This is a genomic window from Synechococcus sp. A10-1-5-9 (assembly GCF_047716785.1).
GTDB lineage: Bacteria > Cyanobacteriota > Cyanobacteriia > PCC-6307 > Cyanobiaceae > Synechococcus_C.
On sequence record NZ_CP180406.1, the window covers coordinates 1095713 to 1207248 of the forward strand.

General features: G+C 57.4%; 120 protein-coding genes, 9 tRNA genes and 3 rRNA genes (2 of these 132 running past the window's edge). 83 read left to right on the plus strand and 49 right to left on the minus strand.

The genetic code is table 11. From position 1 onward, the window contains the following. Positions 1-991, plus strand: the final stretch of a protein-coding gene (locus ACLM45_RS06230) for a glycosyltransferase (RefSeq protein ID WP_415411155.1). The gene continues 1025 nt to the left of window position 1, outside the view; 991 of the gene's 2016 nt are visible here — the last part of the coding sequence; its start codon lies off the left edge, out of view; its stop codon occupies positions 989-991. An 8-nt stretch (positions 992-999) separates the two neighbouring features. Here ACLM45_RS06230 and ACLM45_RS06235 read toward each other — a convergent pair whose 3' ends face one another. Continuing rightward, positions 1000-1608: a DUF4079 family protein gene (locus tag ACLM45_RS06235; RefSeq protein WP_415411156.1), complete on the minus strand. Its 609-nt coding sequence runs from the start codon at positions 1606-1608 to the stop codon at positions 1000-1002. A 14-nt stretch (positions 1609-1622) separates the two neighbouring features. Continuing rightward, the gene (gene cobI / locus ACLM45_RS06240) at positions 1623-2435 is read right to left on the minus strand and encodes a precorrin-2 C(20)-methyltransferase (RefSeq protein WP_415411157.1); all 813 of its coding nucleotides are present in this window, start codon (positions 2433-2435) and stop codon (positions 1623-1625) included. A gap of 31 nt (positions 2436-2466) precedes the next feature. On the opposite strand from cobI, the gene ACLM45_RS06245 reads away from it, so the two are divergent. Further along, a complete protein-coding gene (locus tag ACLM45_RS06245) occupies positions 2467-3003 on the plus strand; it encodes a 1,2-dihydroxy-3-keto-5-methylthiopentene dioxygenase (protein ID WP_415411158.1) in 537 nt (178 codons plus the stop codon). A gap of 94 nt (positions 3004-3097) precedes the next feature. On the opposite strand, the gene ACLM45_RS06250 is transcribed toward ACLM45_RS06245, so the two are convergent. Then, a complete protein-coding gene (locus ACLM45_RS06250) occupies positions 3098-3334 on the minus strand; it encodes a hypothetical protein (protein WP_415411159.1) in 237 nt (78 codons plus the stop codon). A 342-nt stretch (positions 3335-3676) separates the two neighbouring features. Here ACLM45_RS06250 and ACLM45_RS06255 point away from each other — a divergent pair, with 342 nt between their 5' ends. Continuing rightward, positions 3677-3859, plus strand: coding sequence for a hypothetical protein (locus ACLM45_RS06255; protein ID WP_415411160.1), 183 nt, complete (start codon positions 3677-3679; stop codon positions 3857-3859). Positions 3860-3955: 96 nt separating this feature from the next. Here the strand turns inward: ACLM45_RS06255 and ACLM45_RS06260 are convergent, their stop codons facing one another. Next, complete coding sequence (locus ACLM45_RS06260) at positions 3956-4606, minus strand: tRNA-(ms[2]io[6]A)-hydroxylase (RefSeq protein WP_415411161.1); 651 nt, start codon at positions 4604-4606, stop codon at positions 3956-3958. Next, complete coding sequence (aroQ, locus tag ACLM45_RS06265; protein ID WP_415411162.1) at positions 4603-5046, minus strand: type II 3-dehydroquinate dehydratase; 444 nt, start codon at positions 5044-5046, stop codon at positions 4603-4605. Before aroQ ends, ACLM45_RS06260 begins: the two co-directional genes overlap by 4 nt. Before the next feature lie 77 nt (positions 5047-5123). Here aroQ and ACLM45_RS06270 point away from each other — a divergent pair. Together ACLM45_RS06270 and ACLM45_RS06275 are read left to right on the plus strand one after the other, a co-directional pair. Then, positions 5124-5205 (plus strand) — tRNA-Tyr (locus tag ACLM45_RS06270). A gap of 10 nt (positions 5206-5215) precedes the next feature. Then, positions 5216-5287, plus strand: a tRNA-Thr gene (locus tag ACLM45_RS06275). Here ACLM45_RS06275 and ACLM45_RS06280 read toward each other — a convergent pair. Next, positions 5269-6723: a glycoside hydrolase family 13 protein gene (locus tag ACLM45_RS06280; protein ID WP_415411163.1), complete on the minus strand. Its 1455-nt coding sequence runs from the start codon at positions 6721-6723 to the stop codon at positions 5269-5271. The genes ACLM45_RS06275 and ACLM45_RS06280 overlap by 19 nt on opposite strands. Before the next feature lie 52 nt (positions 6724-6775). Between ACLM45_RS06280 and ACLM45_RS06285 the strand changes: the two genes are divergently transcribed. Together ACLM45_RS06285 and ACLM45_RS06290 are read left to right on the plus strand one after the other, a co-directional pair. After that, the gene (locus ACLM45_RS06285; protein WP_415411164.1) at positions 6776-8281 is read left to right on the plus strand and encodes an FGGY family carbohydrate kinase; all 1506 of its coding nucleotides are present in this window, start codon (positions 6776-6778) and stop codon (positions 8279-8281) included. Beyond that, positions 8274-9848, plus strand: a complete 1575-nt coding sequence (locus ACLM45_RS06290; protein ID WP_415411368.1) for an FAD-dependent oxidoreductase — start codon at positions 8274-8276, stop codon at positions 9846-9848. Before ACLM45_RS06285 ends, ACLM45_RS06290 begins: the two co-directional genes overlap by 8 nt. Positions 9849-9868: 20 nt before the next feature. Here ACLM45_RS06290 and ACLM45_RS06295 read toward each other — a convergent pair whose 3' ends face one another. Next, positions 9869-11539 carry an alpha-amylase family protein gene (locus ACLM45_RS06295; RefSeq protein WP_415411165.1) on the minus strand — a complete coding sequence of 557 codons (1671 nt, stop codon included), beginning with the start codon at positions 11537-11539 and terminating at the stop codon, positions 9869-9871. 87 nt (positions 11540-11626) lie between these two features. Here ACLM45_RS06295 and ACLM45_RS06300 point away from each other — a divergent pair, with 87 nt between their 5' ends. Further along, positions 11627-13051, plus strand: coding sequence for an aldehyde dehydrogenase family protein (locus ACLM45_RS06300; protein WP_415411166.1), 1425 nt, complete (start codon positions 11627-11629; stop codon positions 13049-13051). Positions 13052-13129: 78 nt separating this feature from the next. After that, the gene (locus tag ACLM45_RS06305; protein ID WP_415411167.1) at positions 13130-14206 is read left to right on the plus strand and encodes a LysM peptidoglycan-binding domain-containing protein; all 1077 of its coding nucleotides are present in this window, start codon (positions 13130-13132) and stop codon (positions 14204-14206) included. An 8-nt stretch (positions 14207-14214) separates the two neighbouring features. On the opposite strand, the gene ACLM45_RS06310 is transcribed toward ACLM45_RS06305, so the two are convergent. Together ACLM45_RS06310 and ACLM45_RS06315 are read right to left on the minus strand one after the other, a co-directional pair. Beyond that, complete coding sequence (locus ACLM45_RS06310) at positions 14215-15702, minus strand: RecQ family ATP-dependent DNA helicase (RefSeq protein ID WP_006042094.1); 1488 nt, start codon at positions 15700-15702, stop codon at positions 14215-14217. 42 nt (positions 15703-15744) lie between these two features. Next, entirely contained in the window at positions 15745-16776 is a 1032-nt protein-coding gene (locus ACLM45_RS06315) for a hypothetical protein (protein WP_415411168.1), read from the minus strand. Positions 16777-16921: 145 nt separating this feature from the next. On the opposite strand from ACLM45_RS06315, the gene ACLM45_RS06320 reads away from it, so the two are divergent. The 6 genes from ACLM45_RS06320 (at position 16922) to ACLM45_RS06345 (ending at position 22390) form a co-directional block, all read left to right on the plus strand. Continuing rightward, positions 16922-17131: a photosystem I reaction center subunit IV gene (locus ACLM45_RS06320; protein WP_006042096.1), complete on the plus strand. Its 210-nt coding sequence runs from the start codon at positions 16922-16924 to the stop codon at positions 17129-17131. Between the two features lie 5 nt (positions 17132-17136). After that, positions 17137-17988 carry a DNA-formamidopyrimidine glycosylase gene (locus ACLM45_RS06325; RefSeq protein WP_415411169.1) on the plus strand — a complete coding sequence of 284 codons (852 nt, stop codon included), beginning with the start codon at positions 17137-17139 and terminating at the stop codon, positions 17986-17988. Positions 17989-17991: 3 nt separating this feature from the next. Then, positions 17992-18609: a methylthioribulose 1-phosphate dehydratase gene (gene mtnB, locus ACLM45_RS06330; protein WP_415411170.1), complete on the plus strand. Its 618-nt coding sequence runs from the start codon at positions 17992-17994 to the stop codon at positions 18607-18609. After that, positions 18576-19328 (plus strand): acireductone synthase, encoded by a 753-nt coding sequence (gene mtnC / locus ACLM45_RS06335; RefSeq protein WP_415411171.1) that lies wholly within the window; start codon positions 18576-18578, stop codon positions 19326-19328. The genes mtnB and mtnC overlap by 34 nt, the downstream gene beginning before the upstream one ends. Before the next feature lie 372 nt (positions 19329-19700). Then, positions 19701-20933 (plus strand): SulP family inorganic anion transporter, encoded by a 1233-nt coding sequence (locus tag ACLM45_RS06340; RefSeq protein ID WP_415411172.1) that lies wholly within the window; start codon positions 19701-19703, stop codon positions 20931-20933. Between the two features lie 128 nt (positions 20934-21061). After that, complete coding sequence (locus ACLM45_RS06345) at positions 21062-22390, plus strand: hypothetical protein (RefSeq protein WP_415411173.1); 1329 nt, start codon at positions 21062-21064, stop codon at positions 22388-22390. Between the two features lie 54 nt (positions 22391-22444). Here ACLM45_RS06345 and rrf read toward each other — a convergent pair. The 5 genes from rrf to ACLM45_RS06370 all read right to left on the minus strand — a co-directional run bounded on the left by rrf (position 22445) and on the right by ACLM45_RS06370 (position 27788). Then, a 5S ribosomal RNA gene (rrf, locus tag ACLM45_RS06350) occupies positions 22445-22561 on the minus strand. Between the two features lie 116 nt (positions 22562-22677). Next, positions 22678-25543: ribosomal RNA gene (locus ACLM45_RS06355) — 23S ribosomal RNA — on the minus strand. Positions 25544-25963: 420 nt separating this feature from the next. Next, positions 25964-26036 (minus strand) — tRNA-Ala (locus tag ACLM45_RS06360). 9 nt (positions 26037-26045) lie between these two features. Then, a tRNA-Ile gene (locus ACLM45_RS06365) sits at positions 26046-26119 on the minus strand. A 184-nt stretch (positions 26120-26303) separates the two neighbouring features. Next, positions 26304-27788: ribosomal RNA gene (locus ACLM45_RS06370) — 16S ribosomal RNA — on the minus strand. Together the 16S, 23S and 5S rRNA genes with 2 tRNA genes alongside form the textbook arrangement of a ribosomal RNA operon. A gap of 678 nt (positions 27789-28466) precedes the next feature. On the opposite strand from ACLM45_RS06370, the gene ACLM45_RS06375 reads away from it, so the two are divergent. Then, positions 28467-29963 (plus strand): glycoside hydrolase 100 family protein, encoded by a 1497-nt coding sequence (locus ACLM45_RS06375; RefSeq protein WP_415411174.1) that lies wholly within the window; start codon positions 28467-28469, stop codon positions 29961-29963. 83 nt (positions 29964-30046) lie between these two features. Here ACLM45_RS06375 and petD read toward each other — a convergent pair whose 3' ends face one another. Next, positions 30047-30529, minus strand: coding sequence for a cytochrome b6-f complex subunit IV (petD, locus tag ACLM45_RS06380; protein ID WP_006042105.1), 483 nt, complete (start codon positions 30527-30529; stop codon positions 30047-30049). Positions 30530-30603: 74 nt separating this feature from the next. Then, positions 30604-31260 (minus strand): cytochrome b6, encoded by a 657-nt coding sequence (gene petB / locus ACLM45_RS06385; RefSeq protein WP_006042106.1) that lies wholly within the window; start codon positions 31258-31260, stop codon positions 30604-30606. Positions 31261-31327: 67 nt separating this feature from the next. Between petB and ctpZ the strand changes: the two genes are divergently transcribed. From ctpZ to ACLM45_RS06420, 7 genes are all read left to right on the plus strand, one after another. Beyond that, on the plus strand, positions 31328-32623 hold the full coding sequence (gene ctpZ, locus ACLM45_RS06390; protein WP_415411175.1) for a carboxyl-terminal processing protease CtpZ: 1296 nt from the start codon (positions 31328-31330) through the stop codon (positions 32621-32623). Beyond that, complete coding sequence (locus ACLM45_RS06395) at positions 32624-33901, plus strand: HD domain-containing protein (protein ID WP_415411176.1); 1278 nt, start codon at positions 32624-32626, stop codon at positions 33899-33901. After that, complete coding sequence (minC, locus tag ACLM45_RS06400) at positions 33898-34563, plus strand: septum site-determining protein MinC (protein WP_415411177.1); 666 nt, start codon at positions 33898-33900, stop codon at positions 34561-34563. Before ACLM45_RS06395 ends, minC begins: the two co-directional genes overlap by 4 nt. Before the next feature lie 70 nt (positions 34564-34633). Then, on the plus strand, positions 34634-35449 hold the full coding sequence (gene minD / locus ACLM45_RS06405; RefSeq protein ID WP_415411178.1) for a septum site-determining protein MinD: 816 nt from the start codon (positions 34634-34636) through the stop codon (positions 35447-35449). A gap of 5 nt (positions 35450-35454) precedes the next feature. Continuing rightward, the gene (minE, locus tag ACLM45_RS06410; protein ID WP_006042111.1) at positions 35455-35736 is read left to right on the plus strand and encodes a cell division topological specificity factor MinE; all 282 of its coding nucleotides are present in this window, start codon (positions 35455-35457) and stop codon (positions 35734-35736) included. Positions 35737-35771: 35 nt separating this feature from the next. After that, on the plus strand, positions 35772-36017 hold the full coding sequence (locus ACLM45_RS06415; protein WP_006042112.1) for a response regulator transcription factor: 246 nt from the start codon (positions 35772-35774) through the stop codon (positions 36015-36017). Then, positions 36008-36079: transfer RNA gene (locus ACLM45_RS06420), tRNA-Thr, on the plus strand. The genes ACLM45_RS06415 and ACLM45_RS06420 overlap by 10 nt, the downstream gene beginning before the upstream one ends. Before the next feature lie 20 nt (positions 36080-36099). On the opposite strand, the gene ACLM45_RS06425 is transcribed toward ACLM45_RS06420, so the two are convergent. From ACLM45_RS06425 to ACLM45_RS06445, 5 genes are all read right to left on the minus strand, one after another. Beyond that, complete coding sequence (locus ACLM45_RS06425; RefSeq protein WP_006042113.1) at positions 36100-36270, minus strand: hypothetical protein; 171 nt, start codon at positions 36268-36270, stop codon at positions 36100-36102. A gap of 4 nt (positions 36271-36274) precedes the next feature. Continuing rightward, positions 36275-36874 carry an L-threonylcarbamoyladenylate synthase gene (locus ACLM45_RS06430; RefSeq protein ID WP_415411179.1) on the minus strand — a complete coding sequence of 200 codons (600 nt, stop codon included), beginning with the start codon at positions 36872-36874 and terminating at the stop codon, positions 36275-36277. Between the two features lie 20 nt (positions 36875-36894). Then, the gene (gene prmC / locus ACLM45_RS06435; protein ID WP_415411180.1) at positions 36895-37794 is read right to left on the minus strand and encodes a peptide chain release factor N(5)-glutamine methyltransferase; all 900 of its coding nucleotides are present in this window, start codon (positions 37792-37794) and stop codon (positions 36895-36897) included. A gap of 9 nt (positions 37795-37803) precedes the next feature. Further along, entirely contained in the window at positions 37804-38835 is a 1032-nt protein-coding gene (locus ACLM45_RS06440) for a DNA-processing protein DprA (protein WP_415411181.1), read from the minus strand. An 81-nt stretch (positions 38836-38916) separates the two neighbouring features. Then, positions 38917-39369: an acyl-CoA thioesterase gene (locus ACLM45_RS06445; RefSeq protein WP_415411182.1), complete on the minus strand. Its 453-nt coding sequence runs from the start codon at positions 39367-39369 to the stop codon at positions 38917-38919. Between the two features lie 52 nt (positions 39370-39421). On the opposite strand from ACLM45_RS06445, the gene ACLM45_RS06450 reads away from it, so the two are divergent. Further along, positions 39422-40270: a universal stress protein gene (locus ACLM45_RS06450; protein ID WP_415411183.1), complete on the plus strand. Its 849-nt coding sequence runs from the start codon at positions 39422-39424 to the stop codon at positions 40268-40270. Between the two features lie 24 nt (positions 40271-40294). Here ACLM45_RS06450 and psbM read toward each other — a convergent pair whose 3' ends face one another. Together psbM and ACLM45_RS06460 are read right to left on the minus strand one after the other, a co-directional pair. Beyond that, on the minus strand, positions 40295-40399 hold the full coding sequence (gene psbM / locus ACLM45_RS06455) for a photosystem II reaction center protein PsbM (protein ID WP_006042119.1): 105 nt from the start codon (positions 40397-40399) through the stop codon (positions 40295-40297). A 58-nt stretch (positions 40400-40457) separates the two neighbouring features. After that, positions 40458-40946: a 2Fe-2S iron-sulfur cluster-binding protein gene (locus tag ACLM45_RS06460; protein WP_006042120.1), complete on the minus strand. Its 489-nt coding sequence runs from the start codon at positions 40944-40946 to the stop codon at positions 40458-40460. Between the two features lie 261 nt (positions 40947-41207). On the opposite strand from ACLM45_RS06460, the gene psbB reads away from it, so the two are divergent. The 10 genes from psbB to ACLM45_RS06510 all read left to right on the plus strand — a co-directional run bounded on the left by psbB (position 41208) and on the right by ACLM45_RS06510 (position 49328). Further along, positions 41208-42767 (plus strand): photosystem II chlorophyll-binding protein CP47, encoded by a 1560-nt coding sequence (psbB, locus tag ACLM45_RS06465; RefSeq protein ID WP_415411184.1) that lies wholly within the window; start codon positions 41208-41210, stop codon positions 42765-42767. A 21-nt stretch (positions 42768-42788) separates the two neighbouring features. Beyond that, positions 42789-42884, plus strand: coding sequence for a photosystem II reaction center protein T (locus ACLM45_RS06470; protein ID WP_006042122.1), 96 nt, complete (start codon positions 42789-42791; stop codon positions 42882-42884). Between the two features lie 116 nt (positions 42885-43000). After that, positions 43001-43477 (plus strand): transcriptional regulator NrdR, encoded by a 477-nt coding sequence (gene nrdR / locus ACLM45_RS06475; RefSeq protein ID WP_006042123.1) that lies wholly within the window; start codon positions 43001-43003, stop codon positions 43475-43477. A gap of 104 nt (positions 43478-43581) precedes the next feature. Beyond that, on the plus strand, positions 43582-44688 hold the full coding sequence (locus tag ACLM45_RS06480) for a 30S ribosomal protein S1 (RefSeq protein ID WP_415411185.1): 1107 nt from the start codon (positions 43582-43584) through the stop codon (positions 44686-44688). A 14-nt stretch (positions 44689-44702) separates the two neighbouring features. Continuing rightward, complete coding sequence (locus ACLM45_RS06485) at positions 44703-45497, plus strand: HAD family hydrolase (RefSeq protein ID WP_415411186.1); 795 nt, start codon at positions 44703-44705, stop codon at positions 45495-45497. Between the two features lie 46 nt (positions 45498-45543). Continuing rightward, a complete protein-coding gene (gene metK, locus ACLM45_RS06490) occupies positions 45544-46803 on the plus strand; it encodes a methionine adenosyltransferase (protein WP_415411187.1) in 1260 nt (419 codons plus the stop codon). A gap of 17 nt (positions 46804-46820) precedes the next feature. Beyond that, positions 46821-48089, plus strand: a complete 1269-nt coding sequence (locus tag ACLM45_RS06495) for an FGGY-family carbohydrate kinase (RefSeq protein ID WP_415411188.1) — start codon at positions 46821-46823, stop codon at positions 48087-48089. Between the two features lie 164 nt (positions 48090-48253). Continuing rightward, a complete protein-coding gene (locus tag ACLM45_RS06500; RefSeq protein ID WP_006042129.1) occupies positions 48254-48541 on the plus strand; it encodes a DUF2470 domain-containing protein in 288 nt (95 codons plus the stop codon). Positions 48542-48562: 21 nt separating this feature from the next. Then, positions 48563-49225, plus strand: coding sequence for a ComF family protein (locus ACLM45_RS06505; RefSeq protein ID WP_415411189.1), 663 nt, complete (start codon positions 48563-48565; stop codon positions 49223-49225). 30 nt (positions 49226-49255) lie between these two features. Continuing rightward, positions 49256-49328 (plus strand) — tRNA-Phe (locus tag ACLM45_RS06510). A gap of 274 nt (positions 49329-49602) precedes the next feature. On the opposite strand, the gene ACLM45_RS06515 is transcribed toward ACLM45_RS06510, so the two are convergent. Next, positions 49603-50001, minus strand: coding sequence for a hypothetical protein (locus ACLM45_RS06515; RefSeq protein ID WP_415411190.1), 399 nt, complete (start codon positions 49999-50001; stop codon positions 49603-49605). A 95-nt stretch (positions 50002-50096) separates the two neighbouring features. On the opposite strand from ACLM45_RS06515, the gene ACLM45_RS06520 reads away from it, so the two are divergent. From ACLM45_RS06520 to ACLM45_RS06570, 11 genes are all read left to right on the plus strand, one after another. Further along, the gene (locus tag ACLM45_RS06520) at positions 50097-50234 is read left to right on the plus strand and encodes a hypothetical protein (protein ID WP_415411191.1); all 138 of its coding nucleotides are present in this window, start codon (positions 50097-50099) and stop codon (positions 50232-50234) included. A 395-nt stretch (positions 50235-50629) separates the two neighbouring features. After that, on the plus strand, positions 50630-51073 hold the full coding sequence (locus tag ACLM45_RS06525) for a hypothetical protein (RefSeq protein WP_415411192.1): 444 nt from the start codon (positions 50630-50632) through the stop codon (positions 51071-51073). Then, positions 51070-51672, plus strand: a complete 603-nt coding sequence (locus tag ACLM45_RS06530; protein ID WP_415411193.1) for a phycobilisome polypeptide — start codon at positions 51070-51072, stop codon at positions 51670-51672. The genes ACLM45_RS06525 and ACLM45_RS06530 overlap by 4 nt, the downstream gene beginning before the upstream one ends. A 51-nt stretch (positions 51673-51723) precedes the next feature. Continuing rightward, positions 51724-52446, plus strand: coding sequence for a phycobilisome rod-core linker polypeptide (locus tag ACLM45_RS06535; protein ID WP_415411194.1), 723 nt, complete (start codon positions 51724-51726; stop codon positions 52444-52446). Beyond that, complete coding sequence (locus tag ACLM45_RS06540) at positions 52443-53138, plus strand: pentapeptide repeat-containing protein (protein WP_415411195.1); 696 nt, start codon at positions 52443-52445, stop codon at positions 53136-53138. Before ACLM45_RS06535 ends, ACLM45_RS06540 begins: the two co-directional genes overlap by 4 nt. A gap of 147 nt (positions 53139-53285) precedes the next feature. Continuing rightward, positions 53286-54170, plus strand: coding sequence for a phycobilisome rod-core linker polypeptide (locus ACLM45_RS06545; protein WP_415411196.1), 885 nt, complete (start codon positions 53286-53288; stop codon positions 54168-54170). A 113-nt stretch (positions 54171-54283) separates the two neighbouring features. After that, entirely contained in the window at positions 54284-55930 is a 1647-nt protein-coding gene (locus ACLM45_RS06550; RefSeq protein WP_415411197.1) for a phycobilisome rod-core linker polypeptide, read from the plus strand. A gap of 98 nt (positions 55931-56028) precedes the next feature. Continuing rightward, complete coding sequence (locus ACLM45_RS06555) at positions 56029-56760, plus strand: phycobilisome rod-core linker polypeptide (RefSeq protein WP_415411198.1); 732 nt, start codon at positions 56029-56031, stop codon at positions 56758-56760. A 284-nt stretch (positions 56761-57044) separates the two neighbouring features. Continuing rightward, positions 57045-57581 carry a phycobiliprotein lyase gene (locus tag ACLM45_RS06560; RefSeq protein ID WP_415411199.1) on the plus strand — a complete coding sequence of 179 codons (537 nt, stop codon included), beginning with the start codon at positions 57045-57047 and terminating at the stop codon, positions 57579-57581. 15 nt (positions 57582-57596) lie between these two features. Continuing rightward, positions 57597-58211: a chromophore lyase CpcT/CpeT gene (locus ACLM45_RS06565; protein WP_415411200.1), complete on the plus strand. Its 615-nt coding sequence runs from the start codon at positions 57597-57599 to the stop codon at positions 58209-58211. 26 nt (positions 58212-58237) lie between these two features. Continuing rightward, positions 58238-58546 (plus strand): CpeR family transcriptional regulator, encoded by a 309-nt coding sequence (locus ACLM45_RS06570; RefSeq protein WP_415411201.1) that lies wholly within the window; start codon positions 58238-58240, stop codon positions 58544-58546. A gap of 6 nt (positions 58547-58552) precedes the next feature. Here the strand turns inward: ACLM45_RS06570 and ACLM45_RS06575 are convergent, their stop codons facing one another. Together ACLM45_RS06575 and ACLM45_RS06580 are read right to left on the minus strand one after the other, a co-directional pair. Further along, entirely contained in the window at positions 58553-59152 is a 600-nt protein-coding gene (locus ACLM45_RS06575; RefSeq protein WP_415411202.1) for a Nif11-like leader peptide family natural product precursor, read from the minus strand. Further along, positions 59146-59451, minus strand: a complete 306-nt coding sequence (locus tag ACLM45_RS06580; protein WP_415411203.1) for a hypothetical protein — start codon at positions 59449-59451, stop codon at positions 59146-59148. The genes ACLM45_RS06575 and ACLM45_RS06580 overlap by 7 nt, the downstream gene beginning before the upstream one ends. 126 nt (positions 59452-59577) lie before the next feature. On the opposite strand from ACLM45_RS06580, the gene ACLM45_RS06585 reads away from it, so the two are divergent. The 3 genes from ACLM45_RS06585 (at position 59578) to mpeA (ending at position 61956) form a co-directional block, all read left to right on the plus strand. Continuing rightward, complete coding sequence (locus ACLM45_RS06585; protein ID WP_415411204.1) at positions 59578-60720, plus strand: HEAT repeat domain-containing protein; 1143 nt, start codon at positions 59578-59580, stop codon at positions 60718-60720. 152 nt (positions 60721-60872) lie between these two features. Next, positions 60873-61418, plus strand: a complete 546-nt coding sequence (locus tag ACLM45_RS06590) for a bleomycin hydrolase (RefSeq protein WP_415411205.1) — start codon at positions 60873-60875, stop codon at positions 61416-61418. 40 nt (positions 61419-61458) lie between these two features. After that, complete coding sequence (gene mpeA, locus ACLM45_RS06595; protein ID WP_415411206.1) at positions 61459-61956, plus strand: class 2 C-phycoerythrin subunit alpha; 498 nt, start codon at positions 61459-61461, stop codon at positions 61954-61956. Between the two features lie 106 nt (positions 61957-62062). On the opposite strand, the gene ACLM45_RS06600 is transcribed toward mpeA, so the two are convergent. Both ACLM45_RS06600 and ACLM45_RS06605 read right to left on the minus strand, forming a co-directional pair. After that, the gene (locus ACLM45_RS06600) at positions 62063-63355 is read right to left on the minus strand and encodes a HEAT repeat domain-containing protein (RefSeq protein ID WP_415411207.1); all 1293 of its coding nucleotides are present in this window, start codon (positions 63353-63355) and stop codon (positions 62063-62065) included. A 432-nt stretch (positions 63356-63787) separates the two neighbouring features. Continuing rightward, positions 63788-64222, minus strand: coding sequence for a DUF2656 family protein (locus ACLM45_RS06605; protein WP_415411208.1), 435 nt, complete (start codon positions 64220-64222; stop codon positions 63788-63790). A gap of 71 nt (positions 64223-64293) precedes the next feature. On the opposite strand from ACLM45_RS06605, the gene ACLM45_RS06610 reads away from it, so the two are divergent. Next, positions 64294-65190 (plus strand): HEAT repeat domain-containing protein, encoded by an 897-nt coding sequence (locus ACLM45_RS06610; protein WP_415411209.1) that lies wholly within the window; start codon positions 64294-64296, stop codon positions 65188-65190. Positions 65191-65297: 107 nt separating this feature from the next. Here the strand turns inward: ACLM45_RS06610 and ACLM45_RS06615 are convergent, their stop codons facing one another. The 4 genes from ACLM45_RS06615 to cpeB all read right to left on the minus strand — a co-directional run bounded on the left by ACLM45_RS06615 (position 65298) and on the right by cpeB (position 68384). Continuing rightward, positions 65298-65915, minus strand: coding sequence for a HEAT repeat domain-containing protein (locus ACLM45_RS06615; protein ID WP_415411210.1), 618 nt, complete (start codon positions 65913-65915; stop codon positions 65298-65300). Between the two features lie 232 nt (positions 65916-66147). Then, entirely contained in the window at positions 66148-67008 is an 861-nt protein-coding gene (locus ACLM45_RS06620) for a phycobilisome rod-core linker polypeptide (RefSeq protein ID WP_415411211.1), read from the minus strand. A gap of 271 nt (positions 67009-67279) precedes the next feature. Then, entirely contained in the window at positions 67280-67774 is a 495-nt protein-coding gene (gene cpeA, locus ACLM45_RS06625) for a class 1 C-phycoerythrin subunit alpha (protein WP_011932400.1), read from the minus strand. 55 nt (positions 67775-67829) lie between these two features. After that, positions 67830-68384 carry a class 1 C-phycoerythrin subunit beta gene (gene cpeB / locus ACLM45_RS06630; RefSeq protein ID WP_415411212.1) on the minus strand — a complete coding sequence of 185 codons (555 nt, stop codon included), beginning with the start codon at positions 68382-68384 and terminating at the stop codon, positions 67830-67832. 370 nt (positions 68385-68754) lie between these two features. Here cpeB and ACLM45_RS06635 point away from each other — a divergent pair, with 370 nt between their 5' ends. The 10 genes from ACLM45_RS06635 to ACLM45_RS06680 all read left to right on the plus strand — a co-directional run bounded on the left by ACLM45_RS06635 (position 68755) and on the right by ACLM45_RS06680 (position 74838). Next, positions 68755-68970, plus strand: coding sequence for a hypothetical protein (locus tag ACLM45_RS06635; protein WP_415411213.1), 216 nt, complete (start codon positions 68755-68757; stop codon positions 68968-68970). A 3-nt stretch (positions 68971-68973) separates the two neighbouring features. Next, complete coding sequence (locus ACLM45_RS06640) at positions 68974-69585, plus strand: phycobiliprotein lyase (protein WP_415411214.1); 612 nt, start codon at positions 68974-68976, stop codon at positions 69583-69585. Continuing rightward, positions 69585-70289: a 15,16-dihydrobiliverdin:ferredoxin oxidoreductase gene (locus tag ACLM45_RS06645; RefSeq protein ID WP_415411215.1), complete on the plus strand. Its 705-nt coding sequence runs from the start codon at positions 69585-69587 to the stop codon at positions 70287-70289. Before ACLM45_RS06640 ends, ACLM45_RS06645 begins: the two co-directional genes overlap by 1 nt. Then, complete coding sequence (locus ACLM45_RS06650; RefSeq protein WP_415411216.1) at positions 70286-71101, plus strand: phycoerythrobilin:ferredoxin oxidoreductase; 816 nt, start codon at positions 70286-70288, stop codon at positions 71099-71101. The genes ACLM45_RS06645 and ACLM45_RS06650 overlap by 4 nt, the downstream gene beginning before the upstream one ends. A gap of 137 nt (positions 71102-71238) precedes the next feature. Then, positions 71239-71757 carry a phycocyanin subunit beta gene (locus ACLM45_RS06655; RefSeq protein ID WP_415411217.1) on the plus strand — a complete coding sequence of 173 codons (519 nt, stop codon included), beginning with the start codon at positions 71239-71241 and terminating at the stop codon, positions 71755-71757. Between the two features lie 44 nt (positions 71758-71801). Continuing rightward, on the plus strand, positions 71802-72290 hold the full coding sequence (cpcA, locus tag ACLM45_RS06660) for a phycocyanin subunit alpha (protein ID WP_415411218.1): 489 nt from the start codon (positions 71802-71804) through the stop codon (positions 72288-72290). A gap of 76 nt (positions 72291-72366) precedes the next feature. Beyond that, positions 72367-72960 (plus strand): chromophore lyase CpcT/CpeT, encoded by a 594-nt coding sequence (locus ACLM45_RS06665; protein WP_415411219.1) that lies wholly within the window; start codon positions 72367-72369, stop codon positions 72958-72960. Then, positions 72960-73730 (plus strand): HEAT repeat domain-containing protein, encoded by a 771-nt coding sequence (locus tag ACLM45_RS06670; protein ID WP_415411220.1) that lies wholly within the window; start codon positions 72960-72962, stop codon positions 73728-73730. The genes ACLM45_RS06665 and ACLM45_RS06670 overlap by 1 nt, the downstream gene beginning before the upstream one ends. Further along, positions 73730-74362, plus strand: coding sequence for a HEAT repeat domain-containing protein (locus ACLM45_RS06675; RefSeq protein WP_415411221.1), 633 nt, complete (start codon positions 73730-73732; stop codon positions 74360-74362). The genes ACLM45_RS06670 and ACLM45_RS06675 overlap by 1 nt, the downstream gene beginning before the upstream one ends. Next, positions 74359-74838, plus strand: coding sequence for a low molecular weight protein-tyrosine-phosphatase (locus ACLM45_RS06680; protein ID WP_415411222.1), 480 nt, complete (start codon positions 74359-74361; stop codon positions 74836-74838). The genes ACLM45_RS06675 and ACLM45_RS06680 overlap by 4 nt, the downstream gene beginning before the upstream one ends. Here the strand turns inward: ACLM45_RS06680 and ACLM45_RS06685 are convergent. Then, a complete protein-coding gene (locus tag ACLM45_RS06685; RefSeq protein ID WP_415411369.1) occupies positions 74822-76312 on the minus strand; it encodes a bifunctional pantoate--beta-alanine ligase/(d)CMP kinase in 1491 nt (496 codons plus the stop codon). The genes ACLM45_RS06680 and ACLM45_RS06685 overlap by 17 nt on opposite strands. 62 nt (positions 76313-76374) lie before the next feature. Beyond that, positions 76375-76923, minus strand: a complete 549-nt coding sequence (locus tag ACLM45_RS06690) for a septal ring lytic transglycosylase RlpA family protein (protein ID WP_415411370.1) — start codon at positions 76921-76923, stop codon at positions 76375-76377. 345 nt (positions 76924-77268) lie between these two features. Between ACLM45_RS06690 and purM the strand changes: the two genes are divergently transcribed. Together purM and ACLM45_RS06700 are read left to right on the plus strand one after the other, a co-directional pair. Then, positions 77269-78306, plus strand: a complete 1038-nt coding sequence (gene purM, locus ACLM45_RS06695; RefSeq protein ID WP_415411223.1) for a phosphoribosylformylglycinamidine cyclo-ligase — start codon at positions 77269-77271, stop codon at positions 78304-78306. 129 nt (positions 78307-78435) lie between these two features. Further along, on the plus strand, positions 78436-79053 hold the full coding sequence (locus ACLM45_RS06700; protein ID WP_038004491.1) for a hypothetical protein: 618 nt from the start codon (positions 78436-78438) through the stop codon (positions 79051-79053). Here the strand turns inward: ACLM45_RS06700 and ACLM45_RS06705 are convergent. Beyond that, complete coding sequence (locus ACLM45_RS06705; RefSeq protein WP_006042167.1) at positions 79041-80000, minus strand: aldo/keto reductase; 960 nt, start codon at positions 79998-80000, stop codon at positions 79041-79043. The two genes, ACLM45_RS06700 and ACLM45_RS06705, sit on opposite strands and share 13 nt — an antisense overlap. Before the next feature lie 86 nt (positions 80001-80086). On the opposite strand from ACLM45_RS06705, the gene ACLM45_RS06710 reads away from it, so the two are divergent. Beyond that, the gene (locus ACLM45_RS06710; protein WP_415411456.1) at positions 80087-80224 is read left to right on the plus strand and encodes a hypothetical protein; all 138 of its coding nucleotides are present in this window, start codon (positions 80087-80089) and stop codon (positions 80222-80224) included. 20 nt (positions 80225-80244) lie between these two features. Beyond that, positions 80245-80751: a hypothetical protein gene (locus ACLM45_RS06715; RefSeq protein WP_415411224.1), complete on the plus strand. Its 507-nt coding sequence runs from the start codon at positions 80245-80247 to the stop codon at positions 80749-80751. Between the two features lie 26 nt (positions 80752-80777). On the opposite strand, the gene ACLM45_RS06720 is transcribed toward ACLM45_RS06715, so the two are convergent. Next, positions 80778-80848, minus strand: a tRNA-Cys gene (locus ACLM45_RS06720). 54 nt (positions 80849-80902) lie between these two features. On the opposite strand from ACLM45_RS06720, the gene ACLM45_RS06725 reads away from it, so the two are divergent. Both ACLM45_RS06725 and ACLM45_RS06730 read left to right on the plus strand, forming a co-directional pair. Then, positions 80903-82126: a lipid-A-disaccharide synthase-related protein gene (locus ACLM45_RS06725; protein WP_038005144.1), complete on the plus strand. Its 1224-nt coding sequence runs from the start codon at positions 80903-80905 to the stop codon at positions 82124-82126. Positions 82127-82170: 44 nt separating this feature from the next. Then, the gene (locus tag ACLM45_RS06730; RefSeq protein WP_006042171.1) at positions 82171-82425 is read left to right on the plus strand and encodes a hypothetical protein; all 255 of its coding nucleotides are present in this window, start codon (positions 82171-82173) and stop codon (positions 82423-82425) included. 14 nt (positions 82426-82439) lie between these two features. On the opposite strand, the gene ACLM45_RS06735 is transcribed toward ACLM45_RS06730, so the two are convergent. After that, complete coding sequence (locus ACLM45_RS06735) at positions 82440-83084, minus strand: ribonuclease D (RefSeq protein WP_415411225.1); 645 nt, start codon at positions 83082-83084, stop codon at positions 82440-82442. 121 nt (positions 83085-83205) lie between these two features. Here ACLM45_RS06735 and ACLM45_RS06740 point away from each other — a divergent pair, with 121 nt between their 5' ends. The 3 genes from ACLM45_RS06740 to ACLM45_RS06750 are packed head-to-tail and all read left to right on the plus strand — an operon-like array spanning position 83206 to position 85013. Next, positions 83206-83589: a PadR family transcriptional regulator gene (locus tag ACLM45_RS06740; protein WP_415411226.1), complete on the plus strand. Its 384-nt coding sequence runs from the start codon at positions 83206-83208 to the stop codon at positions 83587-83589. Positions 83590-83619: 30 nt separating this feature from the next. Next, on the plus strand, positions 83620-84174 hold the full coding sequence (locus tag ACLM45_RS06745; RefSeq protein WP_006042174.1) for a cofactor assembly of complex C subunit B: 555 nt from the start codon (positions 83620-83622) through the stop codon (positions 84172-84174). A 2-nt stretch (positions 84175-84176) separates the two neighbouring features. Beyond that, entirely contained in the window at positions 84177-85013 is an 837-nt protein-coding gene (locus ACLM45_RS06750; protein ID WP_415411227.1) for an N-acetylmuramoyl-L-alanine amidase, read from the plus strand. Here the strand turns inward: ACLM45_RS06750 and hemF are convergent. Continuing rightward, a complete protein-coding gene (hemF, locus tag ACLM45_RS06755) occupies positions 84940-86043 on the minus strand; it encodes an oxygen-dependent coproporphyrinogen oxidase (protein WP_415411228.1) in 1104 nt (367 codons plus the stop codon). The two genes, ACLM45_RS06750 and hemF, sit on opposite strands and share 74 nt — an antisense overlap. Positions 86044-86158: 115 nt before the next feature. On the opposite strand from hemF, the gene ACLM45_RS06760 reads away from it, so the two are divergent. The 7 genes from ACLM45_RS06760 to ppc all read left to right on the plus strand — a co-directional run bounded on the left by ACLM45_RS06760 (position 86159) and on the right by ppc (position 96195). Beyond that, positions 86159-87235 (plus strand): P-loop NTPase, encoded by a 1077-nt coding sequence (locus ACLM45_RS06760; RefSeq protein WP_415411229.1) that lies wholly within the window; start codon positions 86159-86161, stop codon positions 87233-87235. Positions 87236-87237: 2 nt separating this feature from the next. Then, the gene (rodA, locus tag ACLM45_RS06765) at positions 87238-88509 is read left to right on the plus strand and encodes a rod shape-determining protein RodA (RefSeq protein WP_415411230.1); all 1272 of its coding nucleotides are present in this window, start codon (positions 87238-87240) and stop codon (positions 88507-88509) included. A gap of 38 nt (positions 88510-88547) precedes the next feature. Then, positions 88548-89903, plus strand: coding sequence for a sensor histidine kinase (locus ACLM45_RS06770; protein ID WP_415411371.1), 1356 nt, complete (start codon positions 88548-88550; stop codon positions 89901-89903). A 94-nt stretch (positions 89904-89997) separates the two neighbouring features. Next, the gene (locus ACLM45_RS06775) at positions 89998-90429 is read left to right on the plus strand and encodes a photosystem I reaction center subunit II PsaD (protein ID WP_006042180.1); all 432 of its coding nucleotides are present in this window, start codon (positions 89998-90000) and stop codon (positions 90427-90429) included. A gap of 80 nt (positions 90430-90509) precedes the next feature. After that, positions 90510-92042: an anthranilate synthase component I family protein gene (locus ACLM45_RS06780; protein WP_415411231.1), complete on the plus strand. Its 1533-nt coding sequence runs from the start codon at positions 90510-90512 to the stop codon at positions 92040-92042. Next, a complete protein-coding gene (gene gshA / locus ACLM45_RS06785; protein WP_006042182.1) occupies positions 92039-93187 on the plus strand; it encodes a glutamate--cysteine ligase in 1149 nt (382 codons plus the stop codon). The genes ACLM45_RS06780 and gshA overlap by 4 nt, the downstream gene beginning before the upstream one ends. Positions 93188-93219: 32 nt before the next feature. Beyond that, positions 93220-96195, plus strand: coding sequence for a phosphoenolpyruvate carboxylase (gene ppc, locus ACLM45_RS06790; RefSeq protein ID WP_415411232.1), 2976 nt, complete (start codon positions 93220-93222; stop codon positions 96193-96195). A gap of 147 nt (positions 96196-96342) precedes the next feature. Here ppc and ACLM45_RS06795 read toward each other — a convergent pair whose 3' ends face one another. Further along, positions 96343-96489, minus strand: coding sequence for a hypothetical protein (locus ACLM45_RS06795; protein ID WP_415411233.1), 147 nt, complete (start codon positions 96487-96489; stop codon positions 96343-96345). A 186-nt stretch (positions 96490-96675) separates the two neighbouring features. Beyond that, positions 96676-96749, minus strand: a tRNA-Arg gene (locus ACLM45_RS06800). A 62-nt stretch (positions 96750-96811) separates the two neighbouring features. On the opposite strand from ACLM45_RS06800, the gene recF reads away from it, so the two are divergent. Further along, on the plus strand, positions 96812-97930 hold the full coding sequence (gene recF / locus ACLM45_RS06805; RefSeq protein ID WP_415411372.1) for a DNA replication/repair protein RecF: 1119 nt from the start codon (positions 96812-96814) through the stop codon (positions 97928-97930). 29 nt (positions 97931-97959) lie between these two features. Beyond that, on the plus strand, positions 97960-98442 hold the full coding sequence (speD, locus tag ACLM45_RS06810) for an adenosylmethionine decarboxylase (RefSeq protein WP_415411234.1): 483 nt from the start codon (positions 97960-97962) through the stop codon (positions 98440-98442). Here the strand turns inward: speD and larE are convergent. After that, entirely contained in the window at positions 98431-99330 is a 900-nt protein-coding gene (larE, locus tag ACLM45_RS06815) for an ATP-dependent sacrificial sulfur transferase LarE (protein ID WP_415411235.1), read from the minus strand. The genes speD and larE overlap by 12 nt on opposite strands. 60 nt (positions 99331-99390) lie before the next feature. Here larE and ACLM45_RS06820 point away from each other — a divergent pair, with 60 nt between their 5' ends. Beyond that, a complete protein-coding gene (locus ACLM45_RS06820) occupies positions 99391-100587 on the plus strand; it encodes a cob(I)yrinic acid a,c-diamide adenosyltransferase (RefSeq protein ID WP_415411236.1) in 1197 nt (398 codons plus the stop codon). A 3-nt stretch (positions 100588-100590) separates the two neighbouring features. Here ACLM45_RS06820 and moeB read toward each other — a convergent pair whose 3' ends face one another. Further along, positions 100591-101754: a molybdopterin-synthase adenylyltransferase MoeB gene (moeB, locus tag ACLM45_RS06825; protein WP_415411237.1), complete on the minus strand. Its 1164-nt coding sequence runs from the start codon at positions 101752-101754 to the stop codon at positions 100591-100593. Further along, on the minus strand, positions 101751-102341 hold the full coding sequence (locus ACLM45_RS06830; protein ID WP_415411238.1) for a M67 family metallopeptidase: 591 nt from the start codon (positions 102339-102341) through the stop codon (positions 101751-101753). The genes moeB and ACLM45_RS06830 overlap by 4 nt, the downstream gene beginning before the upstream one ends. Positions 102342-102361: 20 nt before the next feature. Between ACLM45_RS06830 and ACLM45_RS06835 the strand changes: the two genes are divergently transcribed. Next, positions 102362-102736 (plus strand): CAAD domain-containing protein, encoded by a 375-nt coding sequence (locus tag ACLM45_RS06835; RefSeq protein ID WP_006042191.1) that lies wholly within the window; start codon positions 102362-102364, stop codon positions 102734-102736. 42 nt (positions 102737-102778) lie between these two features. Here the strand turns inward: ACLM45_RS06835 and ACLM45_RS06840 are convergent, their stop codons facing one another. Beyond that, on the minus strand, positions 102779-103690 hold the full coding sequence (locus ACLM45_RS06840; RefSeq protein ID WP_415411239.1) for a fructosamine kinase family protein: 912 nt from the start codon (positions 103688-103690) through the stop codon (positions 102779-102781). A 6-nt stretch (positions 103691-103696) separates the two neighbouring features. Here ACLM45_RS06840 and crtD point away from each other — a divergent pair, with 6 nt between their 5' ends. Continuing rightward, positions 103697-105211, plus strand: a complete 1515-nt coding sequence (gene crtD / locus ACLM45_RS06845) for a C-3',4' desaturase CrtD (RefSeq protein WP_415411240.1) — start codon at positions 103697-103699, stop codon at positions 105209-105211. Here the strand turns inward: crtD and ACLM45_RS06850 are convergent. Beyond that, complete coding sequence (locus ACLM45_RS06850) at positions 105195-106100, minus strand: prephenate/arogenate dehydrogenase (protein WP_415411373.1); 906 nt, start codon at positions 106098-106100, stop codon at positions 105195-105197. The genes crtD and ACLM45_RS06850 overlap by 17 nt on opposite strands. 95 nt (positions 106101-106195) lie before the next feature. Between ACLM45_RS06850 and ACLM45_RS06855 the strand changes: the two genes are divergently transcribed. The 3 genes from ACLM45_RS06855 to ACLM45_RS06865 all read left to right on the plus strand — a co-directional run bounded on the left by ACLM45_RS06855 (position 106196) and on the right by ACLM45_RS06865 (position 108341). After that, complete coding sequence (locus ACLM45_RS06855; RefSeq protein WP_415411241.1) at positions 106196-107644, plus strand: helicase; 1449 nt, start codon at positions 106196-106198, stop codon at positions 107642-107644. A 37-nt stretch (positions 107645-107681) separates the two neighbouring features. Then, positions 107682-107921 (plus strand): DUF2839 domain-containing protein, encoded by a 240-nt coding sequence (locus tag ACLM45_RS06860; RefSeq protein WP_006042196.1) that lies wholly within the window; start codon positions 107682-107684, stop codon positions 107919-107921. A 75-nt stretch (positions 107922-107996) separates the two neighbouring features. Beyond that, positions 107997-108341 carry a DUF1815 family protein gene (locus ACLM45_RS06865; protein WP_415411374.1) on the plus strand — a complete coding sequence of 115 codons (345 nt, stop codon included), beginning with the start codon at positions 107997-107999 and terminating at the stop codon, positions 108339-108341. A 16-nt stretch (positions 108342-108357) separates the two neighbouring features. Here the strand turns inward: ACLM45_RS06865 and recA are convergent, their stop codons facing one another. From recA to ACLM45_RS06885, 4 genes are all read right to left on the minus strand, one after another. Beyond that, positions 108358-109506 (minus strand): recombinase RecA, encoded by a 1149-nt coding sequence (gene recA, locus ACLM45_RS06870; protein ID WP_415411242.1) that lies wholly within the window; start codon positions 109504-109506, stop codon positions 108358-108360. Positions 109507-109658: 152 nt separating this feature from the next. Then, entirely contained in the window at positions 109659-110423 is a 765-nt protein-coding gene (locus ACLM45_RS06875) for an HAD family hydrolase (RefSeq protein ID WP_415411243.1), read from the minus strand. Positions 110424-110439: 16 nt separating this feature from the next. Then, a tRNA-Gln gene (locus ACLM45_RS06880) sits at positions 110440-110511 on the minus strand. Between the two features lie 104 nt (positions 110512-110615). Beyond that, positions 110616-111536, minus strand: partial view of an AAA family ATPase gene (locus ACLM45_RS06885; RefSeq protein WP_415411244.1) — the 3' portion only. The gene runs 720 nt beyond the window's last position; the window shows 921 of its 1641 coding nt (coding positions 721-1641); the start codon falls outside the window, past its right edge; it ends in the stop codon at positions 110616-110618.

Here is a 111536-nt window from a genome sequence, read left to right on the forward strand (position 1 = left end):
TCCTCTACGCGGAGGCGGCCTCACGCCCTGGCAAAGGGTGGCGTATCTCGAGGGCGTTGTGCACTGGATCAACAACGTGCCGCGATTGGTGCTGATCCTCATGCCTTTGAGCTACGGCCTCCTCGGGACTTTGCCGATCCTGATCACCGCTGACGATGCCGTCGGACTGCTATTACCCCTCTGGGGGACGCTTCTGATGGGAGTGGGCTGGTTGAACCGGGGGTCGCGCGCTGCTGTCTTGAGCGAACTCACGGGCTGGGTTCTCACCGTTCCGCTCACAGTGACCGTGCTGGCGAATTTGATGGGCCGCATCGGTGGATTCACGGTGACTCCAAAACACCAGCGGCGCGACCGGGGCAGCTGGAGCTTGCAACTCTCGCTACCCCTGTTGGCACTGCTGGCCCTCAACCTGTTCAATCTGCACGGTCTGCTCAAACCGCAAGCAGCTTTGGATTCCGCCGCATTCGACGGTCGCCCTCTCGGCCTTATGTGGGCTGTGCTCAACCTGCTGAGCCTCTTCATCGCTCTGCGCGCCTGCTGGGACCCCCCGTCCCAGGACCCCTCACCCTGGCAAGCCATCGAAACCCCGGCATGGTTTCAAGATGATGGAGGACATCGCCATGCCTGCACCCTCAAGGCCATCAGTGAAAGTGGAGCAGAGCTGGAACTGCACGCTGAAAGAACACCCCTAGTGGCCAGCTCCACCCTTGGCTGGTGCAAAGAGGTGCCCCCCCTACCGGTGCAACTGGAGACGGCCCGAGGACTGCAATTGGCGGTCCGCTGGGGCCCCTTGAGCCCTATGCAGCGAAAGCAGCTGATCCGCTGGCTGTTCTGCCGCCCGAACTGCTGGCGCGATCGCATGGCCCCCCCGGAATGGAAAGCCCTTGGAGCCCTGCTCACAAGGCTGTTCTCGGCACCATCGAGACGCCCCTTCGACCGATGCCTCATGCAGCAAACTGAAGTCAAGGGGTCAGGAAGCCGTATTGGTTGAAGCTCGCCCTAGCGCAACAGAAGGTCGCGGGTGCCGCTGATGGCCTGGGTGGCTAAGAGCAGGGCCACCAACAGATTGACCAGCACGTGAATCCGTCGCAGCCAGAGCCTTGCAGCAATTTCCCTCTGCACGGCCATGGTGAGCAGCAACAGCGCCAGGAGCAGCATTCCACCCCAGGTATGGGATTGCCAGATCAGGGTCCCCCCGTACGCCTTGCCAGCTCCAGGGAGGGCTTGCAGAACAATCAGAAGAAGCATCAGCCAGCAGCCCCAGGAACCGATCAGCCTTGGCACCAGACGCCTGGAGCGCAACAGAACCACAAACGAACCAACAGCAACAGAAGCCGCGGCGGCTGACGTGCCCCAAAGGGCCAAACTCGCCTGCCCCGAGGCCAAGGCATGGGTGAACGCCAGCAATACGGCCATCAGCAATCCACCGGTGGCCCAACGGCCGTGCTCCGCATGCTCAACGGGAACCGTGGCAGCGATGGGATTGATCTGAAGCCGCCGCTCCCTGGCCAGGATGCCGAGGCGGATGGTGGCACCGATCACGGGATACACAAACAAGATGATCAGCACTGGATGCGCCAGCGCCAGCCACTGCAGAGGAGTCAGCAAAAGAATGGATTCGGTCAGGGCAACACCTGGGGCCAGGACTGTCGGATGAGCAGAAGAGAAAAATAGGGTTTCGTGTCCTCAGAGACCTCGGCAGCGCGGGCAATCCACTGGTCAGGCCAACCCACCCGCTGGGCAAACACAGCCTGTTCAAGAAGGTTCCGCCGTTGAAGAACGGTGCGGACCCAGGGCCAGCGCTGCCCCACTTTGATCAGGCCGAGCACCGTGTGACTGTCGTCCGCCATCTGCAGAAGACGCTCTAGTGGACTGATGGAGTCAGGACATGGACGCATGAGAAAACCTTCCTGTTGTAAAGCCAACGGAAGATCCAATCCCAGCGCTGGTGCTGCAGCTGCAGCAGCACACACCGCAGGAATACCGGGGACAAGCCTAAAAGGAAGATCGGGATGCCGCTCTCGCAGGGCCAGCTGCACGTAACTTCCAGTCGCGAACAGGGAGACATCGCCCTCACAGAGAAGAACGACCTTGGAACCTTTGCCGACCACCTGGGCCAGTTGATCGGCAGCACTGCGCCATGCCGCAGTCCTGGGGCCCGCTTCCGCCACCATCGGGAACAACAGCGGCAACCGCTGCTGCTCAGGCTTCAGCCAACGCTCAGCAATGGTGAGCGCCATCCCAGTCCCTCCCTCCCGGCCCACGGGATAAGCCACCACATCCGCCAGCTCCAAGGCCCGCACTGCAGCAATCGTGAGCAGCTCCGGATCTCCGGGGCCTACACCCACAAGCGTGAGGGAATTCGACGATGGCCCTGAAGGATTGAGCAACGTTGAAAAAGTGGCAGCAACCGATCCAGCATGCTGAAACAACATCGACGACAGCACCCCAGCCAGGTTCTAAGCCATGAGTGAGCTGAGCATCTATTCCGAGCAAGCCGGCGAGCCGGTCTTGAACACGGTCGATCCAGCTCGCATCCAACAGGAGCTACGCCTGCGTGGCATCGCTTTTGATCGGTGCGCGAACAGGGCGAAGCTTGCGCATGATGCCGATCAAAACGCAATTCTCTCGACCTACGCCGAGGAGATCCAGCAGATCCAGGCCCTCGGTGGTTACTCCACCGTTGATGCCATCCGGATGCATCCAGATCATCCGGATCGAGAAGCCCTACGCCAGAAATTCCTAAGCGAACACATCCACGCTGAAGACGAAGTGCGTCTGTTCGTGGAAGGACGCGGCCTGTTTTGCCTGCATATCGACAACGAAGTGCTTCAGGTGAGATGCGAAGCCAATGACTGGATCAGCGTGCCGGCTGGAACCCGTCACTGGTTTGACATGGGCGCGAATCCATCGTTCTGCGCAATCCGTTTGTTCAACAACCCCAGCGGCTGGGTTGCCAACTTCACTGGAGAACCGATCGCCAGGCGGTTTCCAACGCTTTAATGCGCTGAAGGCATCGCGGTCCTATGGCTCTTGAAGCAAATCGCCTCAAGGCACCATCACCACCTTGAGGCTTCGCGGTTTGTCTTTATCGGCCTCAGGCGGCAAGAAGCAATCGGGCATCCACTGGAGACCTCAGCGCTTTGCTTCGACGGGTGCAAGCCGCATCCGCGGGAGGTTGATCACTCAGGAGCCAGGCTGCTTCGAGGTCGGCACAGCGACTGATCAGGTCGCGCACCAATGGGTTGGCTTTCAATCCATCCCATTGCTCATCAGTGGTGCCATTCCGTAGCGCCTGGAGGGAATCGGCAACAGCTGTTACGGGGTCAAGCATCGAAACCGAACGGCAATTGGGTCAATTTTAGAACTGACACGCGCTTACTGGCGAATCTCTTCAGACTTCTTTTGGACTCGCGTAGCGAAACCTTTCAAGACAGGACCCTGGCCCACGCAGTCCTGAAGGAAGGAGAACGCTTAGATCTTCATTGACTTGGTAATCACCAACACCAAAAACTCTTAACAATTGCAGCAGCAATCAACAACAATCTTCATGTCTCGCAAAGTCAAAGCATCGATGATTCACATGCCTTCACAAGGTGATGACTTGTTGACGTTCACTCGTTGCATCGGCGCAACCGAGGAATGATGTTCATAACCAAGAGGCATAGGAGAATCCATGGCTCGTCGTCGCGCCTTCTCAAACACTGAGGCTGGAAATCCTAAAAATCTCTATGAAGCTCTGATTGCAATCGGCATTTGCATCACCTTTGCAGGCATCTTCAGCACGAGCTATTTAGCAATTCTGGAAGGAACCAGGGCACCGTTCCAGGCATGGATCACCGGCGGTACATTTTTTTAAGCCACAACAGAAAAATTAGCGCTTTGCTGATCACTCAGCTCTGCACCATGGTTCCAGAAACAGATTGAATGTTCCAACCAAGGATCACCGAGACGATCAAAAGATCACACCAACGGAATGCATCCTCACGTCCTCAGGGCAGCTCAGGTCTCCTCTGAGCGCATCAACCTCTGCCGCTGCTAGCTGCTCCAACCGTGGAATGATCACATCACGCGGATAGCGCTGCTCACACAGCACCCAGTAGAGACCGAAGTGACGCGCCTCACTCTTCAAAAGGCCGCCGTAAAGCTCTCTCAACCCAGGGTCAGGACTGTTTTGGGCCAGCAACGCCATGCGTTCGTGGCTTCGGGCCTCAATCAATCCTGCGATCAGGAAGGAATCCAGCATGCGCTCGGGCTCTCCCCGTCGAACCTGCTTGGCAAGAAGGGCTCCATAGGCAGGAGAACGGAGCGGCTCCAGATAACGACCTCTTGATTTGAGCAGCGCCAGCACCTGCTCAAAATGCTCCAGCTCTTCCCGCGCCAAAGGGCTAAGAACTTCGCCCAGACCAGGTTCACAGAGATAACGGAACATCAACTGAACCGCTGATCCAGCTGCCTTGCGCTCGCAGTGGGCATGGTCAATCAACACCTCCATGGGCCTGGCATTGGCTTGCTCAACCCAGCGCACACTCGTTGGAGCCGCCAACCAGCGGATCGAGGCAATCAATGGGACTGAGCGGTCCATCGTTGAACTGGTGATGCTCATGCCTTTGCTCCTCTGAGGTAGTTCACCAAGCCGTCAAAAGCCATGGTGTAACTGAAGGCGCCGAACCCACACACCACGCCCAAAGCACAGTCGGCGAGATAGGAGTGATGACGAAACGTCTCGCGCGCATGTGTATTGCTCAAATGCACTTCCACGAAAGGAATCGCCACCCCCAGAAGAGCATCGCGCAGCGCAATGGAGGTGTGGGTGTACGCACCGGCATTGATCAGGATCCCGTCCACTGAGCCCATCGCCTCATGGACCCGTTCCACCAGAGCACCCTCAAAATTGCTTTGAAACGTTTCGAGTTGCACCTCAGCCGCTCTGGCCAGATCCCTCAAGCACGTTTCGATGTCAGGAAGCGTCTGGTGCCCGTAAAGGCCAGGTTCCCGCTGGCCCAGCAGATTGATGTTGGGGCCGTTGAGCAGAAGCAGACGCATCACTCGCAGGAACGATGGCCCCTGATCGTATCGACCACCCCTGTCATGTGAGCTGGTAAGTTCTTCCGGTGTGGTTCGGGTCGGTGCCCGAGTGGTTAATGGGGGCGGACTGTAAATCCGCTGGCTCTGCCTACGTTGGTTCAAATCCAACCCGGCCCATCCACCACATGCCCTTGTAGCTCAGCGGTAGAGCACTCCCTTGGTAAGGGAGAGGTCTCGAGTTCAAGTCTCGACAAGGGCTTCAATCTCCTCTCCGGGCACCGAGGAGAACACAACAGCTGACTGCGGTCCCAGCATCTGATCACTGGCGTCGATGCTGCCGGCACTCCAGACAACATGTGCGAATTTCTCTGGACAATTGAGGCGGCGGCGGCGGCTTCGGTTGATGAACACCGACACAGTTGGACTGCGGCAAGACCGCCCCAGCAAACCGTCCTCATCTAGCGCATGCCAGCTCCAACCGTCAGCGATGCGGCCAGCGAGCGAACGCCTCAGCCCGAACAGGTCCCTCACCATCTGCCGGAGGTCCTGAGGAACAGGTCCCGACCAGGGGTAGGCCTCACGGCACCCTGGCTCTGGGCCTCCGCTTAAACCCATCTCGGTGCCGTAGTAAAGGCAGGGAGCTCCAGGTTGGAGGCACAACAAAAGCAAAGCCAGTCGAAGCGCGTTGGCGTCCCCCCGCAGGGTGTGCAGAGCCCTGGGAACGTCGTGACTGTCGAGCAGGTTGAGCTGGCTGCGGTTCACCGCAGAGGAATACCAACCCAAGGTCTGGTCCACGCAGGTGATCCAATCCTCCCCATCCAGACGGTTGAGCGGGTACATCGGATTGCGGTAGCCCGACCTCAACCTGGCACCAGCAGCCCAGCACAAGCTGCTCCAGCCCAGGCGGTAATTCATCACGCCATCAAACTGATCGCCCTGCAACCAGGGACGGGCGTCTCCCCAGATCTCCCCAACAATCCATGCGTTCGGATTCACCTCCTTCACCATGCGGTGAAAATCGACCCAGAACGCATGGGGAACCTCATCCGGGACATCCAAGCGCCATCCGTCGATGCCGCGTTCAAGCCAGTGCCGACCCGCCGCTAGCAGATGATCTTGGACTGCTGGATTGGCGTGGTTGAACTTAGGTAGCGCAGGATCATTCCACCAGCAGCTGTATCCGCACGACTGACCCTTACGTGGGTAGGGGATCAGGGGCCACTGATGCACCGTGAACCAGTCCACATATGGAGATGACGGACCGTTCTCCAGCAGGTGGTGAAAAGCCCAGAAGCCGCGGCCGCAATGATTGAACACGCCATCGAGGATGAGGCGCATGCCGCGGCCATGCAGCGCTTCAATCAAGGCATCCAGAGCAGCATCCCCCCCCAGCAGAGGATCCACCTGGAAATAGTCGTAGGCGTGATAACGGTGATTGGCGGCTGAACTGAACACAGGGGTGAGATACAGACAGGTGACACCCAGCTCCTGCAGGTGATCGAGAGCATCGAGCACGCCAAGCAAATCACCCCCCTGGAACCCCTGCTCCTGAGGGCTGTTGCTCCAGGGCTGCAAGGCGAGGCTGGATTGCGCCTTCACCCTTCCGCTGCGCCGGAATCGATCGGGAAAAATCTGATACACCACGGCTTCAGACACCCAAGCGGGAGTGCTTGCCGTTGAGACATCCCGAAGCATGGTCTTTGCAGCCGGGCACTACCACCGCTAGCACTTAATAAACAGGAGCGCCATGGTTAGCTCGCCTCTCCTGCTGGCACTGGATCAAGGCACCAGCAGCTCACGCGCTGTTCTATTTGATGCGCAGGGGCATGCGGTGGCCAGCGCCTCTGCGCCCCTGAATATCCACTACCCCGCTGATGGCTGGGTCGAACAGGAGCCCATGGAGATTTGGGCCAGTCAGCGCCAGGCCTTGGCACGTCTGGAGCAGACAATCACCGCAGAGCAACGCCAAGCGGTGGTGGCCTGCGGCATCACCAATCAGCGCGAAACCACCATCCTCTGGCGCCGCAGCGACGGCTCTCCCTGCGGTCCAGCTCTGGTCTGGCAGGACGGGCGCACAGCCGATGTCTGCGCAGCCTGGAAACGGGCAGGACTGGAAGGGGACTGGCGGACCCGCACAGGCCTGATGCTCGACCCCTATTTCAGCGCCAGCAAGATCCACTGGCTGCTTCAGCACCACAACGCCGCCGCCAGCGCGGCAGCCCAAGGAGATCTCTGCTTCGGGACGGTGGAAAGCTGGCTGCTGTGGCACTTGAGCGGGGCACGTCGCCACTGCTCCGACATGAGCAATGCCAGTCGCACCCTGCTCATGGATCTTGAACAGCGCCAATGGGTGCCTGCGTTCTGTGATCACATTGGGCTACCCACCAGCGCCTTACCCGATCTCGTGCCCTGCCGCGGTGACTTCGGCGCGATCGCCAGCGACTGCCCCTTCGCCGGAGTGCCGATCTGTGCACTCCTGGGCGACCAGCAGGCTGCAACCCTCGGACAACTCTGCCTGGAACCAGGGGAAGCCAAATGCACCTATGGAACCGGTGCCTTCCTGGTGATCAACACCGGGACGGAGATCAAGCGCAGTGACGCTGGGCTGCTGAGCACTCTCGGCTGGACTGATGACCAGGGCACTCCCACGTATTGCCTGGAGGGCAGCCTTTTCAATGCCGGCACCGTCGTGCAGTGGCTTCGCGATGGATTGGAGATCATTCCCACAGCAGATGAGGTGAACCGTCTCGCCCTCAGTGTTGAAAACGCCGCGGGGGTGATGCTCGTACCGGCCTTCACAGGCTGGGGCACACCCCACTGGGATCCCCAGGCACGAGGTCTGCTGATTGGCCTCACCCGCGACAGCCGAAGGGGACACATCGCCCGTGCCGCGCTCGAGGGAATCGCCCTCTCCGTGGCGGGGTTGGTTCGACTGGCCGAGGATGCCATCGGCCATGGACTGGGAGAACTGGCCGTCGATGGCGGTGCAGCCGCCTCAGATCCCCTTCTCCAGGCCCAGGCCGACAGCACAGGGCTGCGCGTGCGGCGCCCATCGCAGCTGGAAAGCACCGCACGGGGCGTCGCCTTGCTTGCAGGCCTTCAGTGCGACGTCGTTCCCGACCTTCAGGTCCTTCTTCCCCAGCGTCAACAGAACACCCAACTGTTCAGGCCTCGTCTTGATACTGATGAGCGCCAGACTTGGTTACGACGGTGGGATGACGCCGTTTCACGGAGCCTCCACTGGCATGAATGACACGTGCTTCGATCTCCTGGTGATCGGCGGAGGCGCCAGCGGTGCCTGCGTTGCCTACGAGGGCGTGCGCCGCGGCCTGCGTGTGGCCCTGCTGGAAAGCCATGACCTGGGAGGAGGCACCAGTTGCCGCAGCACCAAGTTGCTGCACGGAGGGGTTCGTTACCTCGAGCTTGCGTTCAAAACCGCCGACACGGCGCAGCTGCGATTGGTCAGAGAAGCCTTGCTGGAGCGGGGACACTGGCTCCAGCAAGCTCCTTTCCTAGCCAAACGCCTCGAACTGGCCCTGCCCACGGGCGGAGTGATCGGCCAGGCCTACTACCGCCTCGGGCTGGGCCTTTACGACGCACTCTCGGGCCGCTCAGGGATTGGAAGCAGTCGCCTGCTCTCAAGCCAACAGCTGCGCCATGCCCTCCCCGCCCTTCGAGACGACATCACGCGGGGGGTGGCCTACAGCGACGGGCAGTTTGATGACGCGCGCCTCAACCTCCTGATGGCACTCACCGCGGAACAAGCGGGCGCGGTCGTGCGCACCCGTACGCGGGTCGTCGCCCTGGAAACCGACAGCAGCGGAAGGCTCTGCGGAGCGATCAGCGAAAGCACGGGCGGTCAAAGCGAACGTTGGCAGGCGAGGGTTGTGGTGAATGCCACTGGGATCCACTCCGACACGATCCGGAGGATGGCAGATCCCTCCTGCGAGAAGAGGATGCTCACCAGCCGTGGCATCCACCTCGTGCTCAAGCAAACCCTTTGCCCGGAGGGAATCGGCCTGCTGCTGCCGTCTACCGATGACGGACGGGTGCTGTTCATGCTTCCGTTCTTCGGGCGAACCCTGGTGGGCACAACCGACACCCCCTGCCCCCAGGAGCAGGCCTCCTCTCCATCAGAGAACGAAGTGAAGTACCTGCTGGATTATGTACAGCGCTGGTTTCCTGCACTCAACAACATCGACGTAGGCAGCTGCTGGGCCGGGGGACGCCCTCTGCTGAAGCCTGCAGGTGCCGATGTGAACAGCAGTCGCGTCGTGCGCGAGCACGAGGTGGAGACTCTGGCCTGCGGATTGGTCAGTGTGATGGGAGGCAAATGGACCACCTGCCGGCCCATGGCCATCGATACTCTCCAAGCAGTGGAGCAGCAGCTCGGGCACGCCCTTCAAGCGCCTGGGATGTTGCCTCTGATCGGCAGCGCCCCAGATTCCCTGCAAACACCTGCTCTGCTCCAGAGCCAGGAGGCCTCTCTGGAAACACTGTTGCCAGACACGCCTCAGCGCCAGCAGCAGGTCGCCCACCTACTGGGCAACCATGGGCTTGCAGCACCACACCTGGTGTCGAGCTGGTCTGACGACGACCGACAGCCCCTCAGCGATGTGATTCCTGTCTGCCGAGGCGAGCTGCGTCATGCGATCACCCATGAGCATGCGCGAGGCGTCACTGATCTGCTCTGCCGCCGCACACGTCTGGCCATGGTGGATCAGCAGGATGCCGAGCGACTGCGCCCGGAGGTGAGCGAACTCCTGGCTCAGGCTGGCCACGGCAGTGCTGATGCTGGCGTCCTGGATCTGTCCCGCTGAACGCGGGCCGCTCGCGCCCGTCAGCTGTCCTGCAAGGCTTCGTTCTGCTCTTCAACCTCACCCAGCAACCACCAGTTGAAGCCGTGGGCCGGCAAATACACAAACCAGTCTGCGCTGGCGGGTGGGTATTCACAACCCCACATCACTTCCCGGGTTCGCTCTCCCTCCCATCGGCTGAGATCGAGTTGAAGCGACGCTCCTGCCGCCGAAAGATTCGCCGCCACCAGCACGGTCATCGATCCGTCGCAGCGCACATAGCTGATCACACTGGGATGAACGCTCGGGAGCAGCTCGAAATCACCATGGCGCAAGGCCGGCAACAACCGCCGGCAGGTGAGCATGCGCCGGTGCCAGTTGAGCAGTGACCCTGGAAGCTGTTTCTGCACTTCCACATTCACCACCCGGTAGTCGTATCCAGGCGCTGTGATGGGCGGCAACACGAGCAGTGGGTCCGGGGCCGACGAGAAGCCTCCATTCCGGGCCGGTGTCCAGGCCATGGGTGTGCGATTGGGATCCCGGTCCCTCAATCCGGGCCAGTCCCCCATCCCCAGCTCATCGCCGTAATAAAGACAAGGCATCCCCGGCAGGCTGTAGAGAAGTCCGTGCAACACACGGTTCGAACCTGGATCGCCATTAAGCAAAGGAGCTAAGCGGCGATTAATGCCCCAGTTGAGCCAGTGACCCTGGCCCTGATGAAGCCCAGCTCGAATGATTTGGATCACCTCCTCGGGAATCAGATGACCATCTCCAAGCCAGAGCTCATCGTGATTGCGCAGGGGTAAAGCCCAGCGGCAGCCGCACACGGCGTCCTGGGCATCCTGAAGACACTGACGCAGATGCTCCGTGGAACCGCTGGCAATGGCCGCGAACAGATGAGCCGTGAGAACAAAATTGAACGCACCATGCAATTCATCGTCCGCGAGATAGGGCGCTGCCTCCTGCACCGGTTGGATTGCCTCGGCCAACAGGAGAACATCGCGGCCATGAGAATCCACCCGCTCACGCAACCGCTTCAAAAAGGCATGCGTCTCCGGCAAGCCCTCGCAACGTGAATTCTCCTCTTCGCAGAGAAAGGGCACCGCATCCAGACGGAAACCATCAACACCACGCTCGATCCAGAAATCGACAACCTCGAGCATCTCGTCTTGCACCAGGGGGTTGGCGTAATTGAGGTCGGGCTGATGACGCAGGAACCGGTGGAGGTAGTACTGCCCCGCCACGTCATCCCATTCCCAATTGGACGATTCGAAGTGGCGGAACAGAACGGGAGCGTCCGCATAGCGATGGGGATCGTCGCTCCAGACGTACACCTCTCTCTCAGGCGTGCCCTGTGGTGCCCAGCGCGCCCTCTGAAACCAGGGGTGAAGCGCGCTGGTGTGATTCAGCACCAGATCCATCACCACCTTCAGACCATGCCCATGGGCTGCGGTGAGAAAACGATGAAAGGCCGCCAGATCTCCCAGATCTGGATGGATCGCCTTGAAATCAGTGATGTCATACCCACCGTCCTGGAGGGGGGATGGGTAGACCGGAGTCAGCCAAATCGCTTCCACGCCAAGCCAGCGCAGATAAGGCAAACGACTCGACAGCCCCTGCAGATCTCCCACGCCATCGCCGTTGCCATCGGCATAGCTGCGCACGATCAATTGATAGATCACGGCGCCGTTCCACCACCGCTGCTGCTTCGGCATCCGACTGATGCTTGCTCACTCCGTAGTAATGACGACGGAGGCTTCCGTCATCCCCTTCGCAATGGATGCAAGGGAAGACCTGCAAACATGCAACGGTCGCAGGGAACCGTGATGGTTCAGATCACCGGGACCAGTCCCTTCTCAGCTACAGATCTCGAAGCACTGCGCGCCCCTGTGGTGAAAGGGACAAGCCGCCCAGAAGTCTGGCGACGGCTCCAACTGGATCGCTTGCATTCCCTCGTCTGTGACCACGAGCAGGAGGTGTTGGACGCGCTGCATCAGGATCTGGCCAAACCGCCACTCGAAGGGATGGCCGAGGTGGTGTCCCTGCTGCAGGAATTGAAACTAGCCCGACGGAACCTGCGCCGATGGATGCGCCCTCAATCGGTCCGGGTCCCAATCGTGCAGCAGCCCGGACGCGCCCAGCTGATCCGGGAACCACTTGGCTGCGTGCTTCTCATCGGGCCCTGGAATTTGCCCTTCAGTCTTACGTTCTGGCCTTTGGTTAGCGCACTGGCCGCAGGAAATACAGCTGTAATCAAGCCGTCTGAGCAGGCACCGGCTACAGCGGAGCTGATTGAACGACTGGTGCCGCTCCACTTTCCCAGCGATGTGGTCCAGGTCGTGAACGGGGACGCCCGCGTGGCGGCGGATCTGGTCAGACTCCGTTTTGATCACATTTTTTTCACCGGAGGGGGGCGGATTGGAGCCAAAGTTCTTGAAGGAGCAGCGGCCAATCTCACACCGGTGACCCTGGAACTCGGAGGCAAGAACCCTGCCGTGGTTCTCGCAGGGGCCGATCTGGAGGTCACCGCACGGCGACTGATCTGGGGAAAGGGATTTAACGCAGGACAAGCCTGTGTGGCGCCCGATCACATCCTTGTGGAACACAGTCTGAAAGGTCCACTCCTCCAGGCCATGACGGACCAGCGTCACGCGCTCTACGGCACCAACCCCCTGGAATCAGAGCACATGGCTTCACTGATTTCTGAGCGTCACTACAAACGTTTGGCGGGCTTGATCAAAACAGCACAGGACGACGGACGCGTCCTCCTTGGTGGGGAATGTGATGAAACCCGCCGCAGGATTGCCCCAACGTTGATCAGCATCCAAAACAACACTGACCCGCTGATGGCCGATGAACTGTTCGGTCCTCTTCTTCCTGTGATTGAAATCGATGATTTCAACGATGCAATCACCCGCATCCAAAGTCAGGACAAGCCTCTCGCTATTTATCTGTTTGGTGGAGATCCTGACGAGCAGAAACGCCTCCTGCGCAGCACGAGTTCCGGGACCGTCTGTTTCAACGATGTCATCCTCCAGGCTGGCGTCCCAGGTCTTGCTTTCGGAGGTGTTGGGGCCAGTGGCATGGGATCCCATCACGGCGAAGCAGGGTTCCGCACTTTTTCGCATGAACGCTCGGTTCTGAAACGCTCGTTCTGGCTCGATCTACCGCAGAGATATCCTCCCTACACACTGAAGCCGGAAACATTTCGCCGACTTTTGAGCTGAGATTCGTTGACGAGCGTATGAAGCAGGGCTGGCGTCCTGTGGATGGCACCTTATGTTTCGCCCATCTATTGGAGATGTATGCGCCGCACCCTCGTAGCACTCCTTGCCTTGATGGCCCTCTCGGGCCTTCCTTCCGGCGCAGCAAACATAACGGTCAGAGGCGGAGACACCCTCTCCGATATCGCTGAACGCTATGGCGTATCGATCGGCAGCTTGATGCGTGTGAACGGCCTGCGCGACTCAAACCATGTCGAGGCGGGGCAGACCCTGCGTCTTCCAGAGGGAGCAGCCGCAGGATTCACAGCTGGGAAGGGGCGGCATACGGTGCGTTCGGGAGACACTCTTGGTGCGATCGCTCTGCAGTACCGCGTCAGTGAGCGCCAATTAATGGTGTTGAACGGCCTCGCCAGTGCCGATCATGTGGAGAAAGGCCAAACGCTGAAACTGCCTAGCAATGCAGTTTTGCCAAAACCGAAAACAGCCGCCAAACCCAAACTCAAGCCAGTACCGGTGAAGGCAGACCCCAATGCCACCAGTCACACCGTGGCTCGCGGCCAGACCCTGACGCAAATTGCCAAGGCCTACAAAGTCCCTGTCGCATCGCTAGTCAGCATCAATTCCATTGCGAATCCCAACCAGGTGACCGTGGGCACCAAGCTCATGCTTCGAGCCAGCGAAACCCAACCAGCCGCCGCGGTGGCCACCAGGGATCAACCTGAAACAGCAGCCGTTCCTGAGACGACTGTGCAACCCAAGCCCAAGCCCAAGGCGTCAGCAGCCGAAATCAAAACGAACACAACTATCAAGCCCAAAACCAAGACAGCATCCAAGACCAAGACAGCAACCAAGGCCAAACCAGTCATCACCGCAAAAGCCGACGTCTCGAAGACCTCACCAGGCATCCAACCGAACAAAGCTGACTGGAAGACCTATGGCCCCCTTCAGGTGGACTGGGGTAACTGGCAGTTAATGGGAGGCAGTGACGTCGCACCCACGCTTAACAGTGATGGGCAGTCTCTGTATGTGGCCGTGAACTGCGCCGCAGAGAAGATCAACGTGACGGCCGCCAATGGAAGCTGGAAGACCTGGAGCTCACCCCAGAAGGAGTTCGAACGCGACCTGTTGAAGGACCGCTGCAAGACCGCGAAGAGCTGACGCCTGAATCAAGCTGCATAAAGAAGGGGCCAGGGGCGATGGAGAAACCGTCGGCCACTTTCCCTGATGTAAAGGCGCTGGTTGCCATCATCACTTTCCTGAATCAGCTCTTCCTGAACCAGACGACGGGCAAGCCAACCCCAGTGAGCCGATTGCCCCTCCTCGATATTGAGAGCATCACTGAGATGCCTGACATCCGTCCCGCGTGCAACAGCCAGTTTTTCCAGCAGGATCTGCGCTTCATCTGACCAGTTCTGCCGATGACACTCCATCTGGCATCGATCGCAGCGACCGCAGGGAGGGACAAGCTCACCGACTGAGAGCAGCAGTGCCTGTTCCCGGCAGCCCTCCCCTTCGGCCACAGCCTCCATTCGACGCAACTGCCGCTGGGCAAGCTCAACCCGATGGGCCTCGTCTGCGGAATCACTGGCTTGTGATCGACGCAATGAGGCTTGCATCGCCCTGCCGAGGCTCGTGCGATCAGCGGGTGAGAAGAGCACCAAGCAGTGAGCCGGCAATCCATCACGACCGGCACGACCCGATTCCTGCAGATAACCCTCAGGGGTACTCGGCAGATCAAGGTGGAGAACCAAACCCACATCCGAGCGATCGACGCCCATTCCGAAGGCGACCGTGGCGACAAGCACGGGATCGTTGCTGCCGAGAAAATGCTCAAGGGCCCGCAGTCGCACGTCCGGCTCGAGACCAGCGTGGTACGAGATGGCCTCAATGCCGGTTGAGCGGAGCCTCTCGGTCCACTGCTCGACTGAACGACGCGTCCGGGCATAGATAAGGGAAGCGCCTCTGGCTTGTTGGATAGCCGCAACCACCTCCTGGAGAGGATCTTTCACACGCCTGCGCATGGCGTAGTGCAGATTGCGTCGACGGGCTGATGCCACCTGAATGAGAGGACGACGGAGATGCAACAGGCGGAGGATGTCGGCGCGAACGCGTGGTGCTGCTGTGGCGCTGAGCGCCACCATCGGCACACCTGGGCAGAGATCCCTCAACTGGCCAAGGCGTCGGTAATCCGGACGGAAGTCATGCCCCCAGGCACTGATGCAGTGAGCTTCGTCCACTGCGAAAGCAACCAACTGACCGGATGCCGCCTGCTCCTGCAGCAGAGAACGGATCGCTTCCCCCTGCAGCCGTTCGGGTGCGAGATACAGAAGTCTGAGGGTTCCTGCATCGATCTGTTCGAGGATGCGACGACGCTGCTCGAGCTCGATTCCGCCATGCAAACAGGCCGCCTCAATCCCCCGGCGGCGAAGCTGAAGCACCTGATCTTCCATCAGAGCCACCAGCGGTGAGATCACCACCACCAAGCCAGCGCGAACGAGAGCCGGAAGTTGATAGCAGAGAGACTTGCCGCCGCCGGTCGGCAGCACCGCCAAGCAATCCTTGCCAGCAAGGAGACACTCCACCACTGGACGCTGGCCCGATCGGAAGGATGACCATCCGTAATAACGCTGCAGCGTCGTCAGCAGCAAATCCACGACACACTACAGGTGGTGTATCCACCATACCCAGCGCCAGATCTAGAGAACAGGTGGCTCCAGTTGATCCGGTGATTCCTCCACCAGTTGCAAGCGAACCCGCTTTCCACCAGCCAGTTCCCCTAAAGAGACGCGCATGGTGGCTCCACTGAGGCTTTGCAGCGCAGAGAGAACATCCCTCAAATAGGGCGTGCTGCTCCCACTCTCCACCCAGAGCCGCTCTTGAAGACCGCCGAGTCGTCTCCAGGAGGTATGCAGCTTGAGCACAGCGGACTCCAGAGCATGGGCCTGACCAACGGCATCCGCAAGGAGGCCAAGCGCATCCAACCTCTGGGCCTCCTGCATCGCCTTCTCAAGATCCAGTTCACCCTGTTGAAACGCACGCACGGCCTCTCCCGATTCAGTGGCTTTAGTGATCCATCGCGCTGTGTGGGTGACATCTTTGATGCGATCGAGCTCTGGCTCATCGCGAAGAACCTTACGCAGATCCTCTTGCTGGGGCTCGGGAAGCTTGGCGAGCTCCCTCACCAAAGGCGCCACCGCCTTCGGAGGAAGAAGGTTCTGTTGCGTCCGCTCACGGATCTCCTCTGGCAGAAGGGGGCTCGTCGCCGCAGTGAACTCATCAGTCAACCGTCGCACCTGCTTCCGGGTGATCTCTTGTCCCTCATTGGCTGCTTCCGAGATCATCAGCTGCACCTCCGGTTCAGCCAAGGAGGTTTCCATGAAGGCTCTTTTCGAAAACTGATTGACACTGGTCGGCTCCAAAACGCCGTCACCAAGCATCTGTTCGGCCGATTCCGCCAGCTGGATCAGGCCATAAGCCCGCGTCTTGCTGATCTCTTGCTCTCTAAGCCACTGCAGAAAACCGGCACCACGCCCCTCACCTCCACGCTTCTCACGATCACGTACAGCCTTAAGAATGCGCCCTCTCCAGATCTCAGTCTGAAGGTCGAATTTGTCGCAGACGGTCCATGCCTCTTCCAGCTTGGCCAGAAACTCCATGGTGCTGATGTCGTCCTGCTCCGGATCGGGCAGATCGAGCTCCAATAGTGGAGATTTAGGAGACGAGGGCAACACGAACCGCAGCACAACAGACGTTGGATGCTGCCATGGAAACCGACCGAACTAGCAGAGCCTTGGGACGACATTGTGTGACGCTCAGGCACCGAGGTGCCATCACCGAGATACGCTCTTTTTGAATTCCAGTTTCAGCGCAGCGATGGCGATCTCCCGCGGTGACATGGTGCGCATCAAGCGCCCTGAGTCCTACTGGTTCAACGAAGTAGGCAAAGTGGCTTCCATCGACACGTCTGGCATCCGTTACCCGGTCGTGGTGCGGTTTGAGCAGGTGAACTACAACGGCATCTCAGGCTCCGAGGGCGGCATCAACACAAACAACTTTGCCGAGTCGGAACTCGAACCAGCCTGAGTCCGTTGCCGGAACTCCCGGAAGTAGAGACGGTTCGCCGGGGACTGGCGAGCCGTCTTCAGTCGTTTGTCATTCACGACATTGATGTCCTCCGTGATCGGGCAGTCGCCAGTCCAGGGGGACCCCATGCTCTGTGCCTTGGACTGCAAGGGCAAAAAGTGGGGCATTGGAGCCGTCGAGGGAAATACCTCATGGCGCAACTGCACGAGCCGCAGACGGGAACCTGCAACGGGGTATGGGGCGTTCATTTGCGCATGACTGGCCAGTTCCAATGGCATCCAACACAAACGGATCCCTGCCGTCACACACGGGTGCGCCTCTGGAATGAACAGGGCCATGAACTGCGCTTCGTGGATATGCGCAGCTTCGGAGAGATGTGGTTTGTACCGCAGAACGTACCCATCGACTCTGTCATCACAGGCCTCCATCGATTGGGTCCCGAACCCTTCAGTGAAGAGTTCAACGCAACGTATCTGCAACAAAAACTGAGAGGATCAACCCGAACAATCAAGGCTGCTCTTCTAGATCAAGCGGTCGTTGCCGGGGCAGGCAACATCTATGCCGACGAAAGCCTTTTTGCATCAGGCATCGCACCGCATCGCAAAGCTGGTGAACTCAGGCTTGCTGAGCTCGAGCGCCTGTGCATAAGCCTCGTGCATGTTCTCGAGATCAGCATCGGAGCCGGAGGCACCACCTTCAGCGATTTTCGAGACCTCGAGGGTGTGAATGGCAACTATGGAGGCCAAGCATCGGTCTATCGGCGCACAGGTCAACCGTGCTTGGTTTGTGGCAACCCGATTGAACGCAAACGACTGGGGGGGCGCAGCAGCCATTGGTGCTCTGAATGCCAGAGTTGAGCAATGCGAAAAGACGATCACAAACAGCAATTAATCAAAGCCATTCGCGACCTGCACAACCGCGGGTGGTGTGACGGAACCGGCGGCAACTTCAGTGTTGTTTATGAGCAGGAGCCATTGAGACTCTTGATGGCACCCAGCGGCATGGACAAAGGATCCCTAGAGGCAACAGATCTGATTGAAGTCAATGCCCACGGCGAGGTAATCGGTGGCGAAGGGAAGGCCAGTGCAGAAACATTGATGCATCTGCAAATCATCAAACAGTGCTCTGCGGGAGCAGTTCTTCACACCCATTCAATCAACGGAACATTTCTTTCCAGACGGCATCAGGCAGAAGGCCACTTGAAACTGAGTGGATGGGAGATGCTCAAGGGACTGGCAGGCATCAGCACCCATGACACAACAGTTGAGCTGCCCATTATCAAAAATGATCAGAATTTAAAATACCTGAGCGCAAAAGCAAGCCAATATTTAGAGGATGCACCTTCAGGCCTACTGGTCGAGGGACATGGCCTGTACGCATGGGGTAATGATCTTTTTCAAGCCAAACGGCATACTGAAATCATTGAATTCCTCCTCGAATTGTCGTGGAGACAAACCCTGCTCAACAAAACACTGTGATTGAGGCCATTGTTCTTGATATTGAAGGCACGACATGCCCTGTAAATTTCGTATCCCAGACTCTGTTCCCCTTCGCCCGGCGCCAACTCACACAGACAATCTGCGCACAAAACCGCAAAGCCAGTGTGTCGGCTGCAATCCAAGAAGCCATCAGCGAATGGAAGAAAGACACCGATCCGACGAGCCAAGCACTCTTGCTTCAGGCAACCAGCCAGAAGTCTCCTACCGAAGAAGAAGTTATTCGTTACTTCGAACACCTCATTGAATGTGATCGAAAATCAACAGCCCTTAAGGAGCTGCAGGGAATCATTTGGGAGCAAGGCTATGCATCTGGAGAACTGCAATCCCCTTTGTACCCTGACGTGATTCCAGCTTTAGATACGTGGAAACAACAAGGGCTCACCCTTGCAGTTTACTCATCAGGAAGCGTCAAGGCACAACAACTGCTGTATTCACACACCACCAATGGAGACATCACAGATCGATTTAGCCAATGGTTCGACACTAGAACAGGACCAAAACTAAAAAAAGAAAGCTACAACACCATCAGCCAAATAATCGGCATTAAGGCAACATCAATTCTCTTTATAAGCGATCATCCTGGAGAATGTGATGCAGCCTTTGCCTCAGGAATGGAGACCAGATTCTGCCTTCGCGAAGGCAATCCACACCGCAATGGCGGTCACCATCAAGTCATTCACAGCCTCAAAGAAGCTTAGCGCAAACATGATGTGGCTTAATCACAATCAAAACAAGCAAAACAGAACGCAAATGGCTCGAGCATTGCCTCGATAACAAGATAGAAACCATTGATACCACAATCATAATCGGCCAAATAAAGACCCAGCAAGGCCAACAAGTCAACCACAAGCAGGTCAACTCATTTGACATGTAAAGAGCGAATATAACCTGTCAGCAATCAAGAAAAGCAAACCGAATGTCAGAAATTCAAAACAAGACTATGTGATTGCCGAAACACATTTAAACGGCTATTCAAGATAAAATTATTGAAGCCTTTAACCTCTAACAAAATGATGTTAGCAATTAAACGCAGACTTAACGAATTTCAAGTCAGTCCTGTCAACAACCTGATGGCGGGATTGGTCATGTCACTTGTTTTGATACCTGAAGCCATAGGGTTTGCCAGTGTCGCAGGTTTTTCACCAGAAACTGGTCTTTATGGAGCAATATTCCTGACAATTGCGATCGCCATCACTGGGAGTCGCGTTGCAATGATCACGTCAGCATCAGGTTCAACAGCAGTACTCATGACTGGCTTAGCAGTGCATGGAAATAGCCTGACTAATAATAAAGGGATCATTCTTCTATTAACGGCTAGCTTTTTTGCAGGTTGCTTTCAAATCCTATGGGGAATTTTAGGCGCTGGAAAATTAATGAAATTTGTTCCCAAAGCAGTCGTTAGTGGCTTCGTCAATGCACTGGCACTACTGATCATCCAAGCAGAGTTACCACAGCTAGGGTTTGATCAACTTCTTGGGCTAGAACGACATCAAGACATAGGTCTTCTGCCCACGACAGCTCAACTACCGAGTATTTGGATACTGAGTACAATAGGTATAGCAATCGTTTATCTCGCACCACGACTCACTCGGCTCATACCTGCTCAACTAATTTCCATTGTTGTTATAACAGTTATATCTACAATTCTTCAGCTTAAGATTCCAAAGGTCGGGAACTTGGGTTCACTTCCAGAGGGCCTACATTCACCAATGTTACCTTGGATGATTCAAAGCGATCAAATACTATCTACATCGGAAATTCTGACGATCACTCTGCCCATTGCAATAGCAATCTCGCTTGTGGGACTTCTAGAAACATTTTTGACCGTGGATTATATCGACTCATTAACCGACACCAGAACAAGTAAAAAGAATGAAGCGATAGGACAAGGAGTGGCAAATATCATTTCGTCAATATTCGGAGGGATGGCTGGATGCGCATTAGTAGGTGAGTCAGTTATGAACAACAAAAATGGTGCCAACAGTAGACTATCAACTTTATCGACAGGGATATTTATTCTCATCATTGTCGTTTATGGGAAGAACTTACTGTCAGAGATCCCCCTTGCAGCAGTCGTGGCCGTGATGATCACGATCGCGCTAGAAACAGCAGATTCAGATAGCATTAAAGGCATAGGGAAAAAACCAAGTATTGACACATTACTAATGGTGGCAACATTTCTGGCAAGCATGGCGACACATCCACATAACCTGGCCTTTGGCGTTGTGGTTGGCGTAACGACATCAGAACTCTATGGATATTTCATTCGCAGAAAAAATAGTTCTAAATCGCGAGAGAAATAAGTGCAATTCCGACGAAGACCATTCTCAGGTAAACGCCAATTTATGGCACCAAAGTGGGCAATTCAAGACAACAGGACATACAAAAACAAAAAAGCGCTATAAAGAAGTAGTGAATTCTTAATCTCAAAATGAATGATTACAGAATACTCGCTGAAACTATTAATCTGTTGAAAACTGACGAGCAATATATTGAGCTTCAGTCATCAAACGAAGTTGAATTAATTAACAGCTTTGAATATTATAGAGGCAAAAACCTCTCACAAAAACAGTATGACGACATACTTGAGCTTAGCAGCAACAAAGAAGCCTATTTAATGATACTATTGCCTCACCTTATTGATTTCTGTCACTTCATATATCAACAAACAAAATCTAATCAAAGAATTTATTTCAAATCAAGAGATTGCTATTTCATAAAAAAACTTTTTGACGCAATTTATCCAAGAGAGAGGCAAACAGAATACGTTTATATGTCCAGAAAAGCATGTTATACAAACAGCGCTCATTACAAAGCTTATATCGATCACTTAGTAGCAGATACCACCAGCTTATGGGTCGACATTCAAGGCAGCGGAGACTCACATGTTTATTATTTCAAAACAAATTACAATTTCGTTCCACAGTGCATATTTTTTAGACAAAATACTCTGCAGCGGGCTAACAAAATGACAGCTAATTACGAGTCAAAAGACTATGAAGTGCTTAAAAGTTTTAAGACTCATTGCTGGAGACTATTTGAAAAAGATTTTTTCGATGACTGTACAGAAGAAGCTTTTATTCTAGAGTCTCTCTGCAGAGCTCCGCATGCCTCAGCGATTGATGTCGATCAAAACTTTCAGCCCTTATTTGAAAAAAGTTATGACTTGCTAGACAAAAATCTTCATGAATTAATGATAGCATATGGCTTTATTTTAGACAATTATTGGCAAGATAGTCATTATAAACTGAGAAGTTCACTCGCCGACGTCAATCAATGCGATTCATATTCACAAGATTGGAATGGCATTGCGGCATTTGATATAGACGAAACAATCACTCATGATGACCATGGGATCTTAGAAGAAGCTTTCAATGTCTGCAATAATGAGCAAATAAAAGTTATTTTTATCACCGCACGATGGGATCCATTTTATGAAAACCACAACGGAAAACTAGCGGAAATACTTCCTCGTTTTAAGGACTTAACCAAGCATCCCATAGATCTATGGTTTAACCCATTGTCACGCAAGGGCAACGATGAATTCAACGATATGTACAAATCCAAACAATTAGACAAAGCCAGAGCTGAACACAATCTCAAGCGAGAACAATGCATTCTGATCGACAATGTTAAATCAACAATCGATATGGCTAAAAAACAAGGATTTGTCAATTCGGTCTGCGTTCCAAATCATGCCAAAGCAGGCATTACCAAGGAAGCCTTGCAAATGATTAACATGATTAGTAAAGGGACATAAGGCACAAAAAAAGCCACCCCTCCAAGGGGTGGCTTTCTTCGTTTGGAATGTTTTACCTGGCATTGAGCTATTTTCTCAGGGGGCTACCCCCCAAATATCGTCGCCGCTGCTGCGTTTCACAACCGAGTTCGAGATGGATCGGAGTGGGACCACAGCGCCATGAACACCAGGATAGATACATTCCCAAGGGTTGAACCCTGAGAACTGCATAGGTCATTACCCAAAGCTCTCACTTCAGATAATGGGTCTGGTCTAAATAAAACTTGCCTCAGACAAGAGCCAAATTAATGGTCAAGCCCTCGGTCTATTAGTACTCCTCCGCTGCATCCATTACTGGACTTCGACGTAGAGCCTATCAACGGGTGTTCTTCCCGTGACCTTACTGGGTTACCCCATGGGAATACTCATCTTGAGGTGGGCTTCCCACTTAGATGCTTTCAGCGGTTATCCACTCCGCACATGGCTACCCAGCGTTTACCGTTGGCACGATAACTGGTACACCAGAGGTGCGTTCCTCCCGGTCCTCTCGTACTAGGGAGAAATCCTCTCAATATTCCTACGCATACACCGGATATGGACCGAACTGTCTCACGACGTTCTGAACCCAGCTCGCGTACCGCTTTAATGGGCGAACAGCCCAACCCTTGGGACCGACTTCAGCCCCAGGTTGCGATGAGCCGACATCGAGGTGCCAAACCTCCCCGTCGATGTGAACTCTTGGGGGAGATCAGCCTGTTATCCCTAGAGTAACTTTTATCCGTTGAGCGACGGCCCTTCCACTCAGAACCGTCGGATCACTAAAGCCGACTTTCGTCCCTGTTCGACTTGTAGGTCTCACAGTCAAGCTTCCTTCTGCTTTTGCACTCGTCGGCTGATTTCCAACCAGCCTGAGGAAACCTTTGCGCGCCTCCGTTACCTTTTAGGAGGCGACCGCCCCAGTCAAACTGCCCACCTGATACTGTCCGCTCCCCGGATAACGGGTGAACGTTAGAACCCTAGCTCTGAAAGAGTGGTATCTCACCATTGACTCAGCAGCACCCGCAAGCACTGCTTCAACGTCTCCCACCTATCCTGCGCATTCAGAGCCCGGGCACAATACCAAGCTACAGTAAAGCTTCATAGGGTCTTTCTGTCCGGGTGTATGTAGTCCGCATCTTCACAGACAATTCTATTTCGCCGAGCCTCTCTCCGAGACAGCGCCCTGATCGTTACGCCTTTCGTGCGGGTCGGAACTTACCCGACAAGGAATTTCGCTACCTTAGGACCGTTATAGTTACGGCCGCCGTTCACCGGGGCTTCAGTCGCCAGCTTCGCTTACGCTGACCGGCTTCCTTAACCTTCCGGCACTGGGCAGGCGTCAGCCCCCATACATCGTCTTGCGACTTAGCGGAGACCTGTGTTTTTGGTAAACAGTCGCCAGGGCCTCTTCACTGCGACCACCTTGCGGTGGCACCCCTTCTCCCGAAGTTACGGGGCCATTTTGCCGAGTTCCTTAGAGAGAGTTACCTCGCGCACCTCGGTATTCTCTACCACCCCACCTGTGTCGGTTTCGGGTACTGGCAGTTATGCCTTAACGGGTATAGAGCTTTTCTTGGAAGCTTGACATCACCAACTTCGCTGCCGTAGCAGCTCGTACTCACGCCTCAGCTCGGAACGTTTTCGCCGCTCCTCAACGCCTCGAACGCTTGAACCAGTAACCAACATCTGGCTTGGCTAGCCTTCTCCGTCCCTCTTCCCAAAACATAACCGGTACAGGAATGTTGACCTGTTATCCATCGACTACGCCTTTCGGCCTCGCCTTAGGTCCAGACTAACCCTCCGCGGACGAGCCTGCCGGAGGAACCCTTAGGGTTTCGGTGCATGGGATTCTCACCCATGTTTTCGCTACTCAAGCCGACATTCTCACTTCTATGAAGTCCACGCCCGCTCACGCTAACGCTTCGCCCCACATAGAACGCTCCCCTACCATAAATCCGCAGCTTCGGTACAACACTTAGCCCCGTTCATTTTCGGCGCAGGATCGCTCGACCAGTGAGCTATTACGCACTCCTTTGAGGATGGCTGCTTCTAGGCAAACCTCCTGGTTGTCTGGGCAATCCCACCTCCTTTATCACTTAGTGTTGATTTGGGGACCTTAGCTGGCGGTCTGGGCTGTTTCCCTCTCGACCATGGAGCTTATCCCCCACAGTCTGACTGCCTCGCTACACACAGGGTATTCAGAGTTCATCTCGATTTGGTACCGCTCTCGCAGCCCGCACCGAAATGGTGGCTTTACCCCCCTGCTGGAGCACGAGACGCTACGCCTCAACGTATTTCGGGGAGAACCAGCTAGCTCCGGGTTCGATTGGCATTTCACCCCTAACCACAGCTCATCCGCTGATTTTTCAACATCAGTCGGTTCGGACCTCCACTTGGTATCACCCAAGCTTCATCCTGGCCATGGTTAGATCACCCGGGTTCGGGTCTATAAACACTGACAAACGCCCTATTCAGACTCGCTTTCGCTATGGCTCCACCATTTCCGGTTTAACCCGCCAGTGCCTATAAGTCGCCGGCTCATTCTTCAACAGGCACACGGTCACCCTATGAGTAGGGCTCCCATTGCTTGTAGGCTCACGGTTTCATGTTCTATTTCACTCCCCTCCCGGGGTTCTTTTCACCTTTCCCTCGCGGTACTGTTTCGCTATCGGTCACACAGGAGTACTTAGCCTTACGAGGTGGTCCTCGCTGATTCACACGGAATTTCACGTGCTCCGTGCTACTCGGGATACAGCTAGGTCAGTTCAGTTTTCGTGTACGGGGCTTTCACCTTCTGTGGCGTGTCTTTCAAACACTTCCACTAACATTCCTGATCCACATTGCTGTCCCACAACCCCGACAGTCGAAACTGTCGGTTTAGGCTCTTCCCCGTTCGCTCGCCGCTACTTAGGGAGTCGTTTTTACTTTCCTTTCCTCCAGCTACTAAGATGTTTCAGTTCGCTGGGTTGGCTCGCGCCAGCCTATAGATTCAGCTGGCCGTTCTAGGGGTTGCCCCATTCGGAAATTCCCGGATCAAAGCGTGTTTCCAGCTCCCCGAGACTTATCGCAGGTAACCACGTCCTTCATCGCCTCTGTGTGCCAAGGTATCCGCCGTGAGCCCTTTGTAGCTTGACCATATAATCTCCAACACGCTTGCTGTCGTTGAAACAGATTCTTCCTGATTCATTGCTGAATCAAAAATCAAACTCTTGATTGCTCGACACAATCAAAAGAACGTGATGGAGTCTCGGCTCTTGCTCAAGAATCGACATCATCCTTAAAAAGAATGATGCATCCATGAGAGATGCTTTATTCTTTCCAGACTTACCTATGCAGTTGTCAAGGTTCTGCTAGAACTTCAAACCAAATCATCAATTGCTTGATCATTTGAATTGAGCCCAGCATCTTATCAACCAAAATCAATTAGCAAAATCTTTTTTGCTTTCATTTGGAATGACAGGAAGCTGGGGTCCATCCAGCGGACACGTCTAAAATCACACTCCAATCGAATTCATACTCCAATTCCTTTTGGAGATGGGGATACAGTTTGGTCAGTGGAGGTTAGGAGACTCGAACTCCTGACATCCTGCTTGCAAAGCAGGCGCTCTACCAACTGAGCTAAACCCCCAACACCGAATGGGCCATCCTGGACTTGAACCAGGGACCTCACCCTTATCAGGGGTGCGCTCTAACCACCTGAGCTAATGGCCCAGGAGTCTCATCCCTTCAGGGGTGTGACCTAGACAAAGTTTAGGAACTAAAAATTTCCACTATCCTCACTTGCATTGCTGCAAATTTGATAGCTTCAAAGTTGAGGTACCGATCGACCTAAGGTGACAGGATTTTGGCCTAAGAATAAAATACTCAGACATCAAAATCGTTGTTTGTCTCCCTGTTAGGAGGTGATCCAGCCGCACCTTCCGGTACGGCTACCTTGTTACGACTTCACCCCAGTCATCAGCCCCACCTTCGACGTCCTCCTCCACAAGGGTTGGAGTAACGGCTTCGGGCGTGGCCAACTTCCATGGTGTGACGGGCGGTGTGTACAAGGCCCGGGAACGTATTCACCGCAGTATGCTGACCTGCGATTACTAGCGATTCCTCCTTCACGTAGGCGAGTTGCAGCCTACGATCTGAACTGAGCCACGGTTTATGAGATTTGCTTGTCCTCGCGAACTTGCTGCTCTTTGTCCGTAGCATTGTAGTACGTGTGTAGCCCAGGATGTAAGGGGCATGATGACTTGACGTCATCCACACCTTCCTCCGGTTTATCACCGGCGGTCTCTCTAGAGTGCCCAACTAAATGCTGGCAACTAAAGACGTGGGTTGCGCTCGTTGCGGGACTTAACCCAACATCTCACGACACGAGCTGACGACAGCCATGCACCACCTGTCACTGCGCTCCCGAAGGCACCCTCTCGTTTCCAAGAGGTTCGCAGGATGTCAAACCCTGGTAAGGTTCTTCGCGTTGCATCGAATTAAACCACATACTCCACCGCTTGTGCGGGCCCCCGTCAATTCCTTTGAGTTTCACACTTGCGTGCGTACTCCCCAGGCGGAACACTTAACGCGTTGGCTACGACACCGAGGGGGTCGATTCCCCCGACACCTAGTGTTCATCGTTTACGGCCAGGACTACAGGGGTATCTAATCCCTTTCGCTCCCCTGGCTTTCGTCCATGAGCGTCAGTTATGGCCCAGCAGAGCGCCTTCGCCACTGGTGTTCTTCCCGATATCTACGCATTTCACCGCTACACCGGGAATTCCCTCTGCCCCTACCACACTCGAGCCCAACAGTTTCCACTGCCATGATGGAGTTAAGCTCCACGTTTTAACAGCAGACTTGAAGGGCCGCCTGCGGACGCTTTACGCCCAATAATTCCGGATAACGCTTGCCACTCCCGTATTACCGCGGCTGCTGGCACGGAATTAGCCGTGGCTTATTCCTCAAGTACCGTCAGATCTTCTTCCTTGAGAAAAGAGGTTTACAGCCCAGAGGCCTTCATCCCTCACGCGGCGTTGCTCCGTCAGGCTTTCGCCCATTGCGGAAAATTCCCCACTGCTGCCTCCCGTAGGAGTCTGGGCCGTGTCTCAGTCCCAGTGTGGCTGATCATCCTCTCAGACCAGCTACTGATCGATGCCTTGGTGAGCTCTTACCTCACCAACTAGCTAATCAGACGCGGGCTCATCCTCAGGCGAAATTCATTTCACCTCTCGGCATATGGGGTATTAGCGGCCGTTTCCAGCCGTTATCCCCCTCCTGAGGGCAGATTCCCACGCGTTACTCACCCGTCCGCCACTCACCCGAAGGTTCGTTCGACTTGCATGTGTTAAGCACGCCGCCAGCGTTCATCCTGAGCCAGGATCAAACTCTCCGTTGTAGATCATTTCCTCTTGAATGCTCGCGCATCCTCAAAATGATTTGCTTCACCCATTCATCAGCACTGGCGTACTGATCACAGTTGATGCCTCCTTCCTCTGACAGAAGGGTTCAAAAGAGTGCACTTAGAATCTCTCCTTCGTGACTTTCCAGGATCTCAGATCCGGTTGTTGCTCCACATTGCGCACACCGACAACTCAAAAGCTCGTGAAAACTTCCAAGTTGTAAGCACAATGCTTCTTCGCAACGAATTGTTGTTGACGGGACCTCACACCTTCATCGCTCTTTCATTCATCACTCACTCCTCAACTTCTCAGTTGAGTCATCAGCAACAAACGCGATGAAAGCGTCAGTTCCTAAACTTTTCAGTTGTCCAGGTTCTGCCGTCGCGCTCCCTTGCAGAAGCGGTTGGCGGTGCGGTCTCGCGACCGCTTGTGAAACTTACAACACCGTGGGATCGCTCCCCTTTGGCCTTGTAAGCACTCCCAAACACTACAAGCTCACGCTCTTCATGCTTGAAAGCTGCGCTTCAGGCCTCAGCCCCCCGCGCAGTCCATAACCATAACACCCCCCACCCCCTTTCAGGCAACTACAAACCCAAACAGCGCATCTCCAGACTTGCTTCCACTGGCGAGAACAGGAGTCATCACTAGGTTTCGGGGATCTCCGGAGGAGAACCATGGCCGGACGGTTCAGCCAGCAGAACCAGAGGGTGCGCCCGAGTTCCAAAGAGGATCAGGTTGTTCTGAAAGCCCGCGAGCATTTCGAGCGCACCCTGATTCCTGTGCGCGGACAACTCGCTGGAAGCGTCGCAGCCCTCGAGCACCCTCGTCACGACGAGGCTCTCAACTACGGCGAGATTTTCCTGCGCGACAACGTGCCGGTGATGGTCTATCTGCTCACGCAGAAACGCTTCGACATCGTCAAACAATTCCTGAGTATCTGTCTCGATCTACAAAGCACCACGTATCAAACCCGAGGGGTTTTCCCCACAAGCTTCGTGGAGGAGAAAGGCCAATTGATCGCCGACTACGGGCAGCGTTCCATCGGTCGCATCACATCGGTTGACGCAAGCCTTTGGTGGCCGGTTCTGTGCTCGATGTATGTGAAATCCAGTGGAGACGAAGAGTTCGCCTCCAGCCAGGCGGTTCAAAGGGGCGTGCAGCTACTGCTCGACCTTGTGCTGCATCCCACGTTTGAGGGCACTCCGGTGCTCTTCGTGCCGGACTGTGCATTCATGATTGATCGTCCGATGGACGTTTGGGGAGCACCGCTCGAGGTGGAAGTCCTCCTTTATGGCTCACTGCGTTGCTGCGCCCAGATCATGGAGCTTGGACGAAAGCATCACGGCAGTCGTCTGCTGGATCAACGGCTCATACTGACCCGGCAATGGGTTCATGATCTGCGTCAGTTCCTGCTCAAGCACTACTGGGTCACCAGCAAAACCATGCAAGTGCTGAGACGACGCCCCACGGAACAGTACGGAGACAACCAGCACCAAAACGAATTCAACGTTCAACCTCAGGTGATTCCCGACTGGCTGCAGGACTGGCTTGAAAATCGCGGCGGTTACCTCATCGGCAACATACGCACGGGCCGACCCGACTTCCGCTTTTACAGCCTGGGAAATTCACTCGGCTGTCTCTTCGGACTGCTCACGGCTCCTCAACAGCGCGCCCTGTTCCGACTGACGCTGCATAACCGTGATCACCTAATGGCCGAAATGCCGATGCGCATCTGCCATCCACCGATGGAAAGCCTGGAATGGCAGAACAAGACCGGCTCAGACCCAAAGAACTGGCCCTGGAGTTACCACAACGGTGGGCACTGGCCAAGCCTTCTCTGGTTTTTCGGCAGTTCCATCCTGTTGCATGAGCGACGCCACCCCCATGCCGATGTGTTGCTTATGGGGCAGATGAAAGCTTTGCTCGAGGAGTGCTACTGGAGTCATCTCAACCAGTTGCCCAGGCAACAATGGGCTGAATACTTTGATGGTCCAACCGGCACGTGGGTCGGACAGCAATCAAGGACTTATCAGACCTGGACCATCGTTGGCTTTCTATTGCTTCACCAATTTTTACGGGTCAATCCCGATGATGTTCTATTGCTCGACCTCGACGAGGGTGCCGTTTCCGATCCTGACTCAATTGATAGTCCAGCGAGGCACAACGATTAAAGGCCGTGGCACGAGAGGATGCTTCAAAACAGAAAAGCCCGGTCATAGACCGGGCTTGATGTCGAACTGAAGAAATCAGGACGTCAGAACAATCCAAGGGTGAGGGATTTGTCGATTGGCAGAGCAGCACCAATACCGAGGTAGATCGTGGTGACGGTTCCGAAAAGGAACACAGCCATGGCCACCGGACGGCGGAAAGGATTCTGGAACTTATTGAAGCTCTCGATGAAGGGAACCAGCATCAGTCCCAAAGGAACCAGAGTCTGCAAAGCGATTCCAAGCAGTTTGTTGGGAACCACACGCAGGATCTGGAAAACTGGGTAGAGGTACCACTCGGGAAGAATTTCTAGAGGAGTGGCAAAGGGATCAGCCTTATCACCCAACATTGCAGGGTCAAGGACGGCAAGACCGACCACGCAAGCAATCGTTCCGAGGATGACAACTGGGAAGATATAGAGGAGATCGTTAGGCCAGGCCGGCTCTCCGTAATAGTTGTGTCCCATGCCCTTGGCGAGCTTGGCACGCATCTTGGGATCTGAGAGATCCGGCTTCTTGAGAATGTGCATGGATCAACGGGAGATGAAAAAACCTTAGACAGACCTGAATGACCTGATCAGGAACGATCAGAGACTGAAACGGATCACAACGGACCGGAGATGCCCTGCTTCCGGATCATCAGGAAGTGCATGAGCATGAACACCGCAAGCAGCCAAGGCATCACGAAAGTGTGAAGGCTGTAAAAGCGAGTCAACGTTGACTGACCAACACTCTCGCCGCCACGGAGCAGTTCAACCATGAAATCACCGACCACAGGAATGGCAGCCGGAACACCCGAAACAATTTTCACGGCCCAGTAACCAACTTGGTCCCAGGGGAGGGAGTATCCGGTCACTCCGAAGGAAACCGTGATCACGGCCATCGTCACGCCGGTCACCCAGGTGAGCTCACGTGGACGCTTGAAACCACCGGTGAGATACACACGGAAGACGTGCAGGATCAGCATCAGCACCATCATCGAGGCGCTCCAGCGATGCACCGAACGGATCAGCCATCCGAAGCTCACGTCAGTCATGAGGTACTGAACGGAGCTGTAAGCCTCAGCAACGGTGGGCTTGTAATAGAAGGTCATCGCAAACCCAGTGGCGAACTGGATCAGGAAGCAGACCAAGGTGATGCCACCCAGGCAATAGAAGATGTTGACGTGAGGGGGCACGTACTTGCTGCTGATGTCATCAGCAATGTCCTGAATTTCAAGACGTTCCTGGAACCAGTCGTAGACGGGTGAGGAGTTCGCCATGCAGTTATGGGCTTGGATTGCGAGAGTCTACCGACGACACTCAGGAAGGCGCGCAAGAATGAAGCCAATGTTGCCGACTGTTAACAGCTGGTCAAATCAGTTGCAGCGCCTTGCATCTGGCCTGTTCATCGGTGTGTTGATCAGCCTGCTTGCCGCACCTCAGGCCCTCGCTCTCAATGACGCCCAGCAGCTGGTGGTGGAGAGCTGGCGTCTTGTGAATCAGAGCTACGTCGATCCTGAGAAGTTCGAAACAATCCGCTGGAAGCGGCTTCGTCAAAAAGCACTGGAAAACACCATTGAAACCAGTGAGCAGGCGTACAGCGCCATCGAAACCATGCTGCTGCCCCTGAATGACCCTTACACGCGGTTGCTCAGGCCTGACGACTACACCGTGATGAAAGCCAGCAACGAGGGAAGCCTCAGTGGTGTGGGATTGCAACTCGGACATCCGCCTGACGGGGACGCCATCGTGGTGATTGCTCCTCTCGAGGGCTCACCCGCGGCCGATGCCAGCGTCGTCAGTGGGACCGAAATCCTTGCCGTGGATGGCGAAGGTGTCGACGCTCTCGGGCTGGAAGCGACCGCAGCTCGCCTTCGGGGAGCCGTGGGCAGTCAAGTTCTGGTGACATTGATGTCTCCCGAGGGAGAACGCAAAGAGATCAGCCTTGAAAGGCGAACCATTGACCTCCGGCCTGTGAGGACACGCCGCCTGCGCAGTGATGCCCACACCCTGGGCTACCTGCGCATCACGCAGTTCAGTGAAGGCGTTCCTTCCCAAGTGAGGGCAGCTCTCGAAGAGCTTTCCGACAAGAACGTTGAGGGACTCGTGCTGGATCTCCGGAACAACTCCGGTGGGTTGGTGAGCGCCGGACTGGCGGTGGCTGATGTGTTCCTGGATCAGGAGCCGATCGTGGAAACACGCAATCGCGACGGAATCGCCGATCCCATTCAGTCAGGCCCTGGGGAGCTGTACAGCGGACCGATGGTGACCCTTGTCAACAGTGGAACTGCAAGTGCCAGCGAAATCCTGGCAGGCGCACTCCAAGACGATGGACGATCTCTGCTGCTTGGGGACCACACATTTGGAAAGGGACTGATTCAGACCCTCACCAACCTGAGTGATGGCAGTGGTCTGGCTGTCACGGTGGCGGGATATGTCACCCCAAGCGGACGGGACATCCAAGGGCAAGGCATCCAACCCGACCGGATCCTGGATCAACCAGAACCTCTCAACCCCGGAGGCGAAGGCGATCGCTGGCTGAATGACGCCGAGCGAGTGCTTCAGGCACTGATCGAACAGGAGCATCCGAGCGACCAGATCCAGCCTCTGGACAGCACAGACGTGGCATCGCAACCAAGCTGAATGGCATCCCGCACGTACCACGACCCATTGCATCGAGGCATCAGCCTCGATGCAAGAGATCCAGCGGAAGCCATGGTTCTCTCGCTGGTGGACTCATCACCGTTTCAACGATTACGCCGGATCCGGCAGCTCGGACCAGCGTTCCTCACCTTCCATGGAGCCGAGTCGAGTCGATTCACCCATTCCCTTGGTGTGTTTTCCATTGCTCGACGGGCAATGGAAAGGCTCAAAACGCTGGATCCCTCACTAGAGCAGCAACGGGGTGTTCTCTACGGGGCCGCTCTGCTGCACGACCTGGGGCATGCCCCGCTGAGCCACACCGGGGAAGAGATGTTCGGCACCCACCACGAGCAGTGGTCTGCGCGGGTGATCCGAGAGCATCCTCAGATCCGGGATTCCCTGGAGAATTACGCCGCAGGTACCGCTGATGCGGTTGCGGATCTCCTCGAACATGGCCAGGCAGAACGCGGGGTGATCAAATCCCTGGTCAGCAGCCAGCTGGATTGTGATCGCCTCGACTATCTGCTGAGGGACAGCTACAGCACGGGTGCTCGGTATGGGCAGCTTGACCTCGATCGCATTCTTGCCGCTATAACCCTTGCCCCTGATGGAGAGCTGGCCATTCATCCGAAAGGATTAATGGCGGTGGAGCACTACCTGGTGGTTCGCAACCTGATGTACCGCAGCGTTTACAACCACCGGCTGAACGTGATGTGCAACTGGTTGCTGGAGCGTCTCATTCAGGAAGCTCGCCATCTCGGTCCAGACCGCATCTGGGCGGATTCCACGATGCACCGTTGGCTGTGGAAGACCGAACGACTTGATCTCGAGAGCTACCTCGCTAACGACGACCTTCGCGTCGGCTATCACCTGCAGCGCTGGCAGGCCGATGCCCCTGCCCCCCTGGCGAGCCTGTGCGATCGCTTTCTCAATCGCCGGCTGCTGAAAGCCCTCGATGTGAGTGCACTTCACTCTTCCGATCGACTGGAACTGCTCGCTGCCGCTCAAACAATGTCGGAAGCAGCTGGACTGGAGCCCACCCTCTGCTGCGGGCTGCGGCAACATCAGCTTCACGGCTATCACCCCTACCGTGGAGGCCTGCGGCTCTGGGATGGGCATAGCCTGCAGGCTTTAGAGCAGGAGTCAGCACTCGTGAGCAGCTTGGCCACGCCAGCGGAATCGGCCTGGTTGATCCACCCCCGGCAGATCGCCGCCGAGCTGAAGGCCAGGGTGAGACAGGAGATCTCGCCTCTTCAAGCAGGAAACGGCTGGCGATGAAAGCGGCATCCCCGTCACAGGCCCAACGTGTCCTGATCCTCCCGCCCCACAAGAGCTGTCACTGGAATCAGTGGGTTCCGGACCAGCGGGAATCTCTACCGGTGGGATCCGTCGACCTCGACATGGGTGACTGGTCGATGGGTTGTCGAGAGCTCACTGAACTCATGGAGGCCCTCGGGCGAGAGGGATACACAGTGCAGCAGATCATCACCCACTGCCCCAAAACGCAGATCGGAGCCGCTGCTCTTGGTTTTCCGACTGGCCACCGGCCGATGGCAGACACAGAAGAAGAGACCGGTGGAACCCAAACCGATGAAAGGCGAGGAGACCTGCGGATTCACCGGGGAACCCTTCGATCCGGGGATCACCTCAGCAGCGAGGGGCATGCGCTGGTGATTGGGGACGTCAACCCAGGAGCTTCCGTTACTGCTCAGGGCAATGTCTACGTTTGGGGCCGCCTGCGCGGACGCGCCCATGCCGGGGCCGCTGGAAACCTGTCGGCACGGATCATCGCGCTGCAGCTGAGGCCGCTGCAGCTGCGCATTGCAGAACTTGTCGCCAGAGGTCCGGAAGAGCCTCCGATGGCCGGACAGGCTGAACAGGCTTGCATCCGGGATGGTGATATTGCCATCGAGCCGGCCCGGCCTCCCTTCACAGGATGATCAAGCGAATCACCGGAAAAGTTCTATAGCCGATCGAAGCCATTAATGTGGCCCAACCAACCGGGACCCCGTGACGATTTCGCGAACGATCCTGATCTGCTCAGGCAAAGGAGGCGTTGGTAAGACAACGCTCACTGCCAATCTCGGCATCGCACTCTCCAGGCAGGGTGCGCGCACGGTGGTGCTGGATGCTGATTTTGGACTGCGAAACCTTGATCTACTCCTCGGCCTCGAAAACCGGATCGTGTACACAGCCCAGGAAGTACTGGCTGAAACATGCCGCCTAGACCAGGCCTTGGTGAAGCACAAACAAGAGCCGAATCTCGCCTTGCTGCCGGCGGGAAATCCACGGATGCTCGAGTGGCTGAAACCTGAGGACATGCAAGCCATCGTCGGCATGCTCTCCGAACGCTTCGATTACGTCCTCATCGACTGTCCTGCAGGCATCGAAGACGGATTCAAGAATGCTGCGGCCGCTGCCAAAGAAGCCATCGTGATCACAACTCCCGAGGTATCAGCGGTGCGGGATGCAGACCGCGTGATCGGTCTGCTGAACACGCGGGGAGTCACTCCCGTGCAGCTCGTCCTCAACCGGGTTCGCCCCCGGATGATGGCCAATCAAGAGATGCTTGCTGTCGACGATGTCACCGACATCCTGGCGCTGCCATTGCTGGGCCTCGTTCTCGAGGATGAGCAAGTGATTGTGAGCACGAACCGAGGGGAACCGCTCACCCTCAACGGCAGTGCGTCGCCTGCAGCAAGGGCCTACACGAACATCGCCCGACGCCTTCAGGGTGAGGACGTGCCGTTGATGGATCCCGCTCTGGAAGGGCGAACGGGACTGCGTGCCAAGGTTCGCCGAATGATGCAAACCAAGATCTTCTGAACGCCATGACTCTTCAGGACCTTCTGGATCGAATTCTTGGTCGCCAGCCGGCCAGTGCCACAACGGCCAGAGAACGCCTCCAGCTCGTACTGGCTCACGATCGCAGCGATCTGAGTCCCGAGCAGTTGGATCAGATGCGCCGTGAAATTTTCGAGGTCGTCGCCAAATACGTCGACGTCGATCTTGAAGAGGGTGATGTCACTCTCGAAACCGAAGATCGCGTGACAGCCCTTGTGGCCAATCTGCCGATCCGGCGATCCATGGCCTCCTCGAAACCTGGCGGCTGAACCGTGGAATCCTCGCGGCAGCGAGACCCTTCGGCATGGCGCATTCAGCCAACCTCACCCAGGCAGAGATCGGCGTGATTCAGCTTCTGCTCCATGGCATGTCCAACAAAGCCATGGCCAAGACCTTGATGATCAGCATTCGAACCATCGAGAGTCATATCAGCCATGCGCTCATGAAAACAGGCTGCCGCTCGCGTTTGGAACTGGTTCTCTGGTGGCTGAGTCAATCAAAAGATCCCCACGGTCAACCCATCGGTAAACTTCCTTCAATGCCGGCTTAGCTCAGCGGTAGAGCAGCGCTTTTGTAAAGCGAAGGCCGTCGGTTCAAATCCGTCAGCCGGCTTCCAACGGGGAATGAATCCTTCAGGGACGATCGCGATCACGGTGCCCAGCAAGGAGCCATACCCCTGTGAATGCGAACAGCCAGGGCAGCACGTTCAGCTCAAACAGCGGGGTAAGGAGACGAATCACCGGCTCAAGAAGCCAGTGAAAAGCCGTCTGGAGAACAAGCACGAGCGCTACCAACCAGAGCATCGCGTTAAGAGGTGCCGTTTGGAATCATCACAGCGCCCTGTCGCAGCGTCTGCCAGCACCCCGGGGAGATCCACTTCAGAACGGTGCTGGCCAGACCCGATGGTTGGGGCCACGGTAAAGGGGCAAGCAGGGGAAGAGCTGGGAACGCCGCGGCCGCTTGCTCGGCGCTGCAACTGGGAGTTGCGCCGGATCGGTTGGCGCTCGTGGTGGCCAATGGACCACAGCGTGCAAGGAGAGATCGGGTCACTGCACAGGCAGGAATCCTCATGCCAAGGGTGTCTTGGCCGGGATTGAGGTGATTCGTCAGCGTCCCTTCGGCGGGTAGAACCAGCGTGAGCGGCCCAGGCCAGTAACGATCAGCCAGAGGCCGGGCATCCTCCCTGGCGATAACGGTGGTGAGGTCGAGTAGATCGCTGACCTCTGCCGCCATCAGAATCAACGGTTTGTCCTGAGGGCGTTGTTTCAACGTCCAGATCTGGGCCGCTGAGGAAGGAGTGCATGCCAATGCCGGAAGCGTATCCGTGGGCAAGAGTGCAGCGCCCCCGCGGCAAAGGTGCCCGGCAATCTCCTCAACTGCCATCAATTGTCCATCTAACGGAGTCATGGCCATCGCCTGGAAAGATCTCACCCTCGCAAGGGACGCCGTGCCAATGCGAAGCGCATCACCCCCTGAAGGTCAGGCCTGGCCTGGGGGGCATCGAGGCCCGCATCGCGCATCAGCGTTAAAACAGCATCGCACTGATCGTGGTGGTGCTCCACCAACAGCCATCCCCCTGGGGCAAGCGCCCTTGGCGCTTCGTCAATGATGGCGCGTAAGCAATCCAGCCCGTCATCACCGCCCGAGAGGGCCAAATGAGGTTCATGGTCACGAACCACCGGGTCGAGACCATGAACCTGAGTGCGAGGGATGTATGGAGGATTGGAAAGCACCAGATGCAACATGCCCCACAAGTGACGCAAGGGCTCCCACCAGCTGCCCTGATGCAGCGTCCATCCGTTCGAAGGCGCGAGTGACCGCAGGTTCACCCGCGCCAGGTCAAGAGCCTCGGCACTGAGATCGACGGCGTGTCCTTCCCAGCGAGGCAAAGAGCGGGCAAGCGCCACAGCAATGGCTCCACTTCCCGTACCGAGATCAGCCCAGAACCCGGCCTGAGGGAGAGCATCTGAATCGGAATGCTTCAGGCACTGAAGAGCTAGGTCAATCAGAAGCTCGGTCTCCTGGCGAGGGATCAGCGCTGCTGCGCTGACCTGCAACTCCACATCACGCCATGGACATCGGCCCACCAGGTGCTGCAGGGGGACATGCTCCGTGACATGGCGATGCCACAACGATTCCAATTCAGTGAGGGATGCAGCGAGATGAACGGTTGATTCCGGCAGGATGAGCATCTTCTGCAGTGCAGCCCAGCTGAGATCGCCCTGCATCATCAGCAGCCAGTCGAAATCAACAGCTCGCCCACCCTGCGCAAGCTTGGAGCGGCGCCAGGCGAGCAGGTCTTGCGCGGAACAACGCGTTGTTTGCATGGGCAGAACCTAAACGGAGCGCCAGCGCAGGCCTGGCATCGGCATCACGACGCCGGCAAGCTCTAATTGCATCAAGGTCTGGGCGATGTGCTGGGGATCCTCCTGAAGACACCTCGCCATCTGCTCGAGAGTGGCACCGTCATTCACTTGCTGGAGGAGCCTCTCTCTAGAAGGATCCAAGCTCGTTGGGCTGACCATCGAGTCCTTGCAGGGAACGGGGCCAGGTCCCAACGCATCAAGGAAAGCCCCGAGATCAACCAGAGCGGAAGCATTCCCTTGCAGGAGTGCATTGCTGCCCTTTGTGGAGTGACGCAGGGCATCGCCTGGAACCACCCAGAGCGGACGTGCCATCGACTCAGCGATGGCAGCGGAATGCAAAGCACCACTCGCCTTGGGACACTCGACAATCACCACAGCCCTGGCGACAGCCACCAGTAATCGATTCCTGAGAGCGAACGTCGATTTCTGCACCCTGGCGTCATCCCTGAGCTCAGTGAACAGGAGCCCGGTCTCCGCGACGGACTGCTGCAACCCACGATGATCGGAGGGATAGACCCTGTGCAATGGCGTGCCGAGAACTCCAACAGGCACCCCTTGGGATTGAACACAGGCTCGATGAACAGCAGCATCAATTCCCTCTGCGAGCCCACTCACCACCGGCCACCCAGCGAAGGCGAGGGCACGCCCAAGCGCCTCAGCCATTCGCAGCCCATGCGTCGAGGGTCGACGGGTACCAATCACAGCCACGGCCTGACGGCTGGAGAGCAAAGACCAAAGATCACGACGACCACACCACTGCAACGAGAGAGGCGGTCGATCGAGATCAAGTAGGGACTCTGGCCAGAGTGAGTCCATCGGCAGCAAAGCATGACCTGGAACCGTGACACTGCCAGGCGATGGGCACTCTTCGCGGTACTTCGACAGGGAGCCAAGCAATGACTCTGGCCAGCCAAGGACGTCGCGAAACCTGGAGAGAGGCCAAGCCCAGAGATCAGCCAACCCACAGGCCATCTCGCAAGACAAGTCTGCAAGCTGTCGCATACGCGCGGGGCCGATCCCAGGACAACCCGCCCATACCCACCACCAAGACCGATCCAACCGCCCGAAACAGTACAGATGTACTTATTTTGACTGTGCCTTTCTGCTGCCTGTCAACGTCTCGAAAACTTTCGCCACCTCATCAGGTGGGTGTCGCACGACCTTGAGAGTGCTTTGCACCTGAACGAGAACCAGTTCAACCGTTGCGTCCGCCACGCACACGCCAGCGCGAATGAAGCGCGTTGTCCAGGGCCAGCGCACACCAAGCCGAGGGTGCGGGACTGACTCCAACACAACCTCATCACCAAGCCGCAAGGCCTCTCTGTAGCGGATTTCAAGACGTACCACCGGCATGTCCAGCCCCGCGGCGACAAAACGCTGGTAAGGAAAGTCAATGACATTGAGAGCCTCAACCCTGGCCTCCTCGAGCCATGCCACATACCCCCCATGCCACATCACGCCACCGTGATCGGTGTGCTGTGGAAGCACACGCTTGAACAGACGGAACGGAATCGCCGTAACGCTCTCATTCACCATCGAAAAGGCTCAACGAAACAGCCATAGGCTGCTGCATGTCTGAAGCAATGCAGTGTTCAAGAACCTGTTGATCGCCGATTCCGGCAAAGGCCACGTCGAGGAAATGGTCCGCATGCTGCGTGACCTGCCCGCGTTTCAGACAGCGAGAGTGAACTTGCTGCACGTGGTGTCCGAACAGAGCAAGGACAACTCAGACCAGCACTGGACCACGGCGGGCAGCCTGTTGGCCAAGGCCGTTGAAAAGCTGGGCCTCAACCCAGGTGACGTGAATTCGATTATCCGCCAGGGAGACGCCAAACAAACCGTGCTCAAGGTGGCTGACGAACTGGACGCGGATCTGATTGTGATGGGCTCCCGCGGCCTGGGACGCCTGCAGTCGATCCTTGCCAATAGCGCCAGTCAGTATGTTTTTCAGCTTTCGACGCGCCCCATGCTGTTGGTTCGCGACGACCTTTATGTGCGGCATATCAATCGGGTCTTGGTGACCATCGACGGCACTGGCGTAGGGGACGACGCCCTTCGGCTGGCCTGCGAAATGGTGAGGGATATCCCCGGGGGACAACTCACAGGCGTTCACGTTTCACGTACTGAACCGACCCCATCGCGAGGGGCCTCAGGCTCTAGCGACACACTGCTCGATCAAGCCGTCCAGAGGGCACGCATGCTCGGAGTAACACTCAACCCTCTGCAAGTCACGGATGCGGATGTAGGGAAAGGCGTTTGCCAAGCCGCAGAAACAATCCAAGCTGATCTGGTTGTGCTCGCCTCTCAAGATCGACGCCCTCTTGTAGCGAGGGGTCTGGTTGATCTCGACAAGCTGCTGGGTGGATCCGTCAGTGACTACATCAGAGTGCATGCCCCTGCTCCAGTGTTGCTCGTACGCGAACCAGAGAGGAGCTAACCCTTTCAGTCAGCAAGGAGGGACTCACCCCTCCCTGCTGTTGGTTTGGATAAACAGAATGATCAAGAAAACGGTCGGCACAAGCACAAACAGCAGGCTGGCCACGAAACCGAGGTCGTTGGTTTCCATGAACGATCGAGAACCTGATGGAACGTATCACCGCTCGGAAGGCTTCGACACGAACCCATCACGGCTCGTCACCGGGTGTAGCAGGTGCGTCTGTGGATGACTGCTTTTGAAGATCCTCATCATCGCCAGCCCCTTCATCGTCATCCTCACTGCTTTCCACCACAGGCCATGCCGTGGGCCCTGGCGGTAGAGGTGCACTAAGAGCCGCCTCAATGCGTCGGCGCTGATCACCCATCGACACCTGCGGCCTTGTGAGGATGACAACGGAACGTTCAACGAGAGCCTGGCAGGCGAGTCTCCAACTACCAGGCCGGCGGCGGAGCTTGGAATCCTCTACAGCTGTTCGGCCAGAGAGGGAGTTGGCGGCCGCCTGATCCCCTTTGACCTCAACAAAACAGGTAATGCACTGCCCACATCCACCACAGTTCCCCAGCTGGCCTTTCAGGCCATACAGCTGTATTCCCTCCCTAAGAGCCACGTCGCGGAGGTTCTCTCCCGGATAGCACTCCACGTCGCGACCTTCACGTACAAACCGGATCACAGGCATGGAAACTCCTGGAGGAGGCGCAAGCACAGCGCCAAAACTCCATCACTCTGGGCCCTGAGGTTGCGTTTTGTAACCCCCCCGCCTCGACTCATGCAGGCCATTGGAACCGCAGGGAAGACGGGACCAACGGACCAGCGGCAATCACTCCATGCTGATTCCAGACGTTGCAGCTCGCGACAACGGCACGCGCACACTGAGATGGACGCCTTACGATCGCCAGGTCTGGCTGTCTATACAGCTCCGTTCCCCCGAACCTGACCCATGGGATTGCCCTGGTATCGGGTGCACACCGTCGTCATCAACGACCCCGGCCGTCTCTTGGCCGTGCACCTCATGCACACTGCCCTCGTTGCCGGCTGGGCCGGCTCGATGGCCCTTTATGAACTTGCCATCTTCGACCCGTCCGACCCTGTTCTGAACCCAATGTGGCGTCAGGGCATGTTCGTGATGCCCTTCATGGCACGCCTTGGCGTGACCGACAGCTGGGGTGGTTGGAGCATCACCGGTGCCACCGGTGTCGATCCAGGTTTCTGGAGTTTCGAAGGTGTTGCCGCCGCTCACATCGTGTTCAGCGGTCTGCTGATGCTTGCTGCCATCTGGCACTGGACCTACTGGGACCTCGAGATCTGGCAAGACCCCCGCACCGGGGAGCCTGCTCTCGACCTTCCCAAGATTTTCGGTATTCACCTCCTCCTCGCTGGTCTTGGTTGCTTCGGTTTCGGAGCGTTCCACCTCACCGGTGTGTTCGGTCCTGGCATGTGGATCTCAGACCCATACGGCATCACAGGTCACCTCGAACCGGTGCAACCTTCATGGGGTCCTGAGGGATTCAACCCCTTCAACCCTGGGGGCATCGTCGCTCACCACATTGCCGCCGGAATCGTCGGCATCATTGCTGGAATTTTCCACATCACGACGCGTCCCCCTGAGCGCCTCTACAAAGCCCTGCGGATGGGCAACATCGAAACGGTGCTTGCTAGTGCGATTGCAGCGGTGTTCTTCGCTGCCTTCATCGTTGCCGGCACCATGTGGTACGGAGCAGCTGCCACCCCGATCGAGCTATTCGGCCCCACCCGTTATCAGTGGGACCAGAGCTATTTCAAAACGGAAATCAACCGTCGCGTTCAAACGGCGATGGACCAAGGCGCCACTGCAGCCGAAGCGTACGCTTCGATTCCAGAGAAGCTTGCTTTCTACGACTACGTCGGCAACAGTCCTGCCAAAGGCGGTCTGTTCCGCGTCGGCCCGATGGTGAACGGTGACGGTCTTCCCACTGGATGGCTCGGCCACATCTCCTTCACAGACAAAGAGGGAAGGGATCTCCAGGTCAGACGCCTTCCCAACTTCTTCGAGAACTTCCCCGTCATTCTTGAAGACAGCGATGGAATCGTTCGTGGAGACATTCCCTTCCGCCGTGCGGAAGCGAAATACTCGTTCGAACAGCAAGGAATCACTGCAACAGTGTTTGGTGGTGCCCTCGATGGACAAACCTTCACGGACCCTGCTGAAGTGAAGCGTCTTGCTCGCAAGGCTCAACTTGGTGAAGCGTTCGAGTTTGATCGGGAGACTTACAACTCCGATGGAACGTTCCGCAGCTCACCGCGTGGCTGGTTCACCTTCGGACACGCCACCTTTGCACTGCTGTTCTTCTTCGGGCATATCTGGCACGGTGCTCGTACTCTGTACCGCGATGTGTTTGCCGGTATCGATCCAGACCTCGGTGAACAGGTGGAATTCGGCCTCTTCCAAAAATTGGGAGACCGTTCCACCCGTCGTCTGCCCGATGGTTTTGTGCCACCGGCCGGAACCCCTCTCAGCTAATCGCCCTTTAGGAGTTACCCGATGGAAAGCTTTGCTTACATCCTCATCCTCACCCTTGCGATTGCCACTCTCTTCTTTGCTATCGCCTTCCGCGATCCACCGAAGATTGGCAAGTAGTCCTCAAAACCTCGCCATTCGGCGGGGTTTTTTTATGTCTTGCGCTGAAAATCACTGCTGCTCTGTTCACCTGTGGACGCAAACCGTATGATTAGTGCACATTCGAGTGCGCGGGCATGCAATGCCCTTCCTGTCAAAACACGGATAGCCGGGTGCTCGAGTCACGAGCAGCTGATGGCGGTCGCAGTGTGCGTCGACGCAGGGAATGCTTGAACTGTGAATTCCGGTTCACGACCTACGAACGAGTAGAAACCGTTCCAATCACTGTGATCAAACGGAATGGAAACCGGGAAGCATTCAGTCGCAGCAAGCTTCTTCACGGACTTAGTCGTGCGTGCGAAAAAACAGGACTGGCTCCTGAACGGCTCGAAACGATCGTGGACGATCTGGAATTGATCTTGCAGCAACGCAATGGTCGTGAAGTCTCCAGCCATGACATCGGAGAACTGGTGCTCGAGCAGCTCAAGGGATTGAGCGAAGTCGCTTATATCCGCTTCGCATCGGTGTATAGACAATTCAGTGGTGTCAGTGATTTCGTCGCCACGCTCGAAGGCATCAACGCTTCGAAGACCCGCATAGAAGCTCTGGTTTAAGAGACAGACTCTCCACTCTGTAAAGTGAGGGATTGCCTGGACCAGGTCGGCGGGCCTGCTCCAGTTTCCTTCGCTCTGCTCAACGGGCAGACCGCCACCCCTCCATGACTGTCACCTCCACTGATCCCGTTCAGGATCCTGCTGTGGAAACGGCTGAAACCCTCACCAACGTGCCCGAAGCAGAAGCCGAGATGGCAGCCGACCAGGCAGATTTCGGCACGGATGAGGATCTCAGCATCCCCGAAGACATCCCCACCGCCGACGACCCCAGCAGTCGTGCGGCGAATCGGGACATGGACAACGCCGGCTTCACGCTGGATGAGTTTGCAGCCCTTCTCAGCAAGTACGACTACAACTTCAAGCCGGGCGACATCGTGAACGGCACGGTGTTTGCCCTCGAATCGAAGGGCGCCATGATCGACATCGGCGCGAAAACTGCGGCTTTCATGCCTCTTCAAGAAGTCTCGATCAACCGGGTGGAAGGGTTGAGCGACGTACTTCAGCCGGGCGAGATCCGCGAGTTCTTCATCATGAGTGAGGAGAACGAAGATGGTCAGCTCTCACTCTCCATCCGCAGAATTGAATATCAGCGCGCCTGGGAACGGGTTCGCCAACTCCAGAAGGAAGATGCCACGATCTATTCCGAGGTGTTTGCCACAAACCGCGGTGGTGCCTTGGTGCGTGTTGAAGGTCTCCGTGGATTCATCCCTGGGTCTCACATCAGCACCAGAAAGCCCAAGGAAGAGCTGGTCGCCGATTTCCTTCCACTGAAATTCCTCGAAGTCGACGAAGAGCGCAATCGCCTCGTGCTCAGTCACCGCCGGGCGCTGGTGGAACGGAAGATGAATCGCCTGGAAGTGGGCGAAGTTGTGGTGGGTACCGTTCGTGGCATCAAGCCCTACGGCGCTTTCATCGACATCGGCGGTGTCAGCGGCCTGCTACACATCTCTGAAATCAGCCACGAACACATCGAGACTCCCCACTCGGTTCTCAATGTGAACGACCAGATGAAGGTGATGATTATCGATCTCGATGCCGAGCGTGGACGCATCTCGCTGTCGACCAAAGCCCTCGAGCCAGAGCCCGGCGACATGCTCACCGATCCTCAGAAAGTGTTCGAGAAGGCCGAAGAGATGGCCGCCCGTTACAAGCAGATGTTGCTTGAACAAGCCGAAGAAGGCGAAGAACCCCTGGGCTCGATGATGGTCTGAGTTGCTGAGCCCCCTTGGCTCATTTCAACCTCCGGGGCCAAAGCATTGGTCCCATCGACGGGGTGCTGTTCGACAAGGACGGCACCCTTTCTCACAGCGAGCCTCAGCTCAAGAGCCTGGCCGATGCTCGGATCGAAGAAGCAAAGCGTCAGTTCTCGGCTCAGGGAGCGTCGAGCGCGGATATCTGCGAACTTGAAGAGTTGCTGGTTCGCACCTACGGACGTAACCGAGAGGGGGTTCTGCCAGACGGAACCTTGGCTGTGGCCTCAAGACAGCACAACATCCTGAGCACAGCCACGGTGTTCGCACAGATGGGCCTGGGTTGGCCTAAGGCTTTGCTGATGGCGGAAGACGTTTTTAATTGTGTTGATGTCCAGTGGCAGGCAAAGCATCCCAATGGACATCCCGTTTCCATGCTGCCGGCAGCCTTCACCATGCTTCGATCGCTGAGGGAGGCCGGTGTGATCTGCGCGGTGATCAGCAATGACACCACCAATGGCATCCAAACATTTCTGCGGCATCACAATCTCACCGACATGTTTGCGGCGGTATGGAGTGCTGAATGCTGGCCGTGCAAGCCAGATCCAGCTGCAGTCCACGCACTGTGTGCACAACTGAACCTATCGGTCGATCGCTGCGCTCTGATTGGCGATGCCGACACCGATCTGTTAATGGCCAAACGTGCAGGCATCGGAGCCGCTATTGGCTACGTGGCAGGTTGGCATCGCTCCCCTGATCTCACGGCTCATGACCATCTGATTCATCACTGGCAAGACCTCACCTTGGAGAAGCCTTCAGGACAACGATGACGCCGGAACTCCACGCTTTACAGTCCGACGAATTCGACAGCCCGGTATGAGTCGCTACGTCTTCACCTCAGAATCGGTCACAGAAGGACATCCCGATAAGATCTGTGATCAGGTGAGTGATGCCGTTCTCGACGCCCTGCTGGCCCAAGACAGCAGTAGCCGAGTGGCCTGTGAAACGGTGGTCAATACCGGGCTTTGCATGATCACGGGTGAAGTGACCTCCAAAGCACAGGTCGATTTCATCCATCTGGTGCGCGATGTCATTCGAGAGATCGGTTACAGCGGTGCCAGGGCCGGCGGATTCGATGCCAACAGCTGTGCCGTTCTCGTCGCGCTTGATCAACAGTCGCCCGACATCGCCCAAGGTGTCGATGAAGCAGATGACCACGAAGGAGATCCTCTCGACAAAGTCGGCGCCGGCGATCAGGGCATCATGTTCGGATACGCCTGCAACGAGACCCCGGAGCTGATGCCGTTGCCGATCAGCCTGGCGCACCGGTTGTCACGTCGGTTGGCCGAAGTGCGTCACAACGGCACCCTGGATTACCTGCTTCCAGATGGCAAGACTCAGGTGAGCGTGGTCTATGAGAACGACAAGCCTGTTGCCATTGACACGATCCTGATCTCAACGCAGCACACCGCTGAGGTTGCTGGAATGAACGACGAACAGCAGGTTCGCGAACGCATCAGCGACGACCTTTGGACCCACGTGGTGGAGCCTGCAACGGCCGACCTTCCGCTGAAGCCTTCCAAAGACTCCACGCGCTATCTGGTGAATCCCACAGGAAAATTCGTGGTGGGTGGGCCACAGGGTGACGCTGGGCTCACAGGCCGAAAGATCATCGTGGACACTTACGGAGGATATGCCCGTCATGGCGGTGGAGCCTTCTCCGGGAAAGACCCCACAAAAGTGGACCGTTCAGCAGCTTATGCAGCTCGGTACGTGGCCAAATGCCTTGTGGCTGCTGGACTTGCACAACGCGCTGAAGTGCAGCTCAGCTATGCCATCGGGGTGGCCAAGCCGGTCTCGATCCTCGTGGAATCCTTTGGAACAGGCAAGGCTTCGAATGCGGAACTCACCGAATTGGTGCAACAGCACTTTGACCTGCGTCCGGGAGCCATCATCCAGCAATTCAAATTGCGTGAAATGCCCTCGTTGAGTGGAGGACGCTTCTACCGCGATACCGCTGCCTATGGCCACTTCGGCCGTCCCGACCTGAAGCTGCCCTGGGAAGACGTCGAAGACAAAGCATCAACCCTGCATCAGGCTGAAGCCAGCCGTCTTCAACAGGGCAACACCCTCTGATCACAGGCACTTACACCATGGCGAACACGCCGCTTGCCCTCGGCATCGACCTGGGAACAAGTGGCGTGAGGATCGCCGTGATCGATTCCAGCCGGTCGCTGCTGTTCAGCGCCGCCACCCTCTACCGCCAGGGTCTGCAGGCACCGTCTGACTGGATTCGGGCTGTGACAGAGCTCATTCCATCCATCCCCACGCCGCTCCGCAGACAACTGGGGGCTGTCGCCGTGGATGGAACCTCCGGCACGCTTCTCGCCTGCACCCATCTGGGGGACCCCCTTGGCGACGCACTGCCATACCACCAGGCCTGTCCAGAACAGATCGAGAAAGTGCGTGATCTGATCGCCGAGGACGGTCCTGCATGCAGCGCAAGCAGCAGCCTGGCCCGTGCCCTGAGGTTGCTGCAACACCATCGGCAACCAGTCTTGCTGAGACACCAGGCTGATTGGGTGCATGGGTGGCTTCTCCAGGATTGGCGCTGGGGAGAAGAAGGCAACAACATCAGGCTGGGCTGGCTTTTGCAACGCCAGTGCTGGCCGGAAAGCTTTCACGCAGAACCGTGGATGGCGTCGTTGCCCGACATCCGCCCCAGCGGATCGCCTCTGGGAACGATTTCAAAAGAGCGCTCCAAAGACCTCGACTTACCCGATGACCTGCTCGTGGTCGCGGGCACCACGGATGCCAACGCCGCGGTGCTGACGGCAGATGCAGCAGACGATGAAGGCATCACCGTGCTGGGAAGCACCTTGGTGATCAAGCGATTCATGGATGAGCCACTCAGGCCTGGGGCCGGCACCTCCACGCACCGAGTGGGTGGCCGCTGGCTTGGAGGTGGAGCGTCGAACAGTGGAGGCGCCGTGCTCCTTCAGGTGTTTCCAGGCATCGACCTAACAGAGCTGAGCCGTCAGATCGATCCCGAAGCATCCAGCGGGCTTGATCTACGACCGCTGGCTTGCAAAGGAGAACGCTTCCCGGTGGATGATCCAGCCCAGGAGCCCGTGCTCACGCCTCGCCCCGTGAGTGATGCGCTCTATCTCCATGGACTGCTCGAAGGTCTCAGCAGAATTGAACGAGATGGTTGGCAGCGCTTGCAGCAACTCGGGGCTCCAGCCCCCAATAGGCTCGTGACGCTGGGAGGGGGTGCCAGAAATCCGCAATGGCGTCGCCTTCGCGAACGAATGCTGGGACTGCCGATCCGCAGCTGCACCACCCCCCCGGCTGCAGGAGTGGCCCGTCTGGCGCTCACCGCTCTGCAACAAAAGGCCGCTGCGGCGAGCCATTCCGAGTGAGAATTGGTTGAGCTTCTCTGAACCCTTGCCCAACCGACTGCGTGACGTCCTGGCTGTGGGTCTGTTCCTGGTTCTCGCGGGCTATGTGGGGTTCAGCGGCTTCCGCCTGGCGCTGCTGCTCTGGCAGCGCTTCGGCTGAATCACTCTGACCGCTATCGATTCCCATGGCTGCCGACCCTCTCACTCCTGAAGTCAGCGACCGCATCTGCCGTCATATGAATGACGACCACAGCGATGCCGTGCTGCGCTACGCCCACCATTACGGCGGGGTTCCATCCGCAACAGCGGCAACGATGAAAGAGGTCACAGCTAACGCGATGACCTTGGACGTGGATGACCAGGCCGTGCGCATCCCCTTCGATCATGTACTGACTGACAGCGAAGATGCGCACAGAACCCTCGTGGCCATGCTCCGGGCCATGCCAGCGCCTGTGACTGGAGGGGAATCCTGAGATAGCGCTGAAGAGCATGCATTGCTGACTCCCCTCAAGGACTGCCTGAAGGATCTGCTCACCACGCTCTGTTGCCCGCGCTGCAAAAGGGAGATTGAACGTTGTCCTCGACAAGGACCGTTCTGTCTGGCCTGCTGGCAACGCTTTGCCCTTCCTGCTCGAGGATTGCATGGAATTTGTCCCTACCGCTGGATGGCGGCGGGATGGTACGAGGGAGATCTGCGCAACCTGATCCTGCAGCTGAGGTGCCATCCGGATCGCCGTCTTCTTCATGCACTCACCGAGGGCCTCGGTGCAGCCCTGCCAAACGATGCCGTTCTGGTTCCCATCCCCGGCTGGAAAGCCGAGTCCAGAAGCAATCCACTGCCCTTGATGATCTGTCGATCCCTGCAGCGGACCACCCGATCGCTGCTGAAGCGTTCACGTCCAACCGTCGGTCAGCACCATCTCAACCGGCAGCAGAGGATGACGAATCAACGGGGAAGCTTTGTTGTAGAGCCAGGGGTAGCGATCTCTCGAGCAGTTCTTAGCACCCAAGAGAAAGCGCCGGAACTTTGGCTTGTGGATGACATCCTCACCAGTGGAGCCACGGCCCTTGCTGCCATGGATGCCCTGAACGTCCGGAGAATGACGGTCAGTGGAGTGATCTGCCTGGGCAGAACGCCCCTCGGACGCACACGGTGATTTAAGATCTTCATGTCGCGCAGACAACGCGCCGGGATAGCTCAGTTGGTAGAGCAGGCGACTGAAAATCGCCGTGTCCCCAGTTCAAATCTGGGTCCTGGCATTTCGCCACTCGTTCGTTGATACGTTTTCCTGTCAATGACGATCGTCAGTTCAATAATGCCGACGGCTTTGCGATGGCATTTGATCCTGCATGGAAAGCATGCCATGTCAAAGGATTGCTCTCAGGGCTCAATCTTGATGAGCAAATTGAAACGGTGATCAAAACCTTCGATGATCATCCATTCATCCAGTCCAGTCCCCAACAAGCACGGCAGGTCGCCAGATTTCGCGTGAGGTTGCTTGATCTTGAGGCCTAAATCAAGAGCTTGATTTCCTCAGGCGCTGAGCAGATTAATCTGTTCCTGATCAAGATCTGAATCGTCAACGATCTGTTCGTCTCCATGATCCATCTGGGGATCATCCACATACACGGTTTCGTCGACCTGCTCTTCGGATGCCTCAACAAGACGAAGTTCAGGTTCGGGATGCTCTTCTGACAACAAACCATGCAGGTGACGCAACCGGTCGCTGCTTTCAGTAAGAAGATGTTGACTCTCCTCGTCATTGACAGACGGCTGGTCGACTTGAACCTCGAGCTGCTGGATTCGCTGTTCTAGTGACAGCAACCGAAGTGTGAGTGACTCCGCAATCTCACTCACGATATGGAGCTGTTGGCTGAGCTGATGCACTGTGGCCAAGGAGGCATCACCAGAGGTCATGAGGAGTGAGGACAACACAATCCTTGAGGATCGTATCGATCGTGAAGATGTTGTCCAGCAAGGAGATCTCAACTAGCAGTTTGAGGAATGAAGCTGTGATCAACACCACGATGAATGAGACCCTCATCCGGTTAACGGGATCGTTCTTGCTCGAGCAGGCCTACGCCATCGCCTCAAAGGAGCCCTACCGAGTGCGGGTGCTGCAGCCGACCATCTGCCCGATGCGTGGCCTGTTGATCCTGAACTAAGCGATCCGCGACGACCATCGCTTCTGGGGCAGCGTCGAAAACCCACCGTGACGCAGCCAGCTCACGGCAGCCGATCTCACATTGCTGGAGGGGTGCACTTAACCAAGTGCAAAAAACGAATGAGGGGTTCCGTGGTGAGGTTGAACCTCGATGCCGTTACCTGGAAACCCGGCGGGGAAAACCTCGTGTCTCATGAGCAGCTTTGAGCTCACGGATGTCGGGATGAGCACCATCGACCGGGGGTACGACCCGGCTAAACACGATCATCTATGAGGATCGATCGCAGGTCCGTTCCAGTTCATACACACGGACGATCACAGCGCTGAGATCCCTGATCATTGGGTCACTGATCTCAAGAACAACGGCGGTACTGTGTTGGGCAATGGGGAGGACAGGTGACGCAATCGTCTGAAGCCATCATCCGTTCGCTCACGTCGAAGCTGGCTCCAGACATGGAGCTTCGCCTGTCCATCGGCGACGGCGTTCTGCGCATCAACGTGAAGCCGGACGATCGAACGCTCTGGCAAGACACACTTCACTCAATCACTGAGCCCGGCAACATTCTTCTGGCATGCGAGAGCAGCTCCTGCGCACTGGTGGACACGAAGCTGACTTGGGTTGTCGGGGCTGCAATTCGCGACACCTGGATTGACCAAGCGGGAGCCATCGTGAACCTTCTGCAGACACTCGGGGTGGCATCACCCCTGGCTGAAGCGGTACCGGAACACTGCCCAGGCCTTGCAGGGGAATTGACCTGGGCGTTCTATCTCGAACGCCATGGCTGGCTGACGGCATGCCCAGTGTTGCCATTAATGGCCTCTGGATATGCAGAGTCATGACAGCCACAAACGCAGACCAAATCAAAGATTTAGTGCAACGAGCCAAGGTGTGTGGGCTCGATCAAGACCCTTCCATCCCCGATGCCCTTCGCCAGGTCATTGCCGAGGCTGATCACCAAAAACGCCTGCTCACCACTGATGAGATTCAAATGTGTTGCCGTTGGTCAGGAGTGGGACCCACCGCACTGATCGCCCTGCAGGAGCAATTACCTGAACTGGTCAGCCGAGCACGGGCCGCGTTGCTGCAGGACGAACCAGACCTGGTGAAACCTGGAGGAAAACTGCACCCGCAGGAACGGGCGGATGCCTGCTGGAGAGATTGCTTCCATTTCTTGCGCATCAGCCTTTATGGAAGGGCCCTAGAGCGAAGGGAGATCACCGATCCGCAAGGAATGATTGCCTTGGCCGAGTTATATAAGGTGCTTGATGTACCCGTGCCAGCACTGCTGCGGGCCCTCAGCCACCTGCGCCAGCAGTCGATTCAGGTCTACGCAGGTCTCAGCTCAAGCAACCAAGCAGAAGCATTAGGGGCAACCCTTGAGAACATCAGCAACACGATTCGAAACGTGATGAAGAGACGCGAAGGCGCCGCCACATAACCGCCCCAAAAGCCCGACAATCTTCTCCTAATCAACTGAGCATTTCTACCGATGGCACTTCAGCTCCTGGAGTACCCGCTGACAAGCCAAAACCAGCGCGTCGGGAATTTGGGTGGCCTGACGTCCGCACTCAATCGAGCAACCTTTCCGAGCCGCGAGGATCGCAGCGTTCAGATTGAAAAGGCCTACCGGCAAATCTTCTTCCATGCGATGAAGTGCGACCGGGACGTCAACCTGGAGTCACAGTTCCGTGATGGCAGCATCACCACCCGTGACTTCATCCGCGGCCTGTTGCTCTCGAGGAGGTTCCAGGAGGGCTATGTCTCCTGCAACACTAATTACCGCTTAGTCGATCAGGTGGTGGGACGCGTGCTGGGGCGTCCGGTTCATGGCCAGAACGAGCGGATCAGCTGGTCAATTGTGATCGCCGAAAAAGGTTTCAGCGGTTTTGTGGATGCTGTCTTGGACAGTACTGAATATCTCGATGCCTTTGGATACGACGATGTACCAGCCCATCGATCAAGGGTGATTCCTGGCGCTCCTACAGGAGAGATGCCGATCTACCAGCGCTTCCCTCGCTATGGCAGCGACCACAGGGACATGATGTGGGAGCAGAAGCTGCAGACGAAGGATGAACTCAGCCAGCTTCCTGCCTGGATGCAGAATCCACCGGCATGGGCGAAGAAATTCTGGTTGGGCTTGGCCTTGGTCGGCAGTGTTGAAATCCTGCGAATCCTCGTCATCGTGGCAGGCTCGATGCTCAGCACTCGTTGACCTTCTTGGATTCCAAGCTGCAGCTCTCCAACTGGATCCCGTCTGAACAAGTCCGCCCTGAAAGCCTCACGGGTCCGGTGAAAGATGCCCGGGGGGCCGATTGGAGTGGCCTTGTCATCGGCTCCATTGACCTTTGTGGAGCCCTGCTCTGTCGGGTCGATCTCAGGGGAAGCGACCTGAGCGCCTGCTCCTTGGAAGGAGCCGATCTGCGCCTTGCGCTCTATGACAGCAACACGACGTTCCCAGAAGAATTCGAGATCCGCAGCACAGGAGCAGTTGGGCCTGGTGCTCGCCTCAATGGCTCCTTCCTCAATGGAGCCGACCTCAGAGGCATGGACCTGAGAGGCGCCAATCTCATGGGCGCTTATCTCAGTGGAAGTGATCTGAGCGGTTGTCTACTGGATCAGGTGCGCTTGGTGGGCGCAGATCTACGCCATGCAGTGCTTCGAGGAGCACAGTGCTGTGGAGCCCGCTTCGGAGGATGTCAGCTTGACTTTGCTGACTTCCGTGGAGCCAATCTCTCCGATGCAAGCCTTGATGGAGCGGAATCCATCAAAGGAGCCGACTTTTCTCTCACCTCAGGGCTGCAAGAGCAATGCGAACTCCTGCTGAGCCGCCCTTATGAAGAACTGGACTGCTGGAACCCACTGACGCGAAAAACCACCAGAGACAGCCTGGAAAGCATCGAGTGAACAGTTCTTTCCTATCGACCCAGCAACCAACGAATCAAAAGCGTCATGTCACGCAACATTCGGACACAATTGATTGAGGTTTATAAAGAACCTGCCTCAGGCGATCACTTCTGAAAGACCATGGCGTGGCGAACACGTCGGTTATCTATGCCCTTCGGTCCTGCCTCGCTACTCGGTGTCGAGCGCTTTTCACAAGAGAGCGAAGCTCCGCTTGAGCTAATTCCTGGCGACGACGATGCCAAGAAAGAACAAATCATCCGAGCCGTCTACAAGCAGGTGCTTGGCAACGCTTACGTGATGGAAAGCGAGCGCCAACTGGTAGCGGAATCCCAGTTCAAGCTCGGCGAAATCAGTGTTAGAGAGCTAGTGCGACGGATCGCCAAAAGCGATTTGTACCGCGATCGGTTCTTCGATGTTTGCTCCCGCTATCGCTACATCGAACTGGCTTTCCGCCATCTTCTTGGTCGTGCCCCCGTCGATTTCGAAGAAATGCGCGCTCACGCCGAGCGTCTGGACAGTCAAGGGTATGAGGCTGACATCGACAGCTTCCTGGACAGTGCGGACTATCAGGACACCTACGGCGAGTGGACAGTACCTTTCCAGCGCGGCTGGAAGACCGAATCCTGCGGGACCATGCAGGAATTCACCTGGAGTTTTCAGCTGCTCCGCGGCAACAGCAGCAGCAGCCTGAAGGGAGATCTCTCAGGCATCAGAAGCAAGCTCGGAGGGAACGCTTACCAGAACCGTCCTTTACCCGTGGTACCTCCCTCCTCCACCCAACCCGGTGGCTGGAGTTTCCGCCCAGCCAAGAACCTCGAAGATGCCGCAACACGGCTCGGCAGCGGTTCTGGCGAGCAAGGCAAGACCTATCGCGTGGAGGTCACGGCCTACAGCGCCAACAATGTTCGACGGATCTCCCGGTACACCCGTTCAAACAGGGTGTACTTCGTGCCCTTCGACAAGCTCTCCGAGCAGTTCAAGCGCATCCATGCCGAAGGCGGGAAGATCTCCAGCATCACGCCCGTGAACTGACGCATTCACCGTGATGTAACAGAGGGCGAGGGCCGAGCTTCGCGCATGCGCTCGGTCCTCACCCTCTTAAAGCCCCTACGCAACACCACCTCTCCCCTCACCCCTCCCATTCCATGTCTGCCTCCAAAGGCTTTGGCGCCGAATCCCTGAACAACGGCCCCGTCTCCTTCAGCCGTAGCCGCAATGCAGCGGCAAAGCCGGCACTGAGCAATGGTGAATTCCTTCGTCAGTCTTGCTCGACGATGAAAATCGCCATCGGCCCCCGCAATCATGAGGATTGCCCCCATGGCGTGACCGCGCAGCGATACTCCCCCAATGATGCAGCGGCCCTCGCCACAGCCGTCAGTGCCGCCTACCGGCAGGTCTACGGCAATGCTCACGTCATGGACAACGAGCGTTCCAGCGAGCTGGAAGCCCGTTACGGCAATGGTGAGCTCACCACCCGCGACTTTGTTCGGGGTCTTGCCAAAACTTCGTTCTACAAAGCGCGGTTTTTTGAGGGAGTCGCTCCTCAACGCGGCATCGAACTGAACCTGAAGCACCTGTTGGGCCGTCCCCCGGTGGATCAGGCGGAGATGTCGGCTCACATTTCACTGCTAGCCAGCGGTGGCCATGATGCCGTCATCGATTTCATCGTCGATGGGGCTGAATACGCCGAGGTGTTTGGCGACGACGTTGTGCCCTATACCCGCTCCTTCACCTCTGCTGCTGGAATCCCCAACAACAGCTTTGCCCGCATGGCGAGCTTGGAGCGTGGTTTCGCCATCAGCGACAGCGCCGTCGGCAGCCGCAGCCAGCTTGCCAATGCCTTGGCACGCAACACCACTGGCTACATCCCACTGCCCTCCGGAGCTCGCTTCACAGTGGGCGCTCAATCCAGCGGCCTGGGCACCACAGCGCAATTCACTGCCAAGAGGAGGGCCAGCAGCGACGGCGGCGACTTCACACCGATCCGCAACGACTCCTATGTGGGCTTCGGCCTCGGCCAGCGCGAACAAGAGGTCTTCCAGCGTTGCCCTGGCGACACCGCCGACACCATCAATGGTCTAATTCGCGCCACCTACCGCCAGGTGATGGGCAATCCCCATCTGATGGAGTCGGAGCGGGCCATGTCTGCCGAGAGCAAATTCGCCGAGGGTTACCTCAGCACCCGCGAGCTGGTTCGAGCCATCGCCCTATCCCCGGAATACAGCCGCCGCTTCTTTGAAACAAATGCGCCGTACCGCTTCGTTGAGCTGAACTTCAAGCATTTGCTGGGTCGGGCACCCACCTCACAGGCCGAGCTGAGTGAGCACATTCAGATCCTGGCCAACGATGGTTATGAGGCCGAGATCAACAGTTATCTCGATAGCGCTGAATACCAGTCCACCTTCGGCGAGGACACCGTGCCCTTCATGCGCATCCTCTCAGAGAAGGGACGTTCGCAGCTGGCCTTCAACCGTCATCTCTCCCTGGCCGAAGGTTTCGCCGCTAGCGATTCTGTGCTGAACAGCTCCTCCTTAGTCACATCTGTTGCCACCAACAGCGTGCCCAGCGGTTGGCGCACCACGACCACTCGCATCAACCGCAACGGCGCTGTGTCGGGCTCCCCTTCCGCCACCACCAAGCGTTTCCGAATTGTTGTCAATGCCCAACCCCGTGGCGGACGCCAGCGGACGCCGAACGCCAGCTATCTGGTGTCCGGTAAGGACATGAGCAGTCAGATGAAGTACATCCACGCCCGCGGCGGTCGGATTGTCTCCATCACCGAAGTGATGTGATCGCGGATCGTCTCGATTCACGAACCATTCACGAACAACAAGGTCGCTATTCACGCATTGGTGATTAGCGACAACCTCTCTCGCATTCCCCTCAACCCATGACAACCGCCACCCTCACCAGCCCCGCCAATCAGGACCGAAGCCAGGCCGCCGACATCATCCGTGCCACCTACCGCCAGGTCTTCGGCAACCGCTATTTGATGGAACTGGATGTTCAACCCTCCATCGAAGCGCTCTTCATCAACGGCGATCTCACCGTGCAGGGATTGGTGACGGCTCTTGCCCAATCCGACACCTACCGACGCCTGTATCTCGAAACGAACAGCCCTTACCGCTTCGTTGAGCTGAACTTCAAGCACCTTCTGGGACGCGCTCCTCGCGATCAAGCCGAGATCAGTGAGCACGTGAGTCGTCTCGCCGATGAAGGCTTTGAAGCCGAAATCGCTAGCTACACCTACAGCGACGAGTACCTCAACAATTTCGGCATCGATACGGTTCCCTACGCCCGCACCGCCACCACCGTTGTGGGCGAAAGCACTGTTGCTTACCAGCGCAACAAGGCCATGGATCCTGGCTTCGCTGGCTTTGACGGCGACCATGCTTCTGTGCTGCGAGTCAGCGTGGCCTCTCGGACCAATCCCACGGCATACGGTGCTCGCAAGGTTGTCGGTGGCGGGAAGCTCTTCAACATCTCCTGGACCTCCAGGGTGCAACTGGGCACGGCTCGCCGTTCTGCTCAGAGGTCTGTTGTGAGCTATGGCTCCTTGTCGAAGACGATCCAGAGCATTCAGGCCCAGGGCGGACGCATTCTTACTATTGCGAACGCTTAATCCTTGAAGGGTTTTGCACGATCAATGCAAACGGATCAGTCATGATTAGGGGGTGGTCTCTTGTAGAGCACCCCGTCAGATCACTCCTCAGATTGACGCACGACAACCGCTTCCCCTATGCCAATCCTTCGCCCACCTTCAAGCGGACAAACGTCGCAAGGCACTGTTTTCCAGCAATCTGTTGCCACCGCCCCTTTGGCGATGTCAATGATGATTGAATCCATGGTCAACATGGTTCAAAACAATCGTTCACCATTCAAAGAAGATTCAAAGTCCAGCGCAAGATGAAGATTGAGCAATTCGTTGCTCGAAGCGAGGGTAAGTGGCGGTCAATGCGATCTGGCCACTCCCTCGCTTTTCAGCAATTTGAAGATGTTCTCAGTGAAGTTGAGATCACAAAAATCAGCGAAACCGATTCCGATATCACAAAACTTTTGACCGCGTCAGGCTCACATTCTGAGCGACGGGTATCTTGCCCTTTCCGAATGCAATGGGCAGCAGAAAGTGATTGGGAGCCCGACGACCCGAGCGAGGTTTCCTCTGGCTCCTGCTTGATTGTTCCCTTGCCGATCGACGAAACGAAAGGGCAACTTCTGCGCAGTGTGGGTTACGCCGAAGCCGCGCCAGCTGAATCCAGTTATACCTTTCTGAGTGATGGAACTTTTGTTCTTACAACGGCTTACGAACAATCCATTGCCGAAGAACGCATCTGGTTTGTTTCCGAACACGTGCGCTGCAGGTCATCGGTTCTGCGTACTTCAGCAGGATCCGGCATCCTGCAAACCTCTTTTGCCTCGGAGGTTCGTCGACTCACGAGCTAAAGCAATGAGATTCTGATGAGCTCAACCACAGAACCCTTGCTGCGTTTTGCCAAAACGTTGGCGGGACACTACAGCAACTGGGAGCAGTCCCAGAACAACCCCAAAGACTTTGCGCATATCAACATTTTTTTCAGGCCTCTCGCTTGGGAGGTCTTGAAGGCTCCTGGTTTTTACTCCGAGCAGAGCTACGACCACGACCCTTGGCGTCCTTACCGGCAGGGGGTGCATCGACTGTTACCAGCAGATGGCGATTCTTTCATCGTGGAAAATTTCGGCTTCTCAGACGCAATCCGACTCGCTGGGGCCGGGCAACGTCCTGAACTGTTGAACAACCTCAAGCCAAATTCACTCAAACCACGTTGTGGTTGCGGCATGCACTTTCAGGAAATCGAAGCTGGTCGTTATCTGGGTGAGGTAGAGCCTGGCAAGAACTGCCTTGTCCCAAGGGATGGACGAATGACGTATCTAGTGAGCGAAGTGGATGTGAATGCCACAGACTGGATCAGCCGCGACCGGGGTTTTGATCCAGAAACGAATGAACAGAGATGGGGCTCTGAGCATGGACCACTTCGATTCAAACGCGTCGCTTATCTCGGGGACCATCTCAACGAGCAATGGCTGCGTTGGTGAGTGCACTCCATATCTGCAGACTATCAATGGCTTTTTTTGATGCAGAAAAACAATTAAAAGCCTGGGTCCGCTCTCAGCATCTGATTTGCGAAGGAACTGATTTCATCTTTGAGACAGTGGATCAGACCCATCTCGACAAATTCGAGCGATGCATTGAGCAGCTTGGCGGAAAGGTGAGAAGGATTTCTGCCGCTGGGAACTGGCCCATGGGACCAAAGCGCACATTCAAAATTTTGCGCGCAACAGCTGCTGTTCCAAGACCTGGCGGAGAAGCACTCGTGACGTACTGGGCCAAACGAGGTACAAAGCGCACGCGTTACGCAGAAATCAGTTAAATCAAACTATTCATCAAACCAACCGAACCAAGTTGGTTTACTGAAATCAGATACTTGACTCCAACTGCGCAACAGGGTGAGTGAATCGATAAAAAATCCCTGCTGTTCCGCCAACGCGATCACATCGTCTTGATTGCGTGCTCCCTTCACCTGATCTCTGAGCTCAGGTTGAGAACGGACCAACGCAATAAATGCTTGCAAGGCCACATCTTTTTGATCATTGCTGAGAGGAACAGCAGGAGAAGGCTTTGGCGCGTCAGCCATAGAAGCCTGAACAGAATCCATGAAATCTGCTGCTCCCAGCAAGCCTTCATGATCTGTGCCTTCCATTAATAATGAACGCCAGCGTGATAACTGACGGAAAGCCCAACTCCAGTGAGCCGGATCCGCTTGCTGCATCAACGTGATCTCCAGATCCGAAGCCTGCAACGTGTCCATTGCCACATACCGTCCCCATTCGGAGAGGCTGACGGAGTAGCCGCGGATATTGGCATAAGCAACGATGTCGTAATGCGTGCCTAAGGACTTGATCCCCGTGGCAAGGCCATGGTCATCAACAATCGATTGAATGAAGCGTTCCAGTTCTGCACTCGCCACGATCAGCACTCCTGAATCCAAAGAGCAAGATTGACTTTTTGACAAATCATCTGAAGCACAAGTGGCCCCCCCGGACATTGCAATGTCCGCCATGCGATACCTGTTTGAGTTTGGCCTGAATCCACAAGGATCTTTGGAGGACGTTGTGCCTGCTCTAACGGAATCAAAGCAGCACTCAAAGAGCTACCACAATCACTAAGCAAGGAATTAAGTTCTTCAATTGTGGCAATTTCGTTTAAAACCGACTTTCCTTTATTTAATTCAAGAAATTGAAGAATTTCCTGTTCAGCGTTTTTTGTCGAAACCATCTACCCTATCCTCCAACAGGGGCTTCAGTATAAGCCCAATCGTCGTTCTTCAAGCAACCTTTCTTTCAAACAACAATGAGCGAACGCTTCGACACTCTTTTCTCGGGAATGAGTGAAGAAACAGCGATGTCTACCCTGCTCACCCCAACAGAGGAACTGAGCAACCCTGGACTGAAATATCTGGCGGCGACACGCCTTGGGGCCTGCTCATCGGCGGAATCTCTGGATCTTCTGCTCCAAGCAAGCGCCAATCCGTCCGAGGACCTCTACGAACGCATCACCCGCAGAAAGGCCATCGATGCTTTGGGCCGACGCAAGCAGCCCAAAGCCCTTCCAGTGCTTCTGGAAGCCTTAAAAGCCAAAGATGAACCCGTGGTAGTGAACGCCGCTGATGCCATCGCGCGGATCGGAACGCCTCTTGATCGCGAAGGGCAAGACTGCTTGATCCAGGCTCTCGAAGGACCAGACAACCAGAAACGTGCCGTGATCCAGGCCTTCTCGCGTCTCTCGATGGCCGATCGAAATCATGCCATTGAGCGCTGCAGGAAGGATGCCAACCCATTGGTGGCGGGAGCGGCACATGCGCATCAAATACGCGTTGAAGGCGACTTGAACGGCCTCGCACCGCTGATCCAGCAACTTCAGGATGACAACCCTGGCAGGCGACGCGCTGCAGTGATTGATCTGGGCGATGCCGGTCGACTCGAAGCATTGGAACCTTTGAGCCGCTGCCCTGTGTCGATGCCCTTACGCGCCAAAAGCGCCTTTCGAATGGCCTCGGCGGGAGATGGCTCGATCGAGCCAAAGGCGGTTGACCTGCTCGAAAAGCTGCTGCAAGACGACCCACGCAAACTCGACCTGAGTCGCCTTCCCTCAACGCCTGCCAGCGAAGAGGCCATCCGAGATGGCCTGCAGCACCGGGATGAAGCCCGTCAATACGCTGCCGCCAAATCATTGATGTGTTTACCGAAAGACTCCCAGTTGCTGGTGATCGATACGTTGCGATCCAGCCTCGGCAGCGATTACGGCGTGCACTACCTACTGGCTAGCTGCGCCGGTCTACTGCAGCTGAAGGAAAGAAGTGACCTGGTACGCGATGCCTTAGCTGAAACAGCGCCGCAGTACGCGAAATCGCGTGTTGCAGCTGCCTGGAGCTGCGTGCGGCTCGGGCTCAAGGATCAGCAAACAACCCTTCAAGAACTCAGCCAATCAAGTCGCTGGGAGCCCCTGAGATGGAGCTGTGAACGGGCTCTGACCCATCTCGCCTAAAGCGCGTTATTAACGAGCTTTATTTTTTCTTTCTTTTTTGCAATGCAAATTTCTATTGAGAAGCCTGAAGCATTCGACCAGCCAACTATCACATCGACGTACGGTCCCCTCGTGATGCATCGCATCAATCCCCTCCCCCTTAGCATGTAATTATGCTCGACGCATTCTCTAGGCAAGCTGTTTCCGCTGATTCCAGCGGCAGTTTCATCGGTGGCGATCAGCTCTCAGCCCTGCGCTCATTCATTGCCGAAGGCAATAAGCGCCTGGATGCTGTGAACGCCATTACCGCCAACGCTTCTTGCGTGGTGTCCGACTCCGTTGCAGGCATCTGCTGCGAAAACACCGGCCTGACTGCCCCCAACGGTGGTGTTTACACCAACCGCAAGATGGCTGCTTGCCTGCGTGATGCCGAAATCATCATGCGCTACGTCTCCTATGCCCTGCTGGCCGGCGACGCTTCTGTGCTGCAGGACCGCTGCCTGAACGGTCTGCGCGAGACCTATGCCGCCCTGGGTGTGCCCTCCGGCTCCGCTGCCCGCGCCGTGGCCATCATGAAGGCCTCCGCCTGTGCACACATCACCAACACCAACAACACCACTGGTGAAAAGCGCAAGATGCCTGTGACCCAAGGCGATTGCAACGCTCTGTCTGCTGAGGCTGCTTCTTACTTCGACATGGTGATCAGCGCCATCAGCTGAACATTCGAAGACTTTTAAGCACACCCTTTTTTATAAACCAATGAAGTCCGTTCTCACCACCGTCATCGGTTCCGCTGACAGCAGTTCCCGTTTCCCCACCAGCTCCGATCTGGAGTCTGTGCAGGGTTCCCTGCAGCGCGCAGCCGCCCGCCTCGAGGCCGCTGAGAAAATCGCTCAGAACTACGACGCCATCGCCCAGCGCGCTGTTGACGCCGTCTACACCCAGTACCCCAACGGTGCCACCGGCCGTCAGCCCCGCCAGTGCGCCACCGAAGGCAAGGAGAAGTGCAAGCGCGACTTCGTCCACTACCTGCGTCTGATCAACTACTCCCTGGTTGTTGGCGGCACCGGCCCTCTGGACGAACTGGCCATCAACGGTCAACGCGAGGTTTACAAGGCCCTCAGCATCGACCCCGGCACCTACGTGGCTGGCTTCACCCAGATGCGTAACGATGGTTGCGCCCCTCGTGACCTGAGCCCCCAGGCTCTGACTGAGTACAACGCTGCTCTGGACTACGTGATCAACTCCCTCGCCTGATTTTCAGCCGAGCGAATCGATCCAATTTCATTCAGATCAAAGGGCGGGTGAAACCGCCCTTTTTTTGTTGGGAATAGCAAGGTCTTCAATTGACATCAGCATCAGGTCATAAATCCTTCAGAACATGTCTTGCACGTGCTGCTACAAAAGGCTCTGGGTCCTTGAGTGCAACTCGCAGAGCATCTTGAGGCGCCACCATTACTGCCGCATAGCGACACTCCCAGAAAGAAGTGACCAAGGGATCAAGAAGCGCTGTGAAATTTTCTGGGGAATACACGAACCCAAGTCGCGAAATCGCTAGCACGGCAGCAGGCTTTGATTTCATAAATTGAGGTCGACGCGTATTAATAGCTTCCTGAAGGATTAATTTGATAGGTTCTCGCGCGTCTTCAGGCCAAGCATCACCTAGCAGAGCGAAGAGTCGAATGAAGAAGTAATGTGCACCGTAATCATTATCAGCCTCGTCAAACCAACGTTTGTGCAGAAATGGCCAAATCTCCTTAGCGGATCGATCCCGCAGGGTTTGCAAGGCCAGGTAACAGCGACTGAAATCAGTACCAAAAAATTCCTGAACTAAAAATTCATTCCCAGGAGAATGATCGTATGCATGCACCAACTGCAAAGACTCAGGATGATCTTCAATAAGAGAATCCAAAGCAGAAAACAGATTCAACTGTTCCGATTGACCACCCTCTTTCGGCCAAAGAGCTTTGAGCGCGCGCATCCGAAAGACCGGCGACACAGGCGTCCGGAGAATCTGTGGAAGCAGTTCCACAGCTTTCGCATCAATAGCATCCTGAATTGCTGATTGCCGATCCATCTGGTTCGGCAGAAACATGAGCTCCTCAAGCTGCAGTAAATGTTCCCGACTGCCTGCGAGCTTCGCCATTGCACTGATTGCAGCACCACGCACACCGGGCGAATCGGCATCCTGAAGTTTCTGAATCGATGGGAGAGCCTGTTCCACCTGAAGGGCAGCGAGACTTTGAATCAAAACGCGCTGATTCTGAGATGTTTGTTCAAGCAGGGAAGCCAAAGTCGCATGGATCTCCACGTCTTGGCAGTTCAGCTCTTTCAGAGCAAAGGCAGCATTTTCAACCAAATAAGTGTCATCACTGGCCAAACAACGACCGATGGCAGGGATGGCCTCCCGACAACCCAGCCGCGCTAAAACTTCAACGGCCTTGCGTCGAGCTAAACGACGGGGCTGAGATTGTTCAGAATTATCGATGAGCTTGAGCAATGCCTGTTCCGTTGCATCCCCAGGGAAATTGATGAGATGCGCAGCTGCCATATACGGATCACTTTGAGATTCAAGGTCGTCTAATGGCGCCAAGAGCAAGCGGATGGCTTCCTGCTGTGACAGACCTGGATGAATATTGTCGAGAGCCCCAGCCATCTGACCATTCATTGATGGCATCAATTCTGCAGGAGCTCATGCTCTCACGGAGCCAAGTGACGCGCTGATAAGGAAGATTGAGAAAGTTTGGCGCATCAGGAGATCTGAGTCAATCTTCCATGGAATCGATTGCGAAACAGCCATGGGACCAACGCTTGAACATTCCATCACCGTGCACGCAGGCATCCGTCCTGGCTCCCGTCCATGGTCCCCACGATCGTTGCAGATTCCTTTCCAGCTCCTGAACCGCAGTGTTCAGTTAATGCACAGCCGTGGATTGCACATTAACGCCATGAGAAAAGACTGTGGTCACCAACAACCAGCGCCTGACCTACTCCAAGTGAAACAAACACCGGCTCCAAATGCAGAAGCAACGGAGTCGACGCCCAGGAAAGCAACACGCCGGAATTCCAAACGCCGGCGCAGTTGACGTCAAGTCGTTAAATCAATCACTTCAAACACACCATCTGCAGGACGACCGGCCGTTAGGCCGGTCCAGTTGATCGCCGCCAAGAAGCCACGGGGATCTGCTGTTTCCACCACATCAACCCCCCAGGCACCCTGTTGAAGCGGGGCTCCAGGCTGTCCTTCAGAGTCTTTGCGACCTCCGAGAGCCATCACCGCATGGGCATGGCCATGACCGAAGCCTTCACGAACCTTCCGCCATCCCTGAACGAGCTCTCGCGCCAGGGCATCAGGTAAGGCAATAGACTCTAGTTTCACTTTCCAGTGAGGGTGATTGAGAACTACCGCAGCTGTGACAGATGGGCAGTGCTTCAGCAAACCTGCCGCCAAAGCGTCAAGCTCCATCTCCGGAACAGCCGAATCGTTCACCTGAAGATTGTGCGAGAGAACGAAGGTGGTCACAACAATTCAGGACAGTGAGGTGACCATAGCGGGCACAGCATCGGATACTGAATTACCGCTTCAGCTCAATTTTGACCAATCCACCCTCATCGCTGACCAGTACTGAACCTGTCACGCTGAGCGAAAACGAAGCCAAGCAGCTTGCCGAGGAGCTCAAGCAACAGTTACGCCAAGGGCAACGTTTGGATGGCGACACTCAAGCGATCGAGCGGATGGTGGCCGGACTCGGCGACAAACGAGGACTCCTTCGTCTCACGTTTGCGGAAAGTCTCGGTGCGGTGGGGAGTGCAGCGGTCCCCGCATTGTGCAGGGCCATGTGCGAGCACGAGAACGTGACCGTTCGTCGTGCAGCTGCCAAAACGCTCACACTGATCTCGGATCGAAGCGCCTTGCCATTTCTGTTTAGAGCATTACTCAATGACCCAGACCCCGTTGTGCAGGGATCGGCAGTCGGCGCAATGGCCGTCGTCGGTGCGGATGCGGTTGAGGGGCTTTTGGAGATTCTTCTAGATCCCAAGAACACCCCGATGCAGACAGGTCTAGCAAGTTGGGGACTGGCCTTTGTTGGAGCCCGTGCCCCAGAAGCTCTCAAACAGGCCGCCTGCTCGCCCCATGCACGAATCCGCACCGCAGCCATCGCTGCATTGGGGGATCAAATCCAAAACCTCGGAGACCAGGACGCCCGACGACTCCTTACGGATGCGTTGAACGATGGAGACGAGGAAGTCCGCGCTGAGGCGAGCACCTTGATGGGCAAACTCAACGAGAGCCATTGGGCACTGCCACTCTTGTTGCCGAAACTCAACGATGAATCGCCGCTTGTTCGCAAGAACACGGCTCTCTCACTGATGAAGCTCGAAGATCCTTCCGCAATCCAGGCGCTGGAAATGCAGAGTGAGACAGAACCTGATGACACGGTGAAGCCGATTCTGCGTCTCGCCATTAATCAACTTCATCAGCACGACTGAACGAAGCCTGCGCCAATCTTCAACGTATTGTTACCAGGTGGTGTTCGCGTCGAGCACTGCATGCGTAACCGCGGGAGGACAGCTGAGGGGCTGACCTCCCGCTTTTGTTATCGACTGCTCTCAAGACGACCAAGAGAGGCCTCAACCATCTGGCGGGCCAACGGATCCGTTGCAGGGTCGCTGAACACATCTCGCAAACAAGCTTCGGCCTGGGGATCAGGAATTTCGGCGAGGGCCATCGCCGCAGATTGAACATGCGCGATATTGTCTCCTTTACAAATCTTGATCAGAAGAGGGAGAGCCTGAACTCCCACCTGTCCTAATGCCATAACAGCTGACTGAGACACCACAGGTGATTCATCCGACAAAGCCGTTTCCAACACCGTCATCGCCTCAGGGGAGAAATCCTGCTCGGGGAAATTTGAGGCGATTTGGGCATAAGCCTTGACGCAGCATGCCCTCACGGTGCCATCAGGACTAGCTGAGAAAAGTTCAGCCAAAGGCTGGAGAGCAGTGGCTCCAAAAGCACCAAGACCTTTCACAGCAGCTCGATACACAGAGACGTCTGACTGACCCAAAAGTGCCAGTAAGCGAGGCATCGACGCCTCAGGCCAGTGCTCCACCATCGCCAGATAGGCCTCCCTCTGGATATTTGGATTGGGATGGGCAAGATCCGCAAACAACGCATCAAGGTCCGGACGACCAACCTGCGGATGCGACATCATCCAAAAAGCAGCAAAGAGGCATTGACTCTCCAACACGACGTGGATCAATGCACGGTATCTGACAAGAATATCAATCTTTTGAAACCATTATTGCAGCGGCTGCGGAGCTAGCAAACGTCCATAGAAAAGATCTAGAACAACGCGCGCTTCTACCAATTGTCTATAAACAACAGCCAAAAGGAAAGGCAAAGACCCCCCTTTTGGCTGATGGAATCAGCACGACTCAACCATTTCAGTAGGCAAACTTGCCGGCGTACATACGGCGGAAGGCAGGATTGCGAGTATTGCCGACCGCGTTGGTGTAGGAAAATTCAACAGTGGTATCAAAGACACCAGAATCCGGGACCTTCACTGACATTCCAGCCTTGACAAGACGCTTTACCAGAAGAGGACCTGAATACATCACATGCTCTGAACTGGCATTAGCAGGGGCAAGCTCCACCATGCTGACAAAGGTGGAGCAATATGAACGTGCCTCGGACTTGAAAGCCCGCAGGAAGGGGACAGTGTCCGTACCAAATGTTTCCAGATACTCCTCTGAGCTGACCAATTGATCCACAAATGCGTCAAAACCACTGTCAGCAATGGTCTTGATTGCAGCACCAACCTCTTTTTGACTCACTGGAGGGCGACCCAAAAGGTGCTTGATTGTCAACTCGATACCCCGCATCGGGGAAACGGGAAAGAAAAACTTCTGCTTGTACAACTCGGACTTCACCAGACCGGCCATGAAATCACGGATTGTGATTCGGCCATCCCTGAGGCATGCCTCAAGCGAAGAAAGTCTTTGACTATCTGTGATTCCAATATTGCCAAAAACCTGCTTGTAAGCAGCAGAAATTGCGCTCGTCAGAGCACTTTCACCTGATGCCGCATAAGAATGATTTACGGCTGAGAATGGACAGACCTCATGAATGCGCGGGCCCGCTCCAATCCCCATCGAACCACACTGGTTCTCTTTGAACTCGGCTGGGGTTGCTGCAGCCTTCCCCCGACTCGCAGCCGACCCCTTCGCCGCATCCCTGGTATTCGAAAATGCGAAGGAGACTCGATCTTGATGCGTAAAATCTCGCTTGTACTTGATTGCAGGCATGAGGGGAATGCGTCTGAGGACCAATGTATTGCGGTTTTCGGAATCCCCAAAAACCCTTATTGCTACTTAAAGCAATTGACTTAATATTTATCATATAAATAAATTTGTACTAGATATGCGCTCTATGCCCAAATGACCCTCAGAGACAACACTGATCCCAGGAGCACGTCCCAAAAGCGATACCCATATCTGGGATCAGTGTTGCGAGCGAACAATAAAAAAGGAGGCCTAAGGCCTCCCGTTACATCCATTACAGATATCAATCAAGCACTCAGGAGAGGGCGTTGATCACGTAGTCCAGGTAAGACTTGAACTCGTTCAGAGCCTGGGGGCTCATGTCGCGAGGAGCACAAGCGCGGTCGCGGGTGTAGGTCAGCGCTTCGACGTAAGGACCGGTGGGGAGACCCAGGGTGCGATACACCTCACGGGCGCCAGCGATGCCCCACTCATCGAGAGGGCCGGTGCCACCGACAACCAGGCAGTAGTTGATCAGACGCAGATAGTGGCCCAGATCGCGGTAGCACTTGTCCACCTTGGTCTGGTTCTCACCAGCTTCGCCGGGTTGCTTGAGGTAGGGATACTTGTTGAAGCAAGCATCGCCGGCTTCCTTGGTGACGGCATCCAGACCGGCAGCCAGCTTTTCAGCAGCTTCCAGACGGGCAGCCGCACGCTGAATGTTGCCCTGAACGGCTTCGAGGTCGTTCTGGGAGGGGAAGCGACCGGCTGCGTCAGCGGCGGTCACAACGGTGGTGACGACGGATTTCATCGTGGAGATCCTTTAGATGGAGGTTTGTGTTGAGGAAAAGGAAAAACCGAGTAGGTCAGGCGATGGCGCTGATCACGCGATCGAAGTACGAAGCAGCCTCAGCAACCAGAGCGGAGCAATCGCCCTGAGCAGTTTCCATCTTGCGGAACTTGGAACCACCCAGTGCAGGGGTGTTGGTCTCACCAATGTGAGCTGTGGCGGAAGCCTTCATGATGGCTACAGCGCGGGCAGCGGACTGAGCAGGAACGCCCAGAGCGATGTAGGTCTCCTTCAGACCATTGAGGCAGCGGTCATCCAGAACGGATGCATCGCCAGCCAGCAGGGCGTAGGAGATGTAGCGAAGAACAATCTCACCGTCACGCAGGCAAGCAGCCATGCGGCGGTTGGGGTAGCAGTTACCACCAGCCTGAATCAGACCAGTGTTCTCGCAGATCATGCCGGTCACAGCATCGGAAACGATGCAGGAGGCATTGGAAGTGATGGCGTTAACAGCGTCCAGACGCTTGTTGCCTTCGGCAACGTACTGACGGAGAGCGGCGATGTCGCCAGAACCCACAGCAGCAGTTTTGGCGTCAGCGCTGACGACGGAGCGGGAGAATGCGTCGAGCATTTGGAAGCCAGACAATTAGAGGGGGAATGCTTCGGGGCACCTGGAGAAAAGCTGTCGGGTCATTCCCTCGGAAAGGCAATGATGACTGGCGATGCCGACCAGGCTTTGAAGCGCTCTAAAAAAGTAACTGCACCTTTGGACTGCACTCGGCAAGTCGTGAGGTCACGCAACGGTTCGTCACTTGGCGAAAAAATATTGAGAGTTGATGCAAAACCCGCAGAGCGGATCAGCAAGTCGCAACAACGCACAGTGGCGATCCCGCCAGACGTTTCCGGTTTTTCATTCCACATCTATTTATTAGTCAAGACGTCGGGCACATAAGACGTTGTCATGCCCGTGCGGCTTACCCTCAGCCCACCGTTGAACGCACATGGCCGATCCAACGCTTCAGGAGCTTCAGGATTCCATCGAAGAACTCGAGGCTTATCGCAACCGCCTCCGCGATGACGTGATCGCCATGGGGAAAAAGCTGAAGCTTCCCCAGAAGCGCATCGACGCCACTGTGGAGGAGCACGCCGAGCTCCAGCGTCTTGAAGAAGTTCTCGAGCAGCTGGTCAACCAACGAGACCTCATGGCCAGAGCCTGAGCCATGCCCATATTCAAGCCTCCGATGTCGATGGCCCAGTTTTTGGAGGCCAGCCGTGGCACTTGGTTGAACCGTCGCTCAATCCATCATCTGGACCACCAGGACGACGAGGCGGCGGATTCCAATCTGGTGATTGAACCTTTCGACGCCACAGACCCAGTCGTACAAAGGGTCTGTGCCGTTTTTGAGGTTGAAGCGAGTCGGTCTAAGGGGGGCGGACGTTTCTGGTGGGAGAGCAACCTCAAACAAGGAAGCCGCAATGACGACTACGCCGCCGTGATCGTTGATGTCCCCGAAGAGGGCAACTCCCGCCGTGGATTTCTACTTCGGGACGTGGGTTACGTCGAAAAGAAAGCCGTGATCAGCACCTACGCGTTTGCAGACGACGGAGTTCTGACAATTACCACCCGCTACGACACCAACGTTGGAACCGAACGGTGTTGGTTCGTAACCGACCAGGTGCGCATGCGCGTGAGCTCCGTGCAATATCTCAGCGGTGTTTCGATGACCACCTACTGCACGGAACTGCGTTGCCCGACTGACGAAGACATCAAATCCATCGCTAAACAAGCCCGCCAATTTGCTGATTCGCCCGCACTGGAGCCTAAAAGCTGATGTTCGATTCTTTCCTCAACCAACTGCACCAAGACATTCAGCAGCGTGGGGGGCAACCGGCGTCTGTGCCCGAAGGATTGGCTCACTGCCATTCGAACAAGAGCGGAGGCAGCATCGATAGTTGGCTCTGGAACGTCCCGGGTTTCCGCCGCTGGAGGGTCACCCGCCTGGACGCTGGCGACAGCCTGCAAGTGCTCAATTCAGTCGCCTACCCAGAGCACAACCTCGACCATCCCCTAATGGGAGTGGATCTGCTCTGGTTCGGAGCTCGCCAAAAACTGGTAGCCGTTTTGGACTTTCAACCACTCATCCAGGACAAGGACTACCTGGAGCGCCACTTCTCAGGCCTCAAAACTTTGAATCAACAGTTCCCTGAGCTGAATGGTGAGGAAACGATGCGCTCTTTCGACCCAAACCAATACTTCTCCCCTTGGTTGCTGTTCTGCCGAGGAGGTGCACAGGAAGCGCAAAACTCACTCCCCAAAGCCTTCGACGCTTTTCTTGCGGAGTACTGGTCGATGCATGACCAAGCCGCTGGAGCCTCTTCCTTATCTTCCACAGACGTAGAACGTCTGCAAAACGCTTACGACGTGTACAGCGCCGAACGTGATCCAGCCCATGGATTGTTCACCAGCCATTTCGGGAAGGCTTGGTCAGACCGGTTCTTGCACGAATTTCTTTTTCCCGCCAGTCAGCCCGCATGAGCCTTCCTCTCCGCAAGTCCAGTCTTGATCCAGTTCAGATTCCGGGATGGCGATGGCAGCCCTTTCTCGATGAAGCCATTGCTGCACTCAAGCCGTTCAACCCATCTCCCTATCCAATAGCGGAAACGTTTCTGCAAAAGGAGGGCAGCACAGGATCAAAGGCAAAACCCGTTCCAGTCACCACCGCTACCTGGGCCTGTTCCACTGACAAATTGCGGCAGGTGCGTTGTGCCTGCGTTGAAGCAGGCATGGCTGCGTCAGTCCTTAATTTTGTGATCAACCCCAGCTGCCGGTTCGACCTTCCGTTCTTCGGAGCCGATCTGGTGACGCTTCCAAACGGTCATTTGCTCGCTCTGGATCTGCAACCAGTTGACAAGACTGATCCTGAGCACACCCAGCCCGTGTGGGAGCAACTGATCCCAGTATTCGAGCGCTGGCAATCCGAACTTCCCGAGGGGGGCCCCATCCCAGAAGAAGCCAAACCGTATTTCTCCCCGGCCTTTCTTTGGACCCGCATCCCTCTCGGTGAAGAAGGCGACGCGTTGATTGAACAGGTGATTCGTCCGGCTTTTGCGGATTATTTGCAGCTTTACCTCAAGCTGGTAGTTGAGGCTCAACCCGTTAACGACGATCGTGCAGCCAAACTTTTATCAGGCCAGAAGCGCTACACGAGATATCGTGCCGAAAAAGATCCGGCCCGTGGCATGTTAACGCGGTTCTACGGGAGCGAGTGGACAGAGTCCTACATTCACGGCGTGTTGTTCGACCTTGAGGAAGCCTCAGCAACTCCCTTGTCGCAGCAGGGCAGTTAAGCATTATGAACAGCCTTCGGAGGGCTTCCGTTGGGTTGGTCAGAATCGCTGCTGACGGGATGGGCACAGCTTCCCGGCCGTCCCCATTCAGCCTTGAAGATACCTAATCTTCAAACAAAGATCCAAGGAGTTAACCCATGTTCGACGCCTTCACCAAGGTTGTCGCCCAGGCCGACGCCCGGGGCCAGTTCATCAGTGCCAGCGAAATCGATGCCCTCTCGGCGATGGTTTCCGACAGCAATAAGCGTTTGGATGCTGTGAATCGCATCTCAAGCAACGCTTCCACCATTGTTGCTTCAGCCGCTCGCCAGCTCTTCGCTCAGCAGCCTGCACTGATCGCCCCCGGCGGCAATGCTTATACCTCCCGCCGCATGGCTGCTTGCCTGCGCGACATGGAGATCATCCTTCGCTACGTCACCTACGCAAGCTTTGCCGGTGACGCATCTGTTCTCGAAGATCGCTGCCTTAATGGTCTCCGCGAGACCTACCTGGCACTCGGAACTCCTGGAGCCTCCGTTGCTGCTGGTGTGAATCTGATGAAAGATTCAGCTCTGGCGATCGTGAACGATCGGGCTGGAATCTCAGCTGGTGACTGCGCCTCCCTGAGCAGCGAAATCGGCACCTATTTCGACCGCGCCGCTGCCGCTGTGGCCTGATCGAGCATTTGAACTTCCGACACAAGCAATTCTCCTGACGAATCATGAAGACTCCTCTTACTGAAGCTGTTTCTGCAGCTGACTCCCAGGGACGCTTTCTCAGCAACACCGAAGTTCAGGCCGCATCCGGCCGCTTCAATCGTGCCGCAGCCAGCCTGGCAGCTGCCAAGGCCCTCACCGCTAAGGCAGATGCCTTAGTCAATGGTGCTGCACAGTCTGTGTACAGCAAGTTTCCCTACACCACCCAGATGGAGGGATCCAATTACTCAACAACCCCCGAAGGCAAAGCCAAGTGCTCCCGTGATGTTGGGTATTACCTGCGCATGATCACTTACTGCCTGGTGGCAGGTGGCACGGGTCCCATGGACGACTACCTCATCGCTGGTCTGGACGAAATCAACCGCACCTTTGAGCTCTCCCCCTCCTGGTATGTGGAAGCTCTGAAGTACATCAAGTCCAACCATGGCCTCAGCGGCGATGCCGCCACCGAAGCCAACAGCTACATCGATTACGCCATCAACGCTTTGATCTGATCGAAGCTCCGATGCGAATAAGCCCCCCTGAGAGGGGGCTTTTTTATTGTTCTTCCTCAGGCCCTATCTGAGCGCTGTGATCAACCCCAATGTTCGGCGTTTTCTCAGCCTGCTCTGCGGCGAATACAGCAACCAGCAGCAAGCCTTTGACAACCCACCCCTCTACGCCCATATTTTTTTGAGGTATTTGCCGCTTCCTCAGCTCAACCCGGGGTCAATCCTGCTCGAGCAGACCTACGCAGTCGACCCAAAAAATCCCTACCGCCTGAGGATGATTTGTGCTGAGGAGCAACCTTGCGGTGCGATCAAGCTCTGGAATCACACCTTCAGGCAGCCATCACGCTTTGCCGGAGCAACATTCAATCCCGACCTCCGCCATTCCATCCAGGCCACAGATCTCATCAGCCTCGATCAGTGCCACTATCAGGTGCTTGAACAGGGCGACGGCTACCACGGTGCCATCGAGCCCGGCTGCCAGTGCATCGTGCGACGCGATGGGAAAGACACGCTGCTGGTCAGCAGCTTTCACCTGCAAGGGGAGTCGCTGCAAACCCTCGATCGCGGCCATGACCCAATCACGAATGAGCGTTGCTGGGGCTCCATCGCCGGACCGTTTCGGTTCAAGAGAACCCAAAGCTGGGCAGCCGACCTTGCCTCAGCCTGGTTGTGATGGAACCGCTCTGCGAATCACAGGTGATCGAGAACCTCCGGCAAACGGAGGACCCCTCGGCGCAGTACTACGCCGCCTGGTGGCTGGGAAAAATGCGCAGCCGTCATCCCGACGCCATCCCGCTGCTCCTCACAACCCTCAAGGCTCTGGACGACACGCCGGTCGATCCTGACCGGCGAGGTGTTGCCCTCAATGCCATCCGCTCCCTGGGACTGCTTCAAGACGAGCGCTCCGATTCCGACCTAAGGGATCTTCTGACATCTTCGGACTACAGCGTGCGCGAGGAAGCAGCGCGCAGTCTTGGCACGATGGGCAGCCATGCGGCAGCGGCGACTATCCGTTCCTTGTTGGCCAGTGGGGTCGACGGAGCTGGAAGCGAGCAGCCCTCGACTCCCTTATTGAGGGAGCCTTGCGAAGCACTGTTGGAAGCCCTGGGCGAAATCGGTATCAGCGACACAGCGACCCTGGCAACGCTTGAACCATTCACACAGCATCCGCGCCCGCTGATCCGTGCGGCAGCCTGCCGGGCCTTGCTGCAACTCACGGGAGATGCGAGGTGGGGGGAGCAACTGATCCAGCTGCTGGAGCATCCCGAACCCCTGGTGCGGCGCGGGGCACTGCTTGACCTCGGTGCCACCGGTTGGACAGAGGCTCTGACGACGATGAGCGCTGCCGCCGTGGAACCCAGCCTCAAACTTGTGGCCCTGAGGGGACTCGCGGAGAAGAGCGGAGACCCGCAGGTTCTTGATGTAATGGACGCTCTGCTCTGATGACGTCGTCTGCCCTTGGTGACGCGATCCGGGATCTGGATCGGGCCAGCAGCACCCCCGAACTGGTGCAGGCCACCCGTACTCTCTGCGCCCTTAAGGATCCCGAGGCAGCCGAAACACTTGTGAAGGTACTGGGCTTCAATAATCCAGCCGTGGCTGCGGTGGCAACCCAAGGCCTGATTCAACTGGGTCGAGACATCGTTCCGACCTTGCTGGTGAGCATGGATGCCCGCAATTACGGCGCACGAGCCTGGGTCGTAAAAGCCCTTGCTGCACTTCGCGATCCGCGGGGACTTGATCTTCTCGAGCATGCCCTGATGGCTGATATCGCTCCGAGCGTGCGGCGATCAGCAACCCGTGGCCTGGCCGATTTAGAACTGGATCCTGTTAGCAAAGACCAGCAACTGCATCGTTGCATGCAAGGGCTTCTGAAATCCGGGCAAGACGACGAATGGGTGGTGCGTTATGCCTCTGTCTTCGGGCTCGAGCAGCGTTTGCGCAGTCCACACGTTGGTTCATCAATCGCCGATCAGGCCGTCCTCATGCTGCGAACCCTGGCCTCCGAAGCAGAGGATGCCAGGGTGGTGCGCCTTCGGGCCGCACTGGCCCTGCAACGCCTGCACCTCGAATGACCCAGAAGCTCCTCTTCGTTTGTCTCGGCAACATCTGCCGATCACCCGCAGCAGAAGGAGTGTTTCTCCACTTCATCAAGACGCGTGGTCTCGAGGATCAATTCCTTGTCGATTCAGCGGGTACAGGCAGCTGGCATGTGGGAAATCCTGCCGACAGACGCATGCAGGCCGCGGCCAATCGCCGCGGCATTCAGCTGCCCAGCCGAGCACGGCAGATCGATCTGAACGATCTTAAAACGTTCGATCTAGTGCTGACGATGGATCAGGACAACCTCAATGCCGTGAACGGTCTGGCCCGGGAAGCCGGCGCGAGGGCCACGGCACGCATTCAACCGATGCTCAGCTACGGCCGCCGCTACAGCGAAGCCGAGGTTCCAGACCCGTATTACGGAGGCGAGGCAGGATTTGAGCATGTGCTCGATCTTCTCGAGGATGCCTGTGAGGCTTTGCTCGAGGAGCTCAGCCCTCCGGCGTAGGCCAGACCTCCTCAGCAACCCGGAAGCGAAACAAATCCTCGAGCGCATCAATCACGGCTTCGATCGACATCCCATCGGTGATCAATTCGGTGGCATCTTCAGCCTGAACCAGGGGAGCCACCTCACGGGTGCTGTCCAAACGGTCCCGCTCCACGATCTGCGCTTCCAGCTCAGAGAGCTCGGGCACGGCATGACCTCTCGCCTCAAGATCCTTGGCCCGTCGCCGAGCTCGTTCTTCAGGGGTCGCGGTCAGAAACACTTTCACATCAGCATCGGGGAAGACGGCGGTGCCGATGTCGCGCCCTTCAGCCACAAGCCCACCACGCACCCCAAGCCGTTGCTGCTGCTGCGTGAGCAAAGCACGGACACAGGGATGCGCAGCCACCAGCGACACCGAGCCGGTGACCTCGGGATCGCGGATCGCCTCGGTGATGTCACGACCATTCACTCGAACGGTCTGCACACCATCCCGCAGAGGTGACAGATCCACCTCCAGCCCGTCGAGCAAAGCCTCCACCGCTGGGGCACTGCTGGGATCGGCGCCGTTCTTCTGCACCCACCAGGTGACGGCTCGATACATGGCTCCGGTGTCGAGATAGAGAAGTCCCATCCGTTCTGCAAACGCACGGGTCACCGTGCTTTTGCCAGCGCCGGCAGGGCCGTCGATGGCGACGATGGGCGAACGGGTCATGATGAAAACGTGATCAATCAGGCGGGTTGCGCCACAGCGGACCGCCGCAGCCAGCAGTCGAATCGAGCGACCGGGCGGAGCAGGTTGAAGCGTGACGGGATCCACGGTCTCTACATATTCCACCTCAAGACCCGCCCTCCTGAGTTGCTGGTGCAGAGCGGCATGTCTCGAGGCCTCATCAACTGCTCCTCGCGATAAATCACGAGCAGCTGAGCTCAGTGCCGAGCTGAATGCAGAAGCCACGGTTCGCTCCGCATCGCTCAGATAACGGTTGCGGGAACTGGCCGCCAACCCATCGGACTCCCTAACGGTGGGACACCCCCTCACCTTCACGGACAAGCCGAAGTCGTTGACGAGATGCCGCAGGATCGTGAGTTGCTGCCAATCCTTTTCGCCCAACCAAAGTTGACTGGGACGCACCAACCCCAGCAAGCGCATCACGACAGTGACCACACCATCAAAGTGGCCGGAGCGCCAGGGCCCACAGAGATGGGCTGTCAGGCTTGCAGGCGCCTGGAGCCGCCATCCCTCACCGCTGCCGTATGGGTATACCTGTCTCTCATCCGGACACCACAGAACTGAGGCTCCCGCTTGATCAGTGAGCGCGCAGTCTTCCTCAAAGGTGCGTGGATAGCGATCGAAGTCTTCATCCACTCCGAACTGCAATGGGTTGATGTAGGTGCTGACCAGGACAGAACCATTCGAAGATTCGGCCCTCACCGCCGCTCTGATTAAACGGGCATGCCCCTGGTGAAGGCCCCCCATGGTGGGAACAAAGGAAATGGGACCCTGGCAGGCCTCACGCCAGGAGCGAAACTCCGAATCCGTCCTGAGGATCTGGAGACTCAGCGCAGCACCTCGAGCTTCACCTGGGCCACACCGCTTGACGTCAGCCCAAGCTGCTTAGCCGCACCATGGCCCAAATCGATCACGCGATGGCCGACAAATGGTCCGCGGTCGTTAATGCGCACCACAGCTTTCCGGCCATTCCAGAGATTGGTCACTCGCACCTTGGTTCCGAATGGAAGTGAGCGGTGGGCCGCCGTCATGGTGCCAGGGCGGAAGACTTCTCCACTGGCTGTGCGATTTCCGTAGAACCCAGGCCCGTACCAGCTGGCTTCACCCGAGTGCGTGGAGACAACAACAGGTCCCACTGGCTTGAGCGGTTCGGGAGGAGCAACCGGTTCAGGAGCAGCAGGCTCGGCAATGGAGGTCTCCAGCTCAACGCTGCCTGTGGACGGTTCAACAGCAGTGGCTTCCTCAACAGGAAGAACAAGGTCGAGCGGGTCAATGAAATCGAATTCATCAAGATCCCTGGCAATCACCGGGTAAAGCGCGACGCCTGACACTGAAACAACAGTGATGAGCGTTGTCAGTGTTTTATGCCTTTGCATAAGGGGAAAACGCTGGAATGAGAGAAACAGGCTGCTGAAGAGAGAAACACCGAATCGCTCGAAACCAGTGGTCAACGAAATCTCTGTCGAAACCGTATAGATATCCACCCTTTGGATCTCCTTACCGTTCATGGCATTTCAGAGGAGAGTCATTGCGATGGAGCAGCTCATCCCTTGCCGTTGCAGGCCTTAGCGGGGCCAGGCGCAGGCCAGAATGATCAACAAGGACTATGAATCACACAAGCAAAACTGATCACAGCCAGACCAACAACCCAATCGGCACAGCCATTGGCGTCTCCGGCCGCCCCTCGAAGAGGGAGGATCACATCAGTTCCCTGTTAACTGATGGACTACCGATCCGCCGGTGTTGACGTGGAAGCCGGCAGGGCCTTTGTGGACCGGATCCGAACCAGCGTGGAGGCCACCCATCGCCCTGAGGTCGTAGGCGGGCTCGGCGGCTTTGGCGGCCTGATTCGGTTACCCGAGGGCCTGCGCAAGCCACTCCTCGTGTCTGGGACGGACGGAGTTGGCACCAAGCTGGAGCTCGCTCAGGAACACAACAGCCACCACAACGTGGGACTTGATCTCGTTGCCATGTGTGTCAACGACGTGATCACCAGCGGAGCCGAACCGCTGCTCTTTCTCGACTACATGGCCACGGGGGCTTTGAGTCCCGACGCCATGGCTGAAGTCGTGGAGGGCATTGCCGACGGCTGCCGTCAAAGCGGATGTGCCTTGCTAGGTGGAGAAACGGCGGAGATGCCGGGCTTCTACCCACCAGGCCGTTACGACCTAGCAGGATTTTGTGTTGCCGTAGTGGAGGAGGACAACCTGATTGACGGCCGCCGCGTGAAAGCCGGTGATTCCATCCTGGGAATTGCCAGTAGCGGTGTTCACAGCAACGGCTTCAGCTTGGTTCGCAAAATCTTGGAGCGCTGCAATGAAAGAGCCGACGCCCGTATCGGCCCAGAGCAGAACCGCGTGATCGATGCGCTGCTGAAACCCACGCATCTTTACGGATCCCTTGTCAGGACTCTCCTGGCGGCGGGCACTCCCATTCACGCCATGGCTCACATCACAGGAGGCGGAATCCCTGAAAACCTGCCCCGCTGTTTACCGGATGGACTCAAAGCCAGCGTTGACCAAAACAGCTGGCCACGTCCAGATCTCTTCACTTGGTTGCAAACCCATGGGGAGCTTCAAGAGCGTGATCTCTGGCACACCTTCAACCTGGGGATCGGGTATTGCCTCGTCCTGCCGGAAACGGATGTGACTGGTGCCCGAACCCTTTGCGAAAACAGCGGATTTGAGAGCTGGGTTATCGGCCAGGTGATCCCAGCCAGTGAGCCACAGGACGCGCCAGTGGTCGGACTACCGGCCTGATGAACACAGCGGGTCCCGTTGTCACATCCAGTGTGATGTGAAGCACCAAGCCCGGTTCTCTCGTTATTGTCAGGAGATACAGATCGAGCTTCAGCCGATCAACGCGACGTCAAATACGTCTAAGTAACCATGCCCTTTGAAAGGCCTCAGCGCACAACTCGGCGACGTTCTTCGGCAGGACCTACACCCCCGCGTCGCCCCGTTCTAACTAGTCATGACAGACAGACAGTGCACCGGCAGGGAGGGCCAAGACCGACCTTTCTGGCCTTAAAAGACCACGGGAAAGTCTTTGTTGCTGACATGCCATTTCTCTCTGATGGTCAGTTAGCAAATATCAGCAAGGAAGCCTCCGAAGTATTGGTCAGCCTGGAGCGACGGATCGCTGAGCTCGAATCCCTTCAGGGAGACAGGGACACTCTGATCAAAGCCTGTACGAAGCGGGACGTTACCCATCGGTTTCTGAGGGCCATCGAGGACGAACAACAGCAACGGCGAGACAATCCAGCTATTCGGAGCGCAGCAGCCGAGTCGCTCCCGCGCACGTTCCTAGAGATCGCCAGGCACCGCCTGCCTGGCGCCACATTTGACTCGCTGTTGCAGGAAGCCCTCTCTGCCTGCGAACAATCGGTTGAGTCCCAGGTTGCTCCCACCAAACCCGATCTCAAAGTGGTGTCCTTGCCTTCCTCGAACGCATCCTTGCCGGTGGTGGTTAGTCCGGACCCTGAACCCACCGATCAGGCACTTTGAAACGGATTCTCAGGCATCCTCACGGTCACTTCAGCGCTGCTCTGGTCCAAACGCGTTCTCTCATCGGCTGACAGCGACCACATCAGAGCCTGATGAGCATCGATCACCTGGTTGGGTCGTCTCAACCCAGGGATCGGACAAGCGCCATGGGATCGGCACCAGTTAAGAGCCACCTGCACCTGAGTCACCCCTCGGGCTTCGGCGATCGAAACCATGGTCTGGCGTAATGACTCCGAGGCCGGCAACAAGCGACGGAACAAACCGCCTCGCAACGGTGTCAGCCCCTGGGGAGTCCAACCTGGCCCCCTGGCTAGTACTCCGAGAGCAAGAGGGCTGTAGGCAAGCACATCAATTCCGAGATCCCTGCTGATTTCCAGGAGGCCTCCAGGTTGACGCGGCTCAGGGGCCAGCAGCGAGAACTGAACCTGGATGCTGGTGAGCGGGATTCCACGGTCCTTGAGATGACGATGCAAGAGAGTCAGCCGACGAGGACCGACATTGGACACGCCGATCTCACGGACAGCGCCCTGCTCAACGAGGTCTGCCAAACCATCGAGAAGAGGACGCTCTTGCCAAGGGGCATAACGGGCTGTGCTCCAGTGCAACTGGACCCGATCCATGCAGCCTTGGAGTCGCCGTTGACTGGCAAGAAATGCCTTCACCAGCCCGCGTCGTCCGAGTCGCCAGGGAAAAGGAGCCAGTTTGGTGGCAACGGTGAGCTTGGCGCGATCCTGCGGCTGCATCGCACTCAGGAAGGCCCCCAGCAGTTCTTCACTGCGACCGTTGAGAAGTCCGGTTCCATAGGAATCAGCGGTGTCAACCAGACACAGACCTGCTGCAACCGCTTGCTGGAACGTTGTCTCCAGACTTGAGTCATCAATGTCAGCGTTGTATCCCCAGAGCAATTGATTACCCCAGGCCCAGGTCCCGAAACCGATTCCCGTCACACAGCCTCGGATCACTGCACGCCATGATCGCCTCAGAAAGGCCCTAGCGATGACGTCCCACCCCGCAGAGAAGAAGTCTCACGCCAATGGGGAGCAACGACCGTCTTCAGCAGCGGGCGGTGGAGATCAAGACCCCATACTCTGCAATCACTGCGGCCGTACAGCCAGCAACGGCATCCGTTGCCTGGGAATGTGTGTTGCTGACAGTGAATACTGAGCAGTGAGATCTGTTCCGATGCTGGGGATGGCAAGCAGACGACAACGGAGCCACTGGATCGCCTTGGGTGTGATGACCAGCCTTTTGCATCTTCAGCCAGGGCATGCAGAGCCTTTTGTTGGTCGTTTCGAAACAACGAGCAACGGCTGCCGATACACCCTGTCGGACGGTAAATCTGGGGGTTGCCGCGTTGTTCAGATTGCTGGACGGTCGGCCATGGTTCTTGGCGTTCAATTCATCGGCCGCGGGCCGGTGAGGGGGTCGAGCCGCAGCCTCACATTCGTCGCGAAAACCGAAAGCGGGCAGAGCTCCCCTCTCAGCTGCCATCTCGGGCGATGCCGCCTGACTGGCACAAACTGGAGTGGCACCGTCACCAGTGTTTCAGAGGCGGCCTTTGACGCCGACGGCATCGCCGAAGGAATTCCCAAGGCATGGCCTTCCAGGCAAGGGCACTGCAAGCTGGAAGCACAGCAGATTTACTGCAGAGTCGATGTGGTTACAGGAAAACAGCTCCATGCTCAGGCCAGGCTGTGAACCTCCGGTCGATGCGATGCAATCAAAGGCGGCACCCAGATTCGAACTGGGGATAAAGGATTTGCAATCCTCTGCCTTACCACTTGGCCATGCCGCCGTCCGGGGCCTTTCCTCCCCATCAAGGGATCGTATCAGCGAGGCATCCAAAGCATTGCTGGTGATCAGCAATGGGCATGGTGAGGATCTGATCGCCCTGCGCATTCTCGAGGCTCTTCACCGTCTGGAGCCACAGTGGCGGTTGAAGACACTGCCTCTGGTGGGCGAAGGTCGCTGTTTTAACCAAGCTGTTGATCAGGGATGGCTGCAACGCATCGGCCCCTCGGCTCGATTGCCGAGCGGGGGCTTCAGTAATCAGAGCCTGCGTGGTCTCCTCGCTGATCTTTTAGGAGGGCTTCCCTTGATCAGCATGAAGCAGTGGATTTGCCTGAGACAAGAGAGAACTTCTGTTGCCGGAATCCTGGCCGTTGGCGATTTACTCCCTTTGCTGATGGCCTGGACATGCCGCCGACCCTTCGGATTTGTCGGCACTCCGAAAAGCGATTACACCTGGAGCAGCGGCCCAGGCTCGAGCTTCAGCGACCGTTATCACGCATTGAAGGGAAGCGAGTGGGATCCATGGGAATGGAGCTTGATGCGAACGCGCCGATGCCGGCTCGTGGTGATGCGTGACCGACTGACAGCCCGGGGACTACGCCGTCATGGCGTCAGGGCCATGGCACCCGGCAATCCAATGATGGATGGGCTCATGGAGACCACTCCTCCCCTCGCACTCGAGCGATGCCGGCGGATTCTCCTGCTTTGCGGCAGCCGGATGCCAGAGGCCCTTCGAAACTTCCGACGCTTGTTGACCTGCCTCATCCGCCTTCCGAGCCCGGTGCCTCTCGCTGTCATGGCAGCACTCGGATCAACACCCTCAGAATCAGATTTGGTCGATACCCTGCAGCAATTGGGGTTCAGACGCTGCCCTCCCCCTAGCAGCAGCTTGCATGCAGACCAGTGCTGGGTCCGAGGCCCATTGCTGCTGCTCCTTGGGAGCGGTCGGTTTGAATGCTGGGCTGCCTGGGCTGAGGTGGGTGTCGCCACTGCCGGGACAGCAACAGAGCAACTCGTCGGCCTCGGAAAACCCGCTCTCTCTCTTCCTGGTCCTGGGCCGCAGTTCACCCGTGGCTTCGCCTCACGGCAGAGCCGCCTCCTCGGTGGTGCGGTGCAGGTTTGCGCAAACGAAATCGAATTAACTCAACAACTCACAGCCCTGCTCGAGAACCACGAGAGACGCCAGGAGCTCGGGCAGCGGGGGCGGCAGCGCATGGGCTCTTCTGGAGGAAGCGAAGCCATCGCCCGCGCCTTGATCCGCGTGCTTGCCCCCGGAGGTTGATACTGATTGCATCTCTGAGGCAGTTTTGCCCCTCCCTCCCTGCCATGGCCGCGATTCAGGATCACAACTATCTGAGACTGTGCGCGGAACTGGCCAGCTGCCTCAGCATCAGCCAATCTGCAGCCCGTCGAAGAGTGGAACACGAAGCGGCGCGATCTGGCGCGAAAGATCTCACAGCCCGTCTTCAGGTGGCTTCCAATCTGCTTGAGCAGGCCAAGAAGGAAGCAACCTCGGGAGAAGCACTCGATCAATTGCTGGAGGCTCAACCCATTGATCAGCACTTCATGCTCGAAGACTGAGCCAATCGCCAGGATCAGTGCTCGAAGGTGTTCACGAAACGGAAGCGATCGAGATCCGACATCACAGGAATGCACTGGAAACAGCTCTGGGCCAGTTCCCAGCGCCCTTCGCGGCGCAACATGACCTCCAACTGCCGCCGAGCGGAAAGCAGGTAACGGGCATCGTTGGCTGCATAAGCCAGTTGAACATCTGTCAGCTCATCAACCCGACCCCAATCGCTGCTTTGAGCCTGTTTATCGAGTTCGACTCCCACAAGCTCCATCACCAGATCCTTCAGCCCATGCCGCGGGGTGTAGGTGCGGGCCAGACGGCTGCCGACCTTCGTGCAGAAAAGAGGATTCACTCTGATTCCCAGCCCGGTGGCCAGGGCCGCGACATCGAACCGGGCGAAATGGAACACCTTCTCGATCGTTGTGGCTTCCATCAGCGCTTTGAGACGGGGGGCTTCCTTCTGCCCCAGGGCAATCCGTATACAGGCCACCTGGTCCTTGTCATCACAGATCTGAACCAGGCACAACCGGTCGCGACCATGAATCAGACCCATGGCTTCGGTATCCACGGCCAGAGCTGTCGACCGTGCGTAACGCTCCGACCACTCCTCATTCAGATCGCCGTCGAGGACAACGAAGGCATGGGGCTCGCTGGGGATCTCAGCCATGGCTGACCACTCGAATCACGCTGAACATTCACCACTCTGACCGCTGAAGAGACGAACTTTCTCCCACTGCTTGAAAATCAGAATGAGACTGAGTTAGATACAAACGAGACAGCAGCGTCTCATGCTCTCCCATCGCAAACCCACACGCGCCTGCCTAGCCGACATCGAGCACTACTTCCAGCAGCCACCTCCGCAATTTCTGGATCTTGAACTCGCAGTGTGCTGGGTTCTGGCCTGTCTTCTGCAAAGCGACAACTATCCATCAGGCCTGCTTCAGCGACTTCAAAAAGACCACCCCCAGCTGCGTCTTTCCGAAACGGTTCTCCATCAAGCCGTTGACTTCCTGGAACGCCAGGGGATGCTCGATTGCTACACAAAACGCTGTCCCAGCAGGGGCCGTCCCCGTCGCATGCTCCATTTGCATCAGGACGCCCGCGATCAGGCCGAGCGACTGATGAAGCCATGGACGCGCTGGCTCCACGAGCATGCGCCGATCACCACTTAGAACGGTCTCCATTGCCCTTGGCGGCTACCGATGCCCTCGCCTCAGATCTCAACCCTGCTCCTCACCCTCCTGCTGGGGATCGGCCTGATCTTTTTCCTCCGAGCCGCCAGCAAAGACCGAACCACGATTGTGGAGGTGCATTCACCCCGTCCACCACTGGAAGTTCTGGAGGGTCTTGATCAGTGGCTCAAGCAACGGGGATGGAATCGCCATGGGGGTGATGCCGACCGCTGCCTGCTCGAATACCGAGGCCGCGTCGAGAGCAGTTCTGCGCTCGCGCTTCTGTTATCCGTTCTCGGCACGGTTGGAGCTGGCAGCCTGGGCCTCGTGATCCGCCAAGTGAACGCTGGGCTGGGCTGGTGGCCCTTGTTGATCGCCAGCCTCGGCCCCTTAGCGGGATGGGTCTACACCCGGAGAGCCCGGCGAGAGGAGGGCCTTCAAATCCGTCTTGTCGAAACCGAAGCAACGGAAGGCAGCACCCTGCGGCTGCAAGCCCATCGCGATGAACTGATCGCCCTTGAGCTCGCCTTAGCAGGCCCACTGCAACTGGCCAGTGATGGTGCGTTGCTCTCGTCTCCAATCTGATCGTGAAGCCCTGGCCGTTGCTGCTGCCAGCAGGTCTGAGCTTCACAGGGCTTCTGCTTCTGCTCAGTATGGCGACTGCAGCCGATGCACCGGGCCATCCTGGCAGGGACCTTCTCACTGGGCCTCAGGTCACTCTTGAAGCGACATGGGTTGGGCTTCGCCGTGAACGCCAGGGTGTGGGGATCCTGCTTCTTGCAGGCCATGCCGACTCTCAGGGCATCGAGGGAGCCGGCACCTCGGGAGCCGCCGTTGACCGCCGCGGTGCCAAACCCATGGATCCAAGAATGCGCGACGAGCTGTTCTGGAATCGAAAGATCCGCGACGCGGTGGTTCGCCAAGGGCAGGAACGCGCTCTGAACATCAGTGGTTACGAACCGAATGCACTGACGATCCTTGATGAAAACGACCCACGCACCAACTGGTCAGTCGGTCGCCGCCACCACGATGCGGGTGGTTATGCCCTTGAAATCCACTTCGATGCCTACGGCCCTGACGGGTATGGTTCCGGGCTGATTCCCAGCCTAAGACGGGCACCCAGCCGCATTGATGAAAGCCTGGCCTTGAACTTCGGTCGCTACCCCCTGCAGTTTCGGGGAGGTCTTGGTGCACCAAGACGGGGGATCAGCATCCTGGAGATCGGCAAACTGGAAGGAAACCTCGAAGCCCGACTGCGAGATCCAGCCAGCCAGGACGCTGTCATTGAAGCGCTGGCCCACCGCATCATTGAGGCCCTCGAGCAGGGGCTCAATGCTCCACCCCCCACTCTCAGTTCACAGCTTGGTGGGAGCGGCAGCGATCCTCGAGGGAAGGATCACCGAACCAGTCCTGAGGACGGGTGAAGAGATCGGTGAGCAAAGCTTCTCTGGATCCCGGCGCAGGCTGGTAGGCGTACTCCCACCGGGCCAGTGGCGGAAGCGACATCAGGATGGATTCGGTGCGTCCGTTCGTCTGCAATCCAAAGATCGTGCCGCGATCCCAGACCAGATTGAATTCCACGTATCGACCCCGGCGATACAGCTGGAACTGGCGCTCACGGTCTCCGTAGGACAACCCATTCCGTCTCTCGATGATGGGCGCATAAGCAGGAAGAAACGCCCGTCCGTTGGCACCAGCCAGTGCAAAAAGCTGTTCCCAGCTCAAGGGCACCGCGCCGATCTCCGAAGCCTTGCGCGCTGCAGGACCCTCAGGATCCTGTCCCCGGTAAAGACGTCCGGAACCATCCTGGTAGTCGTAGAAAATCCCTCCGATTCCCCGTGTTTCCTGACGGTGCTTAAGGAAGAAGTACTCATCACACCAGGGCTTGAACACCTGATAGAGACGCTCATCCACGGAATCGCACGCCTCTTGATGAGTGCGGTGGAAGTGACGGGCATCCTCCAAGAAGGGATAGAAGGGGGTGAGATCGGCACCGCCTCCGAACCACCACACAGGACCGGCCTCGAAATAGCGGTAGTTGAGATGAACCGTTGGAACAAAGGGGTTCCGGGGATGCAAAACCATGGATGTTCCAGTGGCGAACCACGGATGCCCCTTGGCCTCAGGCCGCTGTTTGAGGATGGATGGAGGAAGCTCCTCACCCTGAACCTCGGAGAAATTCACCCCGCCCTGCTCAAAGATCCGGCCTTCACGCATCACCCTGGAACGACCGCCACCACCTTCTGGCCGCTCCCAGCTCTCCTCTTTGAAGCGGCCAGACCCATCGATCTGCTCCAGGCCAGCACAGATCTCATCCTGAAGAGCCATTACAAGCGCCCGCGCCCGCTCACGCGAGTCGGCTGGAGGGCGTTCCCCGGGCATCTCAGAGGTGCTTGACACCAGACTGTCCTCCGGTGGCTGCCCCTTCCAACGCTTGAACAGGGAACGAATCATGGTTGGCAGAGATGGAGAGCTCTTGACCATTTCAGCCCAGTGCCTCCTCCGACAAGAAGGTGTGAAGGACTGTTATGGGAAGCGCCCCTAGGATCCATCCCAACGAACGGGACGGATGACCTCAGCGGAACAGGCCACTCAGGCGCTCAGCGACCTCCGTGATGCAGGTAGCGACCGCTCTCTTCTTGACCTTGGCTGGCTTGATCAAGTTCGTGTGTCTCCTCCTCGGGCCGTCATCCGTCTGAATTTGCCGGGCTTCGCCCAAGGCCAACGCGACCGAATCGTCAACGACGCACGCGCTCGCCTGCTGGAACTCGAGGGGATTGATGATGTGCAGATCGAGGTGGGGCAGCCCCCATCCCAGGGCGGCATCGGTCAAGCAGGTCATGGCCAGGCGGGCGAACGGCAGGCCATCCCAGGCGTGAAGCATGTGATCGCTGTGAGCAGCGGAAAGGGTGGTGTCGGCAAGAGCACTGTGGCCGTTAATTTGGCCTGCGCCTTCGCCAGTCAGGGACTGCGGGTGGGTCTGCTCGATGCTGATATCTACGGACCCAATGCACCCACCATGTTGGGTGTGGCCGACCGCACTCCTGAAGTCAGCGGCAGCGGCGAGAACCAGTGCATGAAGCCCATCGAGACCTGTGGTGTAGCCATGGTGTCGATGGGGTTGCTAATCGAAGAGAACCAGCCGGTGATCTGGCGAGGTCCAATGCTCAACGGAATCATCCGCCAATTCCTCTATCAAGTGAATTGGGGAGAACGGGATGTGCTGGTGGTTGATCTTCCACCAGGAACCGGTGATGCCCAGCTGTCCCTCGCGCAGGCCGTTCCCATGGCAGGCGTCGTGATAGTGACAACCCCTCAGCAGGTGGCCCTGCAAGACGCTCGTCGGGGCCTGGCCATGTTCCGTCAGATGGGAATCCCGGTGCTCGGCGTTGTCGAGAACATGAGTGCGTTCATCCCTCCGGATCAACCCGAAAAGCGTTATGCCCTGTTCGGATCTGGCGGAGGCAAAACTCTGGCCGATGCCTTTGACGTTCCCCTGCTGGCAGAGATCCCAATGGAGATGCAGCTGCAGGCCGGAGGCGATCAGGGCCAGCCGATCACACTGGCCCAGCCCGACTCCATCAGTGCCCGGCTGTTCATCGAGCTGGCCCACCGACTGTCGTCGATGGTGAGTTCCAGCCACTGACCATGCTGACCGGACTCGACCGCGGAAAGACGCTCTTCTCAGAATCCGGGAGCAGGCGCCGCCGGACCCGTTATCGGGACTGGATTCTTTGGGGAGTTCCTCTGGCCATGATTGCTGTGGCCGGCTTACTGATCGCCAGCACTCAGCGCCAGGCGAATTACGCCAACTGGTATCAACACTGGATCACCGCAGCGGTGGGCGTGATAGCTGCACTGCTCTTGGCGAGGATTTCACTGCCAAAGTTGAGACCTCTACTCATACCGATCTACGGGGTCACGGTGATCAGCCTCGTTGCAGTCCGCATGATCGGGATTACTGCTTTGGGATCACAGCGCTGGATCAGCATTGGTGGCGTGCATGTACAGCCATCGGAGTTCGCCAAGCTCGCTGCCATCCTCCTGCTCGCTGCTGTTCTAGATCGCCACCCGGTCGAGCGCCCGGTGGACTTTCTCCGGCCACTGGCCGTGATCTCGCTTCCGTGGCTGCTGGTCTTCATCCAGCCAGATCTGGGCACCTCTCTGGTGTTCGGCGCTCTACTGCTGACAATGCTCTATTGGTCTGGAATGCCGTTCGAATGGCTTGTCCTGCTGCTTTCGCCACTGATGACAGCTCTGCTTGCAGGCCTGTTCCCTTGGGGACTAGCAGTGTGGATCCCTCTGACCCTCGTGATCGCTTATCGGTCGCTGCCGTGGAAACGCGTGGCCCTCGCCCTCGTCACCCTGGTGCAGGGAGCTTCCGCACTGATCACTCCCTGGCTCTGGCAGAACGGTTTACAGGAGTATCAGCGAGATCGTTTGGTGCTCTTTCTCGATCCCACCAAGGACCCATTAGGTGGCGGTTACCACTTGCTCCAGAGCACGGTGGGCATCGGGTCAGGAGGACTGTTCGGAACCGGACTGCTCCAGGGGCAGCTGACCAAATTGCGGTTTATCCCGGAGCAGCACACCGACTTCATTTTCAGCGCTCTGGGGGAGGAAACAGGCTTTCTTGGCACGATGCTCGTGGTGGTCGGCTTCGTGATGCTGATGTGGCGTCTCCTGCAGGTCGCTAGACAGTCACGCTCAGATTTCGAGTCTCTGGTTGTGATTGGAGTCGCAACCATGCTCATGTTCCAGGTGGTGGTGAACATCTTCATGACCATTGGCCTTGGCCCTGTCACCGGAATCCCCTTGCCGTTCTTGAGTTATGGACGCAGCGCGATGATCGTTAATTTCATAGCGCTGGGTCTCTGCCTTTCAGTGGCACGTCGCTCTCGGCGCGTCTTAGTGCGTTGACTGACACCATTACGCCGCTGCAATCGATCCACCACCTGATGGCCGAAGGGGTCCCTGCAGGACAAGCGGATGACTCCCATGCTCGGCGCCTCTGGTGGGGAGCACTCGAAGTCCTCCAACAGCGATTGCTCATCGATCAGTCCAGCCGGGGAGGATTGTGGATTGCCTCTCCTCTGCCGGCCCTCTACACACCCGAACTTCTGCAGCAATATCGGGGATGGGTGTGGGCTCCTGAAGCTCTCACACTTCTCAAAGGCCTTCAGACCAGCACGCTGCTCCCCTCTGACCTGATCAACGCACCGACGGATGTGCGGGAAGCCCCCACCCTCAGCTGCCAGTTTCAGACGATGCCACTGCGCGCCGAAGACGGCCAAGACCCTTTGCTGCTTGTGATTACCCCCAAGCTCCAGGCAGCGATTGCCCTGCAGGGACAGGAAGGTCAGCGACGACTGCTGATGCGCAGCGAACCAAACCTTCTTGGTCAGATCCTGAGCCTGGTCGAAAAGAGACTCAAGCAGGACGATCCCACACAGGCCGAGGTTCTCCATCAGGCGCTGAAGGAGTTGGGACCTCTTCAGAGCAGCGGGGATCTTGCGCTTCACTTCTGGCCAGAGCTGTCCCAACGTCTGGCTTCGATGGCTCCCACGGTGACGTTTCAGACCACTCAGGAAGCCCCTGGAAGCCCCGCGAAGGAGCCTTCTCAAGGAGACCAGGACGCAGAGCTCTCACTCCTAGAAGCGATTGCCCACGAAGTGAGAACACCTCTTGCAACGATTCGCACCCTGATTCGCTCGCTCTTGCGCCGCCGTGACCTGCCGGACAGGGTGACCGAACGGCTTCAGCAGATTGACACTGAATGCAGCGAACAGATTGATCGCTTCGGGCTGATCTTCCAGGCGGCGGAACTCCAGCGACAACCTGATAGTCCTTCACAGCTGGCGAGGACTGATCTCGGGGCGATGTTACGACTGCTATCACCCAGCTGGAGGCAACAGCTGCAACGCAGAGAGGTGGGCTTCGACATGGCCGTCGACGATGGATTACCCCTGGTACTCAGTGATCCCAGCAGACTGGAGCCAATGCTTGGGGGCCTGGTGGATCGATGCAGCCGCAGCCTCCCACCCGGAAGTCAGTTGCAGCTGACGCTTCAACCAGCAGGAGCTCGTCTCAAGCTCCAACTGATCTCGCGGACCCCTGAACAAATGGCCTCGCGGGCATCTGAGCCCATGCCCCAAGAACAGTTGGGACCGGTTCTCAGCTGGAACACGGACACCGGCAGCCTTCAGCTCAGCCAAACAGCCACCCGACGATTGCTGGAAAGCCTGGGAGGGCGACTGACCCAGCACCGGGACCGTGGACTCACGGTGTTCTTTCCGATTGCAGGGCAATGTTGACTGGTGTGAAGATTCCAGGCCAGAAGGGCGATCAGAGCAGAATCACGGTGCTACTTTCCAGCCGTAAAGGCATGCCGATTTCGCGAGGACAGCAATGACAGCAACGGCGTTGAACGGACAGCTTCCCCAGTTCATCGGCAGTACAGGAGGTCTTCTCAACTCCGCCGAAACAGAAGAGAAGTACGCCATCACCTGGACGAGCAACAGCTCTCAGGCCTTCGAACTTCCCACCGGTGGCGCAGCCATGATGAACGCCGGTGAAAACATCATGTATTTCGCCCGCAAGGAGCAGTGCCTAGCTCTGGGCACCCAACTGCGAACCAAGTTCAAGCCACGGATCGAGGATTACAAGATCTACCGGATTTTCCCTGGTGGTGACACTGAGTACCTCCATCCAAGTGATGGTGTGTTCCCTGAAAAGGTCAACGAAGGTCGGGCCATGGTGGGACACAATCCACGCCGTATCGGTCAAAATATCAACCCAGCGAATATCAAGTTCAGCGGACGCAATACGTTCGACGCTTGATCATCTGAAAAGCTTGAGCCGTCACGGCCGGTCAGTCCGACCGGCATGATGGCTCGCGGTCGGTTTCGATATCTCTGTTCATGCTCACACCCGACCGCACGGCTTTTCAAGAAGCCATTGAATCTGGTGCAACATTTGTACCCGTAGCCAGCAGCTGGCCTGCAGATCTGGAAACACCCCTCACCACCTGGTTGAAAGTGGGCGAGGGGCATCCCCCAGGAGTTCTGCTCGAATCCGTTGAGGGCGGCGAAACCCTGGGTCGTTGGAGTGTGGTGGCTTGTAATCCCTTGTGGACACTCTCTGCCCGGCACAACCAGCTGCAACGGACCTGGAGAGATGGGCGGCATGAGACGTTGTCAGGCAACCCTTTCAACAGCCTGAGGGACTGCCTGGCGCCCTATCAACCGGCAACCCTGGCGGGACTGCCTCCGCTCGGCCAGCTTTACGGAATGTGGGGTTATGAACTGATCCGCTGGATCGAGCCCTCAGTGCCGGTGCATGACAACGAAGGGAATGAACCTCCGGAGGGACTGTGGATGCTGATGGACAGCATCCTCATTTTTGATCAGGTGAAACGCCTGATCACTGCTGTGGCCTATGCAGACCTCTCAGGAGAGCACAACTCCTTCGCCGACCCAGAGGCGGCCTGGACGGATGCGCTCCAGCGCATTCAGTCCCTCAAGCAAACAATGGCCGAGCCACTGCCCCCTGTGCGCCCGCTCAACTGGACTCCCAGCAGAGGAGATACACCTTCGACAACCAGCAATCGGACCCAGGATGACTTCCAGAAGGCGGTTTTAGAGGCCCGGGAACACATCGCAGCTGGAGATGCCTTCCAGCTGGTGATCAGCCAGAGACTCAGCACGGAGGTCCGCCACGCTCCCCTGGATCTTTACCGGAGCTTGCGCATGGTGAATCCTTCGCCGTATATGGCGTTCTTTGACTTCGGTGACTGGCAGCTAATCGGATCCAGTCCTGAAGTGATGGTCAAGGCGGAACCCGATCAAGGAGGAATCCGTGCTGTACTTCGACCGATTGCAGGGACAAGACCCCGGGGAAGCAATGAACTAGAAGATCGGAGTCTGGAAGCGGAGCTGCTCGCTGATCCCAAAGAACGTGCCGAACACGTAATGCTTGTCGACCTCGGTCGCAACGACCTTGGCCGCGTCTGCGTTCCGGGATCGGTGTCAGTCCGCGAACTCATGGTGATCGAGCGTTACTCCCACGTGATGCACATCGTCAGTGAGGTGGAGGGGCGACTGGCTCCTGGGAACGACATCTGGGATCTGCTCATGGCGGCTTTTCCTGCGGGAACGGTGAGCGGAGCACCCAAGATCAGGGCGATGCAGCTCATTTACGAGCTCGAGCCGGACTCTCGAGGTCCTTACTCCGGTGTTTACGGATCAGTGGATCTAGCGGGTGCATTGAATACCGCCATCACGATCCGGACGATGGTGGTTCAGCCAAATCGAGACGGAGGCTGGACCTTGCACGTTCAGGCCGGCGCGGGCATCGTCGCGGACTCCCGACCTGAGGCGGAATACCAGGAAACGCTCAACAAAGCCCGGGGCATGCTGACTGCACTGGCCTGCCTCGAGGACGTCGAGACATGACCAGGGATCGCCTGCTCAAAGGCTTTGAGGTCGAACTGTTCACGGGTCGTCACGATGGTCGCAACGTCGGGATCGCCGCCACAGCAAGAGAGGAGCTGAAAGGCTTCGTCACGGAGCCGGATCATCGCAACCTCGAATACGTCACAGCGCCGGAATCAGACTATGGACCTCTCACGGAGGCTCTGCTCTCACCCCGTAGGACCCTGCGGACATGGCTTGAGTCCAGGGGACTGACCTTGCTGCCTGGCAGCACTCTGAGCCTGGGTGACGCAACTCAGTTTGAACGGTCCGATCCCTCGAATCCCTACCACGATCTGATTGAAGCCACCTATGGCACAGATGTGGTTACGGCCAGCATTCACATCAACCTCGGTATCGAGAATCCGGATCAGCTCTTTCAGGCCTTACGCCTGGTTCGTTGCGAAGCTGCACTCATGCTTTCCCTGAGCGCCAGTTCCCCATTTCTCAATGGTGAGGTCACCGGAGTTCATTCCCAACGCTGGCTGCAATTTCCTCTCACGCCGGCTCGCGTCCCCTTGTTCGTGGATCATCTGCACTTCATCCACTGGACGGAGGAACAGATTGCCGCAGGGACAATGCACAACGTGCGCCATCTCTGGACATCCGTGCGCCCCAACGGTCCAGAGCGTCCGCATCAACTCAATCGTCTGGAGCTGCGCATCTGCGATCTGATCACTGATCCAGACTGTCTTCTTGCGGTCACCACGTTGCTCGAACTCAGGATTCAACAGATTCTTCGTGATCCCACCACTCACGACCCCATGACCAGAAGCTCATTAAGCCTCAACGAACTCGAGCAACTCAGCCTGAGCAACGACCGGACCGCAGCCCAGAAGAGCCTCGAAGCCACCCTCCACCATTGGGAGGACGGCCGGCCACTGCAGTGCAGAGACTGGTTGCTGACGTTGATCGAATCCGTGGAGCCATTGGCAGCGGAACTCCACCTAAGCGAACGACTTCAGCCCCTCGCCGCCATCCTTGATGAGGGGAATCAGGCCATGCGCTGGCTGGCTGGTATCAGGGCCGGAGGCACAATCCAAAGCGTGCTCATCGAGAGCATCGAGGCCATGGAAGCAGAGGAAACACGTCCCGTTTCAGCCCCAGTCCAACACCCTTTGGGATGATTATGTCGATTTCCAATCCCGGCGGGTCTTCAATGTCCTCCTCCTCCGCACGAAGTCCTGAGAGCGAACAGCCCAGGGTTGCGGTGGCTGAGGCTCCTGTGGGCGGCCAACTTCTACAGCAACGACTCGCCCTGGTCGAAGACCTCTGGCAGACTGTTCTTCGCAGTGAGTGTCCAGCGGAACAGGCGGAGCGCCTTCTGCGGATGAAACAACTCAGCGACCCAGTCCTTCCGGACGACAACGCGGTGAGCAGTGACGCTTTGGTGTCGTTGATCAGGGACATGGACTTGTCGGAAGCCATCGCGGCCGCTCGGGCTTTTTCCCTGTACTTCCAACTGGTGAACATTCTCGAGCAGCGCATCGAGGAAGACGGATATTTGGAAAGCATCGTCCGCTCACAGGACACAGCGGAACAGATCAATCCCTTCGCGCCTCCCCTCGCAACACAGACAGAGCCCGCCACCTTCCGGGAACTGTTTGAACGCCTACGCAGACTCAATGTCCCCCCCGCACAGCTGGAAAACCTGCTGCAGGAGCTCGATATCCGCCTGGTCTTCACCGCCCATCCCACCGAAATCGTCCGTCACACGATCCGCCACAAGCAGAGGCGGGTTGCAAGCCTGCTGCAGCAACTGGAAACCAAGAGCGATTCAAGCGCCGTTGAAGCTGGAACCATCCGTCTTCAGTTGGAGGAGGAGATCAGGCTGTGGTGGCGAACCGATGAGCTGCACCAGTTCAAACCCTCGGTTCTGGACGAGGTTGATTACGCCCTTCACTACTTCCAGCAGGTGCTGTTCGGGGCCATGCCCCAGCTGCGCCGACGCCTCTCCTCGGCACTGGCCTGCAGCTACCCGGATGTCCAACTGCCGCCGTCATCCTTCTGCACCTTCGGCTCCTGGGTTGGATCCGATCGTGATGGAAACCCTTCGGTAACGACTGACATCACCTGGCGAACGGCCTGCTATCAGCGCCAGCTGATGCTGGATCGTTATGTAAGCGCAGTCCACGGGCTTCGAGATCAGCTGAGCATCTCCATGCAGTGGAGCCAGGTCAGTGCACCACTCCTTGAATCCCTGGAGATGGATCGGTTGCGGTTTCCTGAGGTGTACGAAGAGCGTGCGACCCGTTATCGACTGGAGCCCTATCGCCTAAAGCTGAGTTTTGTGCTTGAGAGGCTGCGTCTCACGCAGATCCGCAATCAGCAGCTGGCGGATGCCGGCTGGAGAGCTCCTGCAGATGCACAGGTGGCCGCTACTCCAGAAGCACCTCAAAGCGAATCTCTTCACTACGGCTCCGTGGCGGAGTTCCGCAGTGACCTTGAACTAATCCGAACAAGCTTGGTCAGTACTGACCTCACCTGCGAGCCCCTCGACACGCTGCTCACCCAGGTGCACATTTTTGGTTTTTGTCTTGCCGGCCTAGACATCCGCCAGGAAAGCACCCGGCACAGCGATGCTCTGGACGAAGTGAGTCGCTACCTGAACCCCGACCAGGCCTACGGGGATCTGAATGAACAGGAACGCGTGAACTGGCTGCTTCAAGAGCTGCAGACCCGCCGCCCTCTGATCCCACCCTCCGTCCAATGGTCATCCACGACTGAAGAAACCGTTGATGTCTTCCGCACGCTGCATCGCCTCCAGGATGAGTTCGGAAGTCGAATTTGCCGAACCTATGTGATCTCCATGAGTCACAGCGTTTCGGATCTACTGGAAGTGCTTCTCCTGGCGAAGGAAGCGGGGCTTGTGGAACCTTCTGCAGGCCATGCCGACCTGCTGGTGGTTCCTCTCTTCGAAACCGTGGAGGATTTACAGAGGGCTCCCGAGGTGATGGAACAGCTGTTCCAGACCCCCTTGTATCGCAACCTGCTTCCCAAGGTTGGAAGCCAGGGACAACCTCTGCAAGAGCTGATGCTCGGCTACTCCGATAGCAATAAGGATTCGGGTTTCCTCTCCAGCAATTGGGAGATTCACAAAGCACAGATTGCCCTCCAGGATCTGGCGGCAAGAAACGGTCTGGCCCTGCGGCTGTTCCACGGACGTGGTGGTTCAGTGGGTCGGGGAGGAGGACCTGCTTATCAGGCGATTCTCGCCCAGCCCAGTGGCACGCTCCAAGGACGCATCAAGATCACCGAGCAGGGGGAGGTCCTCGCCTCCAAATACAGCCTTCCTGAGCTGGCTCTTTACAACCTCGAAACCGTGACCACCGCGGTCGTTCAAAACAGTTTGGTCACGAACCAACTGGATGCCACCCCCAGCTGGAACGATCTGATGGCTCGGCTGGCCCGCTGCTCCCGTCGCCACTACCGCGCTCTCGTGCACGACAACCCAGATCTTGTTGCCTTCTTCGAGCAGGTCACGCCGATCGAGGAGATCAGCAAGCTTCAGATCTCCAGCCGGCCCGCCCGGCGCAAAACCGGGACGCGCGATCTCTCCAGCCTGCGGGCGATTCCCTGGGTCTTTGGCTGGACCCAGAGTCGCTTTCTCCTCCCCAGCTGGTTTGGTGTCGGCACAGCCCTCCACGAAGAGCTTGAGAACGACCCCGATCAGATGTCGTTGCTACGGACCTTGCATCAACGCTGGCCTTTCTTCCGGATGCTGATTTCAAAGGTGGAGATGACCCTCTCCAAGGTTGATTTGGATCTGGCCCGTCACTACGTGACCAGCTTGGGAAGTGCCGATCACCGCGAAGCATTCGACGGGATCTACAAGACCATCGCCGAGGAATACAGCCTCACCCACCGCCTTGTACTGGAGATCACAGGGCAAGAGCGTTTGCTGGATGCCGATCCAGCCCTGCAGCTCTCCGTGGATTTGCGCAACCGCACCATCGTGCCGTTGGGGTTCCTTCAGGTCGCCCTACTGCGCCGGTTGAGGGACCAAAATCGCCAACCACCGATGAGTGAATCTCCCAGCGACGGTGACGGTCGAACGTATAGCCGCAGCGAACTGCTTCGTGGTGCCCTGCTCACGATCAACGGAATCGCCGCAGGCATGCGCAACACCGGGTGAATGGCCTTGCTTCCCTTCCGCAGACAGCCCGCAGCACCATCCCTTAAGGAGGGTTATTCCTTAAAAATTGACCACATTCCGGATGGAGCCAGTATCAACGCGCTGCTACACGCGAGCGGTGACCAGATCCATCCTGAGGAGCGCTGGTCACTTGCCCTGAGCCGCAGTCTCTGGGTCATGACCATCCTGGACAACGATCACGCGCTTGCTGGGTTTGTACGCGCGACGACCGATCAGGCTCTGAATGCCAACCTTTGGAACCTCGCAGCACGGCCAGGACCGGATCAAGTCCATCTTGTTGACGTGCTTGTTCACCGTTCCCTCGCGGTCCTGCGCAGAGATCTTCCGGGCTGCAGCATCTCGATTTCGGCCCCTCCACAGGCCCTAGCCGCTCTGAAAACCCATGGATACATTCTCGATCCAGGGGGAATTCGAACCATGGGGCTACGGCTCCGAGCGCCGCTGGAGCCTGACGAATCACGAGCATGGAGGGACTCGAACCCCCGACCCTCAGAACCGGAATCTGATGCTCTATCCAACTGAGCTACATGCCCTCGCGGCAGTTGGGAGAACAACCACGATTTGGTTACCTTAGCGACACGTCGCACTTAGACCGATTCGGCTTCTCCGGCTTGAACTGCAGGAGTTCCGCAACCACTGCCACCTGCAGCTGGAGATCCATGCACCGCGTCTGCTGGTGATCGGAAGCAACGGCATCGGCAAATCCAACCTGCTGGAGTCAGTGGAACTCCTGGGGAGTTTGCGCTCCCACCGCAGCAGTCAAGATGCGGATCTGATCCACTGGGATGCACCGAGGGCTCTGCTGAAGGCCTCCTGCATGGACGAAACCGAAGTAGAGCTAGAACTCCGCCGCCGCGGTGGACGCCAGGCACGGCGAAACGGGAAAGTGCTTCAACGGCAGTTAGACCTGATTGGTCCCCTGCGATGTGTGGGGTTCAGCGCCCTGGATCTTCATCTTGTGCGAGGAGAACCAGCTCTCAGACGCAGCTGGCTTGATCGGGTCGTGTTGCAGTTGGAGCCGATCTACGCCGAGCTGATCGGACGGTACAACCGGCTCCTTCGTCAGCGCAGCCAGTTCTGGAGACGAGGCGGCGGCAACACCACCTTCGAACATCAGGCCCTTCTCGACAGCTTCGATAACCAGATGGCCTTGGTCTGCACGCGAATTCACCGACGACGACGACGGGCCCTGCTACGGCTCGAACCCCTGGCAGCGGCCTGGCAGTCACGCTTGAGCCAGGGCCATGAGCAACTGGAGCTCCGTTACAGCCCAGGGAGCGTTTTGGAAGGGGAGGAGGCCGAAGAGCCGTGGCGATTGGCGATCGAACAGCAGCTGCACCGCCAACGCGGTGAGGAGGAACGACTCGGCAGCTGCCGAGTCGGACCCCATCGCGACGAGATCGACATGCTGCTGAATGGCACCGTCGCCCGTCGCTTCGGGTCATCTGGCCAACAGCGCACCCTTGTTCTTGCTCTGAAACTGGCGGAACTGGAACTGGTGGGCGAGCTCTGCGGCCATCCGCCGCTTCTGCTTCTGGACGATGTCCTGGCGGAATTGGATCCGCAGCGCCAACTCGCCTTGCTAGAGGCAGTTGGTGACACCCATCAATGCCTCGTGAGTGCCACCCATCTCGATGCCTTTGAGGGCGAATGGCGGCAACGCTCACAGATTCTTAATGCTGATCAATTGAGAAACGAGTCGAAAAACAGCTAGGGTGAAAAGCTGTTTTCTTTTGCATCCTGATGGAGCAGACCCTGTCATGCCTGCATCCCAACCCGGGATGGGACGACGTTCAGCCCTCTACACCCACCAATACCCAGAGTCCCAGTGCCACCGACATGGTGGGCAAGCACTGCATCCTCGAGCTCTACGATTGCGACCAGACAAAGCTCGATGACGAAGCTTTTCTGAGAACCACCATCACGACCGCTGCGAAACGTGCTGGTGCCACTCTTCTCAACCTCATCACCCATCGATTCGAACCACAGGGCGTCACAGGACTTGCTCTTTTGGCGGAGTCTCACATCTCCATCCACACATGGCCTGAAACCGGGTATGCGGCTGTGGATGTCTTCACGTGCGGCGATCACACCATGCCCGAAAAGGCTTGCCAGCACCTCTGCCACGAGCTGAAGGCCATGAACCATGCTCTGCGCAGCTTCTTACGTGAAACCCCAGCAGCTGTAGCGGAGGCAGAGCGCACGCCGGGTTGGTCAACCCATTAAGGCCTTCCCATGCTGCGAAGGCTGGTGTCCGGAACCTTTGCTCATGGCCGATATGCGATTGAGCTTTCCACTCACCAGCCCTTCAAGATCAACGCTGATCGACGTAAATCCCAGGGCTAAGAACTCCTGAACCAATTGGCCGCGCATCGGCTCATTGAGGAGCTCGCCGAGTCTGGTGGAAGGCACTTCAATCCGAGCCGCAAGTCCCTGACAGCGAACCCGCACGCGCGGAAATCCCCGGGCGATCAAGGAGGCTTCCGCCGCTCCTACCAGTCTGAGTCTTTGGTGCGTGATCTCCTCTCCGTAGGGGAATCGCGACGCGAGACAGGGTTGGGCCGGTTTGTCCCACCAGGGAAAACCGAGGGCTTTGGAGAGTCGCCTGATGGCGGCTTTGTCAATCTGCAGCTCGGCCAGTGGCGATCGCACGCCGGCCTGACGGGCCGCCTCAATACCTGGGCGATGGTCACCAAGATCATCGAGATTCACCCCGTCAAGAACCTGCGCGCCGTCAGCGGCCTTCGCGATGTCCTTGAGGTGAAGATGCAATTCCTGCTTGCAGGCGAAGCAGCGATCTGTGGGGTTCGAGCTGTAGTTCGGATCATTCAATTCGCTGGTTTCGACCTCCAGATGACGGATCTCGAGCCAGCGAGCCTGGAGTCGCGCCTCCTCCAATAAGTGAGGCGCAAGGGAGGGAGACACTCCTGTGACTGCAAAAGCATGGTCACCCAGCTGTTCACAAGCAATGGCTGCTACGAGGGTGCTGTCCACTCCCCCGGAGTAAGCCACACAAACTGTCCCGGCTGATCGAAGCAGGCAGCGCAGAGCCTCGAGGCGATTCTCATCGTCCTCAGACAGCGACTCCAGTGGACGGAAGCTCGTTTCGGCCACTGAAGAACGAACGAATCTCAGTATGCTCCGATCGTACGAAGCGCCATCCCCTGAACGTCGATGGACGCAACACGCTCATCCGATGCCTCTGGAGCTGGACGCCGGCGCAGCAACCGGGGCATTGGCATCGTCACAGCCGCTGGGAGCAGGGAGCGCAGCCTTGGTCAGTTGCACGTCTATGACGGCGACGGCAAGGGCAAGAGTCAGGCAGCGCTGGGGGTTGTGCTGCGCACGATCGGTCTTGGCATCTGCGAGCAGCGCCGCACGAGGGTGTTGCTGCTGCGCTTCTTAAAGGGACCTGGACGGGCTTACGACGAAGATGCGGCCATCGAAGCGCTGCAACAGGGTTTCCCCCATCTGATCGACCAGGTACGCACGGGTCGCGCCGACTACTTCAATGCCGAAGAAGCCACCCGCTTCGACCAGCAGGAAGCGCAACGGGGCTGGGACATTGCCCGTGGAGCCATTGCCAGCGCCCTGTATTCCGTGGTGGTGCTTGACGAACTCAATCCCGTTCTGGATCTCGGTCTTCTCGAGATCGACGATGTCGTGCAGTCCCTGTCGTCCCGTCCGGAGGGGATGGAGATCATCGTGACCGGCCGTGGTGCACCCGGACCTCTGATCCAGATCGCTGACCTGCATTCGGAGATGCGCGCCCACCGTCGGCCCTCAAGCGACAACGAGCCTGAAGTGCCCTTCACCACTCAGGGAGCGATTGAGATCTACACCGGTGAAGGCAAGGGCAAATCCACCAGCGCACTGGGGAAAGCACTGCAGGCCATCGGTCGCGGCATCAGCCAGGACAAAAGTCACCGGGTGCTCATTCTTCAATGGCTGAAGGGGGGCAGCGGGTACACCGAAGATGCCGCCATCGCCGCGTTACGCGAGAGCTATCCCCATCTGGTGGACCACCTGCGTTCAGGCCGCGATGCCATCGTTTGGCGTGGTCAGCAGCAACCGATCGATTACGTGGAAGCGGAGAGGGCCTGGGAAATCGCCCGTGCAGCAATCGCCAGCGGGCTGTACAAAACCGTCATTCTCGACGAACTCAATCCCACTGTGGATCTTGAGCTCCTACCAGTCGAGCCGATCGTGCAAGCCCTGCTTCGCAAGCCTGCGGAAACCGAAGTCATCATTACTGGCCGCTGCAAACATCCACCGGCTTACTTCGACCTCGCGAGTGTTCACTCGGAGATGGTCTGCCACAAGCACTACGCCGAGCAGGGCGTGGATCTGAAACGCGGTGTTGACTACTGAGGCTCAGTAACGGGGCACCGAGGAATCCACGTCCTGGCTCCAGGCATCGATTCCCCCCGTCACATTGACCGCCAGGATTCCTGAACGGGCTAACAGATCGACTGCTTTAGCCGATCGACCACCCAGCTTGCAATGAACATAAACAGCCTGACCAGATGCCAGCAATCGGATCCGCTCAATCGCGTCACCCGATTCGATCGAGGCCAAGGGAATCAGCTGGGATCCCGGAATCACCGCCACATCAGCCTCAGCCTGCTGACGAACATCCAGGAGCACCAGATCGGTTCTCTCATCGAGCAAAGCCTTGAGCTCATGCACTGAGATGCTGTTCATACCCTGGGACTCCTCGTCCTCAACAGGAACTCCAGGATTACAGAATTGCTCGTAGTCCACCAAGTTTTCAACGGGGGCACGATCAGGGCGGCGTTCGAGGCGCAGTTCTCTGAAACGCATGCTCAGGCTGTCGACCAGAAGCAGACGCCCATCGAGGGTGTCTCCGAGACCGGTGATCACCTTGATCACTTCGGTTGCCTGAAGCAAACCGATCAACCCGGGCATCACACCCATCACACCGCCTTCGGCGCAGGAAGGCACGAGGTCGCGTGGTGGCGGCTGGGGCACGAGGTCGCGGTAATCGGGAGAGTCTGGCCCTTGGTTGAACACCGTGACCTGGCCTTCAAAACGCTGAACGGAGCCATACACGAACGGTCTGCCGAGCATCACGCAGGCGTCACTAATCAGATACCGAGTCGGGAAATTATCCGAACCATCCACAACAAGGTCGTAGGCCTCAATCAACTGAAGAGCGTTCTCCGCCGTCAACCTGCATGAATGCTCCTCCACCTGGCAGTGCCTGTTGAGATCCTGAATCCTCCAGCGGGCTGAAGAGGTCTTGGCTTCGCCGACAGAAGCCTGGCCATGGATCACTTGGCGCTGAAGATTACTGAGATCCACCCGGTCATCGTCCACGATGCCGAGGCGTCCGATCCCTGCCGCCGCGAGATACAGGAGAAGCGGCGAACCGAGCCCTCCAGCGCCGATACAGAGCACGGAGGCAGCCTTCAGACGCGTCTGACCGGCAAGTCCCAGTTCCGGCAGGGTGAGATGGCGGGCGTAGCGCCCCCGCTCGTCCGAGTTGAGTTCAGACAACTGACGCTGATCCGTCATCGAGAGGCCGGGGGTGACTGTTTTTTGGCACTCAAACCAGTGTCACGCAAAGGCACACCCTGAGGGCCCACAAGCTGAAGGGGATACACCTTTGCAAGCCTGGGGGAATCCGAAATCAGCCCTGAAGTGGAGCGCTCCATCCACCAGCCCGCCAAGCCACCGGGACCCGCGTCGATGACCATCACCCCATCGGCAGCAACCCAACGCCTGTCGATGCTGCTTGGACTTGGATCACCGCCGGGGTGGGAATGGGCACTCCCTAAAACATCGAGCCCCCGACGACGCCCCCAGCGTTGCGCAGCGATTTGCTCGAGTGGATCCAGTGCGAACCGCGTCTGCCGTGAAGGCGTAACGCCACCCCCGAAGACCGGTTGCTCATCCAATCCCTGAAACCCTGGACGCCAGACATTGCAGCAGGGCCAAACCACGCGCACTCTCGGCTCAGGAACGGAATCCCCCAGTAGCAGGGCACACCCCTCATCCGGCGTCACTGCATAAAGCGATTTCTGCAAAACGATCAGGCAATCCCGATCGAAGCGAAGCCGCCATGGCATTTCTGGAGGCTTGCCGATAAGGTCAGCGAGCATTAGATCCATGCCAAGGCGTCATGAGCGACGAAAGCACCCCCCAGGTGAATGACACCGACGCCACCACTACTGCACCCGCTGGTGAAAGCGTCGATTTTGCTGAGCGATACAAAGACATTCTCGGCAGGGTGAACGAAACCCTTGACAAAGTCGACTGGAGTCAGGCTGGCCGTATCGGCAAAGTTGTTGGGATTTTCGCAGCCGTGATCGTTGCGCAGATTCTGATTAAGGGCATCCTTGACACCATCAATCTTCTGCCGATCATTCCAGGTCTGCTTGAACTTCTGGGTGTTGTTGTTGTTGGGCAGTGGAGCTGGAAGAACCTCACCACTGGTGAAAAGCGCTCGGCCCTCGTCACTCGCATCCAGGATCTACGCAAGGAATATCTGGGTTGATCAAGCGATGTGGGGGAACACCACCCCCCACCGATCAATCATTCAGAGAAGTGTGCTTCTCAGCGAGTTGAGCACGCGACGGCAACGCTGTTGATATCCGCCTCCGAACAGGTTGGCGTGATTGAGCAAGTGATAAAGGTTGAGTGCCTCGAATCGCTGCTCAACCTCTTCCGGGAGGGGCCACTCCTTGTTGTAACCCTCAAGAAAACGCCTCGAAAACCCTCCGAACAACTGGGTCATCGCGATGTCTGCTTCGCGATCAGCCCACCAGCTGGCAGGGTCGATCAGCAGTCCCCGTCCATCCGCCAACACACCGGCATTGCCCGCCCAGAGATCCCCATGAACCAGACAGGGTTCGGGAGCATGCTCGCCAAGCCACTGCGCCAGCGGAGCAAGAAGAGATGACCAGTCGTTTTCATTCAATGACCAGGCCTCAGCCAAGCGCAGCTGAGGTTCCAAACGCAGCTCAACAAACGCCTCACCCCAGCCATCGCGCCATCCGGCCGGTTGGGGACCAAGACCAATAAAACCGTCTTCCTCACAACCAAACCGTGCAGGACCATTCAGCGACGACATCCTGTGTAGCCGGGCCAGACCTCGGCCGAGATTGAACTGATCGCCGTTCCCCATCTCCCACCAAGGGAGCACCAGAACCGCCCGGTGCTCAAGGGGAAGCCACGCCAGCACTTCCACAACCTCAACAAGATCGGCATCAGCCCACCGGCGCAGGGACCGCAGCCCCCGTTGCTCTGCGTCAAGGAGGGCAGGATCGGAGACCTTGAGGAACCAAGCGCTGCCGTCACTCAGGACTGCTCTCCAACAGGCTCCTCGCTCACCACCGCTGACAGGTCCGATGGACGTTACGCAACGTCCCCGCAGCAGGTCTCTTTCCTTGGAAAGGATCTGCTCGAGCTGATCCCGCATCCACAAGCACCGGAAAGCAGCTGCCAGCATGCCCGGATGGACAACTCCCGCGACGCGATTGTGATCGGAGGCGGCATTGCCGGCCTCACCGCTGCGGCCTTGCTGGCTCGCGAAGGGTTATCAGTGACCCTCTTGGAGTCCCACCACCAGCTCGGAGGCTGCGCTGGAACATTCAAGCGGGGGCGCTACACCTTCGATGTCGGCGCCACACAGGTGGCAGGTCTTGAACCGGGCGGAAGCCATGCCCGACTGTTCCGCCATCTTGGCCTGGAGCCACCTTTCGCGGAACTCCTCGATCCAGGCTGTGTGGTGAATCTGAATGACGGGTCACCCCCCATCCACCTCTGGCATGACCCCCAACGCTGGCGGGAGGAACGGAGGCGCCACTTCCCTGGAACGGAGCGGTTCTGGGAGCTGTGCAGCTGGATTCATCGCCAGAACTGGCAATTCGCCGCAGCCGACCCAGTACTGCCCGTGCGTTCAGGCTGGGATCTGCGCCGAACGCTCAAAGCACTCACACCCGGCAATCTCGCCACGGCCCCTCTCAGTCTTCTCACCGTTGCCGATCTTCAGAGACTCTGCGGCTGCGGCAGCAATCAACGCCTGCGCCGTTTTCTCGACCTGCAGCTCCGGCTGTACTCCCAGCAACCTGCCGATCGAACAGCAGCGCTCTACGGAGCCACAGTCCTGCAGATGTGCCAGGCACCCCTTGGCCTCTGGCACCTGCAGGGTTCCATGCAGAGCCTCAGCGACCATCTCCTGGCCTCCCTTCAGCGGGATGGCGCCGAGGTACTCCTACGCCATCGCGCTGTCTTGCTGGAGCGACACAGAATCAGCGGCGGCTGGACGGTGCAGATGGAGCTGCCAGGAGGTGAGCGACGGTCTGTGCAAGCAGCCGATGTGGTGTGCAGTCTTCCGCCTCAGTGCTTGCCCTCTTTGATTCCAGACAAGAACGTTCTCGGCGAGTCCTATCGCCGCCGGCTCCAAACCCTTCACGCTCCCAGTGGGGCACTGGTGTTCTACGGAGTGGTGAACCGACGCGATCTTCCTGAAGCCTGTCCAGGCCATCTGCAGTGCGATTGGGACACACCAGGGTCACTCTTCCTCTCGATCAGCAGGGATGGCGATGGCCGTGCTCCGGCTGGAGAGGCCACGGTGATCGCCAGCGTGTTCACCACCCCTGAGGGTTGGCACGACCTGCCGGAGGAGGACTACCAGAAACGCAAACAGACTGTGCTGGAACAGATGCGCCGCGGTGTTGAAAATGCCCTGACGCTTCCTGTCGAGGCCTGGCTCCACACCGAGCTGTCCACCCCCCGCGGCTTCGCCTACTGGACGGGTCGCCCAAAGGGTGTTGTAGGCGGTCTGGGACAAAGTCCGGATCGCTTCGGTCCATTCGGTCTGGCCAGTCGCAGTCCGATCAGCAAGCTTTGGCTCTGTGGTGATTCGATTCACCCCGGTGAGGGAACCGCGGGAGTGACACTGTCGGCCCTGATGGCTTGCAGTCAGCTGATGGAGGAACGAGGCCGAACGATCACCCTGGCGGACTGAGCGCACCAGGCCCCTTCTCTACAAACCCTGGACGCAGGGCGCTGATCTTCTGCAATTCATTTTCGAGTTGAGCCCAGTGACCGCTGAGAATCGCCTCCTCCAGCTGTTCCAAGCTCCACCGATAAGCAGCCAATGCCTTGAGCAGAGCTGACGTGTTGCGGCACGCCATCGCCGTGCCCAGGGCAGGGTTGCCCCCACCCACACGGGTGGTGTCAGCGAAACCGCTGGAAGCCAGACGCCGGGCGAGATCCTGAACCCTTGGATCCCGTTCGTCTCCTGCCGCCCTCAACAAAGCAGCGCTCACCATCACCGGCAGGTGGGACACCAGTGCCACGGCCTGGTCGTGGCAGGCAGCATCCGCTGTGATCCACTCGCTTCCAAGCCCTTCGGCCAAGACTTTCACTCTGGCCAAGGCCTGGGGATCGGTTGACGGCTCAGGCGTCGCCACCCACGGACGGCCTTGGAACAACCCGTGGTGGCCCGAGTCAACGCCGGACTGATCCGTTCCTGCCATGGGATGGGCCGCCACGAAGCGAGGGTGCCGGTGGCGCCAGACCTCAAGCACCGCCCCTTTCACAGATCCCACATCCGTGACAACGGCGTTAGCGGGTAGCGCCTCAACCAACTGCGGATCAGGCTTCAGCAGCGCTTCGATGGGCAGGGCCAGAATCACTGTGTTGCAATCGTTGAGGCACGAAGGATGGCAACTGACCTCATCCACCAGCCCCCGCTGCATGGCTCGCGTCGCTGTGCTGTCGCGATGCACTAGCCCGGTCACCGGCACACCCTGCTGTCGGAGGTCGAGAGCGAGCGAGCCACCGATCAGACCGAGGCCCACCACTCCGACCTTTCCGAGAGTCTGCAGCCCAGTGCTCCGCTCCTCACCCATGCCTGCCCAGCCAAGGTCACCATGTTGCTTGACCACTCGAGCAAGCATGATCAAGTTGAACCATTCCTGATCAGAAGGCTCCGTAAGGTTGTCCGATGCTGGAAGTTCAGGCCCATCAGCAGCTGAAGCATCTGCTCCGCGCGGATGCCGGACAGTGGGAGCATCAACTGACGTTGAGTCGGCTGGTGGGCCGCAGCCTGCGTCGCCGCGATCAAACCCGCATCCAGCTCTCTGCCGGCAGCAATGAACGCTGGTGGCTTGCCCTCCTCGTTCCTCTGTGTCTGCAGAGTCGAAACACTGTGCTGGTGCTGGATCAACAGCAACGCCAGCGCTTTCTCAACCTGGAGCGTCCACGCTTGTTGCAGAGCGACCTGCGACTGGGATGCTGGAGTGGCATTCATCCACCCAAAGGAGACCAGCTCTGGTTGCTGACTCACGACCAGCTGATCACGGCATACCGCCTTGGGCACCTCCGGCACGACGACCACCTGGTGATTCCAGAAGCCGAGCATTTGGCGACACGGCTTCGGGACGCCATGACCGTGAAGCTGGAGGCCCGGCACTGGGAAGAACTCAGAACCGCCTTTCCCGCCACTGGCCAGGGACTTCTGGACCTGCATGAACGATTGAGCCGGCAACTATTCGCCCGAGGTTCCGGCAACTTCCGTCAACCCTGCATGCCGGAGAGCGCCCTAACCAGCGTCCGCGATTTATTGCAACTGACCGGCCCGGCGCCGGAACCCTGGTGTCAGCTCACAACCATGGGAATGGATACCTGGGCAAGCTGGGCCCGACTCGACCGTGAACACCTGCAGTGGCAATGGACGCTTCAGCCCCTGGAACCCCTTGAGGAAATCCAAGACCTGTTCAACACCCGGCCTTGGACCCTGATTCATGGCGATGGGGGATGCCGCAGGGCCGCCAATGAAACACCACCCGACCGTGACGATCCCGTCATCCGGATCGATCTGCGCGAGCCGCCACGCAGTGAACCGATCCCGATCTACGCACCCCGCAGACAACCGTTGCCCAACACGGAGATCTATGCCAGCCACCTACTTGATCAATGCCGGCGACTAATCCTTGGCCGCTCAGGTCTGACGCTTGTGCTTGCTGATGACACAGCCCTTCGCCAGAGACTGACCAGCGAACTGGCGGCGGAATTCGGCAGCAGGGTGACCCTGGAACATGCCTCTGACAAACCCAATGGAGTGATCTGCACCAGTTGGAGCTGGTGGATGACGCACCAGTCAACCCTGCCGGAGCCTGAACAGCTCATCACGGCCCTGCTACCAATCGCAAGCCTGGGAGATCCACTCACTGCCGCACGTGTTCAAGTTTTGAAAAAACAAGGCCGTGACTGGTTCAGAGACCTGCTTCTCCCTGAGGCTTTGGCGATCCTGATTCCAGCCATTGCCCCTCTCCGGCGCAATGGAGGCCGACTGGCCCTCCTCGATGGCCGGGTGCGAAGCCGCAGCTGGGGAGAGCAGGTGTTCCGAGCACTGGAGCCCTGGAGTTCACTGCAGAGACTTCTTCCGGACTGAAGGACACCCCTAGGCTGGCCTCAGGGATAGAACAATCATGGGAGAAGCCCGCCGTCGAGCCAGTCAGGGACTGCCCCCCCGTCAGCAAAAATCGAATCCCAAGGATGCCGAGCGCCTCATTGCCTGGCTGCCCCTGACCCGAAACCAGGCATCGCAGTTCGTGTCCATTACCACCCGTGGCGCTTGGATCGGAATCGGAGCACTGGTGGTCTTCTGGGTGGTGGTGCGATTTGTTGGTCCCGCAGCCGGCTGGTGGACCCTTGCAGACACACCCTGAAAGAAGCAAGAAGCGAGCATCCGGAGCAAATCGATAGAAAACCTTTAGAATTCATTCGATTGTGGGATGGGTCTTGTGTTTTTGCGACTGTCAGAGCAATACCGAACAGTTGTTCAGGATCTGGTCATGAGCCTTCAAGCTCTTTCCAAAAGCCTGCAAAAACTTGGTGTCACAGCAACCTGCTATGTCTGCGACGACGGTCGTGACGGATCTGGAGCCTCGTTTGTTGCCGAACTCGGCGATCAGCACATGGTGAGATTTCTCGTCTCCGATTTCGGGATCAGCTGGGTTGAGTCACGCAACGGGCGCGAACTGGTGAAGTTCGAAGGTGCTGAAGCAATTCAAGAACTTCAGCGCATTGCTGACAACCTCCAAAAGAGCCGCAGCCAACGCAGCCCTTCTTGCTCGATCCAAGCCTGAGTCAAGGATGGGGCGGTCAGGCCGCCCCCTTGGTCTTGACATCCAGCTGGGCCTCAGAGGCCTTGGCTGCGGGTTTGGCTGCAGCCGAGCGCGCGGCGGCAGCCAGAGGGCGCATGGAATTGGAGGTCACCTCAGAACCCTCAGTCAACTTTTGGCGAACCAACGTTTCGATCGTGTCCTTGGCGTCAGGGTTTTGCTCTAACCACCCAATGGTGTTGTCCCGTCCCTGGCCGATGTTGTCGCCCTCATAGCTGTACCAGGCTCCTTTGCGGGTCACCACGCCTGTCTCCTCTGCCAGATCAAGCAAACACCCCAGCGTGCTGATGCCACGGCCGAAGAGAATGTCAAATTCGGCGATACGGAAGGGAGGCGCCACCTTGTTCTTAGCCACCTTCACCTTCGCCCGGATTCCGTACTCCTCGGTGCCTCGCTTCAGCGTCTGAATGCGACGGATGTCAAGGCGCACCGATGCATAAAACTTGAGAGCATTACCGCCAGTTGTTGTTTCCGGGTTGCCGTAGGTGACTCCGATTTTCAAACGCAGCTGATTGAGAAAAATCACGGTGCAACCGGATTTGCCGATGTTGCCTGTGATCTTGCGCATGGCTTGGCTCATCAGACGCGCCTGGGCGCCCACCGCCAGATCGCCCATCTCTCCCTCGATCTCAGCACGGGGCGTCAGCGCCGCGACAGAGTCAACCACCACGATGTCAACGGCAGCAGAGCGCACAAGCTGGTCGACGATCTCAAGTGCCATCTCACCGGTGTCGGGCTGAGACACCAACAGATTCTCGATGTCGACACCAAGCGAGGCGGCATAGACAGGATCGAGTGCATGCTCAGCATCCACGAAGGCCGCAACGCCCCCACGTCGCTGCACCTCGGCGATGGCATGCAACGTCAGCGTGGTCTTACCGGAACTTTCCGGCCCGTAAACCTCAACAACACGCCCCTTGGGATAACCACCCCCCAAAGCAAGGTCAAGGGTCAGAGCTCCGGTGGAGATGGTCTCAACCCGCATCCGTGACGCGTCTCCGAGACGCATGATCGACCCCTTCCCGAAATTGCGCTCGATTTGCCCGAGCACGAGATTGAGCGCCTGATCACGCTCACCGGGGCGGACATCTCCACCGGAGGACTGGGAGGCTTTCACTTCGACTGGCATGGTTAAGACAGTTAAGGGGCTAAAGGGCGTCGGCGGCATCTGATCAGGACGGCGGCAGAACCGCCGCAGCACTGGGAACAGACACCAGACAATGCATCCAGTGCCCCAACCCGAACCATCCGTCACGCATAGTACAGATGTACGTTAACGAATCAGTTCCAGTTCGCCAAGGGGCGTGCGAAGCATTCCGGACTGAGCAGCGCCACACCGTCGGGCAGGGCCGCTGGGTCATCCGGCTTCAAATATCCCCATGAGGCCAGCCAGCAGGGGAGCCCCTCGAGCCCCGCTGTCCTGCGGACCGTTTCCAGCGTCGCCCTGCGGTCTTCGACAAACCCCAGCAGCCGCCAATCGCGACTGAGACTGCGCAGAACCTCGGGCTTGGGACCTGACTCCCGGCCGTCCAGTCGCGCCGGAGTCAGGTCCATGGAAGCCAGCAGTTCCGCAGTGAAGGCTTTCCCCTTGGTGGTGAGCACCGCCCAGGAGACGCCTTCCTCAACCAGAGAGGCGAGGCGCTCCCGCACACCTGGATAGGGCCGATGCATCGCCAGCCAGCCAGGTCGATCGGCCAGGACAGCCTCGCGGCGAACCTGCTCCAGACGCTCCTGCAAGAGACTCGGAGTCCAGCCGAATCGAGTGAGACCCTCGGAGCAGAACGCGCTGTAATCGTGGATCATCCAGTCGACATCAGCCTGCATCGGTGCGCGATGGGACTCAGAGAACACTGACGCGATCAGAACCATCTCCCAGCCATGGTGAATCCATGGGCGAAGAGCGCGAAACCCATCAGGAATGGTTTCTGGCAGCACAGCCCCTGGGCACAGGCTCAACGCGGCACGGCGAGCACTCCACCAGTACTCCTCCATCCCATCAACGAGCACGCCGTCGAAATCAAAGACGAGGAGTCCACGCGACGACACTGGAATTCTGGAAAAACTGGGCCGCTAGGATTCGAACCTAGGAATGGCGGGACCAAAACCCGCTGCCTTACCACTTGGCGACGGCCCATTGACTCCAGAAAGTGATCTCCTGCGGAAATCGGCACTGGCGTTCAGATAGTTACCCACAGCGGAGTGACCTTCGTCAATCCGTCCGTGTCAGGAGAGCATTTTTCAAGGAGGAAAAACCCTGAGACGACGCTGATCAGAAGGCCCATACACATCACTGCGCAGTCTGTAGCGCGCCACCAGATCAGCCTGCATTTGCAGCACAACATCACTACGGGGCAACAGCTCCACCGGCCGTCCCTCAGGCATCACCACCTGCTCGACAGCCAGCCGACACTCCTCGAGGGCCGCAAGGGCATCAGCGCGTCCTAATTCCGATCCGGAAGTCGGCAACAGCGGTTGATCCCCAGCGCGTGGTCGGCGACTCAGCAGGCGCTCCAAAGCCCGCTCCACCTGAGGCAAGCTGTCGGACTTGATCACCAGGATTGGAACTTCAGCCTCTCGCGCCTGACGACGAAGATCCGGCTGACAGCCAAGCCCCTGACGCACGCTGAGCAGGACATCAGCTGCGGAAAGATCATCAACCGCCTGAACAGGCCATCGATGACACCGCACAGCTTCCTCAAGGCGCTGGCGACTGATACCGCAACAAAAAACCCGAAGCGTTTCCGCATCGCGATCCCTCCCGCCAGTTTCCTCATCTCTGCGATGGGAATCTCGCGTTGATCCGGTTTCAGGATTCGGCAGTGGAACGACGGCGAGAGCCGGGCGCCGTTGCGGGGCACGCGGGGAGTTGGGGACGCCAGAGTCCACGAGCCGCACGGAACCGTCCTCAGTCAATTCGCGTTCCTGGGGCCTTGGACTCTGCCCCCTCAAAAGCAAATCCACCGTTCGGGCCACATCGTCATGAACAGCCCAGCGGTGACGGCTGTGCATCTCAATTGCAATGGGGAAGGTCGGTTCAGCGGCCCGCTCAAGGACTGTCTTCTGGCTGCGACGTCGGCGTGCCTCCTCATCCCCGAGGGTGACTGATTCGATTCCGCCCACCAGATCACAGAGAGTCGGATTCTTGATGAGATTGGTGAG

Coding starts and splice junctions, on each gene's coding strand:
- cobI (WP_415411157.1), bottom strand. CDS start 2,435: ATGTTGTTTCAGCATGCTGGATCGGTTGCTGCCACTTTTTCAACGTTG.
- ACLM45_RS06245 (WP_415411158.1), top strand. CDS start 2,467: ATGAGTGAGCTGAGCATCTATTCCGAGCAAGCCGGCGAGCCGGTCTTG.
- ACLM45_RS06250 (WP_415411159.1), bottom strand. CDS start 3,334: ATGCTTGACCCCGTAACAGCTGTTGCCGATTCCCTCCAGGCGCTACGG.
- ACLM45_RS06255 (WP_415411160.1), top strand. CDS start 3,677: ATGGCTCGTCGTCGCGCCTTCTCAAACACTGAGGCTGGAAATCCTAAA.
- ACLM45_RS06260 (WP_415411161.1), bottom strand. CDS start 4,606: ATGAGCATCACCAGTTCAACGATGGACCGCTCAGTCCCATTGATTGCC.
- aroQ (WP_415411162.1), bottom strand. CDS start 5,046: ATGCGTCTGCTTCTGCTCAACGGCCCCAACATCAATCTGCTGGGCCAG.
- ACLM45_RS06280 (WP_415411163.1), bottom strand. CDS start 6,723: ATGCTTCGGGATGTCTCAACGGCAAGCACTCCCGCTTGGGTGTCTGAA.
- ACLM45_RS06285 (WP_415411164.1), top strand. CDS start 6,776: ATGGTTAGCTCGCCTCTCCTGCTGGCACTGGATCAAGGCACCAGCAGC.
- ACLM45_RS06290 (WP_415411368.1), top strand. CDS start 8,274: ATGAATGACACGTGCTTCGATCTCCTGGTGATCGGCGGAGGCGCCAGC.
- ACLM45_RS06295 (WP_415411165.1), bottom strand. CDS start 11,539: ATGCCGAAGCAGCAGCGGTGGTGGAACGGCGCCGTGATCTATCAATTG.
- ACLM45_RS06300 (WP_415411166.1), top strand. CDS start 11,627: ATGCAACGGTCGCAGGGAACCGTGATGGTTCAGATCACCGGGACCAGT.
- ACLM45_RS06305 (WP_415411167.1), top strand. CDS start 13,130: ATGCGCCGCACCCTCGTAGCACTCCTTGCCTTGATGGCCCTCTCGGGC.
- ACLM45_RS06320 (WP_006042096.1), top strand. CDS start 16,922: ATGGCGATCTCCCGCGGTGACATGGTGCGCATCAAGCGCCCTGAGTCC.
- mtnB (WP_415411170.1), top strand. CDS start 17,992: ATGCGAAAAGACGATCACAAACAGCAATTAATCAAAGCCATTCGCGAC.
- ACLM45_RS06340 (WP_415411172.1), top strand. CDS start 19,701: ATGGCGGGATTGGTCATGTCACTTGTTTTGATACCTGAAGCCATAGGG.
- ACLM45_RS06345 (WP_415411173.1), top strand. CDS start 21,062: ATGAATGATTACAGAATACTCGCTGAAACTATTAATCTGTTGAAAACT.
- ACLM45_RS06375 (WP_415411174.1), top strand. CDS start 28,467: ATGGCCGGACGGTTCAGCCAGCAGAACCAGAGGGTGCGCCCGAGTTCC.
- petD (WP_006042105.1), bottom strand. CDS start 30,529: ATGCACATTCTCAAGAAGCCGGATCTCTCAGATCCCAAGATGCGTGCC.
- petB (WP_006042106.1), bottom strand. CDS start 31,260: ATGGCGAACTCCTCACCCGTCTACGACTGGTTCCAGGAACGTCTTGAA.
- ctpZ (WP_415411175.1), top strand. CDS start 31,328: ATGTTGCCGACTGTTAACAGCTGGTCAAATCAGTTGCAGCGCCTTGCA.
- ACLM45_RS06395 (WP_415411176.1), top strand. CDS start 32,624: ATGGCATCCCGCACGTACCACGACCCATTGCATCGAGGCATCAGCCTC.
- minC (WP_415411177.1), top strand. CDS start 33,898: ATGAAAGCGGCATCCCCGTCACAGGCCCAACGTGTCCTGATCCTCCCG.
- minE (WP_006042111.1), top strand. CDS start 35,455: ATGACTCTTCAGGACCTTCTGGATCGAATTCTTGGTCGCCAGCCGGCC.
- ACLM45_RS06415 (WP_006042112.1), top strand. CDS start 35,772: ATGGCGCATTCAGCCAACCTCACCCAGGCAGAGATCGGCGTGATTCAG.
- ACLM45_RS06425 (WP_006042113.1), bottom strand. CDS start 36,270: ATGCTCTGGTTGGTAGCGCTCGTGCTTGTTCTCCAGACGGCTTTTCAC.
- ACLM45_RS06430 (WP_415411179.1), bottom strand. CDS start 36,874: ATGACTCCGTTAGATGGACAATTGATGGCAGTTGAGGAGATTGCCGGG.
- prmC (WP_415411180.1), bottom strand. CDS start 37,794: ATGCAAACAACGCGTTGTTCCGCGCAAGACCTGCTCGCCTGGCGCCGC.
- ACLM45_RS06440 (WP_415411181.1), bottom strand. CDS start 38,835: ATGCGACAGCTTGCAGACTTGTCTTGCGAGATGGCCTGTGGGTTGGCT.
- ACLM45_RS06445 (WP_415411182.1), bottom strand. CDS start 39,369: ATGGTGAATGAGAGCGTTACGGCGATTCCGTTCCGTCTGTTCAAGCGT.
- psbM (WP_006042119.1), bottom strand. CDS start 40,399: ATGGAAACCAACGACCTCGGTTTCGTGGCCAGCCTGCTGTTTGTGCTT.
- ACLM45_RS06460 (WP_006042120.1), bottom strand. CDS start 40,946: ATGCCTGTGATCCGGTTTGTACGTGAAGGTCGCGACGTGGAGTGCTAT.
- psbB (WP_415411184.1), top strand. CDS start 41,208: ATGGGATTGCCCTGGTATCGGGTGCACACCGTCGTCATCAACGACCCC.
- ACLM45_RS06470 (WP_006042122.1), top strand. CDS start 42,789: ATGGAAAGCTTTGCTTACATCCTCATCCTCACCCTTGCGATTGCCACT.
- nrdR (WP_006042123.1), top strand. CDS start 43,001: ATGCAATGCCCTTCCTGTCAAAACACGGATAGCCGGGTGCTCGAGTCA.
- ACLM45_RS06480 (WP_415411185.1), top strand. CDS start 43,582: ATGACTGTCACCTCCACTGATCCCGTTCAGGATCCTGCTGTGGAAACG.
- metK (WP_415411187.1), top strand. CDS start 45,544: ATGAGTCGCTACGTCTTCACCTCAGAATCGGTCACAGAAGGACATCCC.
- ACLM45_RS06495 (WP_415411188.1), top strand. CDS start 46,821: ATGGCGAACACGCCGCTTGCCCTCGGCATCGACCTGGGAACAAGTGGC.
- ACLM45_RS06500 (WP_006042129.1), top strand. CDS start 48,254: ATGGCTGCCGACCCTCTCACTCCTGAAGTCAGCGACCGCATCTGCCGT.
- ACLM45_RS06520 (WP_415411191.1), top strand. CDS start 50,097: ATGAATGAGACCCTCATCCGGTTAACGGGATCGTTCTTGCTCGAGCAG.
- ACLM45_RS06530 (WP_415411193.1), top strand. CDS start 51,070: ATGACAGCCACAAACGCAGACCAAATCAAAGATTTAGTGCAACGAGCC.
- ACLM45_RS06535 (WP_415411194.1), top strand. CDS start 51,724: ATGGCACTTCAGCTCCTGGAGTACCCGCTGACAAGCCAAAACCAGCGC.
- ACLM45_RS06545 (WP_415411196.1), top strand. CDS start 53,286: ATGCCCTTCGGTCCTGCCTCGCTACTCGGTGTCGAGCGCTTTTCACAA.
- ACLM45_RS06550 (WP_415411197.1), top strand. CDS start 54,284: ATGTCTGCCTCCAAAGGCTTTGGCGCCGAATCCCTGAACAACGGCCCC.
- ACLM45_RS06555 (WP_415411198.1), top strand. CDS start 56,029: ATGACAACCGCCACCCTCACCAGCCCCGCCAATCAGGACCGAAGCCAG.
- ACLM45_RS06560 (WP_415411199.1), top strand. CDS start 57,045: ATGAAGATTGAGCAATTCGTTGCTCGAAGCGAGGGTAAGTGGCGGTCA.
- ACLM45_RS06565 (WP_415411200.1), top strand. CDS start 57,597: ATGAGCTCAACCACAGAACCCTTGCTGCGTTTTGCCAAAACGTTGGCG.
- ACLM45_RS06570 (WP_415411201.1), top strand. CDS start 58,238: ATGGCTTTTTTTGATGCAGAAAAACAATTAAAAGCCTGGGTCCGCTCT.
- ACLM45_RS06580 (WP_415411203.1), bottom strand. CDS start 59,451: ATGGTTTCGACAAAAAACGCTGAACAGGAAATTCTTCAATTTCTTGAA.
- ACLM45_RS06585 (WP_415411204.1), top strand. CDS start 59,578: ATGTCTACCCTGCTCACCCCAACAGAGGAACTGAGCAACCCTGGACTG.
- ACLM45_RS06590 (WP_415411205.1), top strand. CDS start 60,873: ATGCTCGACGCATTCTCTAGGCAAGCTGTTTCCGCTGATTCCAGCGGC.
- mpeA (WP_415411206.1), top strand. CDS start 61,459: ATGAAGTCCGTTCTCACCACCGTCATCGGTTCCGCTGACAGCAGTTCC.
- ACLM45_RS06600 (WP_415411207.1), bottom strand. CDS start 63,355: ATGGCTGGGGCTCTCGACAATATTCATCCAGGTCTGTCACAGCAGGAA.
- ACLM45_RS06615 (WP_415411210.1), bottom strand. CDS start 65,915: ATGATGTCGCATCCGCAGGTTGGTCGTCCGGACCTTGATGCGTTGTTT.
- ACLM45_RS06620 (WP_415411211.1), bottom strand. CDS start 67,008: ATGCCTGCAATCAAGTACAAGCGAGATTTTACGCATCAAGATCGAGTC.
- cpeA (WP_011932400.1), bottom strand. CDS start 67,774: ATGAAATCCGTCGTCACCACCGTTGTGACCGCCGCTGACGCAGCCGGT.
- cpeB (WP_415411212.1), bottom strand. CDS start 68,384: ATGCTCGACGCATTCTCCCGCTCCGTCGTCAGCGCTGACGCCAAAACT.
- ACLM45_RS06635 (WP_415411213.1), top strand. CDS start 68,755: ATGGCCGATCCAACGCTTCAGGAGCTTCAGGATTCCATCGAAGAACTC.
- ACLM45_RS06640 (WP_415411214.1), top strand. CDS start 68,974: ATGCCCATATTCAAGCCTCCGATGTCGATGGCCCAGTTTTTGGAGGCC.
- ACLM45_RS06645 (WP_415411215.1), top strand. CDS start 69,585: ATGTTCGATTCTTTCCTCAACCAACTGCACCAAGACATTCAGCAGCGT.
- ACLM45_RS06650 (WP_415411216.1), top strand. CDS start 70,286: ATGAGCCTTCCTCTCCGCAAGTCCAGTCTTGATCCAGTTCAGATTCCG.
- ACLM45_RS06655 (WP_415411217.1), top strand. CDS start 71,239: ATGTTCGACGCCTTCACCAAGGTTGTCGCCCAGGCCGACGCCCGGGGC.
- cpcA (WP_415411218.1), top strand. CDS start 71,802: ATGAAGACTCCTCTTACTGAAGCTGTTTCTGCAGCTGACTCCCAGGGA.
- ACLM45_RS06670 (WP_415411220.1), top strand. CDS start 72,960: ATGGAACCGCTCTGCGAATCACAGGTGATCGAGAACCTCCGGCAAACG.
- ACLM45_RS06675 (WP_415411221.1), top strand. CDS start 73,730: ATGACGTCGTCTGCCCTTGGTGACGCGATCCGGGATCTGGATCGGGCC.
- ACLM45_RS06680 (WP_415411222.1), top strand. CDS start 74,359: ATGACCCAGAAGCTCCTCTTCGTTTGTCTCGGCAACATCTGCCGATCA.
- ACLM45_RS06690 (WP_415411370.1), bottom strand. CDS start 76,923: ATGCAAAGGCATAAAACACTGACAACGCTCATCACTGTTGTTTCAGTG.
- purM (WP_415411223.1), top strand. CDS start 77,269: ATGGACTACCGATCCGCCGGTGTTGACGTGGAAGCCGGCAGGGCCTTT.
- ACLM45_RS06700 (WP_038004491.1), top strand. CDS start 78,436: ATGCCCTTTGAAAGGCCTCAGCGCACAACTCGGCGACGTTCTTCGGCA.
- ACLM45_RS06710 (WP_415411456.1), top strand. CDS start 80,087: ATGGGGAGCAACGACCGTCTTCAGCAGCGGGCGGTGGAGATCAAGACC.
- ACLM45_RS06715 (WP_415411224.1), top strand. CDS start 80,245: ATGGCAAGCAGACGACAACGGAGCCACTGGATCGCCTTGGGTGTGATG.
- ACLM45_RS06730 (WP_006042171.1), top strand. CDS start 82,171: ATGGCCGCGATTCAGGATCACAACTATCTGAGACTGTGCGCGGAACTG.
- ACLM45_RS06735 (WP_415411225.1), bottom strand. CDS start 83,084: ATGGCTGAGATCCCCAGCGAGCCCCATGCCTTCGTTGTCCTCGACGGC.
- ACLM45_RS06740 (WP_415411226.1), top strand. CDS start 83,206: ATGCTCTCCCATCGCAAACCCACACGCGCCTGCCTAGCCGACATCGAG.
- ACLM45_RS06745 (WP_006042174.1), top strand. CDS start 83,620: ATGCCCTCGCCTCAGATCTCAACCCTGCTCCTCACCCTCCTGCTGGGG.
- hemF (WP_415411228.1), bottom strand. CDS start 86,043: ATGATTCGTTCCCTGTTCAAGCGTTGGAAGGGGCAGCCACCGGAGGAC.
- ACLM45_RS06760 (WP_415411229.1), top strand. CDS start 86,159: ATGACCTCAGCGGAACAGGCCACTCAGGCGCTCAGCGACCTCCGTGAT.
- rodA (WP_415411230.1), top strand. CDS start 87,238: ATGCTGACCGGACTCGACCGCGGAAAGACGCTCTTCTCAGAATCCGGG.
- ACLM45_RS06770 (WP_415411371.1), top strand. CDS start 88,548: ATGGCCGAAGGGGTCCCTGCAGGACAAGCGGATGACTCCCATGCTCGG.
- ACLM45_RS06775 (WP_006042180.1), top strand. CDS start 89,998: ATGACAGCAACGGCGTTGAACGGACAGCTTCCCCAGTTCATCGGCAGT.
- ACLM45_RS06780 (WP_415411231.1), top strand. CDS start 90,510: ATGCTCACACCCGACCGCACGGCTTTTCAAGAAGCCATTGAATCTGGT.
- gshA (WP_006042182.1), top strand. CDS start 92,039: ATGACCAGGGATCGCCTGCTCAAAGGCTTTGAGGTCGAACTGTTCACG.
- ppc (WP_415411232.1), top strand. CDS start 93,220: ATGTCCTCCTCCTCCGCACGAAGTCCTGAGAGCGAACAGCCCAGGGTT.
- ACLM45_RS06795 (WP_415411233.1), bottom strand. CDS start 96,489: ATGGACTTGATCCGGTCCTGGCCGTGCTGCGAGGTTCCAAAGGTTGGC.
- speD (WP_415411234.1), top strand. CDS start 97,960: ATGGAGCAGACCCTGTCATGCCTGCATCCCAACCCGGGATGGGACGAC.
- ACLM45_RS06820 (WP_415411236.1), top strand. CDS start 99,391: ATGGACGCAACACGCTCATCCGATGCCTCTGGAGCTGGACGCCGGCGC.
- moeB (WP_415411237.1), bottom strand. CDS start 101,754: ATGACGGATCAGCGTCAGTTGTCTGAACTCAACTCGGACGAGCGGGGG.
- ACLM45_RS06830 (WP_415411238.1), bottom strand. CDS start 102,341: ATGCTCGCTGACCTTATCGGCAAGCCTCCAGAAATGCCATGGCGGCTT.
- ACLM45_RS06835 (WP_006042191.1), top strand. CDS start 102,362: ATGAGCGACGAAAGCACCCCCCAGGTGAATGACACCGACGCCACCACT.
- ACLM45_RS06840 (WP_415411239.1), bottom strand. CDS start 103,690: ATGCTGGCAGCTGCTTTCCGGTGCTTGTGGATGCGGGATCAGCTCGAG.
- crtD (WP_415411240.1), top strand. CDS start 103,697: ATGGACAACTCCCGCGACGCGATTGTGATCGGAGGCGGCATTGCCGGC.
- ACLM45_RS06850 (WP_415411373.1), bottom strand. CDS start 106,100: ATGGGTGAGGAGCGGAGCACTGGGCTGCAGACTCTCGGAAAGGTCGGA.
- ACLM45_RS06855 (WP_415411241.1), top strand. CDS start 106,196: ATGCTGGAAGTTCAGGCCCATCAGCAGCTGAAGCATCTGCTCCGCGCG.
- ACLM45_RS06860 (WP_006042196.1), top strand. CDS start 107,682: ATGGGAGAAGCCCGCCGTCGAGCCAGTCAGGGACTGCCCCCCCGTCAG.
- recA (WP_415411242.1), bottom strand. CDS start 109,506: ATGCCAGTCGAAGTGAAAGCCTCCCAGTCCTCCGGTGGAGATGTCCGC.